Source organism: Streptomyces sp. GESEQ-35 (assembly GCF_017948485.1).
In the GTDB taxonomy this organism is placed as follows: Bacteria; Actinomycetota; Actinomycetes; order Streptomycetales; family Streptomycetaceae; genus Streptomyces.
This window is the reverse complement of sequence record NZ_JAFFSX010000005.1, coordinates 335,283-447,761: the sequence shown is the minus strand read 5'-3', so window position 1 is coordinate 447,761 and position 112,479 is coordinate 335,283. Positions and strand designations below refer to the sequence as shown.

The window sequence follows — 112,479 nt, the reverse complement described above, 5'->3', positions numbered from 1 at the left end:
GTGTGATCGAGACGACGTTCACGGCCGCACCGGACCGTGGCGTCGACTCACTGCCCGAGGAGGTCTGGGACGCCGTCTACGAGGTCAACCTCAAGGCGGTGTGGCTGACGACCAAGTACGCCGCACCCCATCTGCGCCGCTCTTCCCGTGGGCCCGCCATCGTGAACACCGCCTCAGTCTCCGGCCTCACCGGTTTTCCCAACGCCCCCGCCTATGGCGTCACCAAGGCCGACGTCATCCATCTGACCAAGGTCACCGCCGTCGACCTGGCCCCGGTGCGCTGCAACTGCTTCTGTCCCGGTGTCATCGACACCCCACTCGCCCAGGACTACTTCGCCGCCGCCGCGGACCGTGCCGCCATGGAGCATGAACTCACCTCACCTCAGTTGGTGGAGCGGCTCGGCCGTCCGGAGGAGGTCGCCGGGCTGGCGTGCTTTCTGGCCTCCGACGACGCGGCGTTCATCACGGGATCGTCGTACGTGATCGACGGCGGCGCCCTCGCCTGGCTCGGCACCCGGGACTGAAGCCCACTCAACGGTCCCGAGGGCCACCGACAGTGAAGACGAAGGGGATCCGATGCACGCGAGGCTGACCGGGAGGACGGCGCTGGTGACCGGCGCCACCGGAGGCATCGGCGACGCCGTGGTACGACGGCTCGCGGCCGAGGGTGCGGCGGTCGTGGTGACCGACCTCGACGCCGATCGCTGCCGGAAACTCGCCGGAGAGGTCGGGGGCGGCGCCCTGGGGCTGGCCCTGGACGTGTCGGACGAGTCGGCGTGGCGCGAGGCCGTCACCGCGGCGACCGCCGCGCTGGGCGGTCTGTCCGTGCTGGTCAACAACGCCGGTATCGCCGCGATGCACACCGTCGAGACCGAGACGATGGACTCCTGGGACCAGGTCCTCGGCGTGACCCAGACCGGGATGTGGCTCGGCATGAAGTACGGCGGCCCGGCGATCGAGCGCTCGGGCGGCGGCTCGATCGTCAACGTCGCGTCGATCTTCGGCACCGTCGGCGGCTTCGGCGCCCAGTTCTCGTACCACGCGGCCAAGGGCGCCGTACGTCTGATGACGAAGAACGCCGCGCTGCACTGGGCGAAGCGCGGTGTCCGGGTGAACTCCCTGCACCCCGGGTTCATCGAGACGCCCCGGTCCCGCGAACTCTGGCGCGACACGCCCCGGTTGACCGCGATGGTCGAAGGGACACCGCTGGGCCGGCTCGGCACGCCGGAGGAAGTGGCGGCCGCGGTGGCGTTCCTCGCGTCCGACGACGCGAGCTTCATGACCGGGTCCGAGCTCTACGTCGACGGAGGCTGGACGGCGCGTTGAGCCGGCCGCTCCCGAAGAGCCTCAACCAGTCGTAGCCACGTACCAGTTGACCCCGTCGGCCGGCGTCCGTCGGGCGCATCCGCGGGCCACCAGCACATCCAGGTGTGCCGCGGTCTCGTTCACCGCGAGCATCTGGTCGAAGGCGCCCAGCCCCGCGAAGGGCACCCTGCGCCGGGTCCACGCCAAGTCCCCCGCCACGTCGTGTGCGGTGCGCGTACGACCGCCGAGGGCGGCCAGCGTCCCGGCGAGCCGGTCGTCGTGGTGGGCGAGGAGCTCCTCGACCCGGGCGTGCACGCTGTCACCTACCGGGCCGTGCGCGGGCAGCAGCCGGGCGTCGCCGAGGGTGGTCATCAGGCGCAGCGAGTCGAGATAGTCGCCCAACGGCAGTGCGGGGCCCCCGAGTTCGAAGCCGATGGACGGGGTGATGTGGGGCAGGACGTGGTCACCGGAGAACAGCAGCCCCCGCGCCCGGTCGAGGTAGACGACATGTCCCTGGGTGTGGCCGGGCGTCGGCACGACCGTCAACCGGGTGTCCCCGAAGCGGAGTTCCTCCGCGTGCAGCCAGTGGTCGGGTGCCTCCCAGACACCGAGGTCGAACCCGCCGTGGTCCAGTGCGGTGACCCGCTCGGCGAGGTCGTGCGCGCCGGCCCGGCGCAGCGTCTGGAGCGAACCGGCCGGCTGGTCCGTGCGCAGCTCCCCCAGCAGCTCCAGACCACGCCGCTCGCCCGCGCCGAGGTAGACCCGGGAGCCCAGCAGCCTGCGCAGTTCCACGGCCTGGGTGTAGTGGTCGCGATGGATGTGAGTGACGAGAATGTGACTGATCTCTGCGAGATCGTGGCCGAGTTCGGCCAGGGCGTCCTCAAGTGCCTTCCGCGACTCGGGGATCGACCAGCCGCCGTCGATCAGGACCAGCCCCTCCGTCAGCCCCTCCAGCGCGTAGACGTTGACGGCCCGCAGTCCGTCCTCCGGCAGCGAAAGCGGAATGCGGTGGACACCGGGCCGGACGGTCTCCGGTCCGCCCTGCGCCCAACGGCCGCGGTCGAAGCGGGGGGTGCGGGTGGTGCGGGTGGTGGGGGTCGTCATGCATCTCCTTGCCGGTGCTGTTCGTGGTGTGCGGGGAGTCCCGCGTGCAGGTCACGGGCGAGCCTGCGGGCGCCGTGCCGATCGACCTTGCCCACGGTGGTCTGGGGCAACTCGCTGACGACGAAGGCGAATTCGGGCCACTTGGCCTTGGACAGGCCGGTGCCGGCGAGGTGTGCGGTGATGTCGTCGAGGCCGAGTTCCGCGCTGCCGTCCTCGACCACGACGAGCACGGCGGCACGTTCACCGAGGAGCGGGTCGGGTACGGGGGTCACGCAGGCGCGGGCCACCGAGGGGTGAGCGGCGACGGCGCGCTCGATCTCGGTGATGTCGAGGTTGCGTCCGCCGCGGATGATGACGTCCTTCTCCCGGCCCATGACGGTGACCGTGCCGTCCTCGCCCCTCAGCGTCACCGTGAAACAACCTGAGTTCAGTTCAATTTAACTGTAAGCCCACTGCCCCGCCGCCGACAAGAGGCGGGGCGTCGCGCGACGGGGCCGGTCCGCGACAGGGCCGAGGGGCTACTCCGCGACCATCCGCACCACGCACCCCTCGATCATCTCGCTGATCTCCGACAGGGGAATCGCTCCGGTCGGCCGGTACCAGCGCCAGACACTGACGATCACGCCGAGGACGGCCAGACCGATGGTGTGCGCGTCGCGGACCGGGAAGGCGCCCTTCGCCATGCCGCGCATCAGCAGGTTCGTCCAGTCCCGCTCGACCATCTGGACCAGCTGGCGGGCCACGACGCGCTCCGTCTCCTCGCGCTTGGACTTCCGCGGATTGGCCAGCAGGGACATGTTGGCCTGGAGGATGCGCATCTGGCGGATCTCCTGCTCGGTGACCGCGAAGGCGGACCGGACCGCTGCCCGCAACTCCTCGACGGGGTCCGTCTCGTCGGTCGTGGCCTCGACGAACTGGTCGTGGGAGCGCTGGAGTTCCAGGCGCATGATGGTGAGCAGACAGTGGGCCTTGGATTCGAAGTAGTGGTAGAGGGCGGTCTGCCCGATGCCGACCCGGTCGGCCACCTCCGACCACTTGGTGTTCTCGTAGCCGTCCTCGCCGAACCGCTCCACGGCCGCCACGAGGATCGCGCCACGCTTCGACCTGGGCCCCTCCTCCGGATCCACGATCCGCGCCCTTGCCATCGCCTCTCCCTCTGCTCCACGGACGGTACCGATCACCGTTCGGTCGTCCGAGAGTAGACCCGAGTTCAGGTTGGGTACGAATCGCGGACCGGCCGGGTCGGCCCGATCGGTCACGCACCCTCCGGCTGTGTGAAGTCCGGCCGGCGCCCGGCGAGGAACGCCGCCACACCCTCCCTGCCCTGCGCGGACACCGCGGCGGCGGCCAGGTGGCGGGCCTCCGCGTCGAGGTGTTCGTCCAGGCCGGCCGAGAGTGCCCGACCGACGAGCCGCCGGGTCGCCCCGTACGCCGCTGTGGCTCCGCGCGCCAGCGCCCCCGCCGCCTCGACGGCCTCCTCGTGCAACCGCTCGGGGGCGACGATCCGGCTGACCAGCCCCATCTCCAGCGCCTCGGCGGCCGGGACACGCCGGTTGGTCAGCAGCAGGTCCAGGGCCCGCCGTGGTCCGACGAGCCGGGGCAGCGACCAGCTGACGCCGGCGTCCGGTGTGTACCCGATCGCGGTGTACGCGGCCGTGAAGGAGGCGTCGGCCGCCGCGAGACTCACGTCCGCCGCCGTCACGAGTCCCAGTCCGGCCCCCGCGACGGCCCCTTGCGCGGCGACCACCAGCGGAGCGTCCAGCGCGGCGAGGATCCGCAGCGCCTCGTGGAGCGCGTCGGTGACCTCGGTGAGATGCCCTGCCAGGCGCTCCCCGGACAGCGCGGCGAACTCCTTCAAGTCACCACCGTCGCGGAGAACGTGTTGTGCACCCGTCGCCTGATCAGGGCCCGTGACCGGCAGGCCGTCGCGAGGCTGCTGCACTCCGTCGGTCTCGCGGACGTGGCCGACCGCCGCCCCGGTGAGCTGCCGTTCGGCCTCCAGAAGCGACTCGACCTGGCTCGCGCGATGGCAGAGGAACCGAGGTCTGTCGCGGCGGTGCCGGAAGCCCGGCACCGCCGCCGTTGCGACCAGCCGACGTGGCCCGGCCCAACTCCGGCGGCAGCCGGAACGACTTAAGTGAACGGTTAACCAGCCATTGACACCGTTGGCAACCGGGCGCGCAATGACCGGACACGCCGCCCGGTGGGGACCGGGCGAGACAGGGGGGATGCGGCATGCAGGTTCCCGCTCCGTTCGAGTACCAGCGGGTGCACAGCGTCGGGGAGGCGATCGCGCTCCTCGACCGACTGGGCGATACGGCACGGCTGGTGGCCGGCGGACACAGTCTGCTCCCGATGATGAAGCTCAGGCTGGCAAACTTCGAGTACCTGATCGACATCAACGAGCTCCATGGCGAACTGGGCTACATCCGCGTCGAGCCGGGCCTGATCCGCATCGGCGCGATGACCCGTCACCGCGAGCTGCTGGAGTCCGACGAACTCGCCGCCGCCTTCCCGGTGTTCCACGACGCCGAGCGCGTCATCGCCGATCCCGTCGTGCGCAACCGGGGCACGCTCGGCGGGTCCCTGTGCCAGGCGGACCCGTCCGAGGACCTGTCCGCCGTGTGCACCACGCTCGACGCCTCCTGCGTGATCCAGGGTCCGGACGGCGAGCGGGTGGTGTCCATGGAGGACTTCCACCAGGGCCCGTACGAGACCGCCGTCGGCGACGCGGAAATACTCACCGAGGTCCGCTTCCCGGTCCGCTCCCGCGGGTCGAGCGCGTACGAGAAGGTCGAGCGGCGTTCCGGTGACTGGGCGGTGGTCTCGGCGGGCGCCGCGGTCTGGCTGGACGAGGACGGGCTGATCGCCGACGCCCGGGTCGGGCTCGCCGCCGTCGGCCCCAACACCGCGGGCATCCCCGGGATCGCTCAGGCCCTGCGCGGGCAGCGGCCCGCTCAGGAGCTGTACACCCGGGCCGGGGACATCGCCGCCGAGGCCTGCTCCCCCGTCACCGACCGCCGGGGCAGCGCCGAGTACAAGCGGCATCTGGCGAAGGAGCTGACCGTGCGCGTGTTGCGCCGGGCCGTGGCCAGGGTCAACGGACAGGAGGTGTGATCGTGCAGGTCACCATGACCGTCAACGGCGATGAGGTCACGCGGGAGATCGAGGGACGGCTGCTCCTGGTGCACTTCCTGCGCGACGACCTCGGGCTGACCGGCACGCACTGGGGGTGCGACACCAGCAACTGCGGTACCTGCGTGGTGTGGTTGGACGGCGAGCCCGTCAAGTCCTGTACGGTGCTGGCCGCGATGGCGGGCGGGCACGAGGTACGCACCGTCGAGGGCCTGGAGCAGAACGGTGAACTCGACCCCGTGCAGCGCGGGTTCATCGAGTGCCACGGTCTTCAGTGCGGCTTCTGCACCCCCGGCATGATGATGACCGCACGCGCCCTCCTCGACCGCGATCCGGACCCCTCCGAGGAGGAGATCCGCGAGGCGATCTCGGGGCAGATATGCCGCTGCACCGGTTACTCCAGCATCGTCCGCTCGATCCGCTGGGCTGCCGCGGAGGAGGCAGGAACCCGTACGACGGCCCCGGAACCGGCCACCGGTACCAGTGCCACGGAACCGGCCGCGGCGACCACCTCAGGGAGCGCGTCATGACCACCGTCGCCGGAAACGGGCACCGCACGGCGTTCGTCGACAACGACCAGAAGCCCTGCGGCCACGGGCGGATGCTGCGCAAGGAGGACGCCCGTTTCGTCCGCGGCAAGGGCCGCTACGTCGACGACCTTCAGCTGCCCGGCATGCTGCATCTGGCGGTCCTGCGCTCGCCGCTCGCGCACGCGCGGATCGTGTCCGTCGACACCACCCTGGCCGAGGCCCACCCCAAGGTCCGCCTGGTGGTCACCGGCGCCATGCTCGCCGAGAAGGGCCTGGCCTGGATGCCGACGCTCTCCAACGACGTGCAGGCCGTCCTCGCCACCGACAAGGTCCGCTTTCAGGGCCAGGAGGTCGCCTTCGTCGTCGCCGAGGACCGCTACTCGGCCCGTGACGCGCTGGAGCTGATCGACGTCGAGTACGAGCCGCTGGACCCGGTGATCGACGTACGCACCGCCCTGTCCCCCGACGCGCCCGTCATCCGCGACGACCTGGAGGACAAGCGCGACAACCACTGCTTCGACTGGGAGACCGGCGACGCCGGGGAGACCGACGCCGCCTTCGCCCGCGCGGACGTCGTGGTGAGCGAGGACATCGTCTACCCGCGCGTGCACCCGGCCCCCATGGAGACGTGCGGCGCGGTCGCCGACTACGACGCGGTCGACGGCAGGCTCACCCTGTGGTCCACCACCCAGGCCCCGCACGCCCACCGCACCCTGTACGCGATCGTCGCCGGGCTGCCCGAGCACAAGATCCGGGTCGTCTCCCCCGACATCGGCGGCGGCTTCGGCAACAAGGTCCCGATCTACCCCGGTTACGTGTGCGCCATCGTCGGTTCGCTGCTCATCGGCAAGCCCGTGAAGTGGATGGAGGACCGCGCGGAGAACCTCATCAGCACGGGCTTCGCCCGCGACTACGTCATGCGCGGCGAGATCGCGGCGACCCGGGACGGGCGGATCCTCGCCCTTCGCACCCACGTGCTGGCCGACCACGGCGCGTTCAACGGCACCGCCGCACCCGTGAAGTACCCGGCAGGCTTCTTCGGCGTCTTCACCGGCAGCTACGACATCGAGGCCGCCTACTGCAAGATGACCGCCGTCTACACCAACAAGGCGCCCGGCGGCGTCGCGTACGCCTGTTCGTTCCGCATCACCGAGGCCGTGTACCTGGTCGAGCGGATCGTGAACTGTCTCGCGTACGAGCTGGGGATGGACCCGGTCGAGCTGCGCATGAAGAACTTCATCCGGCCCGAGCAGTTCCCGTACCGCAGCAAGACCGGCTGGGTGTACGACTCCGGGAACTACGCGCCCACCATGGAGCTGGCCAGGCAACTCGCCGGCTACGACGCGCTGCGCGCCGAGCAGGCCGAGAAGCGGGCCCGCGGCGAACTCATGGGCATCGGGGTGTCGTTCTTCACCGAGGCGGTCGGCGCGGGCCCGCGCAAGGACATGGACATCCTCGGGCTCGGCATGGCCGACGGCTGCGAGCTGCGGGTCCATCCCACCGGGAAGGCCGTGGTGCGGCTGTCGGTGCAGACCCAGGGGCAGGGCCACGAGACGACGTTCGCGCAGATCGTCGCCGAGGAACTCGGCATCCCGCCCCAGGACATCGACGTGGTGCACGGCGACACCGATCAGACGCCGTTCGGGCTCGGCACCTACGGCAGCCGTTCGACCCCCGTCTCCGGCGCCGCCGCTGCCCTGGTCGCCCGCAAGGTCCGCGACAAGGCCCGGCTGATCGCGTCCTCGATGCTGGAGGTGTCGGTCGCCGACCTGGAATGGGAGAAGGGCTCCTTCCACGTCGCGGGCGACCCCAAGGCATCGGTCACCATCCAGGACGTCGCGATGCGCGCCCACGGTGCCGGCGACCTGCCCGAGGGCGTCGAAGGGGGTCTGGAGGCGCAGATCTGCTACAACCCGGAGAACCTCACCTATCCGCACGGTGCCTACATCTGTGTGGTCGACATCGACCCGGGCACCGCGAAGGTGAACGTGCGCAGGTTCATCGCCGTCGACGACTGCGGCACCCGCATCAACCCGATGATCATCGAGGGGCAGGTGCACGGCGGTCTCACCGACGGAGTCGGCATGGCGCTGATGGAGATGATCTCCTTCGACGAGGACGGCAACTGCCTCAGCGGTTCGCTGATGGACTACCTCATTCCGACCGCATTGGAAGTCCCCGACTGGGAGACCGGGTTCACGGTCACGCCGTCCCCGCACCACCCCATCGGCGCCAAGGGAGTCGGCGAGTCCGCGACGGTCGGCTCGCCGCCCGCGATCGTCAACGCGGTGGTGGACGCACTGGGGCCGTTCGGCATCCGGCACGCGGACATGCCGCTGACGCCCTCACGGGTGTGGGAGGCGATGCAGGGCAGGCCGACCCCGCCGATCTGAGCAGCGCCGTACGGGAGTTGTCGAGGAGGTGGTGCAGATGCCCAAGACGGTGAGTGCGCGTGCGCTCGAACTGGCCGAGCGGCGCGTACCGTTCGTGCACGCGCGCGTGGTGCGCGCCCAGGCTCCCGCGTCCGCGCATCCGGGCGACGAGGCCATCGTGTACGGCGACGGCACGATCGACGGATTCGTCGGCGGCGTGTGCGCCGAGGGCTCGGTGCGTACGGCCGCGCTGGGCGCCCTGCATGACGGCGGTCCGTTGCTGCTGCGCGTCCTGCCGCAGGGCGAGGCCGAGTTTCCCCAGACGCCCGGCGCCCGGGTCGTGGTCAACCCCTGTCTGTCCGGCGGCGCATTGGAGATCTTCCTTGAGCCCGTGCTGCCGCCGCCCCTGATCGAGGTCGTCGGGCACACCCCGATCGCCGAGGCATTCGTTGCGCTCGCGGACGTCCTCGGCTACGTCACGGAACGCTCGCTGCCCGACGGACCGCCCGCCGAACAAGCGGCGGCAGTGATCGTGGCCGGACAGGGCCGCGGCGACGCCGAGGCCCTGCGCGCCGCCCTCGACGCGGAGGTGCCGCACATCGCGCTGGTCGCCAGCCGTCGCCGCGGCTCAGCCCTCCTCGACGAACTGGGTCTCACCGAGGAGGACCGGGCCCGGATCCACACCCCGGCCGGGCTGGACATCGGCGCCCGCACCGCGCCCGAGATCGCGCTGTCGATGCTGGCGGAGGTGGTGCGTGCCGTACGAACGACCAGGACACCGCTGCCCGTGGCCGACCGGCCGACCACGGCCGTGGACCCGGTCTGCGGAATGTCGGTGACCGTGAGCGCCGACACCCCGCAACTGACCGCCGGGAAGGACGAGTTCTGGTTCTGCGGGACCGGCTGCCGGGACCGCTACGCCGCGGGGCTGGTGGGCTAGAGGGTGAGCGAACTGTTCACGGACGCCGACGACGTACGCGGGCACCTCGCCGAGGTCGGCCACCTGGTCGACGAGGGCTTGGCGACCGCCCTCTTCCTGGCCACGGTCCTCGACCGGCCGCTGCTGCTGGAGGGCGAGCCCGGCGTCGGCAAGACCAGCGCGGCCAAGGCACTCGCCGAGGCCCTGGACACCTCGCTGATCCGGTTGCAGTGCTACGAAGGGCTGACGGCCGGCGAGGCGCTGTACGAGTGGAACTACCAGCGCCAGTTGCTCGCCGTGCGGCTCACCGAGGCACACGGCCGGGAACTCGCCGAACCCGACCTGTTCACCGAGGAGTTCCTGCTCGACCGGCCCCTGCTGCGGGCCGTGCGCCACCGGGGACCTCTGCCGCCCGTCCTGCTCATCGACGAGATCGACCGGGCCGACGACGAATTCGAGGCGCTGCTCTTCGAGTTCCTCGGCGAGTGGGCCATCACCATCCCGGAACTGGGCACGTTCGCCGCCGTACGGCCGCCGGTCGTGATCCTCACCTCCAACCGCAGCCGCGAACTTCACGACGCCCTCCGCCGCCGCTGCCTGTACCACTGGATCGACTTCCCCACGCCCGAACGCGCGGCGGAGATCCTGCGCCGCTCGGTGCCGGCCGCGAACGAACCGCTGATCGCGTCCGCGACGGAGTTCATCGGCAAGATCCGTGCGCTGGACCTGGACAAGGCGCCCGGCATGGCGGAGGCGATCGACTGGGTCTCCGCGCTCGCCGCGTTGCGCGTCTCCCGATTGGCGCGCCGCGATGTCGTCGGCACGCTCAGCGCCATCGCCAAGAGCCTCGACGACCGCACCGCAATCACGGAGGCCCTCGAAGAAACCGGGGCTCTCGAAGAACTCGGCTTCTCCGCAGGCTCCGACCCCTCCGACCGCTCCGACCAAGCGAGGGAACCATGAAGATCGACAACGAGTTCGGCGTCGACGTCCCCGTCGAGCAGGCGTGGGAGGCGCTCACCGATCTGGAAGGCCTCGCTCCGTGCATGCCGGGTGCCCAGCTCACCGGCGTCGAGGGCGACGTCTACCGCGGGCGGGTGCGGGTCAAGGTCGGGCCCGTGGTCAGCCAGTTCGCGGGCACGGCACGCTTCGTGGAGAAGGACGACAGCGCCCATCGCGCCGTGATCAGCGCGGCGGGCAAGGACATGCGCGGACAGGGCAACGCGACCGCGACGATCCACGCCCTGCTGCGTCCCGAGGGCGCGGGCACGGTCGTGACCGTCAGCACCGACCTCAGCATCAGCGGGAAGCTGGCCCAGTTCGGCAGCGGCATGATCAAGGAGATCTCGGAGAAGCTGTTCGCCCAGTTCGTCGACAACGTGGAGGCACAGCTGCTGGCTCCGGCAGAGCCGGCGAACCCGGTACCGGACACGGGTCCTGCGACACCGGACACGAGTCCTGCGACCGCACCCGCACAGACCGAGGCGGCGGATGAGCCGCTCGACTTGATGCGACTGGCCGGGACGTCCGTGTACAAACGGCTGATCCCAGTGGTCGTCGGGGTCGCAGTGGTCGCCGTGGTGATCTACCTGCTGGTGCGATGACCCAAGCCGATCCGCTGCTGCCCGCCATCGACCGGGCCGCCTTCGCCGTGGCACTCACCGACCGGCTCAGGCAACGGGGCGTACCCGTCGGTCTCACCGCGGCGCGGGACTTCGTGAACGCGCTCGCCGCCTCCGCTCCCGACTCGCGGACCGCGCTGTACTGGACGGCCCGAGTCACCCTCGTACGGGACCACCCGCACCTGACCCGATTCGACGAGGTATTCGATTCCGTCTTCGGCGGGTTCCTGCTCGCGGTTGACCCGCCCGCCCGCCGGAACGGCCACGGAAGGACGGTAGGCAGGGACAACTCCCACGCAGCGCTGCCCGCTGACGCCGGCGCTCCCGTTGTCGGTCCGGGCCTGCCCTGGGTGACCCTGCCGCCCGTCGTCGCGGACGCGGAGCATCGTGACGACCACCGGCAGACCGTGCCGGAGCGGCTACCGAGCGATCTGGCGGGTGCGGTGGACACGCCGTTCGAGCAACTGGGCGCGCGGGAGGCCGAGTTGCTGGGCCTGTGGCTGGAAACGGCACTGCGGGAGTGGCCCACGCGCCGTTCCCGCCGGTACGCGGTGCGCCGGGGCGGTCCCCGAGTGGCGATCCGCGAGACCGTGGCTCTGGCCCGCCGCACCGGATGGGAACCGGTCCGGCTGGTCCGCACCGGGCCCACGGACCGGCCGCGCCGGGTCGTCGTGCTGTGCGACGTGAGCCGGTCGATGCAGGCGCAGACGGTGGCGTACCTGCACCTCATGCGGGCACTCGCGCGGACGACCCGCGCCGAGGTCTTCGCGTTCGCTACGTCGTTGACGCGGCTCACCGCGGTGCTCGCGCACCATTCGGCGGAGACCGCCTTCGACGAGGCGACGGAGCGGGTCGCCGACCGGTTCGGGGGCACCCGGATCGCGCACTGCCTGGATGCGCTGCTCACCTCGCACCACGGCGGCACGCTGCGCGGCGCCGTCGTCCTCATCGGCTCGGACGGCTGGGACGGCGATCCGCCGGAGCGGCTCGCCGCGGCCATGGCCCGGCTGCGGCGCCGCGCGCACGCGGTGATCTGGCTCAACCCGCGTGCGGGCGCCCCCGGTTTCGAGCCGCGCACGACGACGATGGCGGCGGCACTGCCCCACGTCGACCTGCTGCTGCCGGCCGACACCTTCGGCGCGCTGCTGCGGGTGCCCGGCGAGGTCGCGCGCCACACGCCCCGGCGCGGCCGTACGGCCCGCCCCGCGCGGCCCGGCCCGATCTCACGGTGACCGGCCCGATCCCCCTGTGGCCGGCCCGAGGCCGCGTCCCGACTGATCCGGTCAACTCCACAGGGTCACGTGAATGGCCGGCCGGAAGCGGCCCGCGGTGACACCATTCGCGCCGCGCAGCATGGCCTGGGTGGCGCGGGGCGTGGTGACGAAGCGCCGCAGCTCGGCGGCGGCCGGCGTCGTCTCGCGGTCGGCGAGGGCGAGCAGGTTCCAGGAACCGCGGGCGGGCAGCTGGGGACCGTTGAGCTGCTGGAGGTCGCCGTCGGCGAGCTCCTTCGCCACGGCGAACACCACCGCGAGGGCCACGCCCTTGCCGCGCTTGGCTTCGTCCAGGGCGGCGGCATGGCTCTGGAAGATGCGCTGGTTGTGCTCGGGGACGCCCAGTCGGCGCAGCACGGTGGGCACCATGCCCAACCTGCCGACGGCCGAGGGACCGAGCAGCCAGGTCTGCTCACGAAGCTCCGCGGCACCGGCACCGGCACCGCCGACCGCGAGTGGATGGTCGGGGCCCACGACCGTGATCACCTGGTAATTCAGAAAGGGGGTACAGGTCATGGCGTCGCCGACGGTGGCGGGCGGAGGCCCGATGGCCACGTCGACGGCTCGGGCCACCAGCAGGGACCCGAACCTCTGCGGATCGTGCACGCTCAGTTCGACGTCCAGGTCGTCGGCGCGCCGGGCGAACACCTCGATGAGACCGGCGGCGGCGTACTCGGCGAACAGGCTCGATGCGGCGACGCGCAACAGCCGCCGTCCGGAGCCGGCCTGCCGCACCTCGATGACGGTCAGGTCCTGCAACCCCAGCATCTCCGTGGCACGGCTGGCGAGCCGCAGCCCGCCGGGCGTGAACGCGAGTCCGTGGCGGGTGCGGGTGAAGAGCTTGTCGCCGAGTTCCCTGCGCAGATGCGCTATGTGTGTGGAAACGGCGGCCTCGGTCACGGCGAGATCGGCAGCCGCGCCCTTCACGGAGCCAAGGCGGACGGTCGCCGCGAAGGCCCGCAGCTGTGCCGGGGTCAATGACGACCTCCCCCGCTCACCACGGGTGCCCATCACCTGTGACCGGTTTCTCACGCTAGCGCACGGGATAGCCGGGATCCACAGCTGCGCCAAGAGGCGACGGCATCTCTGTACGCAGGCCAACTCCCTTTGTTCGTAACGGTGCACGTGCCGCGTGGCGCAGGGCGGGAGGGCAAGGGTGTCAACGGACTGCGAGGACGGCTTCCTGCCCCTGCTTGGTCCCCGGCCACAGTGGTACAGACGTGACGTCGGCCGCCCGCAGCGACCGCCTACGCCCTTGCCCCAGCTGCCCGTCCCGCCTAGCCTGAGTTTGTGCCGCTAATAAACAAAATCCGAAGGCACAACGCCGTGCCGGCCAACACCCTCACCAAGCTCCGCATCACTCTCACCGTCTTCTTCGCCCTGGACGGCCTCATCTTCGCCGGCTGGGTCGTCCGCATCCCCGCGATCAAAGAGCAGACCGGCGCCTCCGCCACCACCCTCGGCCTCGCCCTCCTCGGCGTGTCCGCCGGCGCGGTGGTCACGATGATGGTCACCGGCCGCCTCTGCCGCCGCTACGGCAGCCACCGCATGACCGTGATCTGCGGAATCCTGCTCTCCCTCAGCGTCGCGCTACCACCGCTCACCCACTCGGCACTGGCCCTCGGTACCGTCCTGCTCCTGTTCGGCATGGCATACGGCGGGATAAATGTCGCCTTCAACAGCGCGGCAGTCGACCTGGTGAGAACTCTGCAACGGCCCATCATGCCCAGCTTCCATGCGGCCTTCAGCCTCGGTGGCATGGTCGGCGCGGGTCTCGGCGGGCTCGTCGCCGGAGCGCTGTCCCCTACGGAACATCTGCTCGGCCTCACCGTGATCGGACTGCTCGTCACCACCCTCGCGGGCCGCTCCCTGCTGCGCATCCGGCCCCCGGCACCCGCGGAGAGCGCCTCGCAGGAGAAGCCCGCGCCGCGCCGCCTGGACACCCGCACCCGAGGGCTCGTCATCACCTTCGGCCTGATCGCACTGTGCACGGCCTACGGCGAGGGAGCCCTGGCCGACTGGAGCGCGCTGCACCTGGAGCAGGACCTGCACGCGACGGCGGGCGTCGCGGCGATCGGCTACTCCTGCTTCGCGCTCGCCATGACCATCGGGCGGCTCACCGGCACACAGCTGCTCGAACGCATCGGCCAGACCCGCACGTTGGTGTACGGCGGCACGACCGCCGCGGCCGGCATGTTGCTCGGCGCGCTCGCTCCCGCCCTGTGGGCCGCCCTCCTCGGCTTCGTGATCACCGGCCTCGGCCTCGCCAACCTCTTCCCCGTAGCCGTCGAACGCGCCGGTGCACTCGCCGGCCCCGACGGAGTCGCGATCGCGTCCACGCTCGGCTACGGCGGCATGCTCCTCGGCCCACCCGCCATCGGGTTCATGGCGGACTGGTTCTCCCTCCCTGCCGCCCTCACCAGCGTGGCAGTCCTTGCCGCCACCGCAGCCGTCATCGGATTCAGCACACGACGTGCGGCAGAGCGCTGATCCCTGCCCTCCCGCGGATCACCCGGGATGCGCCTCGGCCGGGCCGCCGCTGCTGCCATTGCCCGCGTTGGGCCAGCAGTGTTCCAAGACAGCGAGCAGCGCGCTCATCACGCGATCGCGGCCTCGACGAGTTGCGGTCGGCGGGTCTGACGGCGTTCCAGATGCACGACGACGTGGGCGTAGAAGCGGTCCACGGCGTCGTCGACACTGCGGATGAAGCCGGACTCGGCATTGCCACGGGTGCTGCCCATGCCCTTGACGAGGGTCAGGCGAAAGCCGGCAACCGGGGAGCCGTCTTTGGGAAGGATGTCGGCCGGTTCGGGGCGCAGCCGTTCCAGGGTGGCACGCGGCCCCACGCCCTGGCTCTCGACGAGGGTCTCGACGTGGAGATCGGCGGGCGCTTCGGCGAGCTGGCGAATCAGGCGCTTGGCCCAGGTGAGCGGGTAGCCCTGCTCCGGCGCAGGCACCTCGATCGACATGCGTAGCTTGCCGGTACACAGGTCGGCGACGATGGTCATGATGCCCGGTGTGCCGTCGATGCGGAGTTCGGCGTTCAGGCGGCCGTTCTCGCAGAAGCCGTCTGCCAGTGTGGCGCGGCGGGTCTGAGGATCAGTGCCGCGCTTGGCGCGCTGCACGGGCAGAACCTTCTGCCCCAGTTCGCCGCCCAACCGCAAGCACACTTGCCGCACGAGCCGTTCCCAGCTCTCGACCACTGCCACGGCCCGTTGATCGCCCTGGCAGAGCGTCTCTTCCTCGATCCCCCTGCGCACCGGAACCCAGGCCGGGCCCATGTTCTGGAAACCATGGCAGCCGGAGTTCTCGTGCTGGAGATAGTGCAGCAGCTCGTGGAGGAGCCAAGCGTGGGCCGCGTTACTGACGCCTTCGTGGCGAATCAACATCTGCGCCTGGTGAGCGACCTCCGCCCAGGAAAGGTGCCAGAGGGTGACCTTGTTCTTTCGCCGCTTGTCGATCTTCACGTCGACGAGCGGTCTGCCCTCGAGTTCAACGTCGTTGGTCAGCGTGATCACGGCTTCGTAGCCGCGCCGGGCTGCGATGTCCACGTAGTCCTGTACCTGCTCGGCCTTCAGCGGGTTGCCGTTGGTCTTGGTTTCCACCAAGGCGGTCCACAGTTTGCCCGCGCGCTCGACGCGGATGACTCCGTCCGGGCGCTTGGGAGTGTCCCCGTGCGGCAGGGAGACTTCGGTGAAGGTCTCCATCCGACCGGCAGGGGCGCCGAATGCTGCGGTGAGCCGGCGCCCGAACTCCGGTACCTGGGCCATCACCGAGAGCAGGACGGATGTCGCCCGCATCTCCCGCTCCCCGTCGTTCTTGAGGGTGGACGCCGGGAACAGCCGGGCCTGCCGCCACGTGTCGCTCTCAGCGAGCGACTTCCGAAGCGTCTTGGGAAGAGTGACCTTCTTCTTGGCGGTTCGAGGACGCCGCTTCTTCTCGGCAGCGGCTTCGGGAGCCACGAGTTGTGTTGGTACGGTCACCGCGCTTTCGGCGGCCGGGTCCTCGCCAACCATCGCGGAGGGCGTCGAGCCCGCACCCGCCACAAGCTGCCGCGACTCCTCCGCATCGGCTTCCTCGGGGTCGTCGTCCACGTCAATGCCGAAGTCTGTGGCCAGACCCGCCAATCCGGTCTCGTATCCCTGGCCGACAGCACGGAACTTCCACTCGCCGGCCCTCCGGTACAGCTCCCCGAAGATGAACGCGCTCTCCGACCCCGCGTCGGCGATGGAAAACCCGAGGAGAGCCTCGCCCGTACGGTCGGCGATTGTCACCCGCAAGTCGTCCAGATCGCCAAAGCGTGCGCTCCCGTAGCGGCTCGCGGCCACGACCACGCGCTCCACCTCCGCCGCCATCGCGGACAGATCAAGGCTGATGCGGTCCTCGCTGCCGTTGGCGGTCGGTACTTTGCCGAGCAACTGCACGCTGCCATCAGCTGCGGTCGGGTTGTTGTAGAAGAAGAAGTCCGCATCACTGCGCACCTTGCCGTCCGCATCCAACAGCAGTACGGAAACGTCTGCGTCCCCGTCTGCCATGGCACTGCACCAGGACAGACTCAGCACCACAGACCCGACGTCCTCGCTCAGAGCCCCCAGCCCGACATTGGCGCCCTTCACCATCTCCAGCATGTCGCCCCCCAGCGCGCCGGCCAGTGCTGAGCCCTCCCCAGGGCAGCACGACCGATCATGAAACGTGTACACAGCACATTCGGCTGCGTAAACGCACTTTAGCGCCGATGCGCGTGTTGTGATATTTGTCCCACTGAAAAGAACTCACCTGCTGGGGGCCGGACTTGCCACCACGTGCGTGGCGCGCACAGCCGGCCAACGTAAGCGGTGTGAAGCATCAAACGAAGTTGCACAGTACGGAGTACAACTGCGCAGGTTTGCCTCGCCCAGAAACGGTGAGGCGTCCCGGATGTCGCGTCGCCTTGCCACAGCAGTCACAGCAGTCACACCGGCCAGACCCGTATCGGGCTGCGTGCGTTCCCCACGGAGTTCGCAGGGGACGATGTGGTGACCCAGGCAACGGACACCGCGCACGATCGCGCCATGCCCCCGGCGCACGAGGGGACGAAGCAGCGCGACGCGTTCTTCGACAACGCCAAGTACCTGGCGATCGTGCTGGTGGCGATGGGCCACGCATGGGAGCCGCTACGCGACGGAAGCCGGAGCGTCACGGCGCTCTACACGCTCGTGTACGCCTTCCATATGCCGGCGTTCATCGTCATCTCCGGCTATTTCTCCCGCGGTTTCGATGCGAGCCCGGAGCGGCTCAAGCGGCTGGTGACCGGTGTCTTCGTCCCCTATGTCATCTTCGAGACGGCGTACACCCTCTTCACCAGGTGGACCGACCAGGTTCCGGACCGCCCGGTGAGCTTGCTGGATCCCCTGTATCTGACATGGTTCCTCGCGGCGCTGTTCGTCTGGCGGCTGACCACCCCGCTGTGGCGATTGGTGCGCCGGCCCCTGCCGGTCGCGCTCGCCGTCGCGATGCTCGCGACGATGGCGCCGGCCATCGGCAAGGACCTCGATCTTCAGCGCACCATGCAGTTCCTGCCGTACTTCGTGTTGGGCCTGTCCCTGAAACCCGAGCACTTCCGGCTGGTCCGCCGCCCCGAGGTACGCATGCTGGCCGTGCCGGTGTTCATGTGTGCGTTCGTCGCGGCGTACTGGGCGGTGCCGCGGATGAGCGGCGCCTGGTTCTACCACCGTGACAGCGCCCAGGAACTCGGCGCACCGGCCTGGTACGGGCCCGTCATGACGCTGGTCACCTTCGGCTGCTCGCTGCTTCTGGTCGCCTGTTTCCTCGCCTGGGTGCCCGGACGGCGCATGTGGTTCACCGTGCTGGGCGCGGGCACCTTGTACGGCTATCTGCTGCACGGGTTCGTGGCTCAGGGCGCCAAGTTCTGGGGCTGGTACGACCCGGCCTGGGTCCATCGGCCGCTGGGCGCGATCGCCGTCACCGTGGTGGCGGCCGGCATCGTCACCGTGCTGTGCACCCCGCCCGTACGGCACGTCTTCCGCTTCGCCTTGGAACCAAGGATCACCTGGGCCTTCCGGCGAAGTCCCTTTCACGTTCCGAGGGCGGCCGCACCCGGCCGGCGCACCATATAGACGTCGATCGGATCCTGAGCCTCCACGGTGAACCCGTGGCGCTCGTACAGTCGCCGGGCGGCGCTGCCCCGCAGGACATTCAGGCGGACGAGCACGTGGTCGGCGTCGATCTGCTTCAGCAGTGTGCGCAGGACAGCCGACCCGAGCCCCCGGCCCTGGAGGCCCGGAGCGAGATAGAAGTGCTCCAGCCACCGCCCGTCCTCGGCCGGGCGCACCGTGACACAGCCCGCGAAGGCGCCCTCGGCCACGACGACCGACGTGTGCTGCGGGGAGAAGGAATCCCGCAGCCGCTGCCGGACCCGATGCTCGTCGAACCGTCCCAACCGCTCCAGGTCCGGGCGCATCACGGTTGCCCGCAGCTCCGCGATCGCCTCGACATCCGCCGGCTCAGCAGGACGCAACACCCACTCCGCGGGAGCGTCCGACACGATCGCCCGCGCCACCTGACCCAGCTGCATCCCGTCCGCCCGCCCACCTGTTCCTCCCATGGCCGGAGTATCTCAACGGTTCACTGCAACCACGTACGCAACAAGATCGTGCAAGTCCCCACCGACGCCCCCTACTCCGAGACCGAGGGACTCGGCAACCGCTGCGTCACCCGCCACAGCCGGCGCGGCAGTTCGCCCTCCTCGAAGGCGTACACGTCGACCCCTTCCCAGCCCTCCGCCAGCTCCTCCACCAGCGTGCGGTCGAAGAAGTGCACCGCGAAGCCGCCTTGCTCGAAGATGTCGTCGCCGTGGGAGACGCCGAGGCCGTAGTGGGCGTCACCGATGTGGCGGACGGTGTAGACGAGGGCGCCGCCCGGGCGCAGTACGCGGCGGACCTCGGTGACGAGCGCGTGGATCTCCTGCGTGGACAGGGCCATGCACATCAGCATGTGCGCGAACGCCCCGTCCACCGACGCGTCGGGCAGCGGCAGGGGCTCGCGTACGTCGTGGACCGTCGTCGTCACCGACAGGCCGGACTCGGCCGCCCTGGCGCGGAGTTGCTCCAGGCCCTCGGTGCTGAAATCCGTGGCCTGCACGGCGAAGCCCTCGCGGGCGAAGTACAGGGCGTCCCGTCCGTGGCCCGCGCCCAGCTCCAGCACCTCCCTCGCCCCGGTCCGCCGGAAGATCGCGGCGGCGTGCGTCGCGGGAGCGGACGGCTCTTCGCCGTACATGCCCGGATGACCGGCGTACGTCCGTTGCCAGTGACGCCGCTGCCACCGAGCCAGTGACGCGTCCCGATCCCGCTCGCCCATCGGCACTCCTCCGTTCCGCGAAACCCCGACGGGGCCGAGGGCAGCCTAAGGTCCACGCACGGCGTTCTCCGGGAACCCGGCAGCCGGCCGCTGCGCTCTTCCCCTCGACCGCACTCCATACGGCACACTCGGCCCATGGAGACACCCGAGTTCGTAGGGACCGTGGACCGGGAGGGCCGGTTGCTGGCCGCGGCCGCCGAGGAGGCGGGGACCGACGCGAAGGTGCCGACCTGCCCGGACTGGCAGGTGCGGGACCTGCTGCGACACACGGGGATGGTGCATCGCTGGGCGGCGGCCTTCGTGGCCGAGGGACACACGTCGTACCACCCCGACGGCGGTCTGCCCGACCTCGACGGGACCGACCTCGTGGCCTGGTTCCGCGAGGGGCACCGGAATCTCGTCGACACCCTCACCTCTGCCGCACCCGACGTGCAGTGCTGGCATTTCCTCCCCGCGCCGTCGCCGCTCGCGTTCTGGGCGCGGAGGCAGGCGCACGAGACCACCGTGCACCGTTTCGACGCCGAGCTGGCCCGCGGCCGTACGCCGTCCGAGATCGACCCCGGCTTCGCGGTGGACGGCATCGACGAGCTGCTGCTCGGCTTCCACGCCCGACGCAGGAGCGCCGTCCGCACCGATGAGCCCCGAGTGCTGCGGGTACGGGCGACGGACACGGACGGCGCGGTGTGGACCGTACGACTGTCTCCGGAGCCGCCCGCGGCCGCCCGCGACAGCGTCCCGGCCGCCGACTGCGAGATCAGCGGTCCGGCGGCTCGGCTCTATCTGTCCCTCTGGAACCGGCTGCCGTTTCCCGCCGTCACCGGCGACGCCTCACTCACCGCGCTGTGGCGGGAGAAGTCCGCCGTCACGTGGAGCTGAGATCCGCCGTCACGTGGAGCTGCTGCCGGCGAGCATCCGCGTCAGCACCTCGCGCTGCACCGGCAGCACCTCGCCGTGCAGTGTGCGCCCCTTCGCGGTGAGGGCTACCCGGACGCCCCGCCGGTCCTCCGGGCACATGGCGCGCTCGACGAGGTCGTCCTTCTCCAGCCGGGCGATCAGCCGTGACAGCGCGCTCTGGCTGAGATGGACCCGCTCGGAGATCTCCTGCACGCGGTAGGCACACGAGTCTCCGGACAGCACATCCAGCACCTCGAAGTCGCTTGCGCACAGGCCGTGTTGGTGGAGTGCGCGGTCGAGTTCGCACTGCGTGCGGGCATGCAGTGCCAGCATGTCCCGCCACTGTTCCACGAGCGCCTGTTCGGGCTTCTTCGCCGCCATAGCGCGGCACCGTAGCAGAGGGGCCGCTTTATTGCATCAGAATTAAATGCGCTTGCATTTGATGCATGCGCATGTAGTGTCTGCGGCATGACCTCTCCGCTCACCACTCCCCCATCCCAGGGGCACTGGACCCCTCGGCTGTGGGGCACCCTGCTGGTGCTCTGCGCCGCGATGTTCCTGGACGCGCTGGACGTGTCGATGGTCGGGGTCGCGCTGCCGTCCATCGGCGCCGACCTCGGTCTGTCCACCTCGACGCTGCAATGGATCGTCAGCGGCTACATCCTGGGATACGGCGGCCTGCTGCTGCTCGGCGGACGGACCGCCGACCTGCTCGGCCGACGTCAGGTCTTCCTGGTGGCCCTGGGCGTGTTCGCGCTCGCCTCGCTGCTCGGCGGGTTCGTCGACTCGGGCCCGCTGCTGATCGCCAGCCGTTTCATCAAGGGCCTGAGCGCGGCGTTCACGGCGCCCGCCGGCCTGTCGATCATCACCACGACCTTCCCCGAGGGCCCGCTGCGCAACCGGGCCCTGTCCATCTACACCACCTGCGCGGCCACCGGCTTCTCGATGGGCCTGGTGCTGTCCGGTCTGCTCACCGAGGCCAGCTGGCGCCTGACGATGCTGCTGCCCGCGCCCATCGCCCTGATCGCCCTGATCGCCGGCCTGAAGCTGCTGCCGCGCAGCGCCCGCGAGAAGGACCACAACGGATACGACATCCCCGGCGCCGTTCTCGGCACGGCATCGATGCTGCTGCTGGTCTTCACCGTCGTCCAGGCCCCGGAGGCCGGCTGGGGTTCCGCCCGCACGCTGCTGTCCTTCCTCGCCGTCGCCGTGCTCCTGACGGTGTTCGTCCTCGTCGAGCGGCGTTCGCCGGGCCCGCTGATCCGGCTCGGTGTACTGCGCTCCGGCAGCCAGATCCGCGCCCAGCTCGGCGCGATGGCCTTCTTCGGGTCGTACGTCGGCTTCCAGTTCCTGGTCACCCTCTACATGCAGTCGCTGCTCGGCTGGTCCGCACTGCACACGGCGCTCGCCTTCCTGCCCGCGGGCGCGCTGGTGGCGCTGTCGTCGACGAAGATGGGCTCGATCGTCGACCGGTTCGGTACGCAGCGGCTGATCGCGGCGGGCTTCGCGCTGATGGTCGTCGGGTACGCGCTATTCCTACGCGTCGACCTCGACCCGGTCTACGCGGCCGTGATCCTGCCGTCGATGCTGCTCATCGGCGCCGCCTGCGCGCTGGTCTTCCCGTCGCTCAACATCCAGGCCACCAACGGCGTCGAGGACCACGAGCAGGGGATGGTCTCCGGTCTGCTCAACACCTCGGTCCAGGTGGGCGGCGCGATCTTCCTGGCCGTCGTGACGGCGGTGGTCACCGCGGGCGCTCCCGAGAACGCCACCCCGCAGGCCGTCCTCGACAGCTACCGGCCCGGCCTGGTCGTCATCACCGGCATCGCCGTCGCCGGGCTGCTGATCACGCTGACGGGCTTGCGCACCAGTCGTCCGCAGCAGTCCGTCGTCGTCGCCAAGTCCACAGTGAAGGAAGCGGAGGCAGAGCGCGTCGCGGTACGCGACTAGGCGCTCCGCTGGGTGGTGCCGCGGTGGACGTCGGTCCGCTGCGGCGCCATCGTGGCTGGTCGCTCCCCCAAGTTCTCGGCTTCGCTCGAACCCGGGGGGACCTCCATCGCGGCGGAGCCGCACATCGACACAGACCCGCGCCGCTTCGGGGCGCTGACGAACCGCATCCGATCTGCTCAGGGGGCTCGCCTCCCACACCGTGCGCCCGGCGGGGCCTGCTTGCTCCGCCGGGCGCACGCTTGTGAGACTGTGCGGATGAGCGAATACGGGGGACGGCGCGATCAGGCCCGGCGGGACGCGATCACCGTCGAGATCGGATACGCCTTGCTCAGCGCGGCGTTCGCGGCGGCCGTCGTCTTCGGAGCCGTCGCCGGTCCGGCGCTGCTCTTCGAACTACCGGACAGCGTGGAGACGTTGGTCCTGCGCACCGGGCTCGTCCTCGCACCTGTGCTCTTCGTCGCCCGGGCCGTCAGCGTGCTGATCCGTTTCCGCTCGGCGCCTCAGCCCAGCCAGCCCGGCCGTACCAACCCCGACTCGTAGGCCAGCACGACGAGTTGGGCGCGGTCACGGGCGCCCAGCTTCACCATCGTGCGGCTGACGTGGGTCTTGGCGGTGAGCGGGCTGACGACCAGGCGGCGGGCGATCTCCTCGTTGGACAGGCCGATGCCGACCAGGGCCATCACTTCCCGTTCCCGTTCGGTGAGTTCGGCGAGGGCGTCGGCGGCCGCGGGCTCCTTGGAGCGGGCGGCGAACTCGGCGATCAGGCGGCGCGTCACGCCCGGCGAGAGCAGCGCGTCGCCCCCGACCACCGCCCGTACGGCGCGCAGGAGTTCCTCCGGCTCGGTGTCCTTGACCAGAAAGCCGGAGGCACCCGAACGGATCGCCTCGAAGACGTACTCGTCGAGTTCGAAGGTGGTGAGCATGACCACCTTGACGTCCTCCAGCGCACTGTCGTCGGTGATGCGGCGGGTCGACGCCAGCCCGTCGAGCTTGGGCATGCGGATGTCCATGAGGACGACGTCGGGGCGCAGTTCACGCACCATCCGCAGCGCCTCCTCGCCGTCGGCGGCCTCCCCGGCGACCTCGATGTCCGGCTGGGCGTCGAGCAGCGCCTTGAAGCCTGCGCGGACCAGGGACTGGTCGTCGGCGAGCAGTACGCGGATCACCGGTCGTCCTCCTTGGCCTTCACCTTCAGCGGCAGTACCGCCAGCACGCGGAATCCGCCGTCGTCGCGCGGTCCCGCCTCGATCGTCCCACCCAGGGCCGCGGCCCGCTCCCGCATTCCGGCCAGTCCGTTGCCGCTGCCGCCGGCGTCGGCGCCGGTCGCGGGCCCGTCGTCGTCGATGCGCAGCCGTAGCGCGCCACCGTCGTGATCGAGGTGCACGCGCGCGTGCCGCGAACCCGAGTGCCGTACGACATTGGTGAGGGCCTCCTGGACGATGCGGAACGCGGCGAGGTCGGCGCCCGGCGCGAGCGGCGGAGGTTCGCCCTCGACCTGGACCGTGAGGCCAGCGCTCGCCGCCTGCTCCACGAGTTCGGGCAGCCGATCAAGTCCGGGCGCCGGCGCACGTGGCGCGTCACCCGGCGTGCGCAGCGTGTCGAGCACCTGGCGGACCTCGCCGAGCGCCTCCTTGCTGGCGGCCTTGATGGTGGTGAGCGCCGTGCGCGCCTGCTCGGGGTCGGAGTCCAGGAGCGCGAGGCCGACACCGGCCTGCACATTGATCACGGAGATGCTGTGCGCGAGGACGTCGTGCAGCTCGCGCGCGATGCGCAGCCGCTCCTCGTCGGCGCGCCGCCGCGCGGCCTGCACCCGCTCGGCCCGTTCCCGGTCCCACTGCTCACGCCGCGCCCGGACCAGCTCGGCCAGCGCGACGATGGCGACCACCCAGGCGGCGACGACACCCTCCTGCCCCCAGGCCGGGGGCCCGTCCCCGGACGGCGGCAGCCAGCGGTACAGCCAGTGCGCGATCAGCACATGCCCGACCCAGAGCATCCCGACGGCCGCCCAGGCGGCCCGCCGGTGCCCCGAGACGATGGCGCTGAAGCAGCCCACCGCCACGGCGAGGAAGATCGGCCCGTACGGATACCCGGCGCCGAAGTAGATCATGGCGGCCGTCGCGGTGCCGAAGACGACCGGGACCGGATACCGCTTGCGCCACAGCAGCTGGACGCAGGCCACGACCAGCAGCGCCCGCGCGAAGGGGTCCAGGGCAGCGCGCTCGCCGACCTGCTCCTCGGCGGCGAAGTTGGACCCCGCGAGCACGAACACGGTGAGCAGCGCGGTGGAACGCCACGGCCACCGGACACCCCGTTCCTCGTCGTCCCACCGGTTCAACCACGGCGGCCCGTGCCGCCACCAGTGCGGCGGGCCTCCCCCGCGTCCGAGCTGCTTGTCCATGTCCGCCACGCTAGACGCCGCAGGCCGCCGCGGACGTCAGCCGGGGGAGGTGATCAGACGTACTCCCCGCGAAGTACGTCCTCGCTCTCCCGCACCCGCAGCCGGCGCAGCGGCTTCGGCGCCCACCAGTTCGCGCGCCCCGCCAGCCGCATCGTCACCGGCAGCAGCACGACCCGGATGAGGGTGGCGTCGACGAGGATCGTCAGGGCGGTCCCGATGCCGAGCTCCTTGAGAAAGACGACGCCTCCGGTGGCGTACGACAGGAAGGACAGCGCGAGGATCCCGGCCGCTGCCGTGATCAGTGGGGCGCTGCGCCGGATGCCTTCGCCGACCGCCCGCTCGGTGTCGCCGGTCCGGTCGTGTTCCTCCTTGATGCGCGCGAGCAGGAAGACCTCGTAGTCCATGGAGAGTCCGTACGCCACGCAGAACATCAGCACCGGGATGCTCGGCTCGATCGAACCCGTGGGGGTGAAATCCAGGAGCCCGGAGAGGTGACCGTCCTGGAAGACCCAGACCAGGCAGCCGAACATCACCGACAGGCTGAGCAGGTTCAGCACCGTCGCCTTCGCGGGCAGCAGCACGCTCCCGGTCATCAGGAAGAGGATCGCGTACGTCGCCACCAGCACGATCCCGACGGCGAGCGGGAGCCGTTCGAGGAGCGTGGAGCGGAAGTCGGTCATCTCGCCGGGGTAGCCGCCGACCAGGGCGGGAGCGGGTGCCGGGGTGTCCCTGACGCGTTCCACGAAGGCGGGGACGTCGCCGTACATGGCCTGCTGGGTGGGTACGACGGCCAGGCGCACGCTTCGGTCGGGTGCTGTCAGCCGGTCCTGGCCGGGGGCTGCGGTGCGCACGCCCTCGCGGTAGGTGCCCTCGGGTGCGTCGACCTGGAACACGCCCGGGATGCGGGAGAGTTCGGCGGCGTACGCGCGCGTGTCGGCCGGTTTGCCGAGGACGACCTGGACGGTGTCCGTGGGTTCGGCGGCGAACTCCCGGTGCACGATCTCGGAGGTGGTCCGCGAGGACGTGCCCTCGGGGAGGGTGCGCTCGTCGGGGAGGCCGAAGCGCAGGCCGAGCAGGGGTGCGGCGGCGACGAGCAGGACCGTGAGGACGCCGGCGCCGGCGAGGAGCGGGCGTCGCATGGCGGCGAGGGCCGTGCGGTGCCAGAAGCCGGAGGCGGGCGCGGTGGGCCGCTCCACCCGGTGGCCCCACCGCCCGAGCGCGGCGGGCAGAACGATCACCGCCGCGGCGACCGCGATGAGGACGACGAGGACACCGGCGTACGCGAACGACCTGAGGAAGAAGAACGGGAACACGAGCAGCGCACACAGCGACACCGCGACCGTGACTCCGCTGAAGACGACGGTCCGCCCGGCCACGACGGTCGCCCTGAGGACGGCCGCCTGCTGATCCCGGCCCGCCGCGCGCTCCTCCCGGTACCGGTTGATCACGAACAGGCTGTAGTCGACGCCGAGTCCGAGGCCGAGCACCAGGGCCAGGTTCGCGGCGAACGTCGACACCTCGGTGAACTGAGCGAGCAGGCGCAGCCCGGCGAGGGTGCCGATGACGGAGAACAGTCCGACTCCGACGGTCAGCAGAGCGGCCGTGGTGCGCCGGTAGACGAGGATCAGCAGGAGGAGCACGGCGGGCAGCGCGAAGGCCTCCGCGCGCAGGAAGTCGGTGCGGGCCTGCTCACTGACCTGCCGGGAGATCTCCTCCTGGCCGCCGACCCGGACGTCGAGTTCGTCGGTGGTGCGCGTCAACTGAGGTGAGAGGGTGGCGAGTTCCTCGCGGATCGCGGTGGCGGTGCCTTCGAGGTGGGCCAGGATCAGGGCGCGGCTGCCGTCCTCGCCACGCAGGGCGGGGCTGCCGGCGTCCCAGTACGCGGTGACGTCCGTGACGAGCGGCAACTGCTCGACGTCGGCGGTGAGTTCACGGGCCGCCCGTTCGGTGCGCGGACTGTCCACGTCGCCGTCGCGGGCCGTGACGAGCAGGGCGAGGTTGGGGTTGCCGGTGCCGAAGCCGTCGCGCAGCCTGTCCCCCGCGCGCACGGACTCCGTGCCGGGGGAGCTCCAGCCCGAAAGGTCGAGGTCGTCCTGGGCACCCGCGCCGTACGCACCGAGGCCGAGGAGGACGAGGGTTGCGCCGATCAGCACGGCACGGCTGTACCGCACGGCGAGTCGGCCGAGCCGGGTGAGCATGAAGTCACCTTTCTGCGGGGGCTGGTGTGCTCGATCACCGTCGGCCGGGGCGCTGGAAGGCCCGCTGGAAGATCCGCTGGAAGACAGGGTCCGCGTTAGGCTCGGCACATGGGGACAACGGGGACTGCGCACGGCCCGCACATGGCGCTCGCGGCGGCCTCACCCGCCCTGCGTTTCGAACTGCTCGGCCCGCTGCGCGCGTTGCGCGACGGTGTGGAGATCCCGCTCGGCCCACCCAAGCAACGCGCGGTACTCGCCGTACTGTTGCTCCAGGAGGGGCGCCCCTTGTCCTACGACGGCCTGGTCGAGGCCGTGTGGGGCGGGACGCCGCCGGTGCATGTGCGCAACCTGGTGCAGAAGTACGTCTCCGGGCTGCGCCGTGCGCTCGGGGACGGGCCTGAACTGTCGTGGACCGGCACCGGATATCTGCTCACCGGCGCCGGGGCCGACGACCTGCGGGAGCGGCGCCGCCTGGTGGACGAGGCGCTGGCCGCGCGGGACGCGGGCGAGCTGCGCCGGGCCGGTGAACTGGCCCGGCGTGCCGAGGAGTTGTGGCGCGGCGATTTCGCCGAAGGCCTACAGGCGCCTTACCTGGCGGCGGAACGGCTGCGCTGGGCCGAGAAACGGCTCACCGTCCTCGAGGCCCGGCTGGCCGGAGCGATCGAACTCGGCCAGTCCTTCGAGTACGTCCATGAACTCGTCCGGCTCGTGGCGGCACACCCCCTGCGCGAACGCCTCGTCGAGTTGCTGATGCTGGCGCTGTGCCGCACCGGCCGGCCGACGGACGCGCTCACGGCGTACGAGGGGGCGCGGCAGCGGCTCGCCGAGGCGATGGGCGCGGATCCGGGGCCCGCACTGCGGTCGCTGCACGAGCGGATCCTGCGCCAGGACCCGGTGTTGCTGCCGTCGCCCGTGGTACCGGTGCCGTAGATCCCCTGAGCGGGCCGGGCGAAGTCGTATGCGGTTCCGCAGCGCCCCAAAGGGGCGCGGGGCTGTATCAATGTGCGGCTCCGCCGCGTGGGCGCGACCAGCCACAACGGACCCGCAGGCGACCGACGACCCATCACGGCACCCCGCGGAGCGCTCAGCGGGCCGTGGCGCGGCCCTGCTGCGGATACACCAGGCCCACGCCGTGAGCGAGTTGAGCCACGGCATGCCGGAAGAACGTCTCGCGGTCCTCCACGACCCGGTGGAACTGACCGAACAGCTCGAACCCGACCAGCCCGTACAGCTGCGCCCAGGCCGCGACGAGCGCCGTCACCGTCTCGGGCGGCAGGTCGGGCGCGAGGTCGGCCGTCATCCGTACCGCCTCGGGGCGCAGTTCGGCGGGCAGCGGCGGCCTGGCCAGGCCGAGGCCCTGGTGCGCGTCGCGGACGATGCCGATGAGGAGGAGGCCGACCCGGGAGGCGGCGGGGACGGTGTCGTCGGGTGCGGTGTAGCCGGGGACCGGCGAGCCGTAGATCAGCGCGTACTCGTGCGGATGCCCGAGCCCCCAGGCGCGTACCGCCTCGCACACCGCGACCCAGCGCTGGGCGGGCCCGGCGTCCGCGGCTTTCTCGTGCGCCGCTTCCGCGCTCTGGCCCACGGAGTTGTAGGCGTCGATGATGAGGGCGGTGAGCAGGTCGTCGCGGCTGGGGAAGTAGCGGTAGAGCGCGGAGGAGGCCATGCCGAGTGCGCGGGCAACGGCCCGCAGCGAGAGCTTGGCGGCGCCTTCGGCCGCGAGCTGTTTGCGCGCCTCGTCCTTAATGGCGGCGGTGACCTCGATCCTGGCTCGGGCGCGGGCTCCTTGTGCGGTACTCATACGAAGGAGTGTTCCATGTTTTTGGAGCACTGCACACAAACGCGAGCAGTGAACTCAAAAGAGAGCAGTGCTCTTGCTTTGGATCACTGATCTCGGGCACACTTTCACCAGCATCGAGAGCAGTGCTCACAAAAGCGAGCGCCGCTCTTCCACCATCGATGGGGGTCCCCGATGTCCATGTCCACCCACGTCCAGAAGCCCGGCTGGTTCACGGTCAACGTCTTCAACCGTTCCGTGGCATGGATGACGCGCCGCGGCGTCAGCGTCTGGGGCTCCCGGGTCCTGGCCGTCCGCGGCCGCAAGAGCGGCGAGTGGCGCACGACACCGGTCAACCTGCTCACCGTGGACGGCACGCAGTACCTGGTGGCGCCCCGCGGTCACGTCCAGTGGACGCACAACATGCGGGCCGCGGGCGGCGGCGAGCTGCGGCTCGGCAAGAACGCGGAGACGTTCACGGCGACCGAGGTCGCCGACGACGACAAGGCCCCGCTGCTGCGCGCCTACCTCAAGCGCTGGAAGGCCGAGGTCGGCGTGTTCTTCAAGGGTGTCGGCCCCGACTCGTCCGACGAGGAGCTGCGTCGCATCGCCCCCGACCACCCGGTGTTCCGGATCACGGTCACGAGCTGACGTCACCGGCCTCGCCGCCGACGGGGCGGCGGTCCAGCGCGGTCAGGGCGCGCTGGGCCATCGGATGCGAGCGGACGAGCTCGCCGAGGGACGTCGAGCCACGCGTGATGTCCGCGAAGGCCTTCCAGGCCGGCCGGAAACCGGACAGCGCCGCGTGGAAGAGCCCGGGGCGCCGCTCGAACAGGGTCAGCAGCCGCTTGCCGACCGCCATCTCCACACCCAGGCCCGCCTTGATGGCGAACGCGTAGTTCAGGGCCTGGCGCCGGGCGTCCACCGCGTCGTTCGCCTCGCCGATCCGTACCGCCCACTCCCCCGCGAGCCGCCCCGACCGCAGCGCGAACGAGATGCCCTCGCGCGTCCACGGCTCGAGCAGCCCCGCCGCGTCCCCGCACACCAGCACCCGCCCGCGTGACAGAGGCGAGTCATCGGCACGGCAGCGCGTCAGGTGGCCGGAGGAGATGCTGGGTTCGAATCCGGCGAGCCCCAGCCGCCCGACGAAGTCCTCCAGATACCGCTTCGTCGCCGCGCCTTCGCCCCGCGCCGAGATGACCCCGACCGTCAGCGTGTCCCCCTTGGGAAACACCCACCCGTAACTCCCGGGCATGGGCCCCCAGTCGATGAGCACCCGCCCCTTCCAGTCCTCGGCGACCGTCTCCGGCACCGGGATCTCCGCCTCCAGGCCCAGATCCACCTGGTCGACCTTCACCCCGACGTGCGCGCCTATGCGGCTGGCGCTGCCGTCGGCCCCGACGACCGCGCGCGCGAGCAGCGTCTCACCGCCCTGGAGGACGACGGCGACCGTGCGCCGGTCCGGCACCGCCGAGCCGTGCTGCTCGACCCGCGCCACCGTGACGCCCGTACGCAGCTCGGCGCCCGCCTTCTGCGCGTGCTCGACGAGCTGCTGGTCGAACTCGGGCCGGTTGATCAGGCCGAACAGCATCTGCCTGGAGCGGCGCGTACGCGTGAAACGTCCGTTGTTGGAGAACGTGACCGCGTGCACCCGGTCCCGCAGCGGCAGCTCGAAGCCGGGCGGCAGGGAGTCGCGCGAGGGGCCGATGATGCCGCCGCCGCATGTCTTGTAGCGCGGCAGCTCGGCCTTCTCCAGCAACAGGACGCGTCGCCCCGCGACCGCCGCCGCATACGCGGCCGAGGCCCCCGCGGGTCCCGCGCCCACCACGACGACGTCCCACACCTGCTGCACGTCGTTCGCCGAAGAGTTCTCGCTGCTCACGATGGTCTACTGCTCCTGATCAAGCCGCTGCCGCACCTGTCTCCCGCATCCTACGGCGGCTTTCGCCACAGTCCGCTGTGGGAGGATCACAGCACTTACTCGTCACAACGTCGCACCCACAAGGAGCGTGCCCATGTCGTCGAATCCGGTCGCCGAGACCGTCGCCTCCCTGATGCCGAAGGCGCGGGCGGAGCTCACCGAACTGGTGGCGTTCAAGTCGGTGGCGGACTTCGACCAGTTCCCGAAGAGCGAGAGCGAGGGCGCCGCGAACTGGGTCGCCGACGCGCTGCGCACCGAGGGCTTCCAGGACGTGGCCCTGCTCGACACCCCCGACGGCACGCAGTCGGTGTACGGCTACCTGCCCGGCCCCGAGGGCGCGAAGACGGTCCTGCTCTACGCCCACTACGACGTGCAGCCGCCGCTGGACGAGGCCGCCTGGACCACCCCGCCCTTCGAACTCACCGAGCGGGACGGCCGCTGGTACGGCCGTGGCGCCGCCGACTGCAAGGGCGGCGTGATCATGCACCTGCTCGCGCTGCGCGCCCTCAAGGCGAACGGCGGCGTGCCGGTGCACGTGAAGGTGATCGCGGAGGGGTCCGAGGAGATGGGCACCGGCGGCCTGGAGCGGTACGCCGAGGAGCACCTGGACCTCCTGGAGGCCGACACCATCGTCATCGGCGACGCGGGCAACTTCCGCGTCGGCCTGCCGACGGTCACCGCGACCCTGCGCGGCATGACGCTCGTCCGCGTCCGGATAGACACGCTCGAAGGCAACCTGCACTCGGGCCAGTTCGGCGGCGCCGCACCCGACGCGCTGGGCGCGCTGATCCGCGTACTGGACTCGCTGCGTGCCGAGGACGGTTCGACGACGGTCGACGGGCTCATCGACGAGAAGTCGTGGGACGGGCTGAGTTACGACGAGGAGCAGTTCCGCAAGGACGCCAAGGTCCTCGACGGCGTCGAGCTGATCGGCTCGGGCGCGGTCGCCGACCGTATCTGGGCGCGCCCTGCTGTGACGGTCCTCGGCATCGACTGCCCGCCGGTCGTCGGCGCCACCCCGTCCGTGCAGGCGAGCGCCCGCGCGCTGGTCAGCCTCCGGGTGCCGCCGGGCGTGGACGCGACCGAGGCGACCAAGCTGCTCCAGGCCCACCTGGAGGCGCACACGCCGTGGGGCGCCCGGGTGCGGACCGAGCAGATCGGCCAGGGTCAGGCGTTCAGCGCCGACACGACCAGCCCGGCCTACGCGGCGATGGCCGAGGCGATGGCGGTCGCGTACCCCGGCCAGGAGATGCAGTACGCCGGCCAGGGCGGCTCCATTCCCCTGTGCAACACGCTCGCCGCTCTCTACCCGAGCGCGGAGATCCTGCTCATCGGCCTGAGCGAGCCGGAGGCCCAGATCCACGCGGTGAACGAGAGCGTGTCGCCGCGGGAGTTGGAGCGGCTCTCGGTGGCGGAGGCGCTGTTCCTGCGCAACTACGCGGGCAACTGACCCACCGGGCCGTGTCCACGACCGCGCGGCTCGCCGCGCACAGTGACATCGCGACCTTCCTGGCCCTCCTCAGCGACCGCGAACTCGCCGAGCTGGTGGCGGCGAGCACCTCCGTCACCACGGGCATCGGCGGACGCGGCGCGATCGCAGAGGTCGCCGGCCGCCGTGTCTTCGTGAAGCGGGTGCCGCTCACGGAGCTGGAGCTGCGTCCGGCGAACGTCCGCTCCACCGCGAACCTCTTCGGGCTGCCGTCCCACTGCCAGTACAACATCGGGGGCCCGGGGTTCGGGGCCTGGCGGGAGCTGGCTGCCCACGAGATGACGACGAACTGGGTGGTGGCGGGCCGGTTCGCGGGGTTCCCGCTGCTCCACCACTGGCGGGTGCTGCCCGATGCGGTCCAGCCGCTCCCGGAGGAACTGGCCGACGTGGAGCGGGCCGTCGCCTCCTATCGGCGCGGCGCCGAGCAGGTGCGGGCGCGGATCGAGGCACTGGCGTCCGCTACCGCGAGCCTGACGCTGTTCCTGGAGTACGTGCCGTACACGCTGCACGACTGGCTCGCCGAGCAACTCACCAGGGACGACACGGCCTGCGCGTTCGTGGAGAGCGAGATCGAGGCCGTCATCACCTTCCTGCGGGGCCAGGAACTCCTGCACCTGGACACCCACTTCACCAACTTCCTCACGGACGGCCACCGCCTCTACCTCGCCGACTACGGCCTCGCCCTCTCCTCCCGCTTCCGACTCACCCCTGAGGAGAGGGACTTCTACGACCGGCACCGTGACTACGACCGCGCGTACGCCTCCGGGTATCTCGCGAACTGGCTCGTCAGCACCCTGCGGGGCTGCGGCAGCAAGGAGCGTGATGCCTTCATGCGTGCGTGTGCCGGGGGCGCTCCGCCGGAGGGGCTGCCGCCGGTCGCGGCGCGGATCGTGGCCCGGCATGCGCAGACGGCCGCGGTGATGGCGGACTTCATCGGGCGGCTCCAGGACGAGAGCCGGGAGACGCCGCTTCCGTACGAGGCACTCCGGACGGCGCTCACCACGAACGCGTGACGACGCAGGGTCACGGCGTGGGGATCCCGCCTTCCAGATACAGCGCCGCCCCGCGTTCGCGTGCCCGCAATGCCCACCTCAGCCGCTCGTAGCGGACGGGCGGCAGGAGGTCGGCGGCTTCCGCCTCGGTGGCGAAGCACCAGTCGCGCAGTTCGGGGCCGGGCAGCAGAAGCCGGTCGGCGTCGGTGGAGTCGAGGCGGCCGCCGTCGTAGAGAAGGCGCAGGCCGCCGAAGCCGGGCGGTGCGGGCGGTTCCCAGTCCACGACGAGCAGCCGGGGTACGTCGTCGAGCCGGATCCCGGTCTCCTCGGCGACCTCGCGCATGCCCGCGCGGGCGGGCGCCTCGCCGGCTTCGACGACACCGCCCGGGAACTCCCAGCCGGCCTTGTAGGTGGGGTCGACCAGCAGCACCCGGTCGTGTTCGTCGAAGAGGAGGACACCTGCGGCGACCGTCTCGGCGGTGGGCTCCGGGGTCTGCACGATGTCGCAGACGGGGACGGTGCCGCTGCTGACCGCGTCGGCGATGCGAACCGCGGTCTCGTACGGGGTGAGAGCGCCGGTGTCGACGGGGTGGGCGTCGGCGGTGAGCCAGGAGGCGAGGGCCGCGCGGTACGGCTCTATGTGGTCGTGGGACCACTGCCGTACGCGCATCTCACCGTCGGGCAGGTCGGGCGGGACCTCCCGTCCCGCTATTCGCTCCCGCAGGATCGTTTCAGCCGGGGCGAGCAGCACATGCCGGACACTGATCCGGCGTGCGGCGAGACCACCGAAGATCTCGTCACGGTAGTCCTGGCGCAGCAGGGTCATCGGGACCACCAGGGTCCCGCCGAGCTCGGCGAGCAGCGCGGCCGCCGTGTCGATCACGAGTCGCCGCCAGATCGGCAGATCCTGGTAGTCGCCGACCTCGGCGAGGTGCTTGGGCGGGAGCAGGTGCGCCAGTGCTCCGCCGATGACCTCGGGGTCGAAGAGCGTGCTGTTCGGGATCAGGTCGATCAGTTCCCGTGCGGTCGTGGTCTTCCCCGCACCGAACGCACCGTTGATCCAGACGATCACGGTTCCCCCTCTTCTGTTGGCCCCCTGTGGCTTGCCCGCTCCACCCTGCCACCAAAACCAGCCCCCGTTTAGGGCGCGGATACGGCGGCGCCGGTGAACCCCGACAGCGGGGGTCACCGGCGCCGTGCTCCGGCGGTCGGCCTCGTCAGCCGATCTTGCCCTTGCCCTTCTTCACGTGCGGAGTGTCATCCATCGCCATACGGAACTCCCTGGCGAGGACCGGGTCGACGGTGCCGATGGTCTCGTCGACGTCGAGAACAGCCGGACTGTGGACCACGGCCGGATTGCTGCCGAGAACAGCCGGACCGTGGAGAACGGCCGGACCGTCGATCACGGCCGGACCGTCGGGGGCGGCCGGACCGTGCGGAAGGGCCGGGTCGTCCTCGTGGGCATGGGACGGCGAGACGGCCGCGACGACGAAACCGGTGGCAAGGGAGGCGATGGCGAGCATGCTGCGCTTCTTCATGCCGGTTTCAACTGCGGGAACCGGGCCGGGGTCACGCAACGCTTCCCGACGGAACCACTGAGGCTCCATCGGCCCGACCTGGCATGCTCTGCTTGGCGGCTGCGACGAGGAGAGCGGATGAGCGGGCGGGGCGACCACATCCACGTCGACGCGAAGGCGGTGCGCGACAGTGCCGCCACGCGCAACATGCTGGCGGCCACCTTCGGTCTCGCAGCCGATCTCCCGGCCACCGTCACCACCGGATGCGGTGTGCGTGTGCCGTACGCGATGACGTCGTCGCGTCCGGAGAGCGTGACCTGCCTGCCCTGCCGTGAACACGCCGCTCGGCAGCATCTGCGCCTGGCCGAGGAGATCGAGCGCCTGAGTGCCATGGCGGGCTCCACTCTTCCGCGGGACGACGCGGAGCGTGCGGCGGCCTCGTTGCGCGACCTCGCACGCCGCTTCTCGGAAATGTGAGCACGGCCCAACACAATCGAACGCGCATCTTCCAACAGACTCCGACACGTCCTACCGTAAACGCACTGGCACCGATGACGCGTACATGCAGTCATCCCATCTTTCGCTGGTTCGGAGGAAGCGTAACGATGCGTCACCCTCACACCCGCACAACCCGCAGAAGAATGGTCGGAGCACTCACGGCAGGGCTCCTGTGCACGGCAGGACTCGCCGCACCTGTCCACGCCGCCGCAGCCGCCGAGAACGCCGACAACACAGCCCCGGCCCCGGCCGACGGCCTCGCCCTCACCCCGCCGATGGGCTTCAACAACTGGAACTCCACGAACTGCCGTGCCGAGTTCGACGAATCCATGGTCAAGGGAATCGCCGACATATTCGTCGAGAAGGGCCTCAAGGACGCCGGATACCAATACGTCAACCTCGACGACTGCTGGGCCCTGCCGACGCGGGACGCGAACGGCAAACTCGTGCCCGACCCCGCCCGCTTCCCGAACGGCCTCAAGGCGGTCGCCGACTACGTGCACGCCAAGGGGCTCAAGTTCGGCATCTACACCAGCGCCGGCACGAAGACCTGCAACGACGCAGGCTTCCCGGGCGCGCTGGGCCACGAGTACAGCGACGCGCAGCAGTTTGCCGACTGGGGTGTCGACTACCTCAAGTACGACAACTGCAACAACCAAGGCGTGGACGCGAAGCAGCGCTACACCACCATGCGCGACGCCCTCCTGGCGACCGGTCGGCCCATCGTCTACAGCATTTGCGAATGGGGCGAGAACAAACCCTGGGAGTGGGCGGCAGACGTCGGACAGCTGTGGCGCACCACCGGCGACATCAGCGACAGCTGGAGTTCGATGCTGTCGATCCTGAAGCAGAACCTCCCGCTCGCAGAGCACGCCGGTCCGGGGCGCTGGAACGACCCCGACATGCTGGAGGTCGGCAACGGCGGCATGACGGACACCGAGTACCGCTCGCACTTCTCGCTCTGGTCGATCATGGCCGCGCCGCTGCTGATCGGCTCCGACCTGCGCGGAGCGTCCGACGCGACCTTCGAGATCCTCGGCAACAAGGAGGTCATCGGGGTCGACCAGGACCCGCTGGGCAAGCAGGGCACGGTCGTGTCGTCGGAGGGCGGACGCTGGGTCGTCGCCAAGGAGATGCGGGACGGCAGCCGCGCGGTGGCGCTGTTCAACGAGTCCGGCAGGGCCCAGCGCGTCACCACGTCCGCGTCGGCCGTCGGCCTGCCCGAAGCCCGCGCCTACACCCTGCGCGACCTGTGGCAGCACAAGAGCTACAACACCGCGGGCGCGATCTCGGCCACCGTCCCGGCGCACGGCACCGTTCTCGTACGGGTCGCGGCCGACCCCCGCTGGGCCGAGCACCCGCCCGCCGTCGAACTCGGCCTGGACGGCAGCCCGTTGCTCGAGCCAGGCGCGCCGGCCGCTCTGACGTCCACCGTCACCGACCTGGGACGCACACCTGCCGAGCGCGTCTCCGCCAAGCTGACCGGGCCCGAGGGGTGGACCGTCAAAGCGCAGTCACCGACGACCGCGAAGGTCGTACCCACGGGCAAGTCGCTGCGCACGAAGTGGCAGGTGATCCCTCCGCAGGGGACGCCCGCAGGGCCGTACGACCTGACGCTCAAGGCGAGTTACCGCTCCCCGTCGGGTACCCGGGTCGACAGCACGGTGCCCATTGCCGTGTCCGTGGTGGTGGCACCACCCTCAGGGACGTCCGGGCTCGGTGATCTTCCGTGGCTGTCGACCACCAACGGCTGGGGGCCGGTCGAGCGCAACACCAGCAACGGCGAGAACAGCGCGGGGGACGGCAACCCCATCACTCTTGAGGGAGTCGTGTACGACAAGGGGCTCGGTGTGCACGCCGAGAGCGTGGTCGAGTACTACGCCGGCGGCGGGTGCGAGACGGTCAGCGCGGATGTCGGTGTCGATGACGAGGCACAGACAACCGGCACCGTCGCCTTCGAGATCTGGGCCGACGGCACCAAAGCCGCCTCGACGGGCGTTCTCACCACCGCGATGCCTGCCCAGCCGCTGACCGCGGACGTGACGGGCGCCGAGACGATCCGCCTCGTCGTCACCGACGGCGGCGACGGCTCCACCTGGGACCACGCGGACTGGGCGGACGCGCAGCTGAGCTGCTGAGGCCGGCGCCTTCGCAGTCAGCCGCAGGCTGAACGTTCCTGCCGAGGCCGTCCCGCCTCACACCCCCGCCGCGGCCGCGTCCGCCCCCTTGGCGAGCGCGGCCGCGGCCGCACCCACCAGTCCCGCGTCCGTCCCCATCTGCGCCGGCGTCACCGTCAGTCGCTGGACGAAGGACAGGGTGGCGTAGTCGGCCAGCGCCTTGCGCAGCGGGGTGAACAGCACATCGCCCGCCTTGCCGACACCCCCGCCGATGACCGCGATGTCGATCTCGACCAGGGTCGCGGTGGCGGCGATGCCGGCGGCCAGGGCCTGGGCGGCGCGCTCGAAGGAGGCAACGGCGACCGGGTCGCCCGCGCGGGCGGCGGCGGCCACCGCGGCGGCGGACGTGTCACCGTCGGGGCCCGGACGCCAGCCGCCTTCGATCGCGCGCCGCGCGATGTTCGGGCCACTCGCGATGCGCTCCACGCAGCCGCGCGAACCGCACGGGCAGGGGTCGCCGTCGAGGTCCACGCTGATGTGGCCGATGTGGCCCGCGTTGCCGGTCGGCCCGGGGTGCAGCTGGCCGCCCAGGACCAGGCCGCCGCCGACGCCCGTGGAGACGACCATGCACAGTGCGTTGTCGTGGCCGCGGGCGGCGCCCTGCCAGTGCTCGGCCGCCGTGATCGCCACGCCGTCGCCGATCAGCTCGACGGGCAGCCCTCCGGCGGCGGCCCGCACGCGCCGTACGAGCGGGTAGTCGCGCCAGCCGGGCACGTTCACCGGGCTCACCGTGCCCGCGGAGGCGTCCACCGGGCCCGCGCTGCCGATGCCGAGGGCGGTCGCCCGGCCCCACAGCTCGGACGCGGTGAGTTCGCCGAGCACCTCCTCGACGGCGCGCATCACGGATTCGCCGTCCTCCTGCGCCGGCGTCGCGCGCTGCGCACGCACCAGGATGCTGCCGTGGCCGTCCACCAGCGCTCCGGCGATCTTGGTGCCGCCGATGTCGAGCGCGGCCACGAGGTCGGTGTGCATCAGTGTCTGATCTCCCCGTCAAGGATCGGATCTCCCCGTCTACAACGGGAAAAGGGTGGGCCGGTCTCACGGTGGGGACGCAGGCCGGAGATTGCGGTGGACAGTCTCTCCCGCATCTGACAACGTTGTCCAGGCTCTATGCTCGACGCCACATCCTCATACAAGACCATGGCCCGACGCATCCCCGTGGACGACAGGACAGGACAGCGCACTGTGCCCGAGACCAGCCGCCGTGCAGATCGCTTCGCAGACCGCATCTCCGGGAACCGCTACGGCAATCGTCCCACCATGAAGGACGTGGCGGCGCGTGCGGGAGTCGGTCTGAAAACAGTGTCGCGCGTGGTCAACGGAGAGCCGGGGGTCACACCCGAGACGGAGCGCCGCGTCCAGGAGGCCATCGACGCCCTGGGCTTCCGCCGCAACGACAGCGCGCGGGTGCTCCGCAAGGGCCGTACCGCCAGTATCGGCCTGGTCCTGGAGGACCTCGCGGACCCGTTCTACGGGCCGCTCAGCCGCGCGGTCGAGGAGGTGGCCCGCGCACACGGCGCCCTGCTCATCAACGGCTCCAGCGCGGAGGACCCGGACCGTGAGCAGGAGCTGGTGCTGGCGCTGTGCGCACGGCGGGTGGACGGGCTGGTCGTCATCCCGGCCGGTGACGACCACCGTTATCTGGAGCCGGAGCTGAGGGCGGGCGTGGCCACCGTGTTCGTGGACCGTCCGGCCGGGAAGATCGACGCCGATGTCGTGCTCTCGGACAGCTACGGCGGCGCCCGCGACGGTGTGGCCCACCTCATCGCCCACGGCCACCGCCGGATCGGCTTCATCGGCGACATGCCCCGCATCCACACGGCCGCCGAGCGGCTGCGCGGCTACCGGGCGGCCATGGAGGACGCGGGGATACCGGTCGAGGACTCCTGGATGTCCCTGGGCGTGACGGACCCCGAGCGGGTGCGCCGGGCGACCGAGGAGATGCTCTCCGGTCCCTCGCCCGTGACCGCGGTCTTCGCGGGCAACAACCGCGTGACGGTCACCGTGATCCGGGTGCTCGCCGAGCACTCCCGCCGGGTTGCCCTGGTCGGGTTCGACGACATCGAGCTCGCCGATCTGCTTCAGCCGGGCGTCACGGTCGTCGCCCAGGACGCCGCCACCCTCGGCCGTACCGCGGCCGAGCGCCTCTTCCGCCAGCTGGACGGCTCCCTGCTCGTCCCCGAGCGCATCGAGCTCCCCACCCGGCTGATCACCCGCGGCTCGGGCGAACTGGCGCCGACGGACTGAGGGCGCCCGTGGACGACCGCACCCTGGAATCGCTGGACCTTGCCGACGCTCCGCGCGATCATCCGCTGCTCTACCCGGGCGCGTGGCCGAAGGAGTCCGGCCTCCTGGACGGTGACCGGCTGCTGCCGCTCGACCGGCTGGTGTACGAGGACCGCGTCCCCGTTCTCGCGGTCGGCTCCAACGCCTGCCCGGCCCAACTGCGGTACAAGATGGCCGCGTCGGGGATCGCCTCCCCCGTGCCGATGGTGAAGGCCCGGGTCACGGGCGTCGAGGTCGGCGTCTCAGCGCATGTGAGCCGCATGGGCTATGTGTCCGCGTCACCGTTCGAAGCGCCGGGTCAGGTCCGGGAGTTGTTCGTTACCTGGCTGGATGCCGAACAGCTCGCGGTGGTCGACACGAGCGAGGGCGTGCCGCTGCCGGGCGGCAACTACGGCCGAGTCTGGCTGCCCGCGCCGGAGGTGCTCGTGGAGCTGGAGGACGGCACCGGGCTTCGCGGTGCGTTCGTGTACGTCAACCGCCGCGGCGTCCTGCACGACGGCACCGGCGCCCCGCGCACCCACCCGGGGCAGCGTGCGCTGCTCACCGAACTCCTCGCGGGCTCGGCGCGGTTGAGGGAGCTGTTCGGTGGCACGCCGGAGGAGTTCTGCGCGCGGGCCCGTGCCGACTGGCGGCTGTGCGCGGCGGGGACGCGGCTGCTCGCCGAGGAGACGCTGGTGACGGCCTCGGGACTGGAGCGGTACCTGACGGTTCAGCAGGTCGGGAGCCCGGGGACCGGCTGGTCGTTGTCACCGCCCTGGATGTAGACGTCGCTGATGTAGACGCCGGTGTTGCCGCTATCGTCGTCCGTCTTGGCCCACCAGACGTTCGTCCACTCGCCGTAGGTCTCCCTGCGCCCCAGATTCGCCTGGCAGTAGAAGTAGTTGGTGCCCGCGTTGAGGGTGCCGGCCTCGGTGCCGTCGGCGGTGTACGACTTGGCGGTCATCCAGACCTCGCAGTTGTACTTGCCGCCGCCGATGGACTCGCAGGCGGCGGTCGGCGGCGGGGTGGTCTCGCCGCCCCCGCCGGTCGAGCCACCGCTGTTGGCGCCGCCTCCCGTCGTGCCGCCGCCGGCCGTCTTGGTCGGTGCGGGTGTGGAATCCTGGCCGCCGGACGTGTCCTCGCCCTTCTCGGGCGGCGCCGACGACGGCGTGGGTGTCCTCTCGTCGCCCTGCTCGGTGGGCTTGGCGGTGTCGGAGCGGTCGGCGTCCGGGCTGCCGGACGCCGAAGGCGTCACACCGGCGGAGGTGGCGGAAGACGTGGGCCGGGCGCCGGCTTTCGCATCGCCCTTGTTGTTCACCAGGGCGATGGTGCCCCCAGTCGCCGCGAGGACGACGATGACGGCCGCCGCGGCCAGCAGGCCACGTCCCTTGCGGCGGGAAGGGGCCGACGCGGCGACAGGGTCGGTGGGGGCCGAGTCCTGGGCGACGGGCGTGGCCGGGCCGAAGCCCGGTGTCCCTGGTCCGGCCTGTGCCGGCGAACCGAAGCCCGGTGTCCCCGAACCGGTCGGTCCCTCCTGCCCGGACGGTCCTGGCGCTTCCGCCCCCTGCGTCACGGGCGCGGCGGGCTCCGGCGGCCCGAACCCCGACGGCACCGCCGGAGGAATGCTGGGCTGTGTCTCTTCCCGAGGAACGCCGCTCGCCCGCAGTGTCGTCGTCGGTACGTCCGTCCCCGACCCGTCCGCCACCCGCTGAAGCAGCTCCCGTGCCTCGTCGGCCGCCGGACGGCCCTCGGGCCGCTTGTCCAGCAGGAGTTGGAGCACGGGGCCGAGGGGTCCGGCCCGGTGCGGCTCCGGCGGCGGTTCGGCGACGATGGCGGTGAGGGTGGAGAAGGTCGACGTACGGCGGAAGGGCGCGACGCCCTCGACGGCCGCGTAGAGCGTGGCGCCCAGCGCCCAGACGTCGGAGGCCGGGCCGGGGTCGGCGCCCTGGGCCCGCTCGGGGGCCATGTAGTCCAGAGATCCGACGAGGTGGCCGGTGCGGGTGAGGTGGGTGTTCGAGCCGTCGCCCGGGTCGTCCATGGTGGCGATGCCGAAGTCGGTGAGGACCACGCGGCCCGAGCGCTCGAGCAGGATGTTGCCCGGCTTCACGTCGCGGTGCAGGACGCCGGCGCGGTGGGCCGCGGCCAACGCGTCCAGCACCTTGGCTCCGATGCCGGCCGCCTCGCGCGGGTCGAGGGGGCCACGCTCGCGCAGGACCGCGTCCAGGGACGGGCCGTCGACCAGTTCCATGACGATCAGCGGACGGCCGTCGACCTCGGACACGTCGTGCACGGCCACGACTCCGGGGTGACGCACCCGGGCCGCCGCGCGGGCCTCGCGTTGCATTCGCAGCCGTAGATCGGCGAGCTCGGGGCCGTCGGCATCGGTATAGGTGCGCAGTTCCTTGACGGCGACCTCGCGACCGAGGACCTCGTCGACGGCCCGCCAGACCACGCCCATGCCGCCGCGTCCGAGCTGGGCCACGACGCGATAGCGCCCGGCCAGCAGTCGACCGGCCTCGTCCGTCTGTCCGTTCTCCCCCGATGACACCGCTGCCCCGTTCCTGTGACACGCCTTTTCGTGCCGTACAGACTACGGGGCGCCAGTGACAGCGCGGTCAGGAGACCTCGGCTGTGACAGCTCCGCTACTTCGTCACTTGGCGGATGCCGTCAGATCCCCGCGCCGGGGTACCGCGAAGCCCTCCAGGTCGGCCCTGGTGAGCCCGGTCGCGCGCGCGACCTCGGCGATGTCGAGCGCGCCGCAGTCCAGGCCCCGCAGCAGATACCCGCTCAGCGCCTTCGCGGTGGCGGGCTCGTCCATGACGTCGCCGCCGGCCCGGTTGGCGTACCGGGTGAGGCGGGCCGCGGCCTGCTCGAAGCCCTCGCGGTAGAAGGCGAAGACGGCCGCGTACCGGGTCGGGATGTGACCGGGGTGCATGTCCCAGCCCTGGTAGTAGGCGCGGGCCAGGGCGCGCCGGGTGAGGCCGTAGTGCAGCCGCCAGGCGTCGTGGACCTTCGCGGTGGTACCGATCGGGAGGACGTTGGTGGAGCCGTCCGAGACGCGTACGCCCGTGCCCGCCGCCGCGACCTGCATGATCGCCTTGGCGTGGTCGGCGGCCGGGTGGTCGCTGGCCTGGTAGGCGGCGGAGACGCCGAGGCAGGCGCTGTAGTCGAAGGTGCCGTAGTGCAGGCCGGTGGCGCGGCCCTCGGCGGCATGGATCATACGGGCGACGGTGGCGGTGCCGTCGGTGGCGAGGATGGACTGGCTGGTCTCGATCTGGATCTCGAAGCCGATCCGGCCGGGCTCGATACCGCGCGCCTTCTCGAAGGCCTCCAGGAGTCGCACCATGGCGGTGACCTGCTCGGCGTACGTCACCTTGGGCAGCGTCAGGACCAGCCCGTCGGGCAGCCCGCCGGCCTCCATCAGCCCGGTCAGGAAGATGTCGAGGGTGCGGATGCCCCGGTCCCGTACCGGCGCCTCCATACACTTCATACGGATGCCCATGTACGGAGCCGCCGTGCGGTTCTCGTACGCCTCGGCGATCAGCCTGGCCGCACGGGCCGCCGCCTCGTCCTCCTCGGCGTCCGGGCGCGGGCCGTAGCCGTCCTCGAAGTCGACGCGCAGGTCCTCGATGGGCTCGTGCTCCAGCTTGGCCCGCACGCGCGCGTGGACGGGCTCGGCGAGGTCGTCCGCGAGGCCGAGGACGGCGGCGAACGAGGCGGCATCCGGGGCGTGTTCATCCAGGGCGGCGAGGGCCTTGTCGCCCCAGGAGCGGATGGTGTCGGCGGCGAAGACGTCACCGGGGACGTAGACGGTGTGGACGGGCTGACGGGTGCCGGGGTCGCCGGGGTAGCGGCGCTCCAGTTCGGCGTCGACCGGCGCGAGGGAGGCGCTGATCTCCTCGCTGACGGCGCCCGCGAGGCTTGTCGCCACCTTCTCCTGCTGGCCCTGACCCATCCCACACCCTCCTGTTTTCCGCAGTACGGAATCAACAATCCGTAGAACGAAGTTATCCGGGGACCTTCCCGCCGGTCAACACCACTTCGGAACCGGTCCACTCCAGGCTTTCGACATGTTCACGCCCATCTCACATGGCGATAGAACACTTCCGTACGCACGACTCGCCCGGCAGCCTCTACCGAAGGAGCCCCCGTGCCGCAGCACAGCCGAGTCACGCGCCGTCTGGGTCTGAAGACCGCGTTAGCGGCGGCGGTCGCCGTTCCGCTCTCCAGTACAGCACTGTCCGGACCGTCCGCCTCGGCGGAGGAATCCCGGTCCGCGAACGGCCACCTGGAGGTCATGTCCTTCAACCTCCGCTTCGCTAGCACCACCGAACCCAACAGCTGGACCGTCCGCAGACCGGTGATGCGGGAGCTGCTGCGCCGCGAAGGCCTCCACCTCATCGGCACCCAGGAAGGCCTCTACCAGCAGCTCCGGGACATCGAGTCGGATCTCGGGGCCCACTACGACTGGATCGGCACCGGGCGCGCGGGCGGCAGCCGCGACGAGTTCATGGCGATCTTCTACGACACCCGCCGGCTCGCCCCGCTCGAGTACGACCACTTCTGGCTCTCCGACACCCCGAACGTCATCGGCTCCAACACCTGGGGCGGCGGCTCCATCCGGATGGTCACCTGGGTCCGCTTCCGCGATCTGGCCGACGGCGGCCGGGAGTTCTACTTCCTCAACACCCACCTCGACAACGCGAGCCAGAACGCACGCGCGCGTGCCGCCGCGCTGACCGTCCAGCGGATCGCCGGACTGGACCCCGCGCTGCCCCTCCTGGTGACGGGCGACTTCAATGTCGCGGCCCACAAGAACCCGGTCTACGACACCATGCTGAGCGCCGGTCTCGTCGACACCTGGGACACGGCCGCCGAGCGGAGCCCGCTGTACGCGACGTTCCACGGCTACAAGCCGCTGACGCCGGACGGCGACCGAATCGACTGGATCCTGGCCACGCCGGGGGTCACGACGCACCGCGCGTCGATCAACACCTTCGCCGCGAACGGCCAGTTCCCGAGCGACCACCTGCCGGTGCAGGCGTCGCTGACGCTGGGATGAGCCAGGGCCTGTTCTGAGTTGCCCCGTCGTCCGCGCGGAGCGCGGGCGTGCGGCGAGGGTGCGTGCAGGGCGTCGCTGCGCAGGCGGGGCAAATCAGAACAGGCTTAAGGCCCCCGCGACCGTCGGCACGGTTGCGGGGGCCTCGTTCAGCGCGGCGAGTCGTCGGGGGCTCAGCCCTTGCGGGTCTTGATCTCCTCGGTGAGCTGCGGGACGACGTCGAAGAGGTCGCCGACCACGCCGTAGTCGACCAGGTCGAAGATCGGGGCCTCGGCGTCCTTGTTGATCGCCACGATCGTCTTCGAGGTCTGCATACCGGCGCGGTGCTGGATGGCGCCGGAGATGCCGGAGGCGACGTACAGCTGCGGCGAGACGGACTTACCGGTCTGGCCGACCTGGTTGGTGTGCGGGTACCAGCCGGCGTCCACCGCGGCACGCGAGGCACCGACGGCCGCGCCGAGGGAGTCGGCGAGCGCCTCGATGATCGCGAAGTTCTCGGCGCCGTTCACACCACGGCCGCCGGAGACCACGATCGCGGCCTCGGTCAGCTCCGGGCGGCCGGTCGACTCGCGCGGCGTGCGGGCGGTGACCTTGGTGCCGGTGGCCTTCTCGGAGAAGGACACGGCGAGGGCCTCGACGGCGCCGGCGGCCGGGGCGGCCTCCACGGCAGCGCTGTTGGGCTTGACCGTGATGACCGGGGTGCCCTTGGAGACACGGGACTTGGTGGTGAAGGAGGCGGCGAAGACCGACTGCGTGGCCACCGGGCCCTCGTCGCCGGCCTCCAGGTCGATGGCGTCGGTGATGATGCCGGAACCGATGCGCAGCGCCAGACGGGCGGCGATCTCCTTGCCCTCGGCGGAGGACGGCACCAGCACGGCGGCCGGGGAGACGGCCTCGTAGGCGGCCTGGAGGGCGTCCACCTTGGGGACGACCAGGTAGTCGGCGTACTCGGCGGCCTCGTGGGTGAGGACCTTCACGGCGCCGTGCTCGGCGAGGGTGGCGGCGGTGTCGGCGGCGCCGGCACCGAGGGCGACGGCGACGGGCTCGCCGACACGGCGGGCCAGCGTCAGCAGCTCCAGGGTGGGCTTGCGGACGGCACCGTCCACGTGGTCGACGTAGACGAGAACTTCAGCCATGGGAATGGTCTCCTGCGAATTGCGAAGGATTGAGGGGGCGTAAGCGGATGGGCCTCGGATGCCGAGTCAGCCCGGGGGCAGCCCCCGGACCCGCAGCGGCTAGATGAACTTCTGGCCCGCGAGGAACTCAGCGAGCTGCTTGCCGCCCTCGCCCTCGTCCTTGACGATCGTGCCGGCGGTACGGGCCGGGCGCTCGGCCGCGGAGTCGACGACGGTGTAGGCACCCTCCAGGCCGACCTCCTCGGCCTCCAGGTCCAGGTCGGACAGGTCCCAGGACTCGACCGGCTTCTTCTTGGCCGCCATGATGCCCTTGAAGGACGGGTAACGGGCCTCGCCCGACTGGTCGGTGACCGACACGACGGCCGGCAGCGAGGCCTCCAGGGTCTCGGAGGCGGCGTCGCCGTCACGCCGGCCCTTGACGGTGCCGTCCTCGACGGAGACCTCGGAGAGCAGCGTGACCTGCGGGACGCCCAGCCGCTCGGCCAGCAGCGCCGGTACGACGCCCATGGTGCCGTCGGTGGAGGCCATGCCGGAGATGACCAGGTCGTAGCCGGCCTTCTCGATCGCCTTGGCCAGTACCAGAGAGGTGCCGATGGCGTCGGTGCCGTGCACGTCGTCGTCCTCGACGTGGATCGCCTTGTCGGCGCCCATCGAAAGGGCCTTGCGGAGCGCGTCCTTGGCGTCCTCGGGGCCCACGGTCAGGACGGTGATCTCGGCGTCGTCGGCGTCGTCGGCGATCTGCAGCGCCTGCTCGACGGCATATTCGTCGAGCTCGGAGAGCAGACCGTCCACGTCGTCCCGGTCGACGGTCAGGTCATCGGCGAAGTGCCGGTCGCCAGTGGCGTCGGGCACGTACTTCACGGTGACAACGATCCTCAAGCTCACGCCGGCTCTCCTACTGCATCGTCATTTTTCGGCTGCCTACTTGCAGGCAGCATAGGCGCCCCAAGCGGCCGATCCCGGTCGGGGCGGGCTGCGCTCCGACCGAAATATTACTCGCCAGTACACCCAGTTCCTGCCCGCTAAGCAAGCGCTTTGAACTGTGACCTTCGCAACGCAGCGTAACCGGAACTCGACGGTCCCGCAGAAGAGTCCGGAGCCGGGTCAGTCACCCAGCGAGGTGAACCGCCCCTGGTGGTACACGAGCGGACGTCCGGGTCCCGTGGGGTCGCCGTGGACGACCTCGGCCAGCACGATGCGGTGATCCCCCGCAGGCACGCGCGCGTGGACCCGGCACACGAGCCAGGCAAGGACGCCGTCGAGGACCGGAACTCCTTCCGGCCCCTCCCGCCAGACGGTGGACGCGCCGAAGCGGTCGGCGCCACTGCGGGCGAAGGTCGCGGCGAGTTCCCGCTGGTGCTCGCCGAGTATGTGTACGCCGACATGGTCGGCCCCGGCTATCGCGGGCCAGCTGGAGGCGCCGGTGCCGATACCGAAGGACACGAGCGGCGGTTCGGCCGAGACCGAGGTCAGGGAGGTGGCGGTGAAGCCTGCCGGGCCACTGTCACCGTGCGCGGTGATGACGGCGACGCCCGCCGCGTGGCGCCGGAAGACGGAGCGGAACAGGTCGGTCGTGGTGAGCGGAGGGGTGACCAGATCGGGCGTGGCCGTCATGGAGTTGTCCTTCTGCGGGGAGAGCGACGAGCGGTCCTGGGATGTTCAACGGCCCGGACAGCGCGCGCTCGCATGGCGGGCGAGATCGATGTGCACCCGCCCGAAAAGAAGGAGTTCCTGAAGCATACGGTCAGGCTGACGATAGGTGGTGCGCACAGTCAAGTACGTCCCGGCATATGGGAGATGCCTCACCGTGGTCAGACCGCCTCCCCCAGGGCCGCGATCACATCCGCCTTGCGCGGCTGGCCGGTGGCCCGCCGCACCACCTGGCCGTCGGCGTCCAGGACCAGCACGGTCGGGGTCTTGAGGATGCCGAGTCGGCGGACGAGCTCCAGCCGGGCCTCGGCGTCGATCTCGACGTGGGCCACGCCCGGCACCATCTCGGCCACCTCGCCGAGAATCCGCCGGGTCGCGCGGCAGGGCGCGCAGAAGGCGCTGGAGAACTGCACGAGGGTGGCGCGCTCGCCGAGATCCTCACCCAACTCGGCCGCGCCGAGCAGCTTTCCGTCATCGCGCCCGCGCACCCGTACTCTCCCGTTCCGCCACCGATGCAGCACTCCGTAGGCGCTCGCCACCACGAGCACCGCCACGCACACCACAAGTCCGGTCATCGTCTCCTCAAGCATTCACACGACTGCAAAGATTCCCGCCACCCCAAACCCTTTCCCCTGCGGAATGCTTGATTCCCATGGACATCGATGCAAGGGGACCGCGGTTCGGAGCGGCCGTGACCACTGTTGTACTGGCGGTCGTTCTGATCACCGGCAGCGCCTGGCTGCTGGCCTGGCAGACACTGGCATTCGCGCTGGGCGCCGCGGGCGGAGTGAGCCGTTCGCCGTACGGCTGGCTCTTCCGGAAGGCGGTACGACCCCGGATCGGGCCGCCCACCGAGTTCGAGCCGCCCGAGCCGCCCCGCTTCGCGCAGGCGGTGGGGCTCCTCTTCGCGGGGCTCGGGCTGGTCGGCTACGCGCTGGGGCCGCTCTGGCTGGGGCTCGCGGCGACCGGGATCGCGCTCGCCGCCGCCTTTCTCAATGCTGCATTCGGGTATTGCCTGGGGTGCGAGATGTACCTGCTCATCCGCAGGGTGACGGTACGCACGGAGTAAAGGCGGCGTAAAAGCCCGAGGTGGATCATGGGGTCGAAGTGACGAGGATCTCGCCGTCGACAGGCACGAACACTGGCTGTCCGTCCGTTCTTCGGGCACCATCTGCGAGATGCCGTAAACCTACGGCTGCGTAACTTTCCCGCCGGGAGCCCTTTACCTGGCAGAGAAGGAAGGGTTCACCCCGTCCATGGCAGAGCTTGTCTACCGCCCCGTTGTCGGTCTCGCCGTCACTTTGTTCAAGGCGTGGGACCTGAAGATCGACTGCAAGGGGTCGGAGAACATTCCGCGCTCGGGCGGCGCCGTGCTGGTGAGCAACCACATCAGCTATCTGGACTTCATCTTCGACGGCCTGGCGGCGCTCCCGCAGAAGCGCCTGGTGCGCTTCATGGCGAAGGAGTCCGTATTCCGGCACAAGATCTCCGGACCGCTGATGCGCGGGATGAAGCACATTCCCGTGGACCGCAAGCAGGGTGAGGCGGCGTACGCGCACGCGCTGGACTCGCTGCGCTCCGGGGAGATCGTCGGGGTGTTCCCGGAGGCCACGATCTCGGAGTCGTTCACGCTGAAGAGCTTCAAGTCGGGCGCCGCCCGGCTGGCCCAGGAGGCGGGCGTGCCGCTGATCCCGATGGCCCTGTGGGGCACGCAGCGGCTGTGGACCAAGGGGCACCCGAAGAACTTCAAGCGCAGCCACACCCCGATCACCATCCGGGTCGGCGAGGCGATCGAGGCCTCCCGCGACAAGTACGCCGGCGCCATTACGCGCCAACTGCGCGATGCCGTACAGGAACTCCTCGAAGCCGCGCAGCGCGCCTACCCCGTACGCCCCAAGGACGCCCAGGACACCTGGTGGATGCCGGCGCACCTCGGCGGTACGGCGCCGACGCCGGAGCAGGTCCGCGCGGCCGAGGCCCGCTGACACCGCGCAGTTCTACGGCGGCCGGCGCGGCGGTGACGGCGTTCGCGCTGCCGATCAGCCCCGCACCGGTTCGGCGGCACGGATCTCGATACGCGCTCCGGGGCTGAACTTCTCCAGCAGTTCGGCGAGCTCGGCGGCCGCCGTCTCGACGTCGGCGACCGGCATCGGCGCCAGGCTCTCCAGCAGGAAGATCGCCGAGACGCTCTCCTCGGTGAGCCGGGTGCGCGGCCCCTGGCGCCAGTTCCAGCGGCGGCAGGTCACACCGGTCTCGTCGCACCACACCACCTCGCCGGCGTCCGGGTGTTCGACGACGTCCTCGCCCGCGGCGACGGTCACGAAGTCCTCGTCGCCGGTGGCCCGCAGAAGACGCATACCGCCCTGGACGCGGTCGAGGTCCTCGCCGCCGACGGGGATCAGGTGGGCGACGCTGATGGCGTTGTAGAGGTCGACGAGCACATTGATCCGGGGCAGCCCGGCCTCCGACAACGCCCGCTTGGCCAGCGCTTCCGCCGAGTTGCGGGTCCGCGACGGCTTCGACCCGAACGCCGTGTAGGCCTCCCGCCAGGCCACCATGTGCGGGTCCTCGTGCGGCGCCCGTCCGTCCAGGCGTACGGCGAGCCTGCGGGCGGCGGCGTCGAGGAGCGCCGAACTGCCCGCGGTACTGGGTCCGTTGACGAGGCCGTGCGCCTCGACGGCGATGTGCGTGAAGCCGGGTGCGAGGGCGCGCACCTCTTCGGACACGGTCAGGGTGAGAGTCATGGTCGGCCTTGCCTCAGAGTGCGGTGGGGAGCGTCTGCCACAGGTGCGGCCGGTCGCGCGCTGCCTTGAGAGCGTCGAGCACGACCGGGTGCGGTTCAGCGTACAGCACTGGATAGTCCATCTCATTGGACTCAAGGTCGGGCACGAAGGCCAGCCGCTCGCCGTCGAGGGAGAACTGGGCGTCCACGCCGGGCTTGTTGCCCCTGGGATCCTGCCGGTGCCAGGCACCGTTGAACCGGACGGCGACGAGACCGTGCAGCACCTCGAACCGCTGATAGCAGAGCGCCGTCGGAATGTCCTCGGCCCGCAGCAGCGCCGCCAGGGCGTGCGCCTTGGCGTAGCAGATACCCGTGCCCTGCTCCAGGACGTCGGAGGCACGCCAGGTGACCCGTAGGTCGCCGGAGTCCTGCGAGTGCGGGACGGCGTCACGCACGAACTCGAAGGCGGCCCGCGCATAGGCATACGAGTCGACAGCCCCTTTGGCAAGGCGGGCGGCGGTCTCCCGTACCACCGGATGCTCATGGTCGATAGCGTCATCGGCGGCCAAGTAGGCGGACAGGTCAGGGGTTTCCTGGATCAGCTGCATAGCCGCAGAGCCTAGATATGCAGGTCACGGCGAGTCAATGCATTTCCTCTTGTACGCATACCTATGCAGCCCGCTCGCGTACTGACCGCTGGAGAACGGCCGAAGACCGCCGCAACCAGACACCCCGGCACAACCATTCCCAAGTGCCGCCGGTCTCGGCCACCGGCAGATCGTCAATGAGGGGGAATTCATGAAGGACCAGCAGACCGGGCCGACGAGACGCGCGAGGCACCGCCTTCTTGCGGGCGTGCTCGCGGCCGCTGCCCTGGTGGCGGTCGGGGCCGGGCCCGCACACGCCGTCTCCGACCAGTTGTCGATCAGCGTGCCGTCGGACACGGTGCTGCCCGGGCCGGACGCGGACGGCAGCGCACGTGAGCGGAGTATTGCGGTGGGGGTCACCCACGACAATCTCGACAACAGCGTGCCGGGCGGGCAACTGACCGTGGACGCGAGCGAGATCGCCTCCTTCGCGCAGGTGTCGTGGCCCGCCAACTGCGTGCCCGAGTCGGAGGTCAAGGCGAATTGCACCTTCCCGGAGATGCCGGCCGGGACGGAGAGCGTGCCGGCCGCCCGGCTCGGACTCCGCGCGCTGCCGGACGCGGATCCCAGCGCGTCGGGGTCCTTGCGCTACACGGCCGGCGCCGGGGAGCTGACCTCGAGCCCGGCGGAGACCCTGATCACCCTCGGCAACGGACCGGATCTCGGCCTCAGCCAGGCCGAGAACCAGCGCGGGCTCACGCCGGGCACGGCCACCCGCGTACGGGCGACGGTCGCCAACAACGGCAACCGCGCCGTGGATCGCACGCTGCTGTCGATCTACGCCTCCTACGGGCTGCGGTTCAAGGAGCGGCACGCCAACTGCGAGTACCAGGAGCAGGACACCGGTACGTTCGCGCTGTGCGTGCTGGACGAGGCGGTGGCTCCGGGGCAGCAGTACGCGCTGGTGACCGAGCTCGGCGTCGGGCGGAAGGCGCTGTACGAGCGGTTCGACCACTCCGTCCTGCCCTATTCGGACGCGGCGCTGGAAGAGGCCCGCGGCGACGGGGCATGGACCCGGGGAACGGACGCCGAGTTGAACCTGCGGCCCATGACCGGGCAGCCGGCCGCGGTCGCGGAGAACGACCTCGACCTGTCCGACAACTACCGGACCGTCGTCCTGGACGCCAAGAACACCGCCGACCTGAAGCTCACCGGCAGCAGGGTGCGCGGGGCCGTCGGAGACACGGTCACTGCCCGGGTGACCGTGTCGAACCGCGGCCCGGCATGGGTGGCGTCGCTGGGCGTTGGCGCGCCGGTCGCCGTTGTGCGCTTCCAGGCACCGGAGGGCACCAAGGTGCTCGACATGGACGAGTGCTGGTCCTCGGAACCGGACGATCCCGGCCCCGCGACCGACTACTTCTGCGCGACGCCGATCTGGCTGCACGCCGGGGCGTCCCACACCTTCGAGATCCCGCTCCAGATCGAGCGGGTGGTACGCGGTGCCCGGGCGACCGTCTCCACCATCAACGACATGCCTGAGCTGGAGATCAGGAAATTCGATCCGAACCTGCGCAACAACACGGCGGCGATCGTCGTCAACGGCTGAACGGTGAGGAGGGAGGAGACGGCCTAACGCGCCATCTCCTCCTTCAGCGCCGCCACGAACGCGTCCACATCCTCCTCGGTCGTGTCGAAGGCGCACATCCAGCGCACGTCGCCCGCGGCCTCGTCCCAGAAGTAGAAACGGAACCGCTTCTGAAGACGCTCGCTCACGTCGTGCGGGAGGCGCGCGAACACGGCGTTGGACCGCACCGGGTGGAGGAGTTCGACGCCGTGTACCGCGCGCACGCCCTCCGCCAGCCGCTGGGCCATCTCGTTGGAGTGCCGGGCGTTGCGCAGCCACAGGTCCTTGGCGAACAGCGCCTCCAACTGGACCGACACGAAGCGCATCTTGGAGGCGAGCTGCATGGACAGCTTGCGCAGGTGCTTCATGTGGCTGACGGCGTCCTGGTTGATGACGACGACCGCCTCGCCGAACAGCGCGCCGTTCTTGGTCCCGCCGAGGGAGAGGATGTCGACGCCGACCGCGTTGGTGAAGGTCCGCATGGGCAGGTCGAGCGACGCCGCCGCGTTGGCGAGGCGGGAGCCGTCGACGTGGACCTTCATGCCGTGCGCATGGGCGTGTTCGCAGATGGCGTGGATCTCGTCGGGCGTGTAGACGGTGCCGAGTTCGGTGCTCTGGGCTATGGAGACGACCTGCGGCATGGCCCGGTGCTCGTCCTCCCAACCGTACGCCTGCCGGTCGATCAGCTCGGGCGTGAGCTTGCCGTCGGGTGTGGGCACGGTGAGCAGCTTGAGGCCGCCCATGCGCTCGGGAGCGCCGCCCTCGTCGACGTTGATGTGCGCGCTCTCGGCGCAGATCACCGCGCCCCAGCGGTCGGTGACCGCCTGGAGCGCGACGACGTTGGCGCCGGTGCCGTTGAAGACCGGGAACGCCTCTGCGGTGGCGCCGAAGTGGCTGCGGATGATCCGCTGGAGGTTCTCGGTGTAGGCGTCCTCGCCGTACGCGACCTGATGGCCGCCGTTGGCCAGGGCCAGGGCGGCGAGCACCTCGGGGTGGGCCCCGGCGTAGTTGTCGCTGGCGAAACCGCGGATCTCCGGGTCGTGGTGGCGACGAGCCTGCGAAAAAGCGGTCTTCGGAGGGTTCACGGCTTCTCGGTCAGCCACAGACGTTTTCCGTTCACTTCAGCGGCGGGCTTGTCCCAGACGCCGACGACGGCGTCGGCCAGGTCCTTGACGTCCGTGAAGCCCGCGAACTTCGCGTTGGGTCGCTCGGCGCGCATCGCGTCGTGCACCAGTGCCTTCACCACCAGGATCGCAGCCGCCGCGTTCGGGCCCTGCTCGCCCCCGGCCTTGCGGAAGTAGTCGGCCGTGGCCAGCGTCCACGCCTCGGCGGCGGCCTTGGCGGCGGCGTAGGCGGCGTTGCCCGCGGTGGGCTTGCTGGCACCGGCCGCGCTGATCAGGACGTACCGGCCGCGGTCGCTGCGCTGGAGCGCCTCGTGGAAGGCGAGGGAGGTGTGCTGCACCGTGCGGATCAGCAGCAGCTCCAGGAAGTCCCAGTCGTCGAGGTTGGTCCTGGTGAAGGTCTCGCTGCCGCGCCAGCCGCCGACGAGGTGCACCAGGCCGTCGATCCGGCCGAAGTCCTTCTCGATGCGGGTGGCCCAGTCGTGGGTCGACTGGAGGTCGAGCAGATCGACCGTGTCGCCGACGACGGTGGCGCCGCCGTGCGCGTAGCTGGCCGCGTCCACGGCCTCCGCCAGCCGCTCCGGGTCGTTGTCCGAGCCGACGACGGTCGCGCCCGCCTCGGCCAGCCTGAGCAGCGCCGCGCGCCCGGCGGGTCCGCCCGCGCCGGCCACCGCGATCACCGCGCCGCTGAGAGCCCCGTTCCCCATGATCCTCGCCTCCTGAGCAGCATTCTTGGTGCGGTCGCTCACGCGGCGACCCGCTCGGCGGTGTCCCCGGTGATGCCCCGAGTCGAGGCAATCACGTTCTTGAGCTTCTTGGACAGCGCCTCATAGAACATGCTCAGCGGAAACTCGTCCGGAAGCACGTCATCGACGAGCTTGCGCGGCGGCAGGGCCAGGTCCAGGGCCTCGGGACCCTTGGCCCACTTGGAGCCGGGGTGCGGAGCCAGGTAGGTGGAGACCAGCTCGTACCCCTTGAACCAGTGGACGAGCTTGGGGCGATCGATGCCGTCGCGGTACAGCTTCTCGATGTCGGCGCAGAGCTGGTTGGTGACCTGGGGTGCGCGCTGCCAGTCGATGAAGAGCTTGTTGTCGGTCCAGCGGACGACGTCGTGCTTGTGCAGGTACGCGAAGAGGAGCTGACCGCCGAGGCCGTCGTAGTTGCGGACGCGCTCGCCGGTGACCGGGAAGCGGAACATGCGGTCGAACAGCACCGCGAACTGCACGTCACGGGCCTGTGGGACGCCGTCGGCCGCCAGCTTCACGGCCTCCCTGAAGGCGGTGAGGTCGCAGCGCAGCTCTTCGAGGCCGTACATCCAGAACGGCTGGCGCTGCTTGATCATGAACGGGTCGAAGGGCAGGTCGCCGTGGCTGTGGGTCCGGTCGTGGACCATGTCCCACAGGACGAAGGCCTCCTCGCAGCGCTTCTGGTCGTGGACCATGGCGGCGATGTCCTCGGGGAGGTCGAGGCCGAGGATGTCGACGGCGGCCGCGGTCACCCGGCGGAAGCGGGCTGCCTCACGGTCGCAGAAGATGCCGCCCCAGGAGAAGCGCTCCGGGGCCTCGCGCACGGCGATGGTCTCCGGGAAGAGGACGGCGGAGTTGGTGTCGTAGCCGGCCGTGAAGTCCTCGAACGTGATGCCGCAGAACAGCGGGTTGTCGTAGTGGGTGCGCTCCAGCTCGGCCAGCCAGTCGGGCCAGACCATGCGCAGGACGACCGCTTCGAGGTTGCGGTCGGGGTTGCCGTTCTGCGTGTACATCGGGAAGACGACCAGGTGCTGGAGGCCGTCGGCGCGGTGTGCGGCGGGCTGGAAGGCCAGCAGCGAGTCGAGGAAGTCCGGCACCTGGAAGCCTCCGTCGGCCCAGCGGCGCAGATCCCCGACGAGGGCCTCGTGGTAGGCGCGGTCGTGCGGGAGCAGCGGCGACAGCTCCGCGACGGCGTCGGTGATCCGGCATACGGCGAGTTCGGCGTCCGCGGATTCCGGGGCGCCCTCGGCCTCGAAGTCGATCGATCCGTCCTTGGACTGCCACGGCCGGACCTGCTCCACGGCATCCTTGAGGACGGGCCACGCCGGGTGCTCCACCACCCTGACCACGGGAGGAACCCGGCCCTCCACACCCACCTGCACAAGAATTTCCGTCATACCCCATCCTCCACGGGAGAACCTCGCGTAAGGACACCGTATGCATACGGGGTTTCCTTCAGCAAGTGGATACTCGGGAGATTATCCTGCCTGAACCCCATCGTCACCGAACTTTTTCCTGTCAGATACCGTGGAGACGATTACTTCGGCTGTGCGCGGGCAGGCGTCACACGGGATCAACGACCGCCTGCGGTCAATCCGCACAGGACTCGCCCACGCCCGGGTGACCGCGCGCGAGCCCGCGCAAGCAGGTTCGCCGTGCGCAGCACGCCAATCCCTGGTGAACGTGCGGGTACATCGCAGGGAGGGGCCGTTAGGCTGCGGCCCTGCCACGCGAAACGTCCGCTCCGTTTCGCGCGTGCCCGAGCCGCCGTCGACGGAAGCGAGTTGGAACCTTGAACTTCCTTACCATCGGTCACCGCGGAGTCATGGGTGTCGAACCCGAAAACACCCTCCGTTCCTTCGTAGCCGCCCAGCAGGCCGGCCTCGATGTCATCGAACTCGATCTGCACCTGAGCAAGGACGGCGCCCTCGTCGTCATGCACGACGCGGACGTGGACCGCACGACCGACGGATCCGGTCCGATCGCCGAGAAGACCCTCGCCGAACTACGCGCCCTGGACGCGGGCCGCGGGGAGCACGTGCCGGTCTTCGAAGAGGTCCTGGACGCAGTGAAGTGCCCGGTTCAGGCCGAGATCAAGGACGAGGCCGCGGCGCGTGCGCTCGCCGAGGTGATGCACAGGCGGGATCTGCTCGGCCGGGTCGAGGTGTCCTCGTTCCACGACGAGGCGATCGCCGAGATCGCCCGGCTGGTGCCCGGCGTGCGCACCGCGCTCATCGGCAGCCGCTTCGGCACCGACATCGTGGACCGTGCCGTCGAAACCGGTGCGCGGACGGTCTGTCTCAACATCCGCCGGCTCACCCTGGAGGTGGTGGAGCACGCGCGGAAGGCGGACCTGAGGATCATCGGCTGGGTGGTGAACACACAGGACCACCTGCGACTCGTACGGGCTCTGGAGCTCGACGGCGCCACCACCGACTACCCGGAGATCAAGCGCACCGGCCGCTTCACGGCCTGACGGTTATGCGAGTGCCTTGACCAGCAGCTCGAACTGAAGGTCTTCGCGCTGGGGAATGCCGAAGCGCTCGTCGCCGTACGGGAACGGGGTCATCCGTCCCGTACGGCGGTAGCCGCGCCGCTCGTACCAGGCGATGAGGTCGATCCGTACGGTGATCACCGTCATGTGCATCTCCGTGGCACCCCACTCCGCACGGACGGCACGCTCCGCCTCGGCGAGGATGACCTTGCCGAGGCCCTCGCCCTGGACGCGGGGGCTGACCGCGAACATCCCGAAGTAGGCGTGGTCTCCGCGGTGTTCGAGCTGGCAGCAGGCGACGACCTCCCCGGCCCGCTCGACCGTCAGCAGCCGGCTGTCGGGCGACTTGATCACGGCCCGCACACTCTCCGCGTCGGTGCGCTGTCCTTGGAGGATGTCCGCCTCGGTGGTCCATCCGGCGCGGCTGGAGTCACCGCGGTACGCCGACTCGATCAGTGCGACGATTGCGTCCACATCGGCGTCGGCCGCATCTCGAAACGTCAGTCCGGTGGCTGCGGTCTCCATGGAGTACGACTCCGATCTCTGGCGCGGCTCAGGCACGGACGAGAGTAACGCAGCCACTAGGCTCCGGATGCATGGTGCATGTACTGAGCGGCCGTATCCTCCTGCGACCGACCGATCCCGAGCGGTCCCGGGTCTTCTACGGCGAGCAGCTGGGCCTGGCCGTCTACCGCGAGTTCGGAACGGGGCCGGAGCGCGGCACGGTCTACTTCCTCGGCGGCGGCTTCCTGGAGGTCTCCGGGCGGTCCGACACTCCGCCGTCCCCGGCCGTGAAGCTGTGGCTCCAGGTCGAGGACGTGGCCGCGGCGCACGAGGAGTTGCGCGCGAAGGGCGTCGACATCGTGCGTGAACCGGTGAAGGAGCCGTGGGGACTGATCGAGATGTGGACCGCGGATCCGGACGGGACACAGATCGTGCTGGTCGAGGTACCCGCGGACCATCCGATCCGGTACCGGCCGGGGATCTGAGCAGCCCTGCCGAATTCAGCGGCGCTTGGGCAGCGCCCCCGAAGGGGCGCAGGGCTGTGACATATGCGGCTCCGCCGCGTGGGCGCGTGCTCTGATCAGACGCGCAGCCCGCTCAGGCGGCCTTCCAGCTGGGCGAGCAACTCGCCGAGCAGACCGGCGAGTTCGCCTCGCGTCGGGGTGTCCAGGCCGGACAGTACGGCGGTTTCGTACGCGAGTTGCTCCGGCAGGATCCCGTCGACCAGCTCACGGCCGGCGTCCGTGAGGCGGACGTGGGCGACGCGGCGGTCGCGGCTGTCGACCCGGCGCTCCACCAGGTCGCGCTCGGTCAGCTGCTTGAGGCGTTTGGTGACGGCGGCGCCCGAGGAGAAGGTCTCGCGGGCCAGTTCGCCGGGGGTCAGCTCGTGCCCCGTGCGGCGGAGCGCGCCCAGCAGGTCGAATTCGGGGCGGTTGAGCCCGACCCGGCGCAGGGGGGCGTCCTCGGCCTGCTGGAGGAGCGCGGCGCAGCGGTTGATCCGGCCGATGATCTCCATGGGGCCGGTGTCGAGGTCGGGGTGCACGGCCCGCCACTGCTGGACGACCGCCGCGAGCGTGTCCCCCCGCGGCACACCGGCGGCGGCCTCTCCGTTCGTTGCCGTCATTGCCGTACGTCCTCCGTCGTCGGTTCGCTGCGTCGCGCCTGTCCTGCCGTCGCGGCGAGCGTACGGTGTCCCGTCTGCTCGGCGAGCACGACCCGCTCCTCGGGCCGGGTGCGCTGCCACCACTCGCCGGCTGCGGCGTCGGCCGTGGCGCGCAGTTCGACGAGGGCCGCGGTGAGGTCGCTGCGGGCGGATTCCAGGGCGCCGGGGGCCGTGTGCGGCTCCGCGAGGAGGCGGGCGACGCGCTCGCGGGCGCGCTCGACCGCGGTCAGGGCGTGCTCGACGCGGTGGCCGGCACGCCGGTTGGTGACGGCGACGGCCGCGGCGAAGCCGACCAGCGCGCCGACCAGGGTGTCCACGACCCGCTCGGTGATGAGCCGCCCGGGCTCCTGGAACCCAGCGAACTCGGTGATGAGCAGCGCCATCGGCGTCACGCAGATGCTGCCGAGCCAGTAGTTGCGGCCCATCAGCGCCTCGGCTCCGAAGTTGAAGGCGAGGCAGCACAGGACGAGGGCCGCCGGACCGAGGTGGGCGAGGGGCACGACAGCGGCGAAGAGGAGGACGCCGACGAGGTTGCCGACGACGCGCTGGACGCCCCGGCTCCAGGTGAGGGCCATGTTGGCCTGGTAGAGCGCGGCCGCGGTGACCAGGGCCCAGTACGGGCGCCCGATGCCGAGCGCGAGGGAGGCGTATCCGGCGAGGGCGCAGCCGAGGGCGGTGCGTACGGCGATGGGGGTCAGCGGGCCGAGCCTGCGCCACAACAGCGTGCGCCGACTGGTGAGTTCGGCGTCCGCGACCGGAGCTCCGGCATGGGGAACCGGTCCGGCGCCCCGCAGGTCGCGGGCCCAGCCGCGCAGTCGCGCCGGGTCCGTGTCGGCGGGTGCGGCGAGCGCGATCTCGGCGCGCACGACGAGCTGTTCGAGCGCGCGCCGGGGCGCGGTGCGGGCTCCGGCGGACAGCAGTGACTGCCGGGCGGCATGCACGGCGGCCGCGGCCACGGGCGCACGACCGTCTCCGGTGCGGTGTGCCTCGGCGTACGCGGCGGCTGCGTTCAGCGCGTGTGCGGTGGCGCGGCGCTCCGGGCCGTGCGGGCGGACCAGTCCGGGCGCCATGGCGACGAGCCAGGCCCACGCGCCGGCCGCGAGGCCCAGCGCAAGATGGCCGGGGACCTGGCCGAGGGTCTGCGGCGCGAACAGGGAGGCGGAGCTGATGAAGGTGAGGACGACGTTGCCCGGTGGGCCGATGCGGGTCGCGTCGCAGAGCGCCTTCTGCACGGCGGCGAGCAGCGCGCCGACGGTGACCAGGGCGACGGCGTTCGTGGTGAGCGAGGCGGTGACCAGCGCGACGGCGAGGCCGCCGAGCATGCCGAGCACGACCCAGGCCAGGGCACGGGCCCGGGCGGCGTAGGGGCGGTTGTGGGCGTACAGCGCGCACAGGGACCCGGCCATCGTGTACATGGCCAGATCGAGGCGGTCCAGCGCCAGCAGGGTCAGGTTGGGCGGGGCGACCGCGGCGACCACGCTCAGGGCGGGCTTGAACCAGATGTCGGAGGGGCGGCCGAGGCGGAGCACGCCGGCGAGCGGGATTCGGGGGGTGGAGGTCGCACTGCTCATGGCCATAACATTAGCAGGTGTTTTACTCGTGAATCATATTTCTCACTGTACGTGCCCCGCCGAATGCTCCCCGCGTACACCCTTGCGCTCGCATGCGCGCCGCCTGCTCCGGGCATCCCATGACCGACTGCCCGACGTCGAGCGGGGAGGTGCGTGTGCACGGACCGGCTTCCCCCGGCTGGCTGCTGGTCGCGCTGTGCGCGGCGACCGGCGCCTACTGTCTGCTGCGGATGCGCAGCAGGGTCGAGGAGCAGCGCCGGGCCGCGGGCGGCGAGGCTCTGATGGGTTTCGGCATGGCCGCGATGGCCGTACCGGCCGCGGTGTTCACGCCGCCTTCGTGGGCGTGGCCCGTGTACGCGGCCGTGTTCGGAGGGGCCGCGCTGCACGCGCTGTGGGCGGCACGGACCAACGCCCACCATCTGCACCACCTGGTGGGCGCCTCGGCCATGGTCTACATGGCGCTCGCGATGGCCGTCTCGCCCGGTCGGCACGACGATTCCGGGGTCCCGCTCGTCACCGGGGCGCTCCTGGCGTACTTCGTGGGGTACGTGCTGCTGTCCGGTACCCGGCTGGCGCCCGTCGCCGCCGGTGGCGGGAGCGTCGGGTGGGGTGACCGGCCGGAGCTGTCGCGGGCCTGCCGGCTGTCGATGGGGATCGGGATGGTAGCGATGCTGCTGACGCTCTGACGTACCGCCTGCATACGGTCGTGGTCTGCGTCACTTCGACGTAACAAGCCGTACCCCTGAGTGTTCCGCCGCTCATAGGGTGCTCCCATGATGGTCCCCGCGGCACTGTTGCTGCTCGGCGCCCTGACCGCCGTGGTCGCCCCTCGGCTGCTCGCCCGGGCCGACTGGCCGGACCGTGAACCCGTGGTCGCCCTGTGGGTGTGGCAGTGCGTGGTGGCGGCCGTGCTCCTGTGCTGTGCGCTGTCGATGACGCTCAGCGCGGCGGCCGCCTGGCAGGCGGTGCGCGGCCATGTGTTCGCTCCCGCACCGCACGCCGTCGTGGAGGCCTACGCGTTCGGTGCCACCGGCCCCTGGGCCGCCACGACCGCGGTGGCGCTTGCGCTCGGCGGGGTGTGGACCGCGGCGATGCTGGTCCGCGAGGTCCTACGGGCCCGAGTGCGGCGTCGGCAGAATGGGGCCGAACTCCTCTTCCGCGCCCCGCAGTTGCCCGGCGAGGAGCCCGACGGCCATCGGCTGGTCGTCCTTGAGGGCGAGCGGCCCGACGCCTGGTGGCTGCCGGGCGCGGCGCCCCGGCTGGTCGTCACCACCGCCGCGCTGCGCCGGCTGAAGGGCCGGCAGCTGGACGCCGTACTGGCCCATGAGGAGGGACACGCGCAGGCGCGGCACGACTGGCTGCTGCACTGCTCGGCCGCGCTGGCTGGCGGGTTTCCGCAGGTGCCGGTGTTCGCCGCGTTCCGTCACGAGATGCACCGGCTGGTCGAACTCGCCGCCGACGACATGGCCTCCCGGCGCTTCGGCCGGCTCACGACCGCTCTGGCGCTGGTGGAACTCAACGAGGACCGGGGCGTGTTCGGCCCCTGCCCGACCCCGCAGGCCCATCTGCCCCTGCGGGTCAACCGGCTGCTCACTCCCCCGGACCGGCTCTCGGCGGCCCGGCGGCTGCGGCTCACGGCGGCGGCCGCGCTGGTACCGGTCGTGCCGGTACTGGTGACGTTCGTACCGGCGCTGCGGACGCTGGGCTGAGCCTTCGGCGGCCCCGGGATTGGCCTCCCGCCCCACCGGTCGGCGAGGATCACCATATGCACACCCCGCCCGTCGACTCCCCGCCCCGCCCGCCCGACCACCGCGGCACCGTCCGTTCCGCCACTGCCCTGGCGGCGTCCTCGGTGCTGCTGCTCGTCCTGGTCGCGGCGGAGTGGGGCCCGCTGATCGCGCTCGACGGCGACATCGCGCGCACCACGCACCGCTGGGCGGTCGACGGCCCGGGAACCACGCAGGCGTTCCGGATCCTCACGGACTGGGTCTGGGACCCGTGGACGATGCGCATCCTGTGCGCGGCCGTCGTAGTGTGGCTGATGTGGAGACACGCGGCCTGGTGGACGGCCCTGTGGCTGGCGGTCACAGTGGCGCTCGGCACCCTGGTGCAGCAGTCCCTGAAGGCGGCCGTCGGCCGCACCCGCCCGGTCTGGCCCGACCCCGTCGACTCGGCCCACTACGCGGCCTTCCCGTCCGGCCACGCCATGACCGCCACGGTCGTCTGCGGCCTTCTGCTGTGGCTCCTCCACCGCTACGGCCCAGGCCGCACCCTGTGGCGTACGGCCGTGGCGGTGGCGGTGATCTCCGTGGCCGGCGTCGGCCTGACCCGCGTGTGGCTGGGCGTCCACTGGGCCTCGGACGTCGTCGGCGGCTGGCTGCTGGGCGCGACGCTGGTGGCCCTGGCAGTGATGGCGCACCGGCGGTGGGTGCCTGAGGCATCGCCCTCCCGCTAGACATCGCCGTTCCGCGCGGCGGCAGCGATCTTCCCTCCTCCGGGAACGCGTCCTCGTAGGATCGCCCCATGACTGCCGTGCTGTTCGATTTCTCCGGGACCCTCTTCCGTGTCGAGTCCACCGACTCCTGGCTGCGCGGGGTGCTGGCCGAGGCCGGGATCGCTCTTCCGGAGGCCGAGTTGGCCGAGACGGCGCTGGCCCTGGAGACGGCGGGTGCGCTGCCCGGCGGGGCCGATCCGGTGCGGCTGCCCACGGAGGTCGCCGAGGTGTGGGACGTCCGGGACCAGAGCTCGGAGCTGCACCGGGCCGCGTACACCGGGCTCTCCCGCCAGGTGCCGCTGCCCGACCCGGGGTTGCACGACGCCCTGTACGAACGCCATATGTCGCCTGGCGCGTGGGCGCCGTACCCCGACGCGGCGGAGGTCCTGCACGCCCTGCACGAGCGCGGGATCCAGGTCGCCGTGGTGAGCAACATCGGCTGGGACCTGCGCCCGGTGTTCCGCGAGCACGGCCTCGACCCCTACATCGACGCATACGTCCTGTCGTACGAGCACGGCATCAGGAAACCCGACCCGCGGCTGTTCGCGACCGCCTGCACGAAGCTCGGCGTCGAAGCGCGGGACGTGCTCATGGTCGGTGACGACCGCCGCGCGGACGGCGGCGCGGCCGCGCTGGGGTGCGAGGTGCACTTCGTGGACCATCTGCCGGTGGCACTGCGGCCCGACGGCCTGCGGCCGGTGCTGGACCTCGTCGGCTGAGCCGGCCGGTGTATGGCCGCCCGCCTCGGACGATCCCCCGTTTCGCCCGAGGAGGACGGCAGCACCGGACAAGCCCATGGATGGGGCCGGCCCGGACGCGCTGAGTATAGTTGGCTGCCAACCAGTCAACGCAGGAGTACAGCATGTCCCCGCGCAGCGCCTCGGTCAATGAAGAGTTGCGGCGGCGTTCCCGGGAGCGGCTTCTCCAGGCGGCGGTCGAGCTGGTCGGTGAGCATGGGTTCGAGGCCACGACGCTGGGCGACATCGCGGACAGAGCGGGCTCGGCGCGCGGTCTGGTGTCGTACTACTTCCCCGGTAAACGCCAGCTCGTGCAGTCGGCCGTGCACCGGTTGATGAACCGCACGCTGGAGGAGGCGCTGGAGCGCGAGCCGCGTACCGATGACGGTCGGGAGCGGATGGCGCGGGCGATCGACGCGATCCTGGGACTGGCCCGGGACCGGCCCGTGCTGATGCGCCAGCACATGGCCGGGCTGTTGCATGTCGAGGGTTTCGTGCCGTGCCCGGAGCAGCGGCGCCTGGCCGAACTGCTGCGGGACACCGTCGCCCGCTTCGGTTCGCAGGACGTCGACGCCGACTACCCGATGCTGCGCGCCCTGCTGATGGGCGCGGTCTACGCGGCGCTGGTGCCGGGTGTTCCGATGCCCGTGCCGGTGCTGCGGGCGGAGCTGTTCAAGCGCTACCGGCTGGACTGGGACCTGGGCGTCCCGCCGGACACCGAGGCGGCGTCCGGCGGGACGGGTGACACAGATCTGTCGCGGTTCTTCGCGACCGGCGAACGGCCCGCAGATCAGTCGAAGTAGTCCGGCTGGGTCTGCACGTTGAGCTCGCTCATCCGGACCCACTTGGCCGGGTCGGTGCGCTTGTCACTGATCTTGAGGACGTCGAATCCCTTGGCGATGTCGTTCGAGTAGATGTAGCCGTTGTAGTAGTACGCCGACCAGGCACCGCCGGTCGTCATCGTGCCCGTGGTCAGCGGGCCCCGCTCGAAGTAGGCGATCTCCTTCGGCTTCGCGGAGTCGGTGAAGTCCCAGACCGAGACGCCGCCCTGGTACCAGGCCTGGACCATGAGGTCCTTGCCCTTGACCGGGATCAGCGAGCCGTTGTGGGCGACGCAGTTCTCGGTGTCCGCCTGGTGGCGGGGGATCTTGAAGTAGCTGCGGAAGACGAGCTTGCGCTTGTCGCCCTTGCCGACGACGTCGTAGATGCCGTCGGCACCGCGGTTCGGGCCGATCGCCGCGTTGCAGGTGGCCGCACCGCCGCCGCCCAACTCGTCGGTGAACACGACCTTGTTGGCCTTCTGGTTGAAGCTCGCCGAGTGCCAGAACGCGAAGTTCACGTTGTCCTGCACCTGGTCGATGACCTTCGGGTGCTCCGGGTCGGCGATGGAGAACAGGATGCCGTCGCCCATGCAGGCGCCCGCGGCCAGGTCCTTGGAGGGCAGCACGGTGATGTCGTGGCAGCCGGTGGTCTTCGAGACGCCGGGGTTGGTGGGCGCGCCCGGGTTGCCGCCGCCGTCGGGGCCCTCACCGGGGAAGAGGACCGGGAAGTTCACGACCGCGGCCTTCTCGGGAGCCTGGCGCGGCACCTTGATGACCGAGAGGCCGTCGTGCGGCGGCTGGCAGTCCGGGTAGGCGGCGTTCGGCGAGTACGAGGAGACGTAGACGTATACGTTCTTGCGCTCGGGCACCAGCGTGTGGGTGTGCGAGCCGCAGGCGGTCTCCACGGCGGCGACGTACTTCGGGTTGGCCTTGTCGCTGATGTCGAAGACCTTCATGCCCTCCCACGAGGACTTCTCGGTCACCGGCTGCGTGGTGCTGTTGCAACTGCTGTCGCTGCGCGAGGAGTCGGTGGACAGGAAGAGCAGGTTGCCCGAGACGGAGATGTCGTTCTGCGAGCCGGGGCACAGCACCTGGGAGACGGTCCTCGGCGCCTTCGGGTTGCTGATGTCGAAGACGCGGAAGCCGTCGTAGTTGCCGGCGAAGGCGTACCTGCCCTGGAAGGCGAGGTCCGAATTGGTGCCGGGCAGCACGTCCTTGGGGATGTTCGTGACGTGCTGGATGTTGGCCGAGTGGACGATCTCGTCCTGGCCGGGTATCTCGCCGTTCTCCAGGGCCTGTCTCACCTCGGCCTGGGTGCTCGCGGAGACGTCCTTCTGCGCCGCCGGGCCGTCCCCCGGGTCGGGGGTCGCGGCTGCCGGACCGCCCGTGAGCAGCGCGGCCAGCAGCCCGGCGGCAGTAGCGCCGACTGCCAGGCGTCTGCGCCGCGTTCGGGGTTCGTTCAACAGGATCACTGTTTCCTCCCTCGTTCCGTTCGGGTGCGAACGGTTCGTGCACGCCGAAGTATCGTCTTCATCATGCACATACCAACAGAGGGCAACAGACATGTAATGAAGCTTTTCGATCGACCGGCCACGGCCGCACTCGCCGCACTCGTCGTGCTCGCGCTGGCAGGTTGTGACTCCGGGTCAGACGCCGACCGGGCTTCTGCGAGCGGCCCTTCGGTGATCGCACCGGGCAAGCCCGGCGAGGAGAACCAGACGTTGTCCGCCGAGGACGCCGCACAGCAGCGCGTCGACGACGACTCCCCCAACTCTGCGGACGTGTCATTCGCCCGGATGATGATCGAGCACCACTCCCAGGCCCTGGCGATGACCGAACTCGCTTCGGACCGCGCCGAGTCGGCGAAGATCAAGAAGCTCGCCGAGCGGATCGCGGCCGCGCAGGGACCGGAGATCGACGCCATGAAGGGCTGGTTGAAGACGCACGGCGAGAAGGAGACGGGCGGCGGACACGACCACGCCTCGATGCCCGGGATGGCGACCGAGGGTCAGCTCCGCAACTTGCGCGCGGCACAAGGAAAAGCATTCGACCAGCTCTTCCTCACCCTGATGATCACCCATCACGAAGGGGCGGTCACCATGGCCACGGACGTGAAGGCGCAGGGCAACAACATCCAGGTCGAGGAGATGGCGGACGACACGATCGCCCAGCAGACCAGCGAGATCAACCGGATGCGGGACCTGCCCTGAGCTGAGCCCGCCTCAGCGGCGTGCATGACGCGCCGTCAGGAATCCCGCGTCACGGGCCTGGGCGATCAGCCGGAGCGATCTGCGCCGGCTGTGCCCGGTCGCGCCCATCACCGCGAGGACGGGATCGGCGCCCCCCTCCTGGGCCGCGCGGTACTCCCGAGCGACCAGCCACCGCCCCGCGATCCCGCCCGGCCACGCCGGCCGGGCACGCCTGGACGCCACCGGCTCGCCGCAGGGCTCCGCACCGCACACCTCGGACAGCGGGCCCTCGACCCACTCGGCGAGCACCGCGAGATCGTCGAGGGACAACGCCGGCTGCGCCCGCACGTCCTCGATGCAGACCCCGCCGCCGGACACCACGGCGAGCAGGTCGACCTGCGCCCCGTCCGGGAACGCCAGCCGCACCCCCCACCAGGACATCACGCCGCCGTCGGCCCCGTCTTGCCGCACTTCCCACGCGGGCCACACGGACACCGCACCGTCCATCGGACAACGATCAGAAAGATCAAGAAAGGATGCGTCCAACACACACGCAACGTAACCGCATGATCACACTCCATACGAACGAACACGCACGCGCGTGCCCGGTACAGCACCCTGTCAGCGGAGCATCAGCGGTGCGATGCTGGAACCATCAGCGATCTCCGACGGTCCCTCGGGTAAGGAGTTCCGCCGTGCTGCGTGTTGCCGTCATCGGCTCCGGGCCGAGCGGGGTCTACACCGCCCAGAGCCTCGTCCAGCTCCACTCCGGCGTGCTCGTCGACGTCCTGGACCGGCTGCCGTGCCCCTACGGCCTGGTGCGCTACGGCGTGGCACCGGACCACGAGAAGATCAAGTCCCTCCAGAACAACCTCCGGACGGTCCTGGAGCACGAGCGTGTGCGGTTCCTCGGCGGCATCGAGGTCGGCCCCGGCGGGGTACCGGCCGCGCGGCTGCGCGAGCTGTACCACGCGGTCGTGTACTGCGTGGGCGCCGCGACGGACCGGCATCTGGGCATCCCCGGCGAGGACCTGCCGGGCAGCTGGTCGGCGACCGAGTTCGTGTCCTGGTACAGCGCCCACCCGGACGCCACCGCCGACGGTTTCGTGCTCGGCGCGCGCTCGGCGGTGGTCATCGGCGTCGGGAACGTGGCCGTGGACGTCACCCGGATCCTGGCCCGCGGCCCGGCCGAGCTGAGCCCGACCGACATGCCGCAGGCCGCGCTCACCGCGCTGACGGCGAGCCGGGTGACCGAGATCAGCATGGTCGGCCGACGCGGCCCCTCCCAGGCCCGCTTCACCACCAAGGAACTGCGCGAACTGGGCGCCCTGCCGGACACCGACGTGACGGTGGACCCGGCGGAGCTGGCGCTCGATCCGGCCTACGCAGACCCGTCCGGGCTGCCCGCGGCGAACCGCCGCAATGTGGAGGTGCTGCGCGGCTGGACCGAGCAGCCGCCCGCGGACGCCCCGCGCCGCATCCGGCTGCGCTTCTTCCTCCGGCCGGTCGAACTGCTCGCCGATTCCGGCCGCGTGGGCGCGGTGCGCTTCGAGCGGACCCAGCCGGACGGACAGGGCGGGGTGACGGCCACCGGCCGGTACGAGGACATCGAGGCGCAGCTGGTGCTTCGATCGGTGGGTTATCGCGGCGTGCCACTGGAGGGCCTGCCCTTCGACGCGGCCACCGGCACGGTGCCCAATCTCGCCGGCCGCGTGTTGCGGGAGGACCTCGTCGCGCCGGGCGAGTACGTGGCCGGCTGGATCAAGCGCGGCCCCACCGGCGTCATCGGCACCAACCGTCCGTGCGCCAAGGAGACGGTGACCTCACTGCTGGAGGACGCCTCCGTGCTCGTACAAAAGGATCTGCCGGGGGATCCACTGACTGCACTGCGCGCAGAGGGGATCGAGCCGGTCGAGTGGTCCGGCTGGCAGGCGATCGAACGGGCCGAGGCAGCACTTGGGGCGTCACTGGGCAGAGGGGTGGTGAAGCTCCCGGACTGGCAGTCACTACAGAACGCCGCGCACGGCAACGCCGGTTAAGGGGCGCGGGGAACTGCGCGACCAGCCACACCCAGCCCGCAGCGAGAAACGACGCAGCAACACTCCCGAAATCAACAAACTGTTCAAGGAGTCTACGGTCCCGTCCATGACCGAAACTGCGCCCGTACACCCCGTCGACCAGATCCCGCCCAAACGCCACTTGGTCGCCTTCGGCCTCCAGCACGTCCTCGCGATGTACGCCGGCGCCGTCGCCGTCCCCCTGATCGTCGGCGGAGCCATGAAGCTGTCGCCCGCGGACCTGGCATATCTGATCACCGCCGACCTACTGGTGTGCGGGATCGCGACGCTCATCCAGTGCATCGGCTTCTGGCGCTTCGGTGTACGGCTGCCGATCATGCAGGGCTGTACCTTCGCGGCCGTGTCGCCGATGGTGCTGATCGGTACGACGGGCGGCGGACTGCCTGCGATCTACGGGGCCGTGATCGTCGCGGGACTGGCGATCATGCTGCTCGCGCCGGTCTTCGGGAAGCTGCTGCGCTTCTTTCCACCGCTGGTCACCGGCACGGTGATCCTGATCATCGGCATCTCGCTGCTGCCGGTCGCGGGCAACTGGGTCGCGGGCGGCGCCGGGGCGGAGGACTTCGGGGAGCCGAAGAATCTGGCGCTGGCCGGTTTTGTGCTGGTGGTGGTGCTGGCCGTGCAGCGGTTCGCACCGGTCTTCCTCAGCCGGATCGCCGTACTGATCGGCATCGTGGTGGGCCTGGCGGTCGCGGTGCCCTTCGGCTTCACGGACTTCGGCGGGGTCGGGGACGCGGACTGGGTCGGCGTCAGCACGCCGTTCCACTTCGGCGCGCCCACCTTCGAGGCGTCGGCGATCATCTCGATGCTGGTGGTGGCGCTGGTGACGATGACCGAGACGACCGGTGACCTGATCGCGGTCGGCGAGATGACGGACCGCAAGGTCGAGCCGCGCTCCCTCTCCGACGGGCTGCGCGCCGACGGCTTCTCCACCGTCCTCGGCGGCGTCTTCAACACCTTCCCGTACACGGCGTACGCGCAGAACGTCGGGCTCGTCGGTATGACGCGGGTGCGCAGCCGCTGGGTCGTGGCGGCCGCGGGCGGCATCCTCGTGCTGCTCGGTCTGCTGCCCAAGCTGGGCGCGGTGGTGGCGGCGATACCGGCGCCGGTGCTCGGCGGCGCGGGTCTGGTGATGTTCGGGACGGTCGCGGCGAGCGGCCTGCGGACGCTGGCCCAGGTGGACTTCAAGGGCAACAACAACCTGACGGTGGTGGCCGTCTCGGTCGCCATGGGCGTGCTGCCGGTCGGCGTGCCGACGATCTACGAGAAGTTCCCGGACTGGTTCCAGACGGTGATGACCAGCGGCATCAGCGCGGGCTGTCTCACGGCGATCGTGCTGAACCTGCTCTTCAACCACCTTCCCGCGAAGGCCGGTTCAGCCGCCCAGCCGGACGGCCTGCCGGGCGGCGGCGTCGAGGAGGGTGTCGAGAAGTCCCGGGAAGAGGTCGTCTAGGTCGTCCCGGCGCAGGCCGTTCATCTTGGCCGTGCCCCGGTAGATCTGCCGGATCACGCCGCTCTCGCGCAGCACCCGGAAGTGGTGCGTGGTCGTGGACTTGGTGACCGGCAGGTCGAAGTGCGAACAGGAGAGCTCGTCGCCGTCGGCGGCGAGCTCTCGCACGATCCGCAACCGCATCGGGTCGGAGAGCGCATGCAGGATGCCCTCCAGCCGGATCTCGTCGCGCGCCGGGTGCGGAAGATCACGACTGGTGGTGGCGGCGATGGTCACAGCGGCTCCAGTTCGTCGGTAGTGAGCTCATTGTACGAAGGGTCTCGTAGTTTGACACCTCCCGTACTACGATGCCTATCGTACGAGTCGCCCTTCGGCCCCGTGACGATTGGAGCAGCTCATCATGAGCGCCCTCTTCCAGCCTTTCCGCCTGCGCGATCTGACCGTCCCGAACCGGGTCTGGATGGCCCCGATGTGCCAGTACTCGGCGGCACCGGAGGGCCCGGACGCCGGGGTCCCGAACGACTGGCACTTCGCGCACTATGCGGCGCGCGCGGCGGGCGGCACGGGACTGATCCTCACCGAGGCCACCGCCGTCGCTCCCGAGGGCCGTATCTCGCCGTACGACCTGGGCATCTGGAACGACACCCAGGTCGAGGCGTTCCGCCGGATCACTCGCTTCCTGGTGTCGCAGGGCACGGTGCCCGGCATCCAGCTCGCCCACAGCGGGCGCAAGGCCGCGACCGACCGCCCCTGGAAGGGCGGCGCGCCGGTGGGCCCGGACGCGTACGGCTGGCAGCCGGTGGCGCCGAGCCCGGTCGCGTTCGACGAGCGGCACCCGGTGCCGGACGAGCTGACCGTGGCTCAGATCCACGAGATCGTCGGTCAGTTCACGGAGGCCGCCCGCCGCGCCCTCTCCGCCGGCTTCGAGGTCGCCGAGATCCATGGCGCCCACGGCTATCTGATCAACGAGTTCCTCTCGCCGCACTCCAACCACCGCACCGACGCGTACGGCGGCTCGTACGAGAACCGCACCCGTTTCGCCCTGGAGGTCGTCGACGCCGTACGGGAGGTGTGGCCGGACGACAAGCCGCTGTTCTTCCGTATCTCGGCGACGGACTGGCTGGACGACGGCGGCTGGACCGCGGACGACACCGTCCGTTTCGCCGCCGACCTCCAGGCCCATGGCATCGACCTGCTCGACGTCTCCACCGGCGGCAACGTCTCCGGCGCCGGCATTCCGACCGGCCCCGGCTACCAAGTACCGTTCGCCGCCCGCGTCAAGGCGGAGACGCCCCTGTCCGTCGCCGCCGTCGGCCTGATCACCGACGCCGAGCAGGCCGAGAAGATCCTCGCGAACGACGAGGCCGACGCGGTGCTCCTCGGCCGCGAGCTGCTGCGGAGCCCGTCCTGGGCCCGGCACGCGGCCCGCGAACTGGGCGGGGACGTGCACGTGCCGGACCAGTACCACCGCTCGGTCTGAGTCCCCCAGGGGTTCCCGTCCTCCCCAGGGGGTACGACACCCCCGGGGAGTGCTCCCTCAAGGTCAGGGCCGATGCCTCCGTGGGCACGATGTGCCGGGCCCGGTCGGCAGCGAGGCTGATGGCATCAGGCATGAGGAGGGCGTCATGAACCGCCAGACCCGTATTCGCCCCGTCCGTCGGCCCACCAGCACGCGCGACACGACGATCGACCGAAGGACACCCTCGGGGCGCATCCTGCCGTACTAACCGGTCGTGCAGGCCGTGCCGTTGACCGTGTGGGCGGACGGCGCCGCACCGCTCCCGGTGTGGCTCGCCTGGTAGCCGATCGTGACGCTCGCGTTCGGGGCGACGCCGCCGTTGTACGAGGCGTTGGTCGCCGTCACCGCTCCGGAGGCCGGTGCGTACGTGGCACCCCAGCCGTTGGTGATCGTCTGACCGGCGGGCAGGGTGAAGCCGAGTCGCCAGCCGTTGATCGCGGTCGTACCGGTGTTGGTGATCGTGACGGATGCGGTCAGGCCGGTGTTCCAGGCACTGACCGAGGTGGCCACGCGACAGGCGCCGGCCGGCGGTTGGGGCGCCGGTCCGCCGCTGTCCAGGCCGAAGAACGTGAGCACACGGGCGGCCATGCCGTAGCTGTACAGATTGTGGCCGACGCCCTGGAGGCTGATGGCCTCGACGGGGGCCTGGTCACCGGTGGCGCCGTAGCGGGTGCGGGTCCAGCCGGACTGGGGCGAGTCGGTGGCGGCCGGGGTCTGACTGACACCGCGTACGTTCGTCCACTGCTTGATCTCCTCCCCGAAGTTGGGGTAGCGCAGCACGTCGTCCTCGGTGCCGTGCCACAGCTGCATCCTTGGCCGGGGGCCGGTGTAGCCGGGGTAGGCGGCCCGCGCCAAGTCGCCCCATTCCTGCGGCGCGTGGGTCACGGTGCCGTTCGCACACGCGCTGTTCCATTCGGAGCCGTCGGTGGTGGCGAAGCAGCCGAACGGCACACCGGAGAACGCGGCGCCCGCCGCGAACACATCCGGATAGACGCCCAGCAGGACGTTCGTCATCATCGCGCCGGAGGAGATGCCGGTGGCGAAGATCCGGCCCGTATCGGCGTCGTAGGTCCGGGTCACCCAGTCGACCATGGACTTGATGCCGACCGGGTCGCTGCCGCCGTCGCGGCGCAGCGCCTGGGGCGAGGAGACGTCGAAGCACTTGCTGGCGCGGGTGACCGACGGGTACACGACGACGAACCCGTAGCGGTCGGCGAGCGAGGCGTACTCGGTGCCGGAGTACATCGCCGGTCCGGAGCCCGTGCAGTAGTGCACGGCCACCAGGACCGCCGGGTTCGCGGTCACGCTGTCCGGGACGTACAGGTACATCTGAAGGTTGCTGGGGTTCTCGCCGAAGCCGGTGACCTCGGTGAGCGTCGCGCTGGGCGCCTGGGTGCGGGCGGCGGCCGGGGTTGCCGTGAGGAGCGCCGCCGCCAGCAGCGCCGCGAGCGCTCCGCAGAGCGTGCTGAGCACGGAACGAAGCGGTCTGCGCGCAGTGAAAACAGGCACGTGGTGGTCCCTTCGTGATGACGGCTCGTGGGGCCGTCGACGCGGGCATCGACGGGGCATCGCTGAGGGAGCATCAGGCATGGTGGCATGCACATGGCCGTCATGGAAGCGCTCCCACGCACAGTTCGAGGTCCGTCGGCCGCTCACCGGCGATGTCCGGATGCGTTCTGCGCGAAGCGTTGACCAGAAAGCGCTTACCCTCTACGTTCCGTTCAGCAGGCTGAACCGGCCGACTCCCCCTTCAGGCCGGAATCAGCGGCGCGCTCCGCGCGCAGCGTTCAACATGGCGCACGTCATTCACAAATACGTCCAGACAAGGCCTCCCGAAGGGACGCACCCGCATGCGTACAGGCCCCCTCCGTACACACGCGCAACGAACCACCCTGGTGACGGCCGCCGCGGCCGCCCTCGCGACGGCGGCCGCCCTCGCCCTTCCCCAGCCGGCCGGCGCCGCCGAGACCTCGCCGGTCGGATTCGGTGCCGGCACGACGGGCGGCGGCAGCGCCACCGCGGTCACCGTCTCGACGCTGAGCGCCTTCCGGACGGCCGTCACCGGCAACACCGCGAAGGTCGTCCGGGTGAACGGCCTGATCTCGCTGAGCGGTCAGGTCGACATCGGCTCCAACACCACGGTCCTGGGCGTCGGTTCGGCGTCCGGGTTCACCGGCGGCGGGCTGCGGCTGAAGGAAGTCACGAACGTCGTCGTCCGCAACCTCAACATCAGCAAGCCGGTCGCGCCCGCGGACGGCATCACCGTGCAGGAGTCGACGAAGGTCTGGATCGACCACAACGCCTTCTCGGCGGACCGCGACCACGACAAGGACTACTACGACGGTCTGCTCGACATCAATCACGGCGCCGACAACGTGACCGTCTCCTGGAACACCTTCAAGGACCACTTCAAGGGCTCGCTCGTCGGACACAGCGACAACAACACGAGCGAGGACACCGGGCACTTGAAGGTGACGTACCACCACAACCACTTCGGCAACGTCTACTCGCGCATCCCCAGCCTGCGCTTCGGCACCGGCCACTTCTACAACAACCACGTGGACGGCGCCGACACCGCCTGCCACTCGCGCATGGGCGCCCAGATGCTCGTCGAGAACAACGTCTTCCGTACGACGAAGATCGCGGTCACCACGAACCGCAGCAGCGACGTCGACGGATACGCCAACCTGCGCGGCAACGACCTCGGCGGAGCCGCCACCGAGGTCTCGCAGGTCGGCAGCTTCACCGCCCCGCCGTACGGCTACACGGCGGAGCCCGCCTCGACGGTCGTCTCCTCGGTGACGTCCGGCGCGGGCGCCGGAAAGATCTGACCAGCCCCCAACTGGAAGAAGGCATCGGGACATGACTTCACCAGCACTGCCGCGCGCACGTCGGCGCGCACTGACCGGCACCGTGGCCGCACTCGGCTTCTCGTCTGTCATGATCATGACACTCGGCGCGCCGCCCGCGAGTGCCGCCACCTGGCCGACGCCCACCAGCAGTCAGCCGGTGAGCTCCACCATCTCCGTGTCCGGCGTCAGGGACGGCGGCATGGTGCGCTACTACGGCAGCGGCGACCTGGCCGGTGACGGCCAGGAAGAGGGCCAGGACCCCATCTTCGAGCTCGCGGCCGGCGCGACACTGAAGAACGTCATCATCGGCGCGCCCGGCGCCGACGGCATCCACTGCGAGGGCAACTGCACCCTTCAGAACGTGTGGTGGGAGGACGTCGGCGAGGACGCCGCCACCTTCCGCGGCGGCTCCACCTACACCGTGACCGGCGGCGGCGCGAAGAAGGCCGCCGACAAGGTCTTCCAGCACAACGGACCGGGCACCCTGAACGTCTCCAACTTCGCCGTCAGCGAGTTCAAGACGCTGTACCGCTCGTGCGGCGACTGCTCCACGCAGTACACGCGCAAGGTGAACCTCAGCAACATCGAGGTGACCGGCACGGGCTCCACCGCACGGCTCGTCGGCATCAACGTCAACCGCAACGACGTGGCGACGCTGCGTGGCATCACGATCCTCAACGACGCCGGTCGCAAGGTCATCCCCTGCCAGAAGTACAACAACAACACCGCGGTCGGTACGGGCCCCGACAGCACCAACTGCCTGTACTCCACCTCGGACATCACCTACAGGTAGCCCCCGGGCGATCTGACCGCGGTGAAGGCGGCCGTCCGAAGCGTCCCTGCACGGCGCTTCGGACGGCCGCCGAGTCATGCCCGGTGCTCCCGCACCGTGTGCGTGAACTCCCGCTGATAGTCGGCGTACGCGGCGCGCAGCGGCGGGCCGGGCCAGTCGGCGGGGAGAAGCTCCTCGGGCAGGACGGGATCGAGGAGCAGATGCCGTACGACGGCCGCGAAGGCGGTGAACCGGTCGGCCGGGCGGTCCACGCGCGCGATGTGGCCGAGCAGGGCGTGGGCCGTGCCGGCCCAGGTGTCGAGCGGCCACAGGACCGGTACCAGGTCCTGTGCGGGCTGTTCGGGGCGGGTGGTGAAGGACCGGAGCACCGTTTCGAGCTCGCCCGGGAGCGAACGACGGAGATTGGCGGGGCGCAGCCAGACTCCTTCGCGCAGTTCGGCGAGGCGCAGGGCGGTCAGCCGGGCTCGTAGTTCGGCGCGTTCGGCGGGACCCCGGCCCGTCGCGGTGATCACGGCCATCTCCCAGTCGCCGCCCCACGCGCGCGTGCTGGGCTCCACGGCCTCGTCCTGACGGCGCTGGCGCTCCAGCAGCCGGTCCCCGATGCGGTAGCCGGCATCCGTGCGCCGCAGGTCTCCGGCGGCCGTCATCCGGCTGAGCGCGGCCCGCAGGGTGGAGCCGCCGACACCGAAGGGTTCCACCATGCGTACGAGGTCCTTGACCGGCATCTCGGGTGGATGTGTGCCGAGAAGCAGACTCAGGACGACCGAGCGCGCCGAGAGCGGGCGCAGCTGCGGCTCGTCTGCCTGGACCGTTCGCATGGGGACGTACTGTACGGACCGGATCGGCATGTTGCATGATTGCCGCGACCGCAGAAAAAGTGCAACACTCATGGTATGGCCTCGATACTCGCGTATGAAGACGGCCCCCTGGGCTCCGCCACGCATGACGTCACCAATCAGCCCCCTCCCCTGGCCCCGTACGACGCGTCCGCCGATACGGCCCTCATCGAGGGGCTGCACCGGGAGGGCGCCGGGTGGGCCGAGGAGGGGCTGCGGCGGCTGGGGCTGCGGGCCGGGAGCGCCGAGGCCCAGGAGTGGGGCGAGCTGGCCAACCGGCATGAGCCCGAGCTGCGCACACACGACCGGTACGGCAACCGCGTCGACGAGGTCGAGTTCCATCCGAGCTGGCACCACCTGCTGCGCGTCGCGGTCACCGAAGGGCTCGCCGCGTGGCCCTGGTCCGAGGACCGGCCCGGCGTCCATGTCGCCCGGACCGCGGGCGGGTTGGTCTGGGGGCACACGGAGGCCGGGCACGGCTGTCCGACGTCCATGACGTACGCGGCCGTCCCCGCGCTGCGCCGTCAGCCGGAGCTGGCGAAGGTCTACGAGCCCCTGTTGACCAGCCGGGAGTACGACCCCGGGCTCCGGGTGCCGACCGAGAAGCGGGGCCTGCTGGCGGGCATGGGGATGACCGAGAAGCAGGGCGGCTCCGACGTCCGCACGAACACGACGACGGCGACGCCCACCGCCGAGCCCGGCGTGTACACGCTGCGCGGGCACAAGTGGTTCACGTCGGCGCCGATGTGCGATGTGTTCCTGGTGCTGGCGCAGGCCCCGGACGGTCTGTCGTGTTTCCTGGTGCCGCGCATCCTGCCCGACGGAACCAGGAACACCTTCCGCATCCAACGCCTCAAGGACAAGCTGGGCAACCGCTCCAACGCCTCCTCCGAGCCGGAGTTCGACGGGACCGTCGCCTGGCTGGTCGGGCCCGAGGGCCAGGGCGTCAAGACCATCATCGAGATGGTCAACTGCACACGGCTGGACTGCGTGATGATGTCGGCGACGTTGATGCGCCAGACACTCGTACAGGCGGGACATCACGTGCGGCACCGCAGCGCGTTCGGCGCACGGCTGCTCGACCAGCCGCTGATGCGCAACGTCCTGGCCGACCTGGCGCTGGAGTCGGAGGCCGCCACGACGCTCACGCTGCGCCTGGCGGGCGCGGCCGACCGGGCCGTGCGCGGGGACGCCGGTGAGGCGGCTTTCCGCCGGATCGCCACCGCCGTCGGCAAGTACTGGGTCACCAAGCGGGGCCCGGCCTTCACCGCGGAGGCCCTGGAATGCCTGGGCGGCAACGGCTACGTGGAGGAGTCGGGCATGCCCCGCCACTACCGCGAGGCTCCCCTGTTGTCGATCTGGGAGGGGTCGGGGAACGTCAACGCCCTTGATGTGCTGCGGGCGTTGCGCCGGGAGTCCGCTGCCGCGGACGCGCTGTTCGCCGAACTCGCCCTGGCGCAGGGGGCGGACGCCCGTCTGGACGCGGCCGTGAACCGGCTGCGGGGCGCGCTGTCCAAGGGGTCCGAGGCTGGCGCCCGGCGCCTGGTGGAGCAGATGGCCCTGACCCTCCAGGCTTCCCTCCTGGTCCGCCACGCCCCGTCCGCGGTCGCCGACGCCTTCTGCGCGAGCCGGCTCGGCGGCGACTGGGGGCACGCCTTCGGCACCCTTCCCGACGCGGCTGATCTGGACGCGATCCTGGAGCGGGCCCTTCCGCAGACGAACTGACCGGATTGCACACAGTCACGCCCCGATTCCGCTTCGTTGTCAGTGCCGTGGTGCACACTCACGACCAGGTGGTACTCGCCTGGGGAGGACAACGTGTTCACGGGGATCAACGAGGTCGACTGGGCCGCGCTGCGGCACGCGTACGGCAGCGCGGAGGACGTGCCCGGCATGCTGCGGGGCCTCGCCTCCGCGGACCCGGCCGAGCGGGACACCGCGCTCGACGGCATGTACGGCGCGGTGCACCACCAGGGCGACGTGTACGACTCGACGCTCGCCTGCGTTCCGTTCCTGTTCGCGCTCGCGGGGCGGGAGGAGGTGCCCGACCGGGGCGGGATCGTGGAGCTGCTGGTCAGCATCGGCGGAGGGGACGACGGCGCGGATATCCGGAGCGGCGCCTACGCGACGGCCCGTGCCGAGGTCCGGGCCGGCGCCCAGGTCTTCGTACGACTGGCCGGGGACGCGGAAGCCGGGGTGCGGAGTGCGGCCGCGGGGGCGGTCGTACGGTTCCTGGACGAACCGGCGAGGGTGCTCGGGCTGTTGCGCGAGCGGATCACCGTCGAGCGGGACGACGGCGTGCTGCTCGCCCTCACGGAGGGCCTCGGGCTCTTCGTCCGACGGCATCCCGGGCAGGCCGCCGGGGCGCTGGACCTCCTGACGACGCAGAGCGCGTCGCCGTACGGTCCCGGGCTGCGGATCGCCGCGCTCGGCCAGCTGGCGGGCTGCGCTCCCGACCGGCTCCCTGCCGACCTGGTGGGCACGGTGGTGCGGCTGCTCAGGGACCGGTCCGAGCGGCGGCCCGTCACTCCGGCCGAGCCGGACCGGCCGGGTACGGACACGCTCGTCGGCCGGCTGCGGCGGCTACGCCCCTCGGACGAGGAGGGCTCCCAGTTGCTGCGCACGCTCCACACCGCCCTCGGCGGCCGGGTGGGTGACCGGATCGGCCTGCTGTGCGGCCAGTTGACCTGCCCCGATCCGGTCGACCGGTGCAACGCCGTATGGATGTCGACGGGGTTGTTCCGCGAGTGGCGCGCCGACTACACCGAACCTGTGGCGTTGATCGGTGCCCAACTGGGCGCGGAGGAGGACCGTCTGCGCGACGCGGCGGTGACCGTCCTCACGGATCTCTTCGAACTCGCCGCGCCCGCCGCCGACCAACTCGACACGCTGGTCACCTCCCGCCCCGACCTGTGGGTACGGCAGTGGACACGCGGCGCGCCGACCCTGGGCGGACCGCTCAAAGCGCTGGCCCGGACCGGCGACCCAAGAGCGGTGCCGGTGCTGGCGGAGGTCCTGGCGGGGCCGGTCGTGCCCGACGACCTGGGGCAGGTGATCGCCCATCTGGGCCGGGCCGCGGCACCGTTGGCTCCCGCGTTCCGGCACAGGCTAGGCGGAATCCCTCTTGACTCCCCCGACCTGCATGAGCGCACCCTGGCGCTGCTGCCGGCGCTGCGGATGCTCCACGACAGGGAGTGTGTACCTGGGGTACTGCGGCTGCTGCTCGGCATTCCGGAAGAGGCGCGGCTGCGGGACGCCGTCGTGGCGAACGCGATACGGACCCTGGGGGAGTTCGGAAGCGCGGCGTACGAGGCGGTGCCGGCGCTGCGCGGGCTGCTGGAGGGCGACTCCGCCGTAGCGGCCGCGGACGCGTTGTGGTCGGTGGAGGGTGAGGCGGACGCCGTACTGCCCGTCCTGCTCCGGGAGTTGACGGACCGCGCCCCTCATCGACGCAGGGCGGCGGCGGACGTGCTGGGGCGGCTGGGCCCCGCGGCACGCCCCGCGCTGCCGGGACTGCGGCCGCTGACCGAGTCCGGCACCGTCTGGGAACGGATGTCGGCCGCGTGCGCGGTCTGGCGGATCACGGAAGCGCCGGACTCGGTGGTTCCGGTGCTGCGCTCCGTCTGGGCGGAGAATCCCCACACACGCGCCGCCATCGCCGAGTGCATCGCCGCCATGGGACCGGAGGGAACACCCCTGCACGACCTGCCCCGGGCCGAACTCGCCTCCGCACGGCGGCACCAGGCTTCGTCCGGCGGATACGGCAGCCATGACGTGTTCGCCGACGAACAGCTGCTGCGGGTGTGCCGGGACGCGCTGGGGGTGGGTGGGTAAGGGGGTCTCCGGTCCGGGCGCTCAGCCCGTCGTCCTGCCCCACAGCGGGCCGAGCAGCGCCCACTCCGCGTCCCACATCTCCATTCGCCTGCGCTCCAGTCGGCCGCACAGGAACCGGCCGCAGACGAAGGGAACCGCTGCCGCGCCCACTCCCATCAGGGCGCCGGTCAGCGCGGCCTGCGAGCGGGCCTGGGACGCGGTGGCGGGCCTGGTCACCAGGCGGCCCCGCTGGTCCGTCCACACGGTGACCGTGGTGCCGACGGCGCTGCCCGTCCGGACCCGGGCCTGGCCGGTGTGCACGGAGCCGTCCGGCGCGGTCCAGCGGACCTTGCCCCACACCCGCTCGCCGCTGACCGCGCCCGAGTTCGCGACGGCCTGACCGGGCGCCTGCTCGGTGAGACGGGCCGCGGCGGGACGCCACTCGACGCGCTCCCTGGCCAGCCCGTGCTCCACGGACCGGGTCACCGCCAGACCTGCGCACACCCCGACAAGGACGGTGACCAGCCAGGCACCGAGCAGCACCCAGGCCTCCACCGTGTCGGCCTGACGCTTCAACGGGTTGCGCCGCCAGCGCCACAGCCACACCTTCGGACCACGGAACGCCATCGAAGGCATCCTCCTCATGAGCGCACGAACATCCCCGACCGTCCTTCCATACGGTGAACGGCTCGCGGATGCTCAGGGATGGTCCCCCGAACCGACGGTCCCACGGGCCCGACGCGCTCACGGGCGTCTGACCGAAAGTGACCGGGTCGTACCGGGATCGGTACGTCGAGTAGAGCCGCGTGCTACCCCGCGCGGGCCGCCGCACCGCCCTGACCTGGGAGGCCGTCCGTTCCAGAGGTGACTGTCAGTGGTGGGGTGCAGACTGGCCGGTGGCTGGGACGAAGACGTCAAAGCACAGCGGAGGTGACCGGCATGACCGAGGTACTGCTCGCCGTGGGCACGCGCAAAGGCCTGTTCATCGGGCGCAGGCGCGGTGGCGCCTGGGAGTTCGACGAGAGTCCCTACTTCAACGCACAGGCTGTCTATTCGGTCGCCGTCGACACCCGTGGCGACCGCCCGCGGCTGCTGGCCGGCGGCGACAGCGCGCACTGGGGTCCGTCAGTGTTCCACTCCGACGACCAGGGCCGGACCTGGACCGAACCGGCCCAGCCGGCCGTCAAGTTCCCCAAGGACACCGGCGCTTCACTGGAGCGGGTGTGGCAGCTGCACCCGGCCGCCGCTGAACCGGACGTGGTGTACGCGGGCACGGAACCGGCCGCGCTGTACCGCTCCGAGGACCGCGGCGAGACCTTCGAGCTCGTCCGTCCGCTGTGGGAACACCCCACACGGTCGCAGTGGGTTCCCGGTGGTGGCGGTGAGGGCCTGCACACCGTGGTGACCGACAAGCGGGACCCACAGGCCGTGACGGTCGCCGTCTCGACCGCGGGCGTGTTCCGCAGCGGCGACGGCGGCGCCAGCTGGTCACCGTCCAACTCCGGTGTCTCCGCGGTGTTCCTGCCGGATCCCAACCCGGAGTTCGGGCAGTGCGTGCACAAGATCGCGCAGGACTCGGCGACCCCGGACCGGTTGTATCTACAGAACCACTGGGGGGTCTACCGAAGCGACGACGCGGGCGCGCACTGGACGGACATCGGCGAGGGCCTGCCCTCCACGTTCGGTTTCGCGGCGGCCGCCCACCCCCGCCGCGGCGACACGGCGTATGTGTTCCCGATCAACGCGGACGCGGACCGGGTGCCCGCCGACCGCCGATGCCGGGTCTTCCGCACGGCGGACGCGGGCAAGACCTGGGAGCCGCTCTCAGCGGGACTGCCGCAGGAGGACCACTACGGCACGGTGCTGCGCGACGCGCTGTGCACCGACGACGGAGACCCTGCGGGCGTCTACTTCGGCAACCGCAACGGCGAGGTGTTCGCGTCCGCCGACGACGGCGACAGTTGGCGGCAGCTCGCGTCGCATCTGCCGGACGTGCTGTGTGTCCGTGCGGCGGTGGTGGGTTGAGCACTCCGACCGGCCTTGGCCACTGGTTGATCGCCACTGCCCGTACGGCAGTAGGGTGACGCCCGTGGCACCACGACCCTTGCATGAAATCGTAGAACCGGGCTGGGCCAAGGCCCTGGAGCCCGTCGCCGGACGGATCGCCGAGATGGGCGAGTTCCTGCGCGCGGAGATCGCCGCGGGACGCACCTATCTTCCGGCCGGACCGAATGTGCTGCGGGCCTTCCAGCAGCCCTTCGACGACGTCCGCGTCCTCATCGTGGGACAGGACCCTTATCCGACCCCGGGGCATGCGGTGGGGCTGTCGTTCTCGGTCGCGCCCGACGTGCGTCCGCTGCCCGGCAGCCTCATCAACATCTTCCGGGAGCTGAACACGGATCTGGGGCTGTCCCAGCCGTCCAACGGTGATCTGACTCCGTGGACCCAACAGGGCGTACTGCTGCTGAACAGAGCGCTCACCACGGCCCCGCGCAGTCCGGGCGCGCACCGTGGCAAGGGCTGGGAGGAGGTCACCGAGCAGGCGATCCGGGCGCTGGCGGGACGCGGCAAGCCCCTGGTGTCGATCCTCTGGGGCCGTGACGCCCGCAATCTCCGCCCGCTCCTCGGCAGCCTCCCGTCGGTGGAGTCCTCCCACCCCTCCCCCATGTCGGCCGACCGCGGCTTCTTCGGCTCCCGCCCCTTCAGCCGGGCCAACGATCTGCTGATCCAACAAGGGGGGCAGCCGGTGGACTGGCGCCTGCCGTGACAGGCGTGGGGGCCGGGGCGGACGCGGCTCCGCCTTCGCCCGCACGCCCCGCGGACACGGCCGGCTTCCTCGCCGTCGACTCGGGAGGCTCCGGCCTGCGTGTCGTCGTGGCGAGTGCGGACGGGGGTGTGACGGCCCGGCGTGAGTCGGGGGAGCCGGTGCGGACCGGGGCCCGTGGCATTGACCCTGGGCATCTGATGGAGCAACTGCTGCCCATGGTCCGGGCGTTGATCGCGGAGACCGGTGTGCAGGGGCCGGCCACGGCTGTCGTCGGTGCCGCCGGGCTCTCCACGCTCGGCGATGCCCTGCGCGCCGAACTCCCGGGTGCGCTGCGACGCGAGCTCGGTGTCCGGACGGTCGGGCTCGTCGCCGATGCCGTCGCCGCGTATGTCGGCGCCCTCGGGCCGCGGCCCGGTGCCGTGGTCGCCGCCGGTACCGGGCTGATCGCGGTCGGCACGGATCTGGCGTGCTGGCGTCGCGCCGATGGCTGGGGCCATCTGCTGGGCGACTGTGGCGGCGGCGCGTGGATCGGGCGGGCCGGGCTGGAGGCGGCGCTGCGGGCGTACGACGGCCGGCCAGGCGGGTCCGCCGCGTTGCTGGCCCGCGCCGAGGAGACGTTCGGCCCGATGCCGGGGCTGCCCGGCCGGCTGTATCCCCGCCCGGACCGGCCGGCCGTCCTGGCCTCCTTCGTGCCTCACGTCGCCGAGTGCGCGGACGGCGACCCGGTCGCCGCCGGCATCCTGCGCACGGCCGCCCGGCACATGGCCGAGTCCGCGGCCGCCGTCTGCCCGGCCGACTCGGACGCCAGAGTCGCCGTCACCGGCGGGCTGCTGAAGGTGGGCGCCCCTCTCGTCGTACCGCTGGAGGAGGAGCTGGCGCGACGGCTGCCGCAGGCCCGCCGGGTCCCGTCCGCCGGCGATCCCCTGGACGGCTCCGTGCGTATCGCCACGGACCTCGCGGCGGGCGCGCTCACCCTGCCGAGTGACGAGGCGATGCTGACCGTGGTCACCACGTAGGGGGACCGACCCGCAACCTGGCCGGGACCCGCTGAGCACTTCTGATCCGACCGTAACTCATCAGACAAAACTGGACGGATACCGCTCACCTGCACCCTCCCCGAACAGAAGAGCCCAGGAAGCCAGTAACATGCGGGCGCATGAGCTCCCCCACTGGGCCCGCGTCCGGCCTGCCAGTACGAATGCCGCGCCCCCGCCAGCCGGGTCGGCACCGCCGACCCGAACCCCTGGCGGCTCCCGAGGGCGCGCCCGCGCTCGTCCTCGCGGTGCCGGGCACGCCCAGCGCGGCCACGCGCAGCCTGTCCGAGGAGGTCGTGAGCATCGCCCGCTCCGAGCTCCCCGGCCTGGACGCGCGGATCGGATACCTGGACGGCGACGACGGGGAGTTCCCCACGCTCACGTCCGTGCTCGCGTACGCCGCGCAGGAGCGCACGGCCCGTTATGAGCAGGCGCGTGCCGCGGGCGTGGACGCCAAGGAGCCGGACGGCCCCGTCGCCGTCGTCGTACCGCTGCTCGCCGGTCCGGACGGTGCACTGCTGCGCCGGGTCCGCCAGGCCGTCATGGACAGCCGTGTCGCGGCCGATCTGGCCGATGTGCTCGGCCCGCACCCGCTGCTCGCCGAGGCGCTGCACGTGCGCCTGTCGGAGGCCGGTCTGGCCCGCGCCGACCGCGCCCGTCTGTTCACGGTGGCGACCGCCGCGGATGGCATCGTCCTGGCCTCGGTCGGCGGTGAGGAGGCCGTGCAGGCGGCCGGGATCACCGGCATGCTGCTCGCCGCGCGGCTCGCCGTGCCGGTGATGGCGGCGGCGCTGGACCAGGAGGGCTCGATCTCGTCCGTGGCCGAGCAGCTGCGTTCCTCGGGCTCGCAGCAGCTGGCGCTGGCGCCGTATCTGATCGGCCCCGAGATCGACCCGGGCCTGGTCGAGGCGGCGGCCAAGGAAGCGGGCTGCTCCGCCGCCGAGCCGCTCGGCCCGTACCCGGCGATCGGCAAGCTCGCGCTGGCCAAGTACACGACGGCGCTGGGCATCGCCCCGCAGCAGCCGCAGGGCGCGCCGGTCCGCTGATCCTCGCGGGATTCCGTGCGACGCCGAAGGGCCCGCTCCTTGCACCGGAGCGGGCCCTCGGCGTGTCGGCCGGAGGTCAGCCGATGACCACGCAGGAAGCGGCGGTCACCTCGATCAGACCGCCGGGCCGCGGCAGGCCGGAGTCCGGGTCGATGGTGAACCAGGTGACGTCGCCGGAGCGCTCGTTGGCCGCGTAGAGGAAGCCGTCCGCCACCGTGAGGGCCCGCGGCCAGTGGCCGCCGCAGGTCACCGTGCCCGTCAGCCGCAGTTTCTCGCCCTCGACGGCGAACGCGGACACCACGTCCTCGCCGCGGGTCGCGGTCCACACGAAGCGGCCGTCGGGCGAGGCGACGATGCCCGACGGGTAGGCGTCGCCGACCGGCTGCCCTGCCAGCACCGGAGTCTCGGCCAGCGGCTTCAGCGAGCCGTCCACCGCGTCCCAGAGGCACACGGTGACGGTCGGCGTGAGCTCGTTGAGCACGTACGCGTACGTGCCGCGGGGGTGGAACGCCAGATGCCTCGGTCCGGAGCCCGGGCGCAGCGCCACCTCCCGGTGCAGTTCGAGGCTCCCGTCGGTCAGCGTGCACACGCGGACGGAGTCCGTGCCGAGGTCGACGCTGACGGCCCACCGCCCGCCCGGGTCGGGCTGTACCTGGTGGGCGTGCGGGCCCTGCTGGCGCGGTGTGTGCGGCCCCGAGCCGGTGTGCCGGAGCACGTCGGACGGGGCCGGGGCCAGGGTGCCGTCGGCGTGCACGGGCACGGCGCTGACGCTACCGGAACCGTAGTTGGCGGTCAGGACATGTCCGTCGAACAGGCTGAGGTGGGTGGGTCCGCTGCCGTCGACCGGCACCGGCGGACCGGCCGGCTCGAGCTTGTCGCCGTTCATCCGGTACGCGGCGACCGCGCCCTCGGCGGTCTCACTGACCGCGTAGAGCATGTCCCCGTCGGGCGACAGGGTGAGAAACGCGGGGTCGGGCACGCCGTTCAGGCTGCTCAGGACGGTGAGCGCGCCGGTGTGCGGGTCCACGGCCGCCGTCACGATCCCGGGACCTCCGGCCGCCGTGAACGACCCGATGTAGGCCCGCCGCTGCCGCTTGCCGCCGTCTGCCACCGCTGTCCCCTCTCGGCGCCCTGTGGTGTCCCGGGTGACGGTAGCAGTCGATCACGATCGGTCTAGACCAAGCGAGCGCAAGGATCGCGACCGGTTTCACGCCTCGACGAGCGGCGACCGCGAGCGTGCCCGCAGCGGCTTCGCCAGGTCCGCGAGGGCACGCTCCAGACCGTGCAGGTGGGCCAGTGCGGGCTCCGTCGTGGAGGCCTCGGCGGCGGACACGGCTACGTCGCCACCGCCGGTGAGCGCCTCGACTGCGGCCTCCACTCGCCAGCACGCCGCGGCGAGGCGTGCGTCGTGCGAGGCCTCGGGGTCGGCGGCGACGGCGACCAGGCCGCGGATCTCGCGGGCGCAGTCGTCGAGCAGGGCCGGCACCTGGCGGGCGCGTCGCTTGCGGCCGAGCATCGGGTTGAGCGGGTGGACCAGCGGGGCGACCGAGAGCCGTACCCGGCCGAGCAGCTGCTCCAGTTCGGCCACCCGGGCGGTGGGGTCGGCCGCGTCGTCGCCGGCTAGCCGGGCGGCGGCCTCGGCGGTGCAGGCGTGGACGCAGCGCAGGGCCCGCTGGATCCAGGCGTCGGTGACGGTGTGGGTGGTGACGGGCAGCACGAAGAGCACGGCCAGTACGGCGCCGAGCGCCCCGATGCCGGTCTCGGCGAGCCGCAGCGCGAGCAGCGCGGGATCGAGGACGCCCAGCAGGCCGTAGAGCAGCTCGGCGAGCACCGTCACGCAGAGCATCATCCAGGTGTACGACACGGCGGCCGTGTAGAAGATGCCGAAGACGCAGGCGGCGAGGAGTGCGGCCGTGGGGACGGCGGACCCGTGCAGGGGGACGGCGACGAGCAGGCCGAGGCCGATGCCGATCACCGTGCCGAGGACGCGGCGGAAGCCCCGTACGACGGTCTCGCCGCGCGAGGTGGTGTTGACGAAGACCCACCAGGTGGCGCCGACGGCCCAGTACCAGCGCTCTCCGGAGAGCAACTGGCCCACGACGAGGGCGAAGCCGGCGCCGGTGGTCGCCTGGATCGCCTGGCGGGTGGTCACGCGGGCCAGTCCGGTGCCGGCCGGCGGGGCGGGCGCGGGGGCCGGGGGCAGCCGGCGCTCGTAGCACCACAGCCCGAAGCGCACCGCCGAGGCGGCGAGCACGGACAGCAGGACGGCGGCGTACAGCTCGGGCAGTTGTCCCGGGGTCGCGTGCAGGAACTGGGCCACGAAGTAGGTCATGAACGCGAACACGCCGAGGCTGTGGCCGCGCGGCCCCCAGCGGCGCGCGTAGACGCCCGCGCCGACCACGGCGAGGAAGGCGAGGTCCCGCGCCACGGGCTGGTCGTGCAGCTCGGCCGCGGCGGCGAGGACGGGCAGGCCGACGGCGGGCAGCAGCGCGGTGGTGACGGCCTGTCCGCGGACCGTTGCGTCGGTGACCGTGAACAGGGCGAGCAGCGCGGCGAGCCCGCCGGTGACGGCACCGGAAAGGGAGTGTCCGGCGAGGCCGCAGGCGACGACCGCGAGGCCGATGCCGAGGACGGCACGGACGGCGAAGCGCAGCCGCAGCCGTCCCGGGTCCGGAGCCAGGAACACCCTCTTCAGCACTGCTTCCCCGCCCCTTCGGCACCGGCATGAAAAAGGCGCCGCGGGATCCGCAGCGCCATCGACGTGTCCATCACAGCATCAAGGTTCCACCTGGCTCAACTGCCGCCTAGAATGCTGGGCCAATGGCACAGACATAACGGATCCGGCGCGTCCACCGACGAGCCAACGGACCAGGGACGAGGAGACGGAGCGCCATGGCCGTGGACGAGCTCGACACCCGCATCCTGCGGCTGTTGCTGGAGCAGCCCCGCACGAGTGTGCGCGAGTACGCCCGCGTCCTCGGCGTCGCCCGCGGGACGTTGCAGGCCCGCCTGGACCGGCTGGAGCGGGACGGCGTGATCACCGGGACCGGCCCGAGCCTCTCCCCCGCCGCCCTCGGCCACCCGGTGCTGGCCTTCGTGCACATCGAGGTCACGCAGGGCCATCTCGACGACGTGGGCGACGCGCTCGCCGCCGTACCGGAGATCGTCGAGGCCTTCTCGATCACGGGCGGCGGGGATCTGCTGACCCGGGTCGTGGCACGGGACAACGCGCACCTGGAGGACGTGATCCAGAAGCTGATCAGCCTGCCGGGCGTGGTGCGCACCCGCTCGGAGGTCGCTCTTCGCGAACGCGTCCCGCACCGGCTGCTGCCGCTGGTCGAGTCGATCGGCCGCACGGCAGGGAAATGACGGTTGGCATGCTGGACCCATGAACAATCTCGGCAGCACTTCGGTCATCTTCGATCTCGACGGAACGCTCGTGGACAGCGAGCCCAACTACTTCGAAGCAGGCCGCCAGGTCCTCGCCGAGCACGGCGTCCCGGACTTCACCTGGGCGGACCACGAACGGTACGTCGGGATCAGCACGCAGGAGACGGTGGCGCTGTGGAAGGAGCACTACGGCCTGCGCGCCTCGGTCGCCGAACTCCTCGCCGCGAAGAACCGCACCTATCTGGAGCTGGCGCGCACCGCCACGGACGCGTACCCCGAGATGCGCACGTTCGTGGAACTGCTGGCCGGTGAGGGCGTCCCCATGGCCGTGGCCTCGGGCTCGTCGCCCGAGGCCATCGAGGCGATCCTGGCCGGCACCGGCCTGGATGCCCAGCTGCGCACCGTCGTGTCCGCCGACGAGGTCGAGCGCGGCAAGCCCGCCCCCGACGTCTTCCTGGAGGCGGCCCGCCGGCTCGGCGCCGCCCCGGCCGACTGTGTGGTCCTGGAGGACGCGGCGCCGGGTGCCGCCGCCGCCCACGCGGCCGGGATGCGCTGCATCGCGATCCCGTACGTCGCCGCGCAGGCCGCCGCGCCGGAGTTCGCCGGCGCGGGGCTGCTCCTGCGCGGCGGACAGGCCGAGTTCACGGCGCGGGCCGCGTACGACTGGCTCGTGCGCTCCGCGTCGCCGGCCTGAGCCTCAGGGCCGGGCTTCGTACCGCGGTTTCGGGGCCGGCTGGATGTTCTGGTTCAGGCGGAAGACATTTTCCGGGTCGCGGTCGGCCTTGACGCGGGCCAGGCGGTCGTAGTTGCCGCGGTAGCTGGCGCGTACCCGCTCCTGGCCCTCGTCCATCATCATGTTCACGTAGGCGCCGCCCGCCGAGTACGGGTGCAGCGCCTCGAAGTAGTCGACGGTCCACTGCTTGATGAGGTCGGCGTTGGCCGGGTCGGGGTCGACGCCCGCGTAGACGGAGGCCCAGCGTGCCTCGCGGTAGGCCCAGGGGGTGTCCGTGGACCCGACGTCATGGGCGGCGCCGTCGATCGGGTAGAGGTGCATCGTCGACTGCATCGTGGGCACCTCGGCGCCGAACTTGGCATGGATTTCGACGGCCTCGTCCGGGATCTCGTTGACGAAGTCGGCCCGCCAGTACCACTGGTGGCCCGGCGGGTACAGCCCGTCGAACATGGACTGCATGTCGGGGTGGGGCATCGGGCCGGGCGCGTGCAGCATCGGCTTCGGCAGCGCGTCGAGCAGCGGGGCCATCTCGCGGGCGGCGGCTTCGGTGTCGTCGCCCGTGTAGCACCACACGACTCCGGCCGTCTTGCGCAGGTGGAGCTCTTCGGGGAACGGCGGGGCCGGCGGGACAGAGCCGTACAGGAAGAACCCGTTGAGCTCGCGGGGCGCGTTCGGCAGGAAGTCCCGGTAGGCGGTGAGGACTTCGGCGCTGATCTCGACGGGCCAGAAGGTCGGTCCGGCGACGACCGTGCTCACCTCGTGCAGCCGGAACAGGAACGACGTCACGACGCCGTAGTTGCCACTGCCTCCGCGGATCGCCCAGAACAGATCGCGGTTCTCGTCGTCGGCGGCCCGCACCTGCCGGCCGTCGGCCAGCACCACGTCGGCCTCCAGCAGGTTGTCGATGGTCAGCCCGCACTTGCGGGTCAGATGACCGATCCCGCCGCCGGTGGTAAGCCCGCCGACGCCTGTCGTGGAGATGATGCCGCTGGGCGTGGCGAGTCCGTGCGCGTTGGTGGCGCGGTCGACCTCGCCCCACACGCAGCCGCCGCCGACCCGGACGGTCCGGGCCTCGGGGTCGACGTGGATGTCCTTGAGCGGGGACAGGTCGGCGACGACTCCGCCGTCCACGGTGCCGAGCCCGGCTCCGTGGTGGCCGCCGCCGCGGACCGCGAGCGGCAGATCATGGGCGCGGGCGAAGCCGATCACGCGGGCCACGGCGTCGGCGTCCGCGCAGCGCGCGACGAGGGCGGGACGTTTGTCGATCATGCCGTTGTAGACGGCGCGGGCCTCCGGGTAGCCGGAGTCGTCGGGTCCGGTCAAGTCACCGGTGAAGCCGGTCAGTTCGCGGCGTGCCGCTTGGGCGGGTGTGCTGGACATGCGGTTCCCCGTTCCTCTGTCCGAATACGGTCGGATTCGCATGTTTCTAGTACGGTCAGGGCCTTCCGGGCATCCGTGCGGGTCACCCAGCTCGGGGCTGCGACATACCTACGTTTCCAGTCTCGACCTATATGTCGGGTCCCGCCAGCAGGCCCAGCTCCGCCGCACGCGCGGCCGCCTGCCGTCGGGTGGGGGCGTCCAGCTTGTCCAGGACGGCACGTACGTGGTTGTCGACCGTGCGCACCGAGACGAAGAGCCGGTCGGCGATCTCGAGGTTGGTCAGGCCCTCCGCCAGCAGTCGCATGACCTGGAATTGGCGTTCGGTGAGGCCCGCGGCGTTTCCCCGGGTGGCCGCGAGCGGACCACGGGGGATATGGGGGACGCCGAGCCGGCGCAGTTCGGCGCGGATCAGGCGGGTCAGTGGCTCGGCGCCGAGCGTGTCGAGGGCGGCGAGCGCGGTGAGTTTGTCGGCCGGGTCGGGGCTTTCCGCGAGTGCGGCGGCGTGTTCGTACGGGCAGCCCGCGGCCCGCCAGAGCGCCGCCGCCCGGCGCCAGTCTCCGGCGGCCTGGACGGCGTACGGATGGTCCGAGCCGCCGGCCGGCACCCGGTGTCCGGCCTTGGCGAGCCAGTAGCCGAGTTCGGCCTGGTAGGGGCCGACCGCGAGGCGGTGGGCCTGTGCGTGGACCGGTCCGGCGGCTTCTGCCGCGGCCGTGTGGTCCCCGCGCAGCCAGGCCGCCTCCGCCCGCGCGGCCGCCACCGGAACCGTGCGCTGAAGCTCGCCCGTGTGCACGGCGATCTTCCAGGCTTCTTCGAGGAGTTCGTCGGCGCCGGGCCGGCCGCGCCGGGTGCGGACGCGGGCGAGCACGGTGAGCGCCGGACAGCGGGCCGGGACGAAGTCGTGCATGCCGAACTCGGCGTGCTTCTCGGCGTCGTCCCAGTCCCCGGCCGCGAGCCGGCGGATGGCCAGCTCGACGTGCAGATAGTTGAGGAAGCCGACGTGTTCGGCGCGTTCGGCGAGTTCCATCGCCGGGGGCAGGAAGGCATCGGCCTCGGTGTACCGGGCGTTTTCCAGCAGGCTCCAGATGATGTTGGCGTAGGACCGGCAGGCGTGCTCGACCTCGCCCGCGGCGAGCGCCACCTCGAGGCTCTCCGCCACCTGCGCGCGTCCGCCCGGGTCTCCGCCCTTCCAGCGGGCGCTGCCCACGTTGTTGAGGGCGTGCGCGAGGATCGCCGGGTCGTCGGCCTTGCGGGCCAGCTCGATGGCACGCTCGCCGTACGCGATCGCCTCGGCGTACCGGTCGGCCAGCATCCGCAGCTGCGAGGTGTTGCTCAGGGCGAGCGCCAGCAGCCGGTCGTCACCTGCGTGTTCGAGTACAGCGATGGCCTCCCGCGCGGCCGCCTGTGCCTGCTCGGGATCGCCGGCCCACCAGTGGATCCGGGACAGCCAGCGCAGGTCGGAGCCGAGGGCGAGGGTGTCGCCGAGGGAGCGGCGCAGGGCTACGGCGTCCCGCTGGGCGGTGACGGCGGCGGCCGAGTCGGCGATGGTGTAGCTCTCCACCGCGTAGCGTTCGAGGAGGTCGGCCAGTTCGGCCGGGGCGTAGCGGTGCCGTTCGCGCAGGACGAGCCGCAGGTGGGCGGCGGCCTCACGGTGGGCGCCGGCGCCGGAGGCGTCCCGGGCGGCGTCGGGTCCGTAGCGGGCGACGGCGTCGCGATCGCCGGCCTGGGCGGCGTGATGGACGATGCGGGCGGGATCGGAGCCGGGCCGGGCGACGAGCGCCGCGAGGACGTTGCGGTCGAGGTCGATCCGACGTGCCGCGGGCAGGGAGTCGGCGACCGCGCGGCGGATCAGCTCGTGCCGGAACGCGACGCGCTCCGGGGTCACCGCCAGCAGGCCGCGCTGCTCGGCCGCCGCGAGGCGCTCCGCTGGATATGCGGGTCGTTCACTGCGGGTCGGTGGGGGCTGGTCGCTCCCCCACTCTCGGCTTCGCTCGAGCGGGGGGACCCCCATCGCGGCGGAGCCGCTGTTCGATACAGCCCCGCGCCCCTTGCGGGGCGCTTCACCAGGCCCGCTCGGTACGGCGGCGCCGTCCGCGAAGAGCGCTTCCACGAGGGTGCGTTCGACCGCCGAGGGGACGACTGCGAGCTGCTCCAGGGCGTCCACGGTGGGACCGTCCAGTCCGCGCAGCCGGGCCAGCACCGCGTCCACGACCGTGGGGGGCACTCCCGCGGTGCCGCCCTCCGCGACGACCTCGGCGACGAAGAAGGGGTTGCCCGACGTCACGTCGTACACCTGCGCCGGATCGAGGCGGCTGGCGGCGCTGAGGGTGCGCACCGCGTCCCGGGACAGCCGGGCCAGCGGCAGGCGGTGCACCCGGTCCGCGCGGGACACCTGGCCCAGCAGGTGCCGCAGGGGATGCTCGCGGCTCAACTCGTCGTCCCGGTAGGTGAGGACGAGGACCGCGGGCAACCGCTCCATTCTGCGTACCAGGAACCGCAGGGCGTCCAGCGACGCCTCGTCGGCCCAGTGGACGTCCTCGACGACGAGCACCGCCGGACGCGGTACGCCGGCCAACTCCCCCAGCAGGGCCTCGTACACCCGATGCCGGTCGACGCCCTCCATCACGGCCTGCGCCAGTTCGGCACCGACGCTGCCGATGAGGTCACGGAACGGGCCGAGGGGGCGCCGGGTGGCGAGGTCGTCGCACTGGCCCACCAGGATGCGCGCCCCGCCGGGCAGCCGGTCCGGCATCGCCTTCACCAGGCTCGACTTGCCGATACCGGCCTCTCCGAAGACGAGCGCCACAGATCCGGCCCCGTCCGCCGCCTCCTGTGCGGCCGCGGCCAGTCGCAGCAGCTCGGGCTCGCGCTCGAGGATCCCCCAATCCACAGGCCAGATTCTGCCACCTGAGGGCCACCCCTGGCGGGGGCAACCTCGCGCTCGGCGCCGGACGCAATCGGCCGGAACCGAACGCTCCCGACCCGTTGACGCCTTTCCGCCCCCTCCCTATCGTCTGGTCGATTACTCGCACACCGTTCGAAATATCGACCCACGCAAGTCGATTCGCGGAGGAGCACACATGGCACCGCCCCTCTCCAGACGATTCCTTCTCCAGGCCGCGGCACTCACGGCCACGACCCCGGCACCCTCCTTCGCAGCCTCCGGCCGGGCCGCCGCCGCACAGGACGCGCCCGCCGCGGCCGACGCACCCGCCACCTGGACCACGCAGCCGTTCGCACTCGACGAAGTGCAGCTCCGGCCGGGCGTGTTCGCCGGCAAGCGGCAGCTGATGCTGGACCACGCCCGCGGCTACGACGTGAACCGGCTGCTCCAGGTCTTCCGCGCCAACGCCGGTCTCGCCACGGGCGGCGCGGTCGCGCCCGGCGGCTGGGAGGGGCTGGACGGCGAGGCCAACGGCAATCTGCGCGGGCACTACACCGGGCACTTCATGACCATGCTGTCCCAGGCCTTCGCCGGCACCGGGGAGCAGGTCTTCGCCGACAGGATCAGCACCATGGTCGGGGCGCTGACGGAGGTGCGCGAGGCGTTGCGCCACGCTCCCGTGGTGCTGAAGGCCGCGGGGAAGTTCGGCACCGCGGCGGAGAACGTCCGCGGCTCCTACCAGTACGTCGATCTCCCCTCCGCGGCCCTGGGCGGCGCCTCCGCGATCACCCTGTCCGCCTGGGTGAAGCCCACCCACGACGGCAACTGGGCCCGGATCTTCGACTTCGGCAACGACACCACGCGGTACCTCTACCTCGCCGCGCGCAACGCGAACGGCGTGCCCCGCTTCGCCGTCACGACGAGCGGACCCGGCGGCGAGCAGGGCATCGACGGCACGGCAGCGCTGCCGCTGAACCAGTGGAGCCACCTGGCGGTGACGATCGCGGGCGGCACCGGCACCCTCTACGTCAACGGCACAGCCGTGGCGCAGAACACGGCGATGACCCTCACCCCGGCGGCCCTCGGCACGCCGGCCAACAACTGGCTCGGCCGCTCCAACTTCGTCGGCGACCCGGTCTTCGCGGGCGCCTTCGACGAGTTCAACCTCTGGTCGCGCGCCCTGTCCGCCGCCGAGATCACGCAGTTGCAGAGCAGCCGGGCCGCCGACACCTCGGCCGGACGCGGCACCCTGGCGTCGTACGCCTTCGACGAGACCACCGGCTCGACCTTCGCCGACGCCTCCGGCCGCGCGCTGACCGCCACCCTGCGCCGCACCTGGGGCGCGCCCAGCCATCCCGGGTTCCTGGCGGCGTACCCGGAGACGCAGTTCATCCAGCTGGAGTCGATGACGGCCAGCGACTACACGCGGGTGTGGGCGCCGTACTACACCGCCCACAAGATCCTCCGGGGGCTGCTGGACGCGCATCTCGCCACGGACGACGCCCGGGCGCTGGACCTCGCGTCGGGCATGTGCGACTGGATGTACTCCCGGCTGTCCGGGCTGCCCGCCGCCACGCTGCAACGCATGTGGGGGCTGTTCTCCAGTGGCGAGTTCGGCGGCATCGTCGAGACGATCGTCGACCTGCACGCGCTCACCGGAAAGGCCGAACACCTCGCGCTGGCCCGTCTGTTCGACCTGGACAAGCTCATCGACGCCTGTGCCGCGAACACCGACACCCTCGACGGGCTGCACGCCAACCAGCACATACCGATCTTCACGGGGCTGATCCGGCTGTACGACGCGACGGGCGAGACGCGCTACCTCACCGCCGCGAAGAACTTCTGGGGCATGGTCGTACCGGTGCGGATGTACGGCATCGGCGGCACCAGCAGCGGGGAGTTCTGGCGGGCCAGGGGCGTGATCGCGGGCACGATCGGCGACACCACCGCCGAGAGCTGCTGCGCGTACAACATGCTGAAGCTGAGCCGGACGCTGTTCTTCCATGAACAGGACCCGAAGTACATGGACTACTACGAGCGGGCCCTCTACAACCAGGTGCTCGGCTCCAAGCAGGACAAGGCGGACGCGGAGAAGCCGCTCGTCACGTACTTCATCGGGCTGACGCCCGGTCATGTCCGGGACTACACGCCCAAGCAGGGCACCACCTGCTGCGAGGGCACCGGTATGGAGAGCGCCACGAAGTACCAGGACTCGGTGTACTTCAAGAAGGCCGACGGCAGCGCCCTGTACGTCAACCTGTACAGCCCCTCCACGCTGACCTGGGCGGAGAAGGGCGTCACGGTCACCCAGACCACCGACTACCCCAGGGAGCAGGGCAGCACACTCACCATCGGCGGCGGCAGCGCCTCCTTCGAGTTGCGGCTGCGGGTGCCGTCCTGGGCGACCCGCGGCTTCCGGGTGACCGTCAACGGCAGTGCGGTGTCCGGGACTCCGACGGCCGGCAGCTATGTCACCGTCTCCCGCACCTGGCGCGGCGGTGACACCGTGCGCGTCACCGTCCCCTTCCGGCTCCGGGTCGAGAAGGCCCTCGACGATCCGTCCCTTCAGACCCTGTTCTACGGTCCGGTGAACCTGCTCGCCCGCAACTCGGCCACGAGCCAGCTCCAGTTCGGCCTGTACCGCAACGCCGCCCTCTCCGGCGATCTGCTGCCCTCGCTCTCCCCGGTCAGCGGCAGACCGCTCCACTACACGCTCGACGGCACGGAGTTCGCCCCCTTCTTCGAGGGCACCGAGGATCGGACGCACGCCTACTTCCGGCGCGCGGAGCCCAGGGTGGTCTTCGGCACCACGGACTCCGGCGTGCCGAACCCGGCGAAGACCGACGGCACCACACTCCTCGACGAGGTCTGGGCCGGGGCCCCCTTCACCGACAAGGCCGCGCTGGTCGCGCGCGTCCGGTCCACCGTGACCGCATGGGTGTCGGCCGGCCTGCTCAGCCGGTCGAACGGGCAGACCGTCGTGAGCACGGCGGAGACGGCGTCGTACGTGCCCTGATCAAGCTGACCCGGTGGTGACTAGGACCGGCGACGGGGCTTGCCGCGCTTCGCGTCCCTCGCGCCCCGTGTGCCCTTGGCGCCGCCGCTGGGCTTGCGTCGCGCGGCGGCGGCCTCGGGGCGCTTGCCCTTCGGCTGAGGCTGAGCGGCGGGCTGTGTACGGCCCCTCGTACTGTTGACCGTCCGCCCGCGGACGATGCCGATGAAGTCCTCCACCAGGTCGGTGGTCGCCTCCTCGGGCCAGGACAGGGCGACGCTCGACTGAGGGGCGTCCACGACCGTGCGATAGGTCAGATCCCGGCGGTGGTGCAGACGGGCGAGCGACTGGGGTACGACGAGCAGGCCGACGCCCGCCGCCACGAGCTCGACGGCGTCCTCCGTGGTGGCGGGCCGCTCGACGGCGGGCCGTCCGGGCGGGCGCTCCCAGTCGAAGACATCGTCCAGGGGGTGGAACAGCACCTCGTCGGCGAGATCCTCGACGGACACCTCCTCGGCCGCGGTCACCAGGTGGTCCTTGGGAACCATGACGACCGTCGTCTCGGTGTAGAGGGGGATCGCGCTGAAGAACGTACGGTCCACCGGGAGCCGTACGAAACCCGCGTCGGCGTCGCCGCCGCGCAGGACGTCGGATGCGTCCGCGGCCGGTACGGCGACGAGGGTCAGCGGGATGTCGGGCAGGCGCTCGTTCCAGATCCGCACCCACTTGGCGGGCGTCACCCCGGGGACGTACGCCAGCCGGAACGAGGGGGAACTTTCCGAGCCTGTCACTCCGCCAGGTTACCCGGCGTGGTCGGAGGTCTCCTGCCCGGTCGTTAGTCTTGACAGCATGAAGTCGCACCAGACCGCCCAGACGATGAAGCCCGCGACCGCGGCGAAGAAGCTGGGTGTGTACCTTGAGGCCACCCCCGCCGAGTTCCAGGAGGGTGTCGTCTCGCGTGCCGAGCTGAACGCGCTCCAGGCCGATCCGCCGCAGTGGCTGGAGGAGCTGCGTGCCAACGGCCCGCACCCGCGTCCGGTCGTCGCGGCGAAGCTCGGCGTGTCCATCGCGGGTCTGGGGCGCGGCGGGATCACGGAGCCCCTCACCACCGAGCAGATCGAGTCCCTGAAAAAGGACATGCCCGACTGGCTGGAGAAGGAGCGCGCCACCCAGGCCGAGGTCCGCAAGGAAGCGGCCCGCATCAAGAAGAAGAACGCCGAGCAGACCGACGGACCGCGCGCCTGAGCCGTACGTCCATGGCGGCGAGTCCGGCTACACCACCGCCTTCGCGCCCCGCGGCAGCCGCGCCGCCTCACCTGTCGTGATCACTGTGGGACGGTGAATCGGCCTCCCCGAGCCGGTCAGCGGTGCACCCGTCCCGCCCCGCCGGGTCGCGACGATCTCCGCCGCGATGGAGAGAGCCGTCTCCTCCGGCGTACGGGCGCCGAGGTCGAGGCCGATGGGTGACCGGAGCCGTGCCAACTCGCCCTCTGTGAGCCCCACTTCGCGCAGCCTCCGCTCACGGTCGGCGTGCGTGCGGCGGGAGCCCATCGCGCCGACGTACGCGACCGGCAGCCGCAGCGCCGTCTCCAGCAGCGGTACGTCGAACTTGGCGTCGTGGGTCAGCACGCACAGGACCGTGCGCGCGTCGGTCTCCGTGTTCCGGAGGTAGCGGTCCGGCCAGTCGACCACGATCTCGTCCGCCTCGGGGAAGCGGGCGCGGGTGGCGAAGACGGGGCGGGCGTCGCACACGGTGACGTGGTGGCCGAGGAACTTGCCGGTGCGGACGAGGGCGGCGGCGAAGTCGATCGCGCCGAAGACGATCATGCGGGGTGGGGGGACACGGGTCTCGATGAAGAGGGTGAGGCCGCCGGGGCAGTTTGATCCGTCCTCGCCGATTTCGACCGTGCGGGTACCTCCGGTGGTCAGGGTGGTTAGGGTCTCGGCGGTGATGCGATCCGTGGGGAAGGTTGTGGGTCGGGTGCGGGTCGGCTGTGGCTGGTCGCGCAGTTCCCCGCGCCCCTTTCGGGGCGCTGCCACAGCCTTGCCTACAAGTTCGGTCGGTCCGCTTATCACCCGGGCCAGCGCCGTCGGCTCCCCCTGCGCCGCCGCCGACAGTGCCGCCTCGTACAACTGCCTGTCCGGCGCATCCCGCGTGATCGGCGTGACCAGGACATCGATCACGCCGCCGCATGTCAGCCCTACCGCGAAGGCGTCCTCGTCGCTGTAGCCGAAGCGCTCGACGACCGTCTCGCCGTCTTCGAGGGCCTGCATGCACAGGTCGTAGACCGCGCCCTCCACGCAGCCGCCGGAGACCGAGCCGATCACTGTGCCTGTGCTGTCGACCGCCAGGGCGGCGCCGGGCGGGCGGGGTGCGCTGCCGCCGACGGACACGACCGTGGCGACGGCGTAGTCGCGGCCCTCGTCGGCCCACCGGGTCAGCTCGGAGGCGAGGTCAAGCATCTCGGCCTGCCCGCAGCACGCGGTCGGGGCGGATCGGCAGGTTGCGGTGGCGTACGCCGGTCGCGTGCCAGACGGCGTTGGCGACGGCCGCCGCGGCGCCCACGATGCCGATCTCGCCGATGCCCTTGATGCGGACGGGGTCGTGGTCGTCCGGGTCCTCCGGCAGCCAGTCCGCCTCGATGTGCGGGACGTCGGCGTTGGCCGCGAAGTGGTAGCCCGCGAGGTCGGCGCCCACATGGGCGCCCGAGGCCGGGTCGCGGACCGCCTCTTCGTGCAGGGCCATGGAGATGCCCCAGGTCATCCCGCCGACGAACTGGTTGCGGGCGGTGAGCGGGTTGACGATCCGGCCCGCCGCGAAGATGCCGAGCATCCGGCGGACACGCACCTCGCCGGTGGCGACGTCGACGGCGGCCTCGGCGAAGTGGGCGCCGTAGGAGTGCCGTTCCTTCTGCGGGAGGGCGGCGATGGCCTCCATGGTGTTCGAGCGGACGGTGATGCCCTCGGGCGGGATGTCGGCGCCCGGGGCGAGTCGCTCGCGCAGTTCGTCCGCCGCGGCCGTGATCGCCCAGGCCCAGGAGGTGGTGCCCATGGAACCGCCCGCGATCATCGCCGGTCCGAAGTCGCTGTTCCCGATCAGGACGTCGACACGCTCCGGCGTCACCTCCAGCGCGTCGGCGGCGATCAGGGTGAGGGCAGTCCGGGCACCGGTGCCGATGTCCGCCGCGGAGATCCGGACCGTGAAGCGGCCGTCCGCCTCCGCGGTCAGCGCCGCCGTGGACGGAACGGCGCCCGCGTGGAAGGTGCACGCGGCCGTGCCGGTGCCGAGCAGCCAGCGGCCGTCGCGGCGCACGCCGGGGCGCGGATCGCGGTCCGCCCAGCCGAAGCGCCGGGCGCCTTCCCGGAAGCAGGCCAGCAGATCGCGGCCGGCGAAGGGCAGCCCGGACACGGGCCCGGTCTCGGGTTCGTTGCGGACACGCAGGTCGATCGGGTCGACGCCGCACTTCTCGGCCAGTTCGTCGAGCGCCGACTCCAGCGCGAACGACCCCGGTGCCTCGCCCGGGGCGCGCATGAAGGTCGGGGTCGGCACGTCGAGCCGTACGATCCGGTGGGCCGTGTGGTGGGCCGGGGCGTCGTACAGGACGCGTCCCGGTATGGCGCTGGGCTCCAGGAACTCGTGGACCGTCGAGGACTGGTTCAGCGCCTGGTGCTCGAGTGCGCGCAGCCGTCCGTCGGGTTCGGCGCCGAGCCTGATGCGCTGTGCCGTGGGGCTGCGGTAGCCGACCAGCGAGAACATCTGACGGCGGGTCAGGACGACTCGGACCGGGCGCTGGAGGACGGTCGCGGCCATCACGGCGGCCACCTGGTGGGCGCGGACACCCTTCGACCCGAAGCCGCCGCCGACGTGTTCGGAGCGCACGCGCACCGAGGCCGGGTCGAGCGAGAACAGGTTCGCGAGTTCGCCCTGGACCCAGATGGCGCCCTGGTTGGAGTCGACGACTTCGAGGCGGCCGCCGTCCCAGCGGGCCATCGCCGCATGGGGCTCCATCGGGTTGTGGTGTTCCTCGGGCGTGGTGTACTCGGCGTCCACGACGACGGCGGACCGGGCGAGTTCGGCCTCCAGGTCGCCCTTCGCCGTCGTCCCCGGGCCGACCGGGGTGTCGGTCGCAAGGTAGGCGTCCGGGCGCCCCTCGGTGAACGCGATGTCGTGCGGCTCCTGGTCGTAGTCCACGACGAGCGCCTCGGCGGCCTCCCGCGCCTGCTCGGAGGTGCGGGCGACGACCAGCGCCACGGGCCAGCCCGCGTGCGGTACCCGGTCGTGCTGGAAGAGCGCGATGGACGGGTCGGGCGCCATCCCCATGAACCCCGCGTAGTCGGTGTCGACGTGCAGGGCGTTCCCGTGGTGCAGGACGGAGAGGACGCCGGGCATCGCCAGGACGGCGTCGGTGTCGATCGCCCGGATGCGGCCGCGGGCGATCGAGGACAACACCAGCCAGCCGTGGGCGAGTTCGGCGAAGGGGATCTCTGCCGCGTAGCGGGCGGCGCCGGTGACCTTGTCGCGTCCCTCCACGCGGCTGTGCGCGGTGCCGACGGAGCCTTTCAAGGGGGTCACGGTGGTCATCGGACGTTCTCCTGGGCGAGTTCGGTCAGCACGGCCACCATCAGGTTGCGCATGAGGGTCACCTTGTATCCGTTGTGCGGCAGCGGTGTCGCGGCGGCGAGTTCGGCGTCCGCGGCGGCCTCGAAGGTGCGGGCATCGGCCGGTGCGCCGGTCAGTACCCGCTCGGCCTCCCGGGCCCGCCACGGCCGCGACGCGACCGCACCGAGGGCCAGGCGCACGTCGCGTACGACGCCGGCCTCGACGTCCAGCGCGGCGGCGACCGAGCCGATCGCGAAGGCGTACGAGGCGCGCTCGCGCACCTTGCGGTAGCGGGAGTGGGCGGCGACCGACGCGGGCGGCAGAGTGACCCCGGTGATCAGCGCGCCCTGCGGCAGGGCGGTCTCCAGGTGCGGGGTGTCACCCACCGGCAGATAGAAGTCGGCGAGCGGCAGGTCGCCGGGCCCGTCGGCGGTTTCGTACGACACGACCGCGTCGAAGGCGGTCAGCGCCACGCCCATGTCCGACGGGTGTACGGCCACGCAGTGGTCGGAGGCGCCGAGGATCGCCGAGTTGTGGTGCTCGCCCTCGATCGCGGGGCAACCGCTGCCGGGGGCCCGCTTGTTGCACGGCTGGGTCACGTCGGCGAAGTAGCCGCAGCGGGTGCGCTGGAGCAGATTCCCGCCGACGGTGGCCATGTTGCGCAGCTGCCCGGAGGCGCCGGCCAGCACCGCCTGTGTCAGCGCCGGGTAGCGGCGCCGGACTTCGGGGTGGGCGGCGAGGTCGCTGTTGGTGACCGTGGCGCCGATCCGCAGAGCTCCCTCGCGCGTCAACTCGATGCGGTTCAGCGGCAGTTCTCGTACGTCGACGAGCCGGGCGGGCCGCTCGACGCCGGTCTTCATCAGGTCGACGAGGTTGGTGCCACCGCCCAGGAAGCGGGCGTCCGGATCCGCGTCGAGCAGCGCGACGGCGCCGGAGACATCGATCACGCGCTGATATCCGAACTCCCTCATGCCGCCGCCTCCGTGGTCTCCGTGTCCGCCGCGGCCGCCTGGGCGACCGCCTGGGCGACCGCCTGGACGATCGACACGTACGCGCCGCAGCGGCACAGATTGCCGCTCATCCGCTCGCGGATCTCATCGGCCGTCAGTGGCGGCGGTCCCGCCTCGGGCCGTACGTCGTCGGTGACGGCGCTCGGCCAGCCGGCGGCGTGTTCCTCGATCACCGCCACGGCCGAGCAGATCTGGCCCGGCGTGCAGTAGCCGCACTGGTAGCCGTCGAGGTCGAGGAACGCCTGCTGGACAGGGTGCAGCCGTTCACCTGCGGCCAGTCCTTCGACGGTGGTGATCTCACGTTCCTCGGCGGCCACGGCGAGTTGCAGACACGAAACGGCTCGGCGGCCGTCGATCAGGACGGTACACGCACCGCATTGTCCCTGGTCACAGCCCTTTTTGGTGCCGGTGAGATCAAGGCGCTCGCGCAGGGCGTCGAGCAGGGTGGTGCGGTGGTCGACGGACAGCAGATGCTTCTCGCCGTTGATGTTCAGGGTGATGGCGCTGTACGTCGGTGTGGGGGCTGGAGCCATGATCAGCCTTCTTTCGCAGATCCGGAGCGCGTCGAGAGGGCGATCCGGCAGACAGGCGTACAAGAAGATTCGGAGGCGTAAGGAGAAAGAGAGACAGCTCTATACGTGGCTGGATCTGCTCGGTTGCCGCTATGGTGGAACCAACCGGACAGCTGTCCGCTATCAGGAAACGTACCGGACAGCTGTCCGCTTAGCAAGGCCGGGCCCGTACGCGAGTCCGCGAGGAGGACCGGTGGCGGAGAAGAAGGAAGCACCGCTGCGCTCGGACGCCCAGCGCAACCGCGAACGGATCCTGGAAGTGGCGCTGGTCGAGCTGACCCGCGACGCCGACACCCCGCTGAGCGCGATCGCCAAGAAGGCGGGCGTCGGACAGGGCACGTTCTACCGGAACTTCCCCCACCGCGAGGCGCTGGTCCTGGAGATCTACCGCCACGAGATCCAGCAGGTCGCCGACTGCGCGGCCCAGTTGCTCGAGACGCGGGAACCGGACCGGGCACTGCGGGAGTGGATGGACCGGCTGGCCCGGTTCGCCATGACCAAGGTCGGCCTGGCGGACGCGATCCGTCAGGTCACGAACGCGCCGGGCGCCGCGGCGAAGCCCGAGTACACCCCGGTGACCTCCGCGGCCGAACTCATCCTCCGCGCCGGCGAGAAGGCCGGCACCATCCGCCCGGGCGTCACCGCGGACGACTTCATCCTCGCCATCTCCGGCATGTTCCAGATCGATCCGCACGGCGACTGGGAAGCCCGCGTCGCCCGGCTCTTCGACCTGGTCATGGACGGCCTGCGCGCCGGAGCGTCCGGTCGAAAGCCCGACTGAACAGGGCGCGGCGAACGCGATGTTGGAGCCCCTCGCCGGTCAAGCGGCCCGGCAAAAACGGGACACACCGTTGCATGACGAAAATTTTACACTCTGCGTATATTGAGGTTATGCACGGGCGGATGGCCCTACTCCACGCCATCGACGACGACGTGGCCGTGACAGAGGCGCTGCGTCTCGCCCTGGAGCATGCTGTCGCCGAGCTCCGCGGAGTCGGCGGCATGGTCCACGTCGGTGGGCCCGAGGGTCTGCGCGGACTGCATCTGCTGGCAAGCAGCGGGCTGCCCACGGCGCTGACCGAACCCTGGGAGCGCGTCCCGGACGACGGCGACCTGCCCCCGGTCCGGGCCGTGCGCGAGGGGACCCGGATCTGGCTGCCCGCCGGACACGCCCCTGACGTCGGCGGACGCCCGGGCGAGGACCGCGGTGTCGCCACCGTTCCGCTGCCCGGCCCGGACGGCCCGCTCGGCGCGCTCACCGTCCTGACCACCGTCCGTCATGCGCCCCGCCCCGCCCAGTGGACCTTCCTGCACACCGTCGCCGCCTGGGTCTCCGGACGGCTGGACCGCCCCCTGCTGCCCAAGGAGCCGGCTCCTTGGGAGCGGCAGCCCGGAACTCTTCTGCGGCAGGCGCTCGAGGCCGTTCACGTCGGCTCCTGGGAGTGGACCATGGCCACCGACGAGGTGGATCTGGACGCTGCCGGACTGACCGTGCTCGGCTTCGAGCCCGACGGCTTCGACGGACGGGCCGAGACCTGGCTGGGCATCGTCCACCCCGACGACCGGCCGCTCGTCGCCGCCGAGGTCGACAAGGCGTTGCGCGACCGGAGCTCCTACGGCACCGAGTACCGGGTGCGCCGCCCGGACGGCACGATCGGCTGGGTCCATGCGCGCGGCCGGGTGAAGCTGGCGGACACCGGACAACCCGTCGGCATGGTCGGCACCGTATGGGACTCCACCGACTCCCGCAGCGCCCGCGACGCGATCAGCCGTGCCCTGCGGCACATGAGCGACGGCTTCCTCACCCTCGACCACCAGTGGCGGATCACCTTCCTCAACGAGGAGGCCGAACGGGTCCTGGGTGCCGGGCAGGAGCTGATCGGCCGGCTGGTGTGGGACGACCTCACCGCACTACGGGTTCCCGGGCTGCGGGCGCTGTGCGAGGAGGCCGTCGCGAGGTCCACGCCCTCGGGTCTCGACCTGCTGGCGCCCGGCACCGGGCGCTGGTGCCATCTGCGGCTGGTCCCGCTCCCGGACGGCCTGGCCTTCTTCTTCACCGACATCCACGAGAAGCGTATGCACGACACCGAACGCGAGGCGGCCGCCCGCGCCCAGGCCGACCGAGCGGCCCGGATCGGCGAGCTGACGGCGGCGCTCGCCAAGGCGATCAGCTCACGGGACGTGGTGGACGCGGTCGCCAGCCATGTGCTGCCGCCGTTCGGCGCGGCCGGGCTGATGATGGAGGTCATCGAGGACGAGCGGACGCGGGTCGTCGGCAGCGTCGGCTACTCCCAGGAGTTCATCGACCTCGTCGACCACCTTCCGGTGACGGGACGGAGCGCGGTCACGGACGCGCTGTTCAGCCGTACCCCGCAGTTCTTCACCTCCCCGCAGGAGTACGCGGCCCGCTATCCGATGCTGGCCGGGCAGCCCGCGGCGGGCGGGAAGGCGGCCTGGGCGTTCCTGCCGCTGATCGCCTCGGACCACCCGGCCGGGGTGTGCGTGATCTCCTTCGACCAGCCGCGCCGCTTCACCGGCGAGGAACGCACGCTCCTGGTCGCGATCAGCGGTCTGGTCGCGCACGCCCTGGAGCGCGCCCGCCTCTTCGACGCCGAACACGTCCGCGCCCAGGAGCTACAGCGCGGCCTGCTTCCCCGGACGCTGCCGCCGCTGCCCGCCTGCACGTCCGCGGCGCGCTATCTGCCGGCCCGGCAGGGCATGGACGTGGGCGGCGACTGGTACGACATCATCCCGCTCTCCGGCGACCGGGTCGCGCTTGTCATCGGCGACGTGATGGGCCACGGACTGCCGGAGGCGGCCACCATGGGACGGCTGCGGACCGCCGTACACACCCTGGCGGATCTGGAACTGCCGCCCGACGAGATCCTGGCCCATCTCAACGACGTCGTCTCGGAGCTCGGCGACGACTCGTACGCCACCTGTCTGTACGGGGTGTACGACCCGACCACCGGCGTCTGTGCCTTCGGCTGCGCCGGGCATCCGCCACCCGCCGTCGTGCGGCCCGACGGCACGGTCGAGTTCCCCGCGGTGGCCTCGGATCCCCCGCTGGGCGCCGCCGACCCGCCCTTCGAGAGCGTCGAGGTCACCCTGCCGGAGAACTCCCTCCTCGTGCTGTACACCGACGGTCTGATCGAGTCCGCCAGCCGGGACATCGACGCGGGCATGGCCCATCTCGCGCAGCTGCTCTCCGGGGCCGGGGCGGACGATCTCGACGGGCTCTGCGAACGGCTCACCGCGGGTCTGGTCCCGGCGCAGCAGCAGTCCGCCGACGACGCGGCGCTGCTGGTGGTGCGGGTGAACCGGCTGTCGGCCGAGTCGGTCGCCGTGTGGCCGCTGACCGCCGAGCCGCAGGCGGCGGGCGAGGCACGCAAGCTGGTCCGGGCGCAGCTGTCCGAGTGGGGCCTCGACGATCTGGCGATGACGACGGAGCTGCTGGTCAGCGAGCTGGTGGGCAATGTCGTACGCCATGCCAAGGGCCCGGTCGTGCTCCGTCTGCTGCACAGTCGCACCCTGATCTGCGAGGTCTCCGACGGCAGCCTCACCACGCCCCGGATCCGCCGGGCGTCCGAGACGGACGAGGGCGGCCGGGGTCTGCAACTGGTCGCTGCCCTCTCCCAGCGGTGGGGCGCGCGCTACACCGCGACCGGCAAGTGCATCTGGACGGAACAGGCCCTGACCGGCCCGGACTCCCCCGATGCGCTGCTGACCTTCTTCGACCAGGTGGCATAAGGACGTCCCCGGGCAAGGGAGTTCAACACTTCGGTCAGTTGTGATCGCCGAGTTCGCGCGGTCCGGCGACGACGGTCTGGAACCGCCCCGCCCCTCCGACCACTTCCGCGCACGGTGAAGCCCGGTGCACTACAGCGCGCCCCGTAAGGGGCGCGGGGAACTGCGCGACCAGCCCCCACCGGGCCCGCGGCGAACGAACCGCAATCCACAGCGGAGCGTCAGGCCGCGGCGGCCCGTGCGCCCTGTGCGACCTCGAAGCCCGCCTCGATGATCGCGCTGCGCACCGCGTCCTCGCCGAACGAATCACCGCGCACGATCACCCGACCTGCCCGCACGTCGACGTCGACCTCGGTGACGCCGGGTACGGCCACCACCTCTTCGGTGACGCTCGCCGCGCAGTGGCCGCAGCTCATGCCGGAGACGTGGTACAGCTTCTCGGCCATGGCAGGTGCTCCTGTCGTACGGGGTTGGTGTGCCCTGAGGTACGTGACCGGGAACGGCGGTGTTCAACGGCCTTGCGCGGACGGCAGGCTGAGAAGGACGGCCGCGGCCGTCACCCCGCGCCCCCGAGCGGTACGAACGCCAGCTCCTGCCAGCGGATCTCGTGCCGTTTACGGTCCTGGACGGCCTCCACGAGCCGTACGCCGTCCACGGTCAGCGTGGCCCGCTGAGCCGTGGCGCTGCGCAGCCTGCCCTGGAGGAGCCGCGAGTCGCCGGAAGCGGTGCCATAGGCGAGCGCGACCCTCGGGCGTTCCTCCTCGTAGTCGTCGGCCTCCTCGCCGAACACCTCCACGACCGCGTCCCTGGCCTGGTGCCGCAGCTCCACGAACTCGGTGTCGGGCGCGAGGTCGAGCAGCACACCGCGCCGGCCCGCCACCGCCCCGCCCACCGTCACCGTGAACGCGGGCAGTCCGCCGAGCCGTTCACGCAACCGGGACTCGAACAGGGCGAGTTCGGGGCCGGTCACCTCACGCGCGGGCCGGTCGTCGACCACGGCCAGCGTCTCGTGCAGCCACTCGTCCTTGACCGGCGAGACGAACCCGAACCGGGTAAGGACCGGACGGTAGGCGTCGGTCACCGGTTTGATCTCGGGAAGCCGCGGGACGAAGTCCACCCTCAGCTTGGTCCAGCCGTCGGGCCAGAGCGTTCCTCCCGTGAGGTACCGGTCCATGAAGCTCCCTTTCATCCAGCCGAATCGACGCCTTCCGCACCGCCGACCCGGCGCCGCGATCAACCAGGCCCGGGTACGGCTCACGGCAGTCTGCCGCACCCGGGCTCCGGTGTGTAACGGCCGCGGTACTGGGAGTCGTCGCCGACTGCCCCCGACTGACCGGCGGTTGGCGGTCGAGCACGTCGAGGTGCAGGGCGATCATGCAGGTCACCGCGGTCTCGGCACGCGCCGTGTCCATCGTTGAGGTCGGATCCCGGCGACGTGACGTGAGTTGACGTCGGAAGAGGCCTCTATCCGTGCCTCAACCACCTCCGGTACGTTGACCCCCTGAATCGGGTCTGTCGACGCGCCGGTGGCTGGGTAGCGCGTCTCCTCGACATGCCCGACGGAGACCGCACGTGTCGTACCGCTCCCTGCTGCGCATCGCAGGCCCCGGCTTCTTCCCCCTCGGATTCCTCGCCCGCCTGCCGTACGCCTGTACCGCCCTCTCCACCCTTGTCCTGCTCCAGGCTTCGACCCGCAGCTACGCCTTCGCCGGGCTCGCCACCGCGGCGCAGAGCCTGGCCGTCGCCGTGGGCGGTCCGCTGGTCGGCGCCCTGGCCGATCGCCACGGTCATCGGTCCGTGGGAAGTGCCGCGGCGCTCGCCAACTTCGGTGCCTGGGCCGCCCTGTTGGCGGCGAGCCAGGACACGCGCGCGTGCATGGTGGTGATGGCCGCGCTCGTGGGCCTGACCCAGCCCCAGGTCGGCCCTCTCGTGCGCGTGCACTGGTCACGTCTGGTCCGGGCGCACGGCCGGCACCAGCTGCTGTCCACGGCCCTGTCCTACGAGGCGTCCGCCGACGAGCTGAGCTTCGTCGCCGGACCCGCGCTCGTCGGACTGCTGACGTCGGTCAGCCCCTTCGCACCCGCCGTGGTGACCATGTCCCTGATCGCGGGAGCCACCCTCCCCTTCGGTCTGCGCCACGCCCACGGCGGCGGCCACGGGCAACCCTCGGAGCAGCACCGCAAACCGCCCCTGCCGTGGCGCCCGCTGGCCGTCGTGTGCCTGGCGATGGCGGCGATGGGCGCGGTCTTCGGTGCGCTACAGACCGGCGTCACCGTGTACGCGGACGCGATCGGCGAGCCGGGCGCCGCGGGGCTCGTGTACGCGGAGTTCGGCGTCGGCAGCGCACTGGCGGGTGCCGCCTGTGCCTGGCTCCCCCGGCGGTTCTCCCTGCGGGCCCGCTATCTCTGGTTCGCCGTGGCACTCTGCGCGGGTATGGCGTGGCTCTACGTCGGCACCCCGCTGGTCTCGCTGCCCGTCGCCGTCGCCCCGGCGAGCCTGACGGTGGCGCCGTACATGATCAGCCTCTACGCCCTCACCGAACGTCTCGCCCCCGCCGAGCGGGCCACGACCGCCATGACCGTCCTGTGCGCGGGCGGCCCGCTCGGCACGGCCGCCGGTCAGGCCGCCTCCGGCGGTCTGGCGGAGGCGCACGGTCTACAGGGCGCCCTCCTGGTGGCCTTCGCCGTCGCGGCCGGCGCACTGCTGCTGGCGCTGGCCGGACGGGGCGTCGCGCACCCGTGAGCCGTCGGTGTGCCGTCACCCGGGCAGCACAAGTCGCCGCATCTCTCCCGGCTGGACGGAGACCGTGTGGCCCGGCAGACGGACGTCGATCGGGTCACGGTCGGAGGACGGCACCGCGATCTCCAGCTGTCCGTGTTCCAGCCGGAGCCGTACGCCCCAGTGGCCCTGGTACTGGACGGCGAACCCGTACGACGACAGCTCCGGCAGCGGCACGGGGTCGAGCCACAGCGCCCCGCCGCGGGTCTCCAGTCCGGTCAGTCCGCGCTGGACCAGGTCGAGGGTGCCGGCCATGGCGCCGAGGTGGATGCCCTCACCGGTGGTGCCGCCCTGGAGGTCCGCGATGTCGCCCCGCAGGGCCTCCTGGCAGAACATCCACGCCTCGGCACGCCGGGCCCGGGCCAGCACCCAGCCGTGGACCAGGCCGCTGAGCGTCGAGCCGTGGCTGGTGCGCCGCAGGTAGTAGTCGACCGTGCGCCGCCAGGTCTCCTCCTCCAGCCGGTACCCCAACCGGCCGAAGAGCGACTGGAGTTCGGCGGGCGAGAACAGGTAGCCGAGCATCAGCACGTCGGCCTGTTTGGACGCCTGGTAGCGGTTGACGGTGTCGTCCTCCGCCTCCAGGATCCGGTCCAGGCGCCGGATGTCGCCGTAGCGCTCGCGGTAGCCGTCCCAGTCGAGTTCGGCGAGGTCGCCGTAGCCCTCGAACTGGCTGACGACTCCGCCGTGAAAGGGCACGTGGAGGGTGCGGGACACCTCCTCCCACTGTTCCCTCTCGCCGCCGTCCAGGCCGGTGCGCTCGAGGAGTTCGCGGCGGCGGGGTTCGGGCAGGGCGCTCAGCACCTCCAGAGTGCGGGTGAGTACCCATGCGGCGCCGACGTTGGTGTACGCGTTGTCGTCGAGGCCGGGCTTCTTCGCGTCGGGGTAGGCGTCGTGGTACTCGTCGGGCCCGACTACGCCCCGGATCCGGTGCCGGCCCAGACTCTCGTCGTACACCGCCGAGTCCGCCCAGAAGCGGGCGATGTGCAGCAGCATCTCGGCACCCTTGGTGTGCAGGAACTCGTCGTCGCCGCTCGCCTCGGCGTACTGCCACACGTTGTAGGCGATCGCCGAGCCGACGTGGTGCTGGAGCCGGGAGTGGTCCGGCAGCCAGCGTCCCGAGCGCGGGTTGAGGTGCAGTTCCTGGGTCTCCTCCCGCCCGTCGCTGCCGCTCTGCCACGGGTAGAGCGCACCGCGTCGGCCGGCCACGCGGGCCGCGGCACGGGCCTGGTCCAGACGCCGGTGGCGGTAGCCGAGCAGGGCGCGGGACACCTCCGGGAAGTGCAGGTTCAGGTACGGCAGCACGAACAGCTCGTCCCAGAAGACGTGTCCCCGGTACGCCTCGCCGTGCAGTCCCCGGGCCGGCACGCCCACGTCCAGGTCGGCGGTGTGCGGTGAGAGGGTCTGGAGGACGTGGAAGAGGTGCAGCCGGAGGATGCGGCCCGCGCCCCCGGGGACGTCGAGTTCGGCCCGGCGCCACAGCTGGTCCCAGGCGGTGCGATGGGCTTTCAGCAGGCCGTCGAAGCCGGATGCCGCGTCCACGCGGTCCACGGCGGCGTCCAGCGGATCGCTGATCGCCCGGTCACGGGAGGTGTGCAGGGCGACGGTCTTGTCGACGGTGACGGTACGGCCCGGGGTCAGGTCGAGGCGGAGCCGCTGGACGGCACGGGTGACTTCGAGCCGCCGGGTGACCGGGGCGTCGGCGGTCAGACGGGCCGCCATGCCGATCCGGATGTCCGAGGTACGGGTCCGGCATCGCAGCCACACGGTGTCGGGCGCGGAGTCCCCGGTCTGGATGTGGGTCAGATGGTGGCCGTCCAGATCGCGGTAGCGCACGATCCCGCCGTTGGTGACGCTCCCGTCGAGCGCCGCCTCGACGTCGAGACCGCCGGCGAAGCCCTCGGCGGTGAACTCGGTGCGCAGGACCGCCAGATGGGGGTCGGCCATGTGCACGAACCGCTGCTGCCGTACGAACAGCGACCGTCCCTGCGCGAGCGAGTACCGCGTGCGGCGCTCCATCAGCCCCGATTCGAGGTGCAGCACCAGACGGTGGTCGAGCACCGTCGCCGTGTCCGGTGCGAGCCACTTCCCGCCGGGGCGGCGGAAGCGCAGCGACAGCCAGTTCGGCAGGTTGACCATGTCCTCGTTCTCGACGCGGCGCCCGTCGACGTCCGTGGTGAGCCGGTTGTAGCAGCCGGCCGCATAGGTGCCGGGGTAGTGCACCTCGTCGGCGGTGCACTCCGGAAACGCGCCCCGGGTGGCGAAGTATCCGTTGCCCAGGGTGCACAACGACTCCCTGAGGCGTTCGTCCTCGGGTTCGTAGCCGTCGTACTCCCAGGTCCAGGCCGTCGCTGCCGTCACTGCGGTGTCCCTTCCACGAGCAGTTCTCCCAGGTCTCGTACGACGATGTCGGCGCCGTGCCTCAGCAGTCTCGCTCCGGTGTCCGCACCGGCGGCCCGGTCCACGCCGACGACGAGTGCGAACGCACCCCGACGCCCCGCTTCCACACCCGCCAGCGCGTCCTCCACGACGGCGGCGTGACCGGCGGGGACACCGAGCCGGCGGGCCGCTTCCAGGAAGAGGTCGGGCTCGGGTTTGCCGGCGAGTCCCAGCCTGGCCGCCTCCCCGCCGTCGACCAGGGCGTCGAAGAGGTCCCGCACCCCGGCGTGGGTGAGCAGCTCACCCGCGTGCCGGGAGGCGGAGGCCGCCGCCACGGGTACCCCACCCCGGCGCAGGGCACGCACCAGTCGCACGGTCCCCGGATACGCGTCGACGCCGTCTTTCCGGAGCCGCTCGGTGAACAGCCGCTCCTTGTCGGCGGCGACGGCCCGCACGCCCTCCCCCGAGGTGTCGAGGCCGCGGGAGGCGAGGAAGGCGGCGGCCCCGTCCAGCCGGGACTTGCCGTCCACGTACCGCAGGTAGTCGTCGCCCGGGTCGAACGGGCGCCGCTGCCGCGGATCCTCCGGCGGGTGTGCGCGCAGATAGTCGTCGAAGGCGGTCCGCCAGGCGGCGGCGTGCACCCGGGCCGAGTCGGTGATCACCCCGTCGGTGTCGAAGACGACGGCCCTGACGTCCCGCAGTGCGGGTGCGAGCGCGGGGTGGGTCGGATCGGTCATGGCGGCTCCTGAGGCGGTCGTTGCCCTGCCGGTCCCTACACGCCCCCTGAGTCAGTGTGCGGCCCGGATCGGTGGGAACACGGTGAGCATGGTCGGCGACATGGGCGACGACATCACGGCGCGAAGAGTTGGGGTGAGCGGCCACCGGCTGGTGCCGCACACGGCTGACGTGCGCGTCGAGGCCTGGGGAGACAGCCGTGAGCGCTGCCTGGTGGAAGCCGTCACGGGCATGGTGGAGGGCTTCGCGGATGTCTCCGGGACGCGGCCGACGGGCGTGGCCCGGCTCCGGCTGTCCGAAGGCAGCCCCGAGGATCTGCTGACCACGCTGCTCGACGAGGTCGTCTTCCGGCTGGAGGTGCACGGCCAGGTGCCGGTCGACGTGGAGGCGGAGGCGTTCGACGAGGGGCTCGATGTGCGGATGGCGGTCGCCGACCTCGGCGTGGTGGAGGTCATCGGTGCCGCGCCCAAGGGCATCGCGTGGGAGAACCTGCGCATCGAGCCCGGCCCTTACGGGTGGTCCTGCGCGGTGACCATCGACGTATGAGCGCATCCGGCACTTCAGTCACTCGCTCTTCCTTCCTCAGCCGGGTGTGGTGTGGGAGGCGTGCAGCGCATCGAGCACCTCGTCGTCCGTGAGCTGGTCGAAGTTCTCGTACCAGAGGCCGACGGCCATGAACTGCTCCGGGCGGTGCAGACAGACCACGTCGTCGGCCTCGCCGCGCAGCAACTCGACCGCCTCCGGCGAGCACACCGGCACGGCCAGCACGACCCGTCCGGGCGACTCTCG

General features: G+C 71.2%; 105 protein-coding genes (2 of these 105 running past the window's edge). 54 read left to right on the top strand and 51 right to left on the bottom strand.

Annotation, left to right across the window (positions count from 1 at the left end; translation table 11 throughout):
• Together KCH87_RS13650 and KCH87_RS13645 are read left to right on the top strand one after the other, a co-directional pair.
• On the top strand, window positions 1-524 hold the 3' portion of the coding sequence (locus tag KCH87_RS13650) for an SDR family NAD(P)-dependent oxidoreductase (protein ID WP_210586290.1). Its footprint begins 280 nt before the window's first position; the window shows 524 of its 804 coding nt (coding positions 281-804); the start codon falls outside the window, past its left edge; its stop codon occupies window positions 522-524.
• Between the two features lie 52 nt (window positions 525-576).
• Window positions 577-1,326, top strand: coding sequence for an SDR family NAD(P)-dependent oxidoreductase (locus KCH87_RS13645; protein WP_210586289.1), 750 nt, complete (start codon window positions 577-579; stop codon window positions 1,324-1,326).
• A 21-nt stretch (window positions 1,327-1,347) separates the two neighbouring features.
• On the opposite strand, the gene KCH87_RS13640 is transcribed toward KCH87_RS13645, so the two are convergent.
• From KCH87_RS13640 to KCH87_RS13625, 4 genes are all read right to left on the bottom strand, one after another.
• Window positions 1,348-2,409, bottom strand: a complete 1,062-nt coding sequence (locus KCH87_RS13640; RefSeq protein WP_210586288.1) for an MBL fold metallo-hydrolase — start codon at window positions 2,407-2,409, stop codon at window positions 1,348-1,350.
• Entirely contained in the window at window positions 2,406-2,819 is a 414-nt protein-coding gene (locus KCH87_RS13635; RefSeq protein ID WP_308298826.1) for a hypothetical protein, read from the bottom strand. Before KCH87_RS13635 ends, KCH87_RS13640 begins: the two co-directional genes overlap by 4 nt.
• A 108-nt stretch (window positions 2,820-2,927) precedes the next feature.
• Window positions 2,928-3,554: a TetR/AcrR family transcriptional regulator gene (locus KCH87_RS13630; protein WP_210586287.1), complete on the bottom strand. Its 627-nt coding sequence runs from the start codon at window positions 3,552-3,554 to the stop codon at window positions 2,928-2,930.
• 110 nt (window positions 3,555-3,664) lie between these two features.
• Window positions 3,665-4,267 carry an enoyl-CoA hydratase/isomerase family protein gene (locus KCH87_RS13625; protein WP_247196127.1) on the bottom strand — a complete coding sequence of 201 codons (603 nt, stop codon included), beginning with the start codon at window positions 4,265-4,267 and terminating at the stop codon, window positions 3,665-3,667.
• A gap of 377 nt (window positions 4,268-4,644) precedes the next feature.
• Between KCH87_RS13625 and KCH87_RS13620 the strand changes: the two genes are divergently transcribed.
• From KCH87_RS13620 to KCH87_RS13590, 7 genes are read left to right on the top strand one after another with little or no spacing between them, the layout of a single operon-like run.
• On the top strand, window positions 4,645-5,526 hold the full coding sequence (locus KCH87_RS13620) for a xanthine dehydrogenase family protein subunit M (protein ID WP_210586286.1): 882 nt from the start codon (window positions 4,645-4,647) through the stop codon (window positions 5,524-5,526).
• The gene (locus KCH87_RS13615) at window positions 5,523-6,074 is read left to right on the top strand and encodes a (2Fe-2S)-binding protein (RefSeq protein ID WP_374198998.1); all 552 of its coding nucleotides are present in this window, start codon (window positions 5,523-5,525) and stop codon (window positions 6,072-6,074) included. Before KCH87_RS13620 ends, KCH87_RS13615 begins: the two co-directional genes overlap by 4 nt.
• Window positions 6,071-8,467, top strand: a complete 2,397-nt coding sequence (locus tag KCH87_RS13610; RefSeq protein ID WP_210586285.1) for an aerobic carbon-monoxide dehydrogenase large subunit — start codon at window positions 6,071-6,073, stop codon at window positions 8,465-8,467. The genes KCH87_RS13615 and KCH87_RS13610 overlap by 4 nt, the downstream gene beginning before the upstream one ends.
• Window positions 8,468-8,504: 37 nt before the next feature.
• On the top strand, window positions 8,505-9,386 hold the full coding sequence (locus KCH87_RS13605; protein ID WP_210586284.1) for an XdhC family protein: 882 nt from the start codon (window positions 8,505-8,507) through the stop codon (window positions 9,384-9,386).
• A gap of 3 nt (window positions 9,387-9,389) precedes the next feature.
• Window positions 9,390-10,328 carry a MoxR family ATPase gene (locus KCH87_RS13600; RefSeq protein WP_210586283.1) on the top strand — a complete coding sequence of 313 codons (939 nt, stop codon included), beginning with the start codon at window positions 9,390-9,392 and terminating at the stop codon, window positions 10,326-10,328.
• Window positions 10,325-10,969: an SRPBCC family protein gene (locus KCH87_RS13595; protein WP_210586282.1), complete on the top strand. Its 645-nt coding sequence runs from the start codon at window positions 10,325-10,327 to the stop codon at window positions 10,967-10,969. The genes KCH87_RS13600 and KCH87_RS13595 overlap by 4 nt, the downstream gene beginning before the upstream one ends.
• On the top strand, window positions 10,966-12,219 hold the full coding sequence (locus tag KCH87_RS13590; protein WP_210586281.1) for a VWA domain-containing protein: 1,254 nt from the start codon (window positions 10,966-10,968) through the stop codon (window positions 12,217-12,219). Before KCH87_RS13595 ends, KCH87_RS13590 begins: the two co-directional genes overlap by 4 nt.
• A 51-nt stretch (window positions 12,220-12,270) precedes the next feature.
• Here KCH87_RS13590 and KCH87_RS13585 read toward each other — a convergent pair whose 3' ends face one another.
• Window positions 12,271-13,236: a LysR family transcriptional regulator gene (locus tag KCH87_RS13585; protein WP_210586280.1), complete on the bottom strand. Its 966-nt coding sequence runs from the start codon at window positions 13,234-13,236 to the stop codon at window positions 12,271-12,273.
• Window positions 13,237-13,584: 348 nt separating this feature from the next.
• Between KCH87_RS13585 and KCH87_RS13580 the strand changes: the two genes are divergently transcribed.
• A complete protein-coding gene (locus KCH87_RS13580; protein ID WP_210586279.1) occupies window positions 13,585-14,748 on the top strand; it encodes an MFS transporter in 1,164 nt (387 codons plus the stop codon).
• Window positions 14,749-14,855: 107 nt separating this feature from the next.
• Here the strand turns inward: KCH87_RS13580 and KCH87_RS13575 are convergent, their stop codons facing one another.
• Window positions 14,856-16,877, bottom strand: coding sequence for a TerD family protein (locus KCH87_RS13575; RefSeq protein WP_210586324.1), 2,022 nt, complete (start codon window positions 16,875-16,877; stop codon window positions 14,856-14,858).
• Window positions 16,878-17,309: 432 nt separating this feature from the next.
• On the opposite strand from KCH87_RS13575, the gene KCH87_RS13570 reads away from it, so the two are divergent.
• Window positions 17,310-18,374 carry an acyltransferase family protein gene (locus tag KCH87_RS13570; protein ID WP_210586278.1) on the top strand — a complete coding sequence of 355 codons (1,065 nt, stop codon included), beginning with the start codon at window positions 17,310-17,312 and terminating at the stop codon, window positions 18,372-18,374.
• On the opposite strand, the gene KCH87_RS13565 is transcribed toward KCH87_RS13570, so the two are convergent.
• Both KCH87_RS13565 and KCH87_RS13560 read right to left on the bottom strand, forming a co-directional pair.
• Entirely contained in the window at window positions 18,332-18,832 is a 501-nt protein-coding gene (locus tag KCH87_RS13565) for a GNAT family N-acetyltransferase (protein WP_210586323.1), read from the bottom strand. The two genes, KCH87_RS13570 and KCH87_RS13565, sit on opposite strands and share 43 nt — an antisense overlap.
• Window positions 18,833-18,933: 101 nt before the next feature.
• The gene (locus KCH87_RS13560; protein ID WP_210586277.1) at window positions 18,934-19,614 is read right to left on the bottom strand and encodes a class I SAM-dependent methyltransferase; all 681 of its coding nucleotides are present in this window, start codon (window positions 19,612-19,614) and stop codon (window positions 18,934-18,936) included.
• Window positions 19,615-19,749: 135 nt separating this feature from the next.
• On the opposite strand from KCH87_RS13560, the gene KCH87_RS13555 reads away from it, so the two are divergent.
• Window positions 19,750-20,490, top strand: coding sequence for a maleylpyruvate isomerase family mycothiol-dependent enzyme (locus tag KCH87_RS13555; RefSeq protein ID WP_210586276.1), 741 nt, complete (start codon window positions 19,750-19,752; stop codon window positions 20,488-20,490).
• Window positions 20,491-20,499: 9 nt separating this feature from the next.
• Here the strand turns inward: KCH87_RS13555 and KCH87_RS13550 are convergent, their stop codons facing one another.
• Window positions 20,500-20,889, bottom strand: a complete 390-nt coding sequence (locus tag KCH87_RS13550; protein WP_210586275.1) for a MarR family winged helix-turn-helix transcriptional regulator — start codon at window positions 20,887-20,889, stop codon at window positions 20,500-20,502.
• A gap of 87 nt (window positions 20,890-20,976) precedes the next feature.
• On the opposite strand from KCH87_RS13550, the gene KCH87_RS13545 reads away from it, so the two are divergent.
• Both KCH87_RS13545 and KCH87_RS13540 read left to right on the top strand, forming a co-directional pair.
• Complete coding sequence (locus KCH87_RS13545; protein ID WP_210586274.1) at window positions 20,977-22,458, top strand: MFS transporter; 1,482 nt, start codon at window positions 20,977-20,979, stop codon at window positions 22,456-22,458.
• A 255-nt stretch (window positions 22,459-22,713) separates the two neighbouring features.
• Complete coding sequence (locus KCH87_RS13540; RefSeq protein ID WP_210586273.1) at window positions 22,714-22,998, top strand: DUF6332 family protein; 285 nt, start codon at window positions 22,714-22,716, stop codon at window positions 22,996-22,998.
• On the opposite strand, the gene KCH87_RS13535 is transcribed toward KCH87_RS13540, so the two are convergent.
• Genes KCH87_RS13535 through KCH87_RS13525 form a run of 3 tightly spaced genes read right to left on the bottom strand, consistent with a single transcriptional unit; the run spans window position 22,959 to window position 27,054 of the window.
• Window positions 22,959-23,624, bottom strand: coding sequence for a response regulator transcription factor (locus KCH87_RS13535; RefSeq protein ID WP_210586272.1), 666 nt, complete (start codon window positions 23,622-23,624; stop codon window positions 22,959-22,961). The genes KCH87_RS13540 and KCH87_RS13535 overlap by 40 nt on opposite strands.
• The gene (locus tag KCH87_RS13530; protein WP_210586271.1) at window positions 23,621-24,856 is read right to left on the bottom strand and encodes a sensor histidine kinase; all 1,236 of its coding nucleotides are present in this window, start codon (window positions 24,854-24,856) and stop codon (window positions 23,621-23,623) included. The genes KCH87_RS13535 and KCH87_RS13530 overlap by 4 nt, the downstream gene beginning before the upstream one ends.
• Window positions 24,857-24,909: 53 nt before the next feature.
• Window positions 24,910-27,054, bottom strand: coding sequence for an MMPL family transporter (locus KCH87_RS13525; RefSeq protein ID WP_210586270.1), 2,145 nt, complete (start codon window positions 27,052-27,054; stop codon window positions 24,910-24,912).
• Between the two features lie 108 nt (window positions 27,055-27,162).
• Between KCH87_RS13525 and KCH87_RS13520 the strand changes: the two genes are divergently transcribed.
• Window positions 27,163-27,984 carry an AfsR/SARP family transcriptional regulator gene (locus tag KCH87_RS13520; protein ID WP_210586269.1) on the top strand — a complete coding sequence of 274 codons (822 nt, stop codon included), beginning with the start codon at window positions 27,163-27,165 and terminating at the stop codon, window positions 27,982-27,984.
• Between the two features lie 154 nt (window positions 27,985-28,138).
• Here the strand turns inward: KCH87_RS13520 and KCH87_RS13515 are convergent, their stop codons facing one another.
• The gene (locus KCH87_RS13515; protein ID WP_210586268.1) at window positions 28,139-28,855 is read right to left on the bottom strand and encodes a TetR/AcrR family transcriptional regulator; all 717 of its coding nucleotides are present in this window, start codon (window positions 28,853-28,855) and stop codon (window positions 28,139-28,141) included.
• A 177-nt stretch (window positions 28,856-29,032) separates the two neighbouring features.
• Between KCH87_RS13515 and KCH87_RS13510 the strand changes: the two genes are divergently transcribed.
• The gene (locus KCH87_RS13510; protein ID WP_210586322.1) at window positions 29,033-29,482 is read left to right on the top strand and encodes a nitroreductase family deazaflavin-dependent oxidoreductase; all 450 of its coding nucleotides are present in this window, start codon (window positions 29,033-29,035) and stop codon (window positions 29,480-29,482) included.
• Here KCH87_RS13510 and KCH87_RS13505 read toward each other — a convergent pair.
• The gene (locus tag KCH87_RS13505; RefSeq protein WP_210586267.1) at window positions 29,472-30,713 is read right to left on the bottom strand and encodes a geranylgeranyl reductase family protein; all 1,242 of its coding nucleotides are present in this window, start codon (window positions 30,711-30,713) and stop codon (window positions 29,472-29,474) included. The two genes, KCH87_RS13510 and KCH87_RS13505, sit on opposite strands and share 11 nt — an antisense overlap.
• A gap of 133 nt (window positions 30,714-30,846) precedes the next feature.
• On the opposite strand from KCH87_RS13505, the gene KCH87_RS13500 reads away from it, so the two are divergent.
• Entirely contained in the window at window positions 30,847-32,202 is a 1,356-nt protein-coding gene (locus KCH87_RS13500) for a dipeptidase (protein WP_210586266.1), read from the top strand.
• 11 nt (window positions 32,203-32,213) lie between these two features.
• A complete protein-coding gene (locus tag KCH87_RS13495; RefSeq protein WP_210586265.1) occupies window positions 32,214-33,254 on the top strand; it encodes a protein kinase family protein in 1,041 nt (346 codons plus the stop codon).
• 10 nt (window positions 33,255-33,264) lie between these two features.
• Here the strand turns inward: KCH87_RS13495 and KCH87_RS13490 are convergent, their stop codons facing one another.
• Together KCH87_RS13490 and KCH87_RS13485 are read right to left on the bottom strand one after the other, a co-directional pair.
• Window positions 33,265-34,305, bottom strand: a complete 1,041-nt coding sequence (locus KCH87_RS13490) for an NUDIX hydrolase (RefSeq protein ID WP_210586264.1) — start codon at window positions 34,303-34,305, stop codon at window positions 33,265-33,267.
• A 145-nt stretch (window positions 34,306-34,450) separates the two neighbouring features.
• Complete coding sequence (locus KCH87_RS13485; RefSeq protein WP_210586328.1) at window positions 34,451-34,771, bottom strand: hypothetical protein; 321 nt, start codon at window positions 34,769-34,771, stop codon at window positions 34,451-34,453.
• Window positions 34,772-34,888: 117 nt separating this feature from the next.
• On the opposite strand from KCH87_RS13485, the gene KCH87_RS13480 reads away from it, so the two are divergent.
• Window positions 34,889-35,227: a hypothetical protein gene (locus tag KCH87_RS13480; RefSeq protein WP_210586263.1), complete on the top strand. Its 339-nt coding sequence runs from the start codon at window positions 34,889-34,891 to the stop codon at window positions 35,225-35,227.
• Window positions 35,228-35,391: 164 nt separating this feature from the next.
• Window positions 35,392-37,386, top strand: coding sequence for an NPCBM/NEW2 domain-containing protein (locus KCH87_RS13475; protein ID WP_247196126.1), 1,995 nt, complete (start codon window positions 35,392-35,394; stop codon window positions 37,384-37,386).
• A 57-nt stretch (window positions 37,387-37,443) separates the two neighbouring features.
• On the opposite strand, the gene KCH87_RS13470 is transcribed toward KCH87_RS13475, so the two are convergent.
• A complete protein-coding gene (locus KCH87_RS13470; RefSeq protein WP_210586261.1) occupies window positions 37,444-38,397 on the bottom strand; it encodes an ROK family protein in 954 nt (317 codons plus the stop codon).
• A 168-nt stretch (window positions 38,398-38,565) separates the two neighbouring features.
• Between KCH87_RS13470 and KCH87_RS13465 the strand changes: the two genes are divergently transcribed.
• Together KCH87_RS13465 and KCH87_RS13460 are read left to right on the top strand one after the other, a co-directional pair.
• Window positions 38,566-39,672 carry a LacI family DNA-binding transcriptional regulator gene (locus KCH87_RS13465; RefSeq protein ID WP_210586260.1) on the top strand — a complete coding sequence of 369 codons (1,107 nt, stop codon included), beginning with the start codon at window positions 38,566-38,568 and terminating at the stop codon, window positions 39,670-39,672.
• Between the two features lie 8 nt (window positions 39,673-39,680).
• The gene (locus tag KCH87_RS13460; protein WP_210586259.1) at window positions 39,681-40,475 is read left to right on the top strand and encodes a hypothetical protein; all 795 of its coding nucleotides are present in this window, start codon (window positions 39,681-39,683) and stop codon (window positions 40,473-40,475) included.
• Here the strand turns inward: KCH87_RS13460 and KCH87_RS13455 are convergent.
• Both KCH87_RS13455 and KCH87_RS13450 read right to left on the bottom strand, forming a co-directional pair.
• A complete protein-coding gene (locus KCH87_RS13455; RefSeq protein WP_210586258.1) occupies window positions 40,421-42,238 on the bottom strand; it encodes a serine/threonine-protein kinase in 1,818 nt (605 codons plus the stop codon). The two genes, KCH87_RS13460 and KCH87_RS13455, sit on opposite strands and share 55 nt — an antisense overlap.
• A gap of 103 nt (window positions 42,239-42,341) precedes the next feature.
• On the bottom strand, window positions 42,342-43,646 hold the full coding sequence (locus KCH87_RS13450) for an aldolase/citrate lyase family protein (RefSeq protein WP_210586257.1): 1,305 nt from the start codon (window positions 43,644-43,646) through the stop codon (window positions 42,342-42,344).
• 195 nt (window positions 43,647-43,841) lie between these two features.
• Here KCH87_RS13450 and KCH87_RS13445 point away from each other — a divergent pair, with 195 nt between their 5' ends.
• Window positions 43,842-44,753 (top strand): endonuclease/exonuclease/phosphatase family protein, encoded by a 912-nt coding sequence (locus KCH87_RS13445; protein WP_210586256.1) that lies wholly within the window; start codon window positions 43,842-43,844, stop codon window positions 44,751-44,753.
• Window positions 44,754-44,923: 170 nt separating this feature from the next.
• Here the strand turns inward: KCH87_RS13445 and KCH87_RS13440 are convergent, their stop codons facing one another.
• The 4 genes from KCH87_RS13440 to KCH87_RS13425 form a co-directional block, all read right to left on the bottom strand.
• Window positions 44,924-45,886, bottom strand: a complete 963-nt coding sequence (locus KCH87_RS13440) for an electron transfer flavoprotein subunit alpha/FixB family protein (RefSeq protein ID WP_210586255.1) — start codon at window positions 45,884-45,886, stop codon at window positions 44,924-44,926.
• Between the two features lie 99 nt (window positions 45,887-45,985).
• Window positions 45,986-46,771 (bottom strand): electron transfer flavoprotein subunit beta/FixA family protein, encoded by a 786-nt coding sequence (locus KCH87_RS13435; RefSeq protein ID WP_210586254.1) that lies wholly within the window; start codon window positions 46,769-46,771, stop codon window positions 45,986-45,988.
• Between the two features lie 219 nt (window positions 46,772-46,990).
• A complete protein-coding gene (locus KCH87_RS13430; RefSeq protein WP_210586253.1) occupies window positions 46,991-47,500 on the bottom strand; it encodes a flavin reductase family protein in 510 nt (169 codons plus the stop codon).
• Between the two features lie 197 nt (window positions 47,501-47,697).
• The gene (locus tag KCH87_RS13425; protein WP_210586252.1) at window positions 47,698-48,111 is read right to left on the bottom strand and encodes a thioredoxin family protein; all 414 of its coding nucleotides are present in this window, start codon (window positions 48,109-48,111) and stop codon (window positions 47,698-47,700) included.
• Window positions 48,112-48,188: 77 nt separating this feature from the next.
• Here KCH87_RS13425 and KCH87_RS13420 point away from each other — a divergent pair, with 77 nt between their 5' ends.
• Window positions 48,189-48,605, top strand: coding sequence for a DUF4395 domain-containing protein (locus KCH87_RS13420; RefSeq protein ID WP_210586251.1), 417 nt, complete (start codon window positions 48,189-48,191; stop codon window positions 48,603-48,605).
• A 187-nt stretch (window positions 48,606-48,792) separates the two neighbouring features.
• Window positions 48,793-49,521, top strand: a complete 729-nt coding sequence (locus KCH87_RS13415) for a 1-acyl-sn-glycerol-3-phosphate acyltransferase (RefSeq protein WP_210586250.1) — start codon at window positions 48,793-48,795, stop codon at window positions 49,519-49,521.
• Between the two features lie 54 nt (window positions 49,522-49,575).
• Here the strand turns inward: KCH87_RS13415 and KCH87_RS13410 are convergent, their stop codons facing one another.
• Entirely contained in the window at window positions 49,576-50,280 is a 705-nt protein-coding gene (locus tag KCH87_RS13410; protein WP_210586249.1) for a B3/4 domain-containing protein, read from the bottom strand.
• 13 nt (window positions 50,281-50,293) lie between these two features.
• Complete coding sequence (locus tag KCH87_RS13405; protein WP_210586248.1) at window positions 50,294-50,866, bottom strand: transglutaminase family protein; 573 nt, start codon at window positions 50,864-50,866, stop codon at window positions 50,294-50,296.
• A gap of 190 nt (window positions 50,867-51,056) precedes the next feature.
• Here KCH87_RS13405 and KCH87_RS13400 point away from each other — a divergent pair, with 190 nt between their 5' ends.
• On the top strand, window positions 51,057-52,451 hold the full coding sequence (locus tag KCH87_RS13400; RefSeq protein ID WP_210586247.1) for a hypothetical protein: 1,395 nt from the start codon (window positions 51,057-51,059) through the stop codon (window positions 52,449-52,451).
• 23 nt (window positions 52,452-52,474) lie between these two features.
• Here KCH87_RS13400 and KCH87_RS13395 read toward each other — a convergent pair whose 3' ends face one another.
• Genes KCH87_RS13395 through KCH87_RS13385 form a run of 3 tightly spaced genes read right to left on the bottom strand, consistent with a single transcriptional unit; the run spans window position 52,475 to window position 55,733 of the window.
• Entirely contained in the window at window positions 52,475-53,554 is a 1,080-nt protein-coding gene (locus KCH87_RS13395; RefSeq protein WP_210586246.1) for a low specificity L-threonine aldolase, read from the bottom strand.
• The gene (locus KCH87_RS13390; RefSeq protein ID WP_210586245.1) at window positions 53,551-54,297 is read right to left on the bottom strand and encodes an SDR family oxidoreductase; all 747 of its coding nucleotides are present in this window, start codon (window positions 54,295-54,297) and stop codon (window positions 53,551-53,553) included. Before KCH87_RS13390 ends, KCH87_RS13395 begins: the two co-directional genes overlap by 4 nt.
• Before the next feature lie 38 nt (window positions 54,298-54,335).
• Window positions 54,336-55,733: a DUF6421 family protein gene (locus tag KCH87_RS13385; protein WP_210586244.1), complete on the bottom strand. Its 1,398-nt coding sequence runs from the start codon at window positions 55,731-55,733 to the stop codon at window positions 54,336-54,338.
• Between the two features lie 395 nt (window positions 55,734-56,128).
• Between KCH87_RS13385 and KCH87_RS13380 the strand changes: the two genes are divergently transcribed.
• Entirely contained in the window at window positions 56,129-56,812 is a 684-nt protein-coding gene (locus KCH87_RS13380) for a glycerophosphodiester phosphodiesterase family protein (protein ID WP_210586243.1), read from the top strand.
• A 3-nt stretch (window positions 56,813-56,815) separates the two neighbouring features.
• Here KCH87_RS13380 and KCH87_RS13375 read toward each other — a convergent pair whose 3' ends face one another.
• Window positions 56,816-57,355, bottom strand: a complete 540-nt coding sequence (locus tag KCH87_RS13375) for a GNAT family N-acetyltransferase (RefSeq protein WP_210586242.1) — start codon at window positions 57,353-57,355, stop codon at window positions 56,816-56,818.
• Window positions 57,356-57,426: 71 nt separating this feature from the next.
• On the opposite strand from KCH87_RS13375, the gene KCH87_RS13370 reads away from it, so the two are divergent.
• The gene (locus tag KCH87_RS13370; protein ID WP_210586241.1) at window positions 57,427-57,819 is read left to right on the top strand and encodes a VOC family protein; all 393 of its coding nucleotides are present in this window, start codon (window positions 57,427-57,429) and stop codon (window positions 57,817-57,819) included.
• A 95-nt stretch (window positions 57,820-57,914) separates the two neighbouring features.
• Here the strand turns inward: KCH87_RS13370 and KCH87_RS13365 are convergent, their stop codons facing one another.
• Window positions 57,915-58,457: a MarR family winged helix-turn-helix transcriptional regulator gene (locus KCH87_RS13365; protein ID WP_210586240.1), complete on the bottom strand. Its 543-nt coding sequence runs from the start codon at window positions 58,455-58,457 to the stop codon at window positions 57,915-57,917.
• Window positions 58,454-60,067 (bottom strand): FUSC family protein, encoded by a 1,614-nt coding sequence (locus KCH87_RS13360; RefSeq protein WP_210586239.1) that lies wholly within the window; start codon window positions 60,065-60,067, stop codon window positions 58,454-58,456. The genes KCH87_RS13365 and KCH87_RS13360 overlap by 4 nt, the downstream gene beginning before the upstream one ends.
• A 155-nt stretch (window positions 60,068-60,222) precedes the next feature.
• Between KCH87_RS13360 and KCH87_RS13355 the strand changes: the two genes are divergently transcribed.
• The 5 genes from KCH87_RS13355 (at window position 60,223) to KCH87_RS13335 (ending at window position 64,101) form a co-directional block, all read left to right on the top strand.
• A complete protein-coding gene (locus tag KCH87_RS13355; protein WP_210586238.1) occupies window positions 60,223-60,753 on the top strand; it encodes a DUF5134 domain-containing protein in 531 nt (176 codons plus the stop codon).
• An 87-nt stretch (window positions 60,754-60,840) separates the two neighbouring features.
• A complete protein-coding gene (locus KCH87_RS13350; protein ID WP_210586237.1) occupies window positions 60,841-61,776 on the top strand; it encodes a M56 family metallopeptidase in 936 nt (311 codons plus the stop codon).
• A 56-nt stretch (window positions 61,777-61,832) separates the two neighbouring features.
• Window positions 61,833-62,522 carry a phosphatase PAP2 family protein gene (locus tag KCH87_RS13345; protein WP_210586236.1) on the top strand — a complete coding sequence of 230 codons (690 nt, stop codon included), beginning with the start codon at window positions 61,833-61,835 and terminating at the stop codon, window positions 62,520-62,522.
• Window positions 62,523-62,590: 68 nt separating this feature from the next.
• The gene (locus tag KCH87_RS13340) at window positions 62,591-63,280 is read left to right on the top strand and encodes an HAD family hydrolase (RefSeq protein WP_210586235.1); all 690 of its coding nucleotides are present in this window, start codon (window positions 62,591-62,593) and stop codon (window positions 63,278-63,280) included.
• A gap of 143 nt (window positions 63,281-63,423) precedes the next feature.
• Window positions 63,424-64,101 carry a TetR/AcrR family transcriptional regulator gene (locus KCH87_RS13335; protein WP_210586234.1) on the top strand — a complete coding sequence of 226 codons (678 nt, stop codon included), beginning with the start codon at window positions 63,424-63,426 and terminating at the stop codon, window positions 64,099-64,101.
• On the opposite strand, the gene KCH87_RS13330 is transcribed toward KCH87_RS13335, so the two are convergent.
• Window positions 64,089-65,591, bottom strand: a complete 1,503-nt coding sequence (locus tag KCH87_RS13330; RefSeq protein WP_210586233.1) for an LVIVD repeat-containing protein — start codon at window positions 65,589-65,591, stop codon at window positions 64,089-64,091. The genes KCH87_RS13335 and KCH87_RS13330 overlap by 13 nt on opposite strands.
• A 96-nt stretch (window positions 65,592-65,687) precedes the next feature.
• Between KCH87_RS13330 and KCH87_RS13325 the strand changes: the two genes are divergently transcribed.
• On the top strand, window positions 65,688-66,329 hold the full coding sequence (locus KCH87_RS13325; protein ID WP_210586232.1) for a DUF305 domain-containing protein: 642 nt from the start codon (window positions 65,688-65,690) through the stop codon (window positions 66,327-66,329).
• Between the two features lie 12 nt (window positions 66,330-66,341).
• Here the strand turns inward: KCH87_RS13325 and KCH87_RS13320 are convergent, their stop codons facing one another.
• Window positions 66,342-66,803, bottom strand: a complete 462-nt coding sequence (locus KCH87_RS13320) for a DUF6214 family protein (protein WP_210586321.1) — start codon at window positions 66,801-66,803, stop codon at window positions 66,342-66,344.
• Window positions 66,804-67,003: 200 nt separating this feature from the next.
• On the opposite strand from KCH87_RS13320, the gene KCH87_RS13315 reads away from it, so the two are divergent.
• Complete coding sequence (locus KCH87_RS13315; RefSeq protein WP_210586231.1) at window positions 67,004-68,347, top strand: FAD-dependent oxidoreductase; 1,344 nt, start codon at window positions 67,004-67,006, stop codon at window positions 68,345-68,347.
• A gap of 106 nt (window positions 68,348-68,453) precedes the next feature.
• Window positions 68,454-69,839, top strand: coding sequence for a nucleobase:cation symporter-2 family protein (locus KCH87_RS13310; RefSeq protein ID WP_210586230.1), 1,386 nt, complete (start codon window positions 68,454-68,456; stop codon window positions 69,837-69,839).
• Here the strand turns inward: KCH87_RS13310 and KCH87_RS13305 are convergent.
• Window positions 69,762-70,112 carry a helix-turn-helix transcriptional regulator gene (locus KCH87_RS13305; protein ID WP_210586229.1) on the bottom strand — a complete coding sequence of 117 codons (351 nt, stop codon included), beginning with the start codon at window positions 70,110-70,112 and terminating at the stop codon, window positions 69,762-69,764. The two genes, KCH87_RS13310 and KCH87_RS13305, sit on opposite strands and share 78 nt — an antisense overlap.
• 124 nt (window positions 70,113-70,236) lie before the next feature.
• On the opposite strand from KCH87_RS13305, the gene KCH87_RS13300 reads away from it, so the two are divergent.
• Window positions 70,237-71,316, top strand: a complete 1,080-nt coding sequence (locus KCH87_RS13300; protein ID WP_210586228.1) for an NADH:flavin oxidoreductase/NADH oxidase — start codon at window positions 70,237-70,239, stop codon at window positions 71,314-71,316.
• Window positions 71,317-71,559: 243 nt separating this feature from the next.
• Here KCH87_RS13300 and KCH87_RS13295 read toward each other — a convergent pair whose 3' ends face one another.
• A complete protein-coding gene (locus KCH87_RS13295) occupies window positions 71,560-72,828 on the bottom strand; it encodes a PHB depolymerase family esterase (RefSeq protein WP_308298824.1) in 1,269 nt (422 codons plus the stop codon).
• Between the two features lie 377 nt (window positions 72,829-73,205).
• On the opposite strand from KCH87_RS13295, the gene KCH87_RS13290 reads away from it, so the two are divergent.
• Together KCH87_RS13290 and KCH87_RS13285 are read left to right on the top strand one after the other, a co-directional pair.
• Window positions 73,206-74,186 (top strand): polysaccharide lyase family 1 protein, encoded by a 981-nt coding sequence (locus KCH87_RS13290; protein ID WP_210586226.1) that lies wholly within the window; start codon window positions 73,206-73,208, stop codon window positions 74,184-74,186.
• A 31-nt stretch (window positions 74,187-74,217) separates the two neighbouring features.
• On the top strand, window positions 74,218-75,000 hold the full coding sequence (locus tag KCH87_RS13285) for a pectate lyase (protein ID WP_210586225.1): 783 nt from the start codon (window positions 74,218-74,220) through the stop codon (window positions 74,998-75,000).
• A 74-nt stretch (window positions 75,001-75,074) separates the two neighbouring features.
• Here KCH87_RS13285 and KCH87_RS13280 read toward each other — a convergent pair whose 3' ends face one another.
• Window positions 75,075-75,818, bottom strand: coding sequence for a PaaX family transcriptional regulator C-terminal domain-containing protein (locus KCH87_RS13280; protein ID WP_247196123.1), 744 nt, complete (start codon window positions 75,816-75,818; stop codon window positions 75,075-75,077).
• Window positions 75,819-75,893: 75 nt separating this feature from the next.
• Between KCH87_RS13280 and KCH87_RS13275 the strand changes: the two genes are divergently transcribed.
• Both KCH87_RS13275 and KCH87_RS13270 read left to right on the top strand, forming a co-directional pair.
• Window positions 75,894-77,561 (top strand): acyl-CoA dehydrogenase family protein, encoded by a 1,668-nt coding sequence (locus KCH87_RS13275; RefSeq protein WP_210586223.1) that lies wholly within the window; start codon window positions 75,894-75,896, stop codon window positions 77,559-77,561.
• 93 nt (window positions 77,562-77,654) lie between these two features.
• The gene (locus KCH87_RS13270; protein ID WP_210586222.1) at window positions 77,655-79,670 is read left to right on the top strand and encodes a HEAT repeat domain-containing protein; all 2,016 of its coding nucleotides are present in this window, start codon (window positions 77,655-77,657) and stop codon (window positions 79,668-79,670) included.
• A 21-nt stretch (window positions 79,671-79,691) separates the two neighbouring features.
• Here the strand turns inward: KCH87_RS13270 and KCH87_RS13265 are convergent, their stop codons facing one another.
• Entirely contained in the window at window positions 79,692-80,276 is a 585-nt protein-coding gene (locus KCH87_RS13265; RefSeq protein ID WP_210586221.1) for a hypothetical protein, read from the bottom strand.
• 312 nt (window positions 80,277-80,588) lie between these two features.
• Here KCH87_RS13265 and KCH87_RS13260 point away from each other — a divergent pair, with 312 nt between their 5' ends.
• From KCH87_RS13260 to KCH87_RS13245, 4 genes are all read left to right on the top strand, one after another.
• Window positions 80,589-81,674, top strand: a complete 1,086-nt coding sequence (locus tag KCH87_RS13260) for a sialidase family protein (protein WP_210586220.1) — start codon at window positions 80,589-80,591, stop codon at window positions 81,672-81,674.
• 64 nt (window positions 81,675-81,738) lie between these two features.
• Window positions 81,739-82,416: a uracil-DNA glycosylase gene (locus KCH87_RS13255; RefSeq protein WP_210586219.1), complete on the top strand. Its 678-nt coding sequence runs from the start codon at window positions 81,739-81,741 to the stop codon at window positions 82,414-82,416.
• Between the two features lie 5 nt (window positions 82,417-82,421).
• Window positions 82,422-83,432, top strand: a complete 1,011-nt coding sequence (locus KCH87_RS13250; protein ID WP_210586320.1) for a BadF/BadG/BcrA/BcrD ATPase family protein — start codon at window positions 82,422-82,424, stop codon at window positions 83,430-83,432.
• Window positions 83,433-83,572: 140 nt separating this feature from the next.
• Window positions 83,573-84,496, top strand: coding sequence for a sirohydrochlorin chelatase (locus tag KCH87_RS13245; protein WP_210586218.1), 924 nt, complete (start codon window positions 83,573-83,575; stop codon window positions 84,494-84,496).
• 76 nt (window positions 84,497-84,572) lie between these two features.
• On the opposite strand, the gene KCH87_RS13240 is transcribed toward KCH87_RS13245, so the two are convergent.
• Together KCH87_RS13240 and KCH87_RS13235 are read right to left on the bottom strand one after the other, a co-directional pair.
• Complete coding sequence (locus tag KCH87_RS13240; RefSeq protein WP_210586217.1) at window positions 84,573-85,607, bottom strand: lactonase family protein; 1,035 nt, start codon at window positions 85,605-85,607, stop codon at window positions 84,573-84,575.
• A gap of 96 nt (window positions 85,608-85,703) precedes the next feature.
• Window positions 85,704-87,194 (bottom strand): FUSC family protein, encoded by a 1,491-nt coding sequence (locus tag KCH87_RS13235; protein ID WP_210586216.1) that lies wholly within the window; start codon window positions 87,192-87,194, stop codon window positions 85,704-85,706.
• Window positions 87,195-87,388: 194 nt separating this feature from the next.
• Here KCH87_RS13235 and KCH87_RS13230 point away from each other — a divergent pair, with 194 nt between their 5' ends.
• Together KCH87_RS13230 and KCH87_RS13225 are read left to right on the top strand one after the other, a co-directional pair.
• Complete coding sequence (locus KCH87_RS13230) at window positions 87,389-87,865, top strand: Lrp/AsnC family transcriptional regulator (protein WP_210586215.1); 477 nt, start codon at window positions 87,389-87,391, stop codon at window positions 87,863-87,865.
• A gap of 19 nt (window positions 87,866-87,884) precedes the next feature.
• Window positions 87,885-88,580 carry an HAD family phosphatase gene (locus KCH87_RS13225; protein WP_210586214.1) on the top strand — a complete coding sequence of 232 codons (696 nt, stop codon included), beginning with the start codon at window positions 87,885-87,887 and terminating at the stop codon, window positions 88,578-88,580.
• Window positions 88,581-88,583: 3 nt separating this feature from the next.
• Here KCH87_RS13225 and KCH87_RS13220 read toward each other — a convergent pair whose 3' ends face one another.
• Entirely contained in the window at window positions 88,584-89,999 is a 1,416-nt protein-coding gene (locus KCH87_RS13220) for an FAD-binding oxidoreductase (RefSeq protein WP_210586213.1), read from the bottom strand.
• A gap of 127 nt (window positions 90,000-90,126) precedes the next feature.
• Window positions 90,127-92,886: an AAA family ATPase gene (locus tag KCH87_RS50410; protein WP_210586212.1), complete on the bottom strand. Its 2,760-nt coding sequence runs from the start codon at window positions 92,884-92,886 to the stop codon at window positions 90,127-90,129.
• Between the two features lie 190 nt (window positions 92,887-93,076).
• On the opposite strand from KCH87_RS50410, the gene KCH87_RS13210 reads away from it, so the two are divergent.
• Complete coding sequence (locus tag KCH87_RS13210) at window positions 93,077-95,896, top strand: beta-L-arabinofuranosidase domain-containing protein (RefSeq protein WP_210586211.1); 2,820 nt, start codon at window positions 93,077-93,079, stop codon at window positions 95,894-95,896.
• A gap of 20 nt (window positions 95,897-95,916) precedes the next feature.
• Here KCH87_RS13210 and KCH87_RS13205 read toward each other — a convergent pair whose 3' ends face one another.
• A complete protein-coding gene (locus tag KCH87_RS13205; RefSeq protein ID WP_210586210.1) occupies window positions 95,917-96,663 on the bottom strand; it encodes a LysR family transcriptional regulator substrate-binding protein in 747 nt (248 codons plus the stop codon).
• Between the two features lie 58 nt (window positions 96,664-96,721).
• Between KCH87_RS13205 and KCH87_RS13200 the strand changes: the two genes are divergently transcribed.
• Window positions 96,722-97,117, top strand: a complete 396-nt coding sequence (locus KCH87_RS13200; RefSeq protein ID WP_210586209.1) for a DUF5997 family protein — start codon at window positions 96,722-96,724, stop codon at window positions 97,115-97,117.
• Between the two features lie 27 nt (window positions 97,118-97,144).
• Here KCH87_RS13200 and KCH87_RS13195 read toward each other — a convergent pair whose 3' ends face one another.
• From KCH87_RS13195 to KCH87_RS13180, 4 genes are read right to left on the bottom strand one after another with little or no spacing between them, the layout of a single operon-like run.
• Complete coding sequence (locus tag KCH87_RS13195) at window positions 97,145-98,335, bottom strand: XdhC family protein (RefSeq protein ID WP_210586208.1); 1,191 nt, start codon at window positions 98,333-98,335, stop codon at window positions 97,145-97,147.
• Window positions 98,328-100,454 (bottom strand): xanthine dehydrogenase family protein molybdopterin-binding subunit, encoded by a 2,127-nt coding sequence (locus KCH87_RS13190; RefSeq protein WP_210586207.1) that lies wholly within the window; start codon window positions 100,452-100,454, stop codon window positions 98,328-98,330. Before KCH87_RS13190 ends, KCH87_RS13195 begins: the two co-directional genes overlap by 8 nt.
• Entirely contained in the window at window positions 100,451-101,443 is a 993-nt protein-coding gene (locus tag KCH87_RS13185) for a xanthine dehydrogenase family protein subunit M (RefSeq protein WP_210586206.1), read from the bottom strand. Before KCH87_RS13185 ends, KCH87_RS13190 begins: the two co-directional genes overlap by 4 nt.
• Window positions 101,440-102,015, bottom strand: a complete 576-nt coding sequence (locus KCH87_RS13180) for a 2Fe-2S iron-sulfur cluster-binding protein (RefSeq protein ID WP_210586205.1) — start codon at window positions 102,013-102,015, stop codon at window positions 101,440-101,442. Before KCH87_RS13180 ends, KCH87_RS13185 begins: the two co-directional genes overlap by 4 nt.
• 232 nt (window positions 102,016-102,247) lie before the next feature.
• Here KCH87_RS13180 and KCH87_RS13175 point away from each other — a divergent pair, with 232 nt between their 5' ends.
• From KCH87_RS13175 to KCH87_RS50745, 3 genes are all read left to right on the top strand, one after another.
• A complete protein-coding gene (locus KCH87_RS13175) occupies window positions 102,248-102,835 on the top strand; it encodes a TetR/AcrR family transcriptional regulator (protein ID WP_210586204.1) in 588 nt (195 codons plus the stop codon).
• Window positions 102,836-102,957: 122 nt separating this feature from the next.
• Entirely contained in the window at window positions 102,958-105,804 is a 2,847-nt protein-coding gene (locus KCH87_RS13170) for a SpoIIE family protein phosphatase (RefSeq protein ID WP_247196122.1), read from the top strand.
• A gap of 40 nt (window positions 105,805-105,844) precedes the next feature.
• Window positions 105,845-105,922, top strand: a complete 78-nt coding sequence (locus KCH87_RS50745) for a hypothetical protein (RefSeq protein ID WP_374198999.1) — start codon at window positions 105,845-105,847, stop codon at window positions 105,920-105,922.
• 100 nt (window positions 105,923-106,022) lie between these two features.
• Here the strand turns inward: KCH87_RS50745 and KCH87_RS13165 are convergent, their stop codons facing one another.
• Both KCH87_RS13165 and KCH87_RS13160 read right to left on the bottom strand, forming a co-directional pair.
• On the bottom strand, window positions 106,023-106,247 hold the full coding sequence (locus KCH87_RS13165) for a heavy-metal-associated domain-containing protein (RefSeq protein WP_210586202.1): 225 nt from the start codon (window positions 106,245-106,247) through the stop codon (window positions 106,023-106,025).
• Between the two features lie 110 nt (window positions 106,248-106,357).
• A complete protein-coding gene (locus KCH87_RS13160) occupies window positions 106,358-106,975 on the bottom strand; it encodes a 2'-5' RNA ligase family protein (protein ID WP_210586201.1) in 618 nt (205 codons plus the stop codon).
• 398 nt (window positions 106,976-107,373) lie between these two features.
• Here KCH87_RS13160 and KCH87_RS13155 point away from each other — a divergent pair, with 398 nt between their 5' ends.
• Window positions 107,374-108,543: an MFS transporter gene (locus tag KCH87_RS13155; RefSeq protein WP_210586200.1), complete on the top strand. Its 1,170-nt coding sequence runs from the start codon at window positions 107,374-107,376 to the stop codon at window positions 108,541-108,543.
• Between the two features lie 15 nt (window positions 108,544-108,558).
• Here the strand turns inward: KCH87_RS13155 and KCH87_RS13150 are convergent, their stop codons facing one another.
• Window positions 108,559-110,937 carry a glycoside hydrolase family 65 protein gene (locus KCH87_RS13150; protein ID WP_210586199.1) on the bottom strand — a complete coding sequence of 793 codons (2,379 nt, stop codon included), beginning with the start codon at window positions 110,935-110,937 and terminating at the stop codon, window positions 108,559-108,561.
• Window positions 110,934-111,692, bottom strand: a complete 759-nt coding sequence (locus KCH87_RS13145) for an HAD family phosphatase (RefSeq protein ID WP_210586198.1) — start codon at window positions 111,690-111,692, stop codon at window positions 110,934-110,936. Before KCH87_RS13145 ends, KCH87_RS13150 begins: the two co-directional genes overlap by 4 nt.
• A gap of 88 nt (window positions 111,693-111,780) precedes the next feature.
• Between KCH87_RS13145 and KCH87_RS13140 the strand changes: the two genes are divergently transcribed.
• Complete coding sequence (locus KCH87_RS13140; RefSeq protein ID WP_210586319.1) at window positions 111,781-112,236, top strand: archease; 456 nt, start codon at window positions 111,781-111,783, stop codon at window positions 112,234-112,236.
• A 36-nt stretch (window positions 112,237-112,272) separates the two neighbouring features.
• Here KCH87_RS13140 and KCH87_RS13135 read toward each other — a convergent pair whose 3' ends face one another.
• Window positions 112,273-112,479: the final stretch of a phosphoribosyltransferase gene (locus tag KCH87_RS13135; protein WP_210586197.1), read on the bottom strand. The gene runs 450 nt beyond the window's last position; the window shows 207 of its 657 coding nt (coding positions 451-657); the start codon falls outside the window, past its right edge — the gene reads right to left on this strand; it ends in the stop codon at window positions 112,273-112,275.

What these genes read in the sequence shown, in the direction of transcription:
- KCH87_RS13465 (WP_210586260.1), top strand. Translation starts at nt 38,566, where the DNA reads ATGGCCCGACGCATCCCCGTGGACGACAGGACAGGACAGCGCACTGTG.
- KCH87_RS13360 (WP_210586239.1), bottom strand. Translation starts at nt 60,067, where the DNA reads ATGAGCAGTGCGACCTCCACCCCCCGAATCCCGCTCGCCGGCGTGCTC.
- KCH87_RS13645 (WP_210586289.1), top strand. Translation starts at nt 577, where the DNA reads ATGCACGCGAGGCTGACCGGGAGGACGGCGCTGGTGACCGGCGCCACC.
- KCH87_RS13365 (WP_210586240.1), bottom strand. Translation starts at nt 58,457, where the DNA reads ATGACGGCAACGAACGGAGAGGCCGCCGCCGGTGTGCCGCGGGGGGAC.
- KCH87_RS13530 (WP_210586271.1), bottom strand. Translation starts at nt 24,856, where the DNA reads ATGGACAAGCAGCTCGGACGCGGGGGAGGCCCGCCGCACTGGTGGCGG.
- KCH87_RS13245 (WP_210586218.1), top strand. Translation starts at nt 83,573, where the DNA reads ATGAGCTCCCCCACTGGGCCCGCGTCCGGCCTGCCAGTACGAATGCCG.
- KCH87_RS13385 (WP_210586244.1), bottom strand. Translation starts at nt 55,733, where the DNA reads ATGACGGAAATTCTTGTGCAGGTGGGTGTGGAGGGCCGGGTTCCTCCC.
- KCH87_RS13280 (WP_247196123.1), bottom strand. Translation starts at nt 75,818, where the DNA reads ATGCGAACGGTCCAGGCAGACGAGCCGCAGCTGCGCCCGCTCTCGGCG.
- KCH87_RS13555 (WP_210586276.1), top strand. Translation starts at nt 19,750, where the DNA reads ATGGAGACACCCGAGTTCGTAGGGACCGTGGACCGGGAGGGCCGGTTG.
- KCH87_RS13400 (WP_210586247.1), top strand. Translation starts at nt 51,057, where the DNA reads ATGAAGGACCAGCAGACCGGGCCGACGAGACGCGCGAGGCACCGCCTT.
- KCH87_RS13450 (WP_210586257.1), bottom strand. Translation starts at nt 43,646, where the DNA reads ATGGGTCAGGGCCAGCAGGAGAAGGTGGCGACAAGCCTCGCGGGCGCC.
- KCH87_RS13230 (WP_210586215.1), top strand. Translation starts at nt 87,389, where the DNA reads ATGGCCGTGGACGAGCTCGACACCCGCATCCTGCGGCTGTTGCTGGAG.
- KCH87_RS13265 (WP_210586221.1), bottom strand. Translation starts at nt 80,276, where the DNA reads ATGGCGTTCCGTGGTCCGAAGGTGTGGCTGTGGCGCTGGCGGCGCAAC.
- KCH87_RS13550 (WP_210586275.1), bottom strand. Translation starts at nt 20,889, where the DNA reads ATGGCGGCGAAGAAGCCCGAACAGGCGCTCGTGGAACAGTGGCGGGAC.
- KCH87_RS13375 (WP_210586242.1), bottom strand. Translation starts at nt 57,355, where the DNA reads ATGGAGACCGCAGCCACCGGACTGACGTTTCGAGATGCGGCCGACGCC.
- KCH87_RS13540 (WP_210586273.1), top strand. Translation starts at nt 22,714, where the DNA reads ATGAGCGAATACGGGGGACGGCGCGATCAGGCCCGGCGGGACGCGATC.
- KCH87_RS13595 (WP_210586282.1), top strand. Translation starts at nt 10,325, where the DNA reads ATGAAGATCGACAACGAGTTCGGCGTCGACGTCCCCGTCGAGCAGGCG.
- KCH87_RS13510 (WP_210586322.1), top strand. Translation starts at nt 29,033, where the DNA reads ATGTCCACCCACGTCCAGAAGCCCGGCTGGTTCACGGTCAACGTCTTC.
- KCH87_RS13470 (WP_210586261.1), bottom strand. Translation starts at nt 38,397, where the DNA reads ATGCACACCGACCTCGTGGCCGCGCTCGACATCGGCGGCACCAAGATC.
- KCH87_RS13390 (WP_210586245.1), bottom strand. Translation starts at nt 54,297, where the DNA reads ATGGGGAACGGGGCTCTCAGCGGCGCGGTGATCGCGGTGGCCGGCGCG.
- KCH87_RS13570 (WP_210586278.1), top strand. Translation starts at nt 17,310, where the DNA reads ATGCCCCCGGCGCACGAGGGGACGAAGCAGCGCGACGCGTTCTTCGAC.
- KCH87_RS13565 (WP_210586323.1), bottom strand. Translation starts at nt 18,832, where the DNA reads ATGCAGCTGGGTCAGGTGGCGCGGGCGATCGTGTCGGACGCTCCCGCG.
- KCH87_RS13340 (WP_210586235.1), top strand. Translation starts at nt 62,591, where the DNA reads ATGACTGCCGTGCTGTTCGATTTCTCCGGGACCCTCTTCCGTGTCGAG.
- KCH87_RS13225 (WP_210586214.1), top strand. Translation starts at nt 87,885, where the DNA reads ATGAACAATCTCGGCAGCACTTCGGTCATCTTCGATCTCGACGGAACG.
- KCH87_RS13425 (WP_210586252.1), bottom strand. Translation starts at nt 48,111, where the DNA reads ATGACCGGACTTGTGGTGTGCGTGGCGGTGCTCGTGGTGGCGAGCGCC.
- KCH87_RS13440 (WP_210586255.1), bottom strand. Translation starts at nt 45,886, where the DNA reads ATGGCTGAAGTTCTCGTCTACGTCGACCACGTGGACGGTGCCGTCCGC.
- KCH87_RS13145 (WP_210586198.1), bottom strand. Translation starts at nt 111,692, where the DNA reads ATGACCGATCCGACCCACCCCGCGCTCGCACCCGCACTGCGGGACGTC.
- KCH87_RS13485 (WP_210586328.1), bottom strand. Translation starts at nt 34,771, where the DNA reads ATGAAGAAGCGCAGCATGCTCGCCATCGCCTCCCTTGCCACCGGTTTC.
- KCH87_RS13220 (WP_210586213.1), bottom strand. Translation starts at nt 89,999, where the DNA reads ATGTCCAGCACACCCGCCCAAGCGGCACGCCGCGAACTGACCGGCTTC.
- KCH87_RS13325 (WP_210586232.1), top strand. Translation starts at nt 65,688, where the DNA reads ATGAAGCTTTTCGATCGACCGGCCACGGCCGCACTCGCCGCACTCGTC.
- KCH87_RS13610 (WP_210586285.1), top strand. Translation starts at nt 6,071, where the DNA reads ATGACCACCGTCGCCGGAAACGGGCACCGCACGGCGTTCGTCGACAAC.
- KCH87_RS13545 (WP_210586274.1), top strand. Translation starts at nt 20,977, where the DNA reads ATGACCTCTCCGCTCACCACTCCCCCATCCCAGGGGCACTGGACCCCT.
- KCH87_RS13630 (WP_210586287.1), bottom strand. Translation starts at nt 3,554, where the DNA reads ATGGCAAGGGCGCGGATCGTGGATCCGGAGGAGGGGCCCAGGTCGAAG.
- KCH87_RS13290 (WP_210586226.1), top strand. Translation starts at nt 73,206, where the DNA reads ATGCGTACAGGCCCCCTCCGTACACACGCGCAACGAACCACCCTGGTG.
- KCH87_RS13185 (WP_210586206.1), bottom strand. Translation starts at nt 101,443, where the DNA reads ATGAGGGAGTTCGGATATCAGCGCGTGATCGATGTCTCCGGCGCCGTC.
- KCH87_RS13605 (WP_210586284.1), top strand. Translation starts at nt 8,505, where the DNA reads ATGCCCAAGACGGTGAGTGCGCGTGCGCTCGAACTGGCCGAGCGGCGC.
- KCH87_RS13415 (WP_210586250.1), top strand. Translation starts at nt 48,793, where the DNA reads ATGGCAGAGCTTGTCTACCGCCCCGTTGTCGGTCTCGCCGTCACTTTG.
- KCH87_RS13300 (WP_210586228.1), top strand. Translation starts at nt 70,237, where the DNA reads ATGAGCGCCCTCTTCCAGCCTTTCCGCCTGCGCGATCTGACCGTCCCG.
- KCH87_RS13420 (WP_210586251.1), top strand. Translation starts at nt 48,189, where the DNA reads ATGGACATCGATGCAAGGGGACCGCGGTTCGGAGCGGCCGTGACCACT.
- KCH87_RS13165 (WP_210586202.1), bottom strand. Translation starts at nt 106,247, where the DNA reads ATGGCCGAGAAGCTGTACCACGTCTCCGGCATGAGCTGCGGCCACTGC.
- KCH87_RS13160 (WP_210586201.1), bottom strand. Translation starts at nt 106,975, where the DNA reads ATGGACCGGTACCTCACGGGAGGAACGCTCTGGCCCGACGGCTGGACC.
- KCH87_RS13285 (WP_210586225.1), top strand. Translation starts at nt 74,218, where the DNA reads ATGACTTCACCAGCACTGCCGCGCGCACGTCGGCGCGCACTGACCGGC.
- KCH87_RS13180 (WP_210586205.1), bottom strand. Translation starts at nt 102,015, where the DNA reads ATGGCTCCAGCCCCCACACCGACGTACAGCGCCATCACCCTGAACATC.
- KCH87_RS13475 (WP_247196126.1), top strand. Translation starts at nt 35,392, where the DNA reads ATGGTCGGAGCACTCACGGCAGGGCTCCTGTGCACGGCAGGACTCGCC.
- KCH87_RS13260 (WP_210586220.1), top strand. Translation starts at nt 80,589, where the DNA reads ATGACCGAGGTACTGCTCGCCGTGGGCACGCGCAAAGGCCTGTTCATC.
- KCH87_RS13345 (WP_210586236.1), top strand. Translation starts at nt 61,833, where the DNA reads ATGCACACCCCGCCCGTCGACTCCCCGCCCCGCCCGCCCGACCACCGC.
- KCH87_RS13525 (WP_210586270.1), bottom strand. Translation starts at nt 27,054, where the DNA reads ATGCTCACCCGGCTCGGCCGACTCGCCGTGCGGTACAGCCGTGCCGTG.
- KCH87_RS13335 (WP_210586234.1), top strand. Translation starts at nt 63,424, where the DNA reads ATGTCCCCGCGCAGCGCCTCGGTCAATGAAGAGTTGCGGCGGCGTTCC.
- KCH87_RS13520 (WP_210586269.1), top strand. Translation starts at nt 27,163, where the DNA reads ATGGGGACAACGGGGACTGCGCACGGCCCGCACATGGCGCTCGCGGCG.
- KCH87_RS13140 (WP_210586319.1), top strand. Translation starts at nt 111,781, where the DNA reads ATGGTCGGCGACATGGGCGACGACATCACGGCGCGAAGAGTTGGGGTG.
- KCH87_RS13500 (WP_210586266.1), top strand. Translation starts at nt 30,847, where the DNA reads ATGTCGTCGAATCCGGTCGCCGAGACCGTCGCCTCCCTGATGCCGAAG.
- KCH87_RS13195 (WP_210586208.1), bottom strand. Translation starts at nt 98,335, where the DNA reads ATGCTTGACCTCGCCTCCGAGCTGACCCGGTGGGCCGACGAGGGCCGC.
- KCH87_RS13190 (WP_210586207.1), bottom strand. Translation starts at nt 100,454, where the DNA reads ATGACCACCGTGACCCCCTTGAAAGGCTCCGTCGGCACCGCGCACAGC.
- KCH87_RS13430 (WP_210586253.1), bottom strand. Translation starts at nt 47,500, where the DNA reads ATGACGGCCACGCCCGATCTGGTCACCCCTCCGCTCACCACGACCGAC.
- KCH87_RS13310 (WP_210586230.1), top strand. Translation starts at nt 68,454, where the DNA reads ATGACCGAAACTGCGCCCGTACACCCCGTCGACCAGATCCCGCCCAAA.
- KCH87_RS13590 (WP_210586281.1), top strand. Translation starts at nt 10,966, where the DNA reads ATGACCCAAGCCGATCCGCTGCTGCCCGCCATCGACCGGGCCGCCTTC.
- KCH87_RS13170 (WP_247196122.1), top strand. Translation starts at nt 102,958, where the DNA reads ATGGCCCTACTCCACGCCATCGACGACGACGTGGCCGTGACAGAGGCG.
- KCH87_RS13640 (WP_210586288.1), bottom strand. Translation starts at nt 2,409, where the DNA reads ATGACGACCCCCACCACCCGCACCACCCGCACCCCCCGCTTCGACCGC.
- KCH87_RS13370 (WP_210586241.1), top strand. Translation starts at nt 57,427, where the DNA reads ATGGTGCATGTACTGAGCGGCCGTATCCTCCTGCGACCGACCGATCCC.
- KCH87_RS13410 (WP_210586249.1), bottom strand. Translation starts at nt 50,280, where the DNA reads ATGACTCTCACCCTGACCGTGTCCGAAGAGGTGCGCGCCCTCGCACCC.
- KCH87_RS13480 (WP_210586263.1), top strand. Translation starts at nt 34,889, where the DNA reads ATGAGCGGGCGGGGCGACCACATCCACGTCGACGCGAAGGCGGTGCGC.
- KCH87_RS13405 (WP_210586248.1), bottom strand. Translation starts at nt 50,866, where the DNA reads ATGCAGCTGATCCAGGAAACCCCTGACCTGTCCGCCTACTTGGCCGCC.
- KCH87_RS13515 (WP_210586268.1), bottom strand. Translation starts at nt 28,855, where the DNA reads ATGAGTACCGCACAAGGAGCCCGCGCCCGAGCCAGGATCGAGGTCACC.
- KCH87_RS13560 (WP_210586277.1), bottom strand. Translation starts at nt 19,614, where the DNA reads ATGGGCGAGCGGGATCGGGACGCGTCACTGGCTCGGTGGCAGCGGCGT.
- KCH87_RS13210 (WP_210586211.1), top strand. Translation starts at nt 93,077, where the DNA reads ATGGCACCGCCCCTCTCCAGACGATTCCTTCTCCAGGCCGCGGCACTC.
- KCH87_RS13575 (WP_210586324.1), bottom strand. Translation starts at nt 16,877, where the DNA reads ATGGTGAAGGGCGCCAATGTCGGGCTGGGGGCTCTGAGCGAGGACGTC.
- KCH87_RS13350 (WP_210586237.1), top strand. Translation starts at nt 60,841, where the DNA reads ATGATGGTCCCCGCGGCACTGTTGCTGCTCGGCGCCCTGACCGCCGTG.
- KCH87_RS13200 (WP_210586209.1), top strand. Translation starts at nt 96,722, where the DNA reads ATGAAGTCGCACCAGACCGCCCAGACGATGAAGCCCGCGACCGCGGCG.
- KCH87_RS13620 (WP_210586286.1), top strand. Translation starts at nt 4,645, where the DNA reads ATGCAGGTTCCCGCTCCGTTCGAGTACCAGCGGGTGCACAGCGTCGGG.
- KCH87_RS13275 (WP_210586223.1), top strand. Translation starts at nt 75,894, where the DNA reads ATGGCCTCGATACTCGCGTATGAAGACGGCCCCCTGGGCTCCGCCACG.